The sequence below is a fragment of the Acinetobacter sp. 70_2 genome (assembly GCF_056736115.1).
In genome coordinates this window covers 57,672-173,014 of record NZ_JBWZIP010000014.1, presented here as the reverse complement: position 1 = coordinate 173,014, position 115,343 = coordinate 57,672, and the positions used below count along the sequence as shown (strand labels likewise).

Annotated in this window: 106 protein-coding genes and 7 tRNA genes (2 of these 113 cut by a window edge); 64 read left to right on the top strand and 49 right to left on the bottom strand. The window is 38.3% G+C overall.

All coding sequences use genetic code 11. The features are described from left to right. The 5 genes from AC1PJ9_RS08605 to AC1PJ9_RS08585 all read left to right on the top strand — a co-directional run. A protein-coding gene (locus AC1PJ9_RS08605) for a carbohydrate porin (RefSeq protein ID WP_311086614.1) crosses the window boundary here: on the top strand, positions 1–184 show its final stretch. The gene continues 1,049 nt to the left of window position 1, outside the view; only the last 184 of its 1,233 coding nucleotides appear in the window; the start codon falls outside the window, past its left edge; its stop codon occupies positions 182–184. A 174-nt stretch (positions 185–358) separates the two neighbouring features. Continuing rightward, on the top strand, positions 359–2,764 hold the full coding sequence (locus AC1PJ9_RS08600) for a glucose/quinate/shikimate family membrane-bound PQQ-dependent dehydrogenase (RefSeq protein WP_263614541.1): 2,406 nt from the start codon (positions 359–361) through the stop codon (positions 2,762–2,764). A gap of 164 nt (positions 2,765–2,928) precedes the next feature. Continuing rightward, positions 2,929–4,572, top strand: a complete 1,644-nt coding sequence (locus tag AC1PJ9_RS08595; RefSeq protein WP_100191803.1) for a nitrite/sulfite reductase — start codon at positions 2,929–2,931, stop codon at positions 4,570–4,572. After that, positions 4,565–5,050 carry a DUF934 domain-containing protein gene (locus tag AC1PJ9_RS08590; protein ID WP_311086585.1) on the top strand — a complete coding sequence of 162 codons (486 nt, stop codon included), beginning with the start codon at positions 4,565–4,567 and terminating at the stop codon, positions 5,048–5,050. The genes AC1PJ9_RS08595 and AC1PJ9_RS08590 overlap by 8 nt, the downstream gene beginning before the upstream one ends. 73 nt (positions 5,051–5,123) lie before the next feature. Next, positions 5,124–5,477 (top strand): DMT family transporter, encoded by a 354-nt coding sequence (locus AC1PJ9_RS08585; protein ID WP_311086586.1) that lies wholly within the window; start codon positions 5,124–5,126, stop codon positions 5,475–5,477. Between the two features lie 51 nt (positions 5,478–5,528). Here the strand turns inward: AC1PJ9_RS08585 and AC1PJ9_RS08580 are convergent, their stop codons facing one another. The 3 genes from AC1PJ9_RS08580 to AC1PJ9_RS08570 all read right to left on the bottom strand — a co-directional run bounded on the left by AC1PJ9_RS08580 (position 5,529) and on the right by AC1PJ9_RS08570 (position 7,901). Next, the gene (locus AC1PJ9_RS08580) at positions 5,529–5,972 is read right to left on the bottom strand and encodes a VOC family protein (protein WP_311086587.1); all 444 of its coding nucleotides are present in this window, start codon (positions 5,970–5,972) and stop codon (positions 5,529–5,531) included. Positions 5,973–6,101: 129 nt separating this feature from the next. Continuing rightward, positions 6,102–7,277 carry a thiolase family protein gene (locus AC1PJ9_RS08575; RefSeq protein WP_311086588.1) on the bottom strand — a complete coding sequence of 392 codons (1,176 nt, stop codon included), beginning with the start codon at positions 7,275–7,277 and terminating at the stop codon, positions 6,102–6,104. Positions 7,278–7,385: 108 nt separating this feature from the next. Continuing rightward, positions 7,386–7,901 carry a GspH/FimT family pseudopilin gene (locus AC1PJ9_RS08570; RefSeq protein WP_311086589.1) on the bottom strand — a complete coding sequence of 172 codons (516 nt, stop codon included), beginning with the start codon at positions 7,899–7,901 and terminating at the stop codon, positions 7,386–7,388. 379 nt (positions 7,902–8,280) lie between these two features. On the opposite strand from AC1PJ9_RS08570, the gene omp38 reads away from it, so the two are divergent. Further along, the gene (omp38, locus tag AC1PJ9_RS08565) at positions 8,281–9,309 is read left to right on the top strand and encodes an outer membrane protein Omp38 (protein WP_263614536.1); all 1,029 of its coding nucleotides are present in this window, start codon (positions 8,281–8,283) and stop codon (positions 9,307–9,309) included. Positions 9,310–9,437: 128 nt separating this feature from the next. Here omp38 and AC1PJ9_RS08560 read toward each other — a convergent pair whose 3' ends face one another. From AC1PJ9_RS08560 to AC1PJ9_RS08540, 5 genes are all read right to left on the bottom strand, one after another. After that, a complete protein-coding gene (locus AC1PJ9_RS08560; RefSeq protein ID WP_031955769.1) occupies positions 9,438–9,596 on the bottom strand; it encodes a hypothetical protein in 159 nt (52 codons plus the stop codon). Between the two features lie 3 nt (positions 9,597–9,599). Continuing rightward, positions 9,600–10,805 (bottom strand): RtcB family protein, encoded by a 1,206-nt coding sequence (locus tag AC1PJ9_RS08555; protein ID WP_311086590.1) that lies wholly within the window; start codon positions 10,803–10,805, stop codon positions 9,600–9,602. A gap of 277 nt (positions 10,806–11,082) precedes the next feature. After that, positions 11,083–12,543: an amino acid permease gene (locus AC1PJ9_RS08550; RefSeq protein ID WP_019457532.1), complete on the bottom strand. Its 1,461-nt coding sequence runs from the start codon at positions 12,541–12,543 to the stop codon at positions 11,083–11,085. A gap of 21 nt (positions 12,544–12,564) precedes the next feature. Further along, on the bottom strand, positions 12,565–13,578 hold the full coding sequence (locus AC1PJ9_RS08545) for a methyltransferase (protein WP_311086591.1): 1,014 nt from the start codon (positions 13,576–13,578) through the stop codon (positions 12,565–12,567). Between the two features lie 64 nt (positions 13,579–13,642). Beyond that, positions 13,643–15,001, bottom strand: a complete 1,359-nt coding sequence (locus AC1PJ9_RS08540; RefSeq protein WP_311086592.1) for a uracil-xanthine permease family protein — start codon at positions 14,999–15,001, stop codon at positions 13,643–13,645. Between the two features lie 179 nt (positions 15,002–15,180). On the opposite strand from AC1PJ9_RS08540, the gene typA reads away from it, so the two are divergent. Beyond that, entirely contained in the window at positions 15,181–17,016 is a 1,836-nt protein-coding gene (typA, locus tag AC1PJ9_RS08535) for a translational GTPase TypA (RefSeq protein ID WP_004705742.1), read from the top strand. Between the two features lie 255 nt (positions 17,017–17,271). Further along, the gene (gene mscL, locus AC1PJ9_RS08530) at positions 17,272–17,703 is read left to right on the top strand and encodes a large conductance mechanosensitive channel protein MscL (protein WP_004885352.1); all 432 of its coding nucleotides are present in this window, start codon (positions 17,272–17,274) and stop codon (positions 17,701–17,703) included. A gap of 51 nt (positions 17,704–17,754) precedes the next feature. On the opposite strand, the gene AC1PJ9_RS08525 is transcribed toward mscL, so the two are convergent. Continuing rightward, positions 17,755–18,456, bottom strand: coding sequence for a hypothetical protein (locus AC1PJ9_RS08525; RefSeq protein ID WP_311086593.1), 702 nt, complete (start codon positions 18,454–18,456; stop codon positions 17,755–17,757). Between the two features lie 227 nt (positions 18,457–18,683). On the opposite strand from AC1PJ9_RS08525, the gene AC1PJ9_RS08520 reads away from it, so the two are divergent. After that, a complete protein-coding gene (locus AC1PJ9_RS08520; protein WP_311086594.1) occupies positions 18,684–19,034 on the top strand; it encodes a gamma-glutamylcyclotransferase family protein in 351 nt (116 codons plus the stop codon). Between the two features lie 14 nt (positions 19,035–19,048). Here AC1PJ9_RS08520 and AC1PJ9_RS08515 read toward each other — a convergent pair whose 3' ends face one another. Together AC1PJ9_RS08515 and mutM are read right to left on the bottom strand one after the other, a co-directional pair. After that, positions 19,049–19,339 carry a peptidylprolyl isomerase gene (locus tag AC1PJ9_RS08515; protein WP_002051379.1) on the bottom strand — a complete coding sequence of 97 codons (291 nt, stop codon included), beginning with the start codon at positions 19,337–19,339 and terminating at the stop codon, positions 19,049–19,051. Between the two features lie 19 nt (positions 19,340–19,358). Further along, positions 19,359–20,183 carry a bifunctional DNA-formamidopyrimidine glycosylase/DNA-(apurinic or apyrimidinic site) lyase gene (gene mutM / locus AC1PJ9_RS08510; RefSeq protein WP_311086595.1) on the bottom strand — a complete coding sequence of 275 codons (825 nt, stop codon included), beginning with the start codon at positions 20,181–20,183 and terminating at the stop codon, positions 19,359–19,361. A gap of 75 nt (positions 20,184–20,258) precedes the next feature. Here mutM and AC1PJ9_RS08505 point away from each other — a divergent pair, with 75 nt between their 5' ends. The 4 genes from AC1PJ9_RS08505 to AC1PJ9_RS08490 all read left to right on the top strand — a co-directional run bounded on the left by AC1PJ9_RS08505 (position 20,259) and on the right by AC1PJ9_RS08490 (position 25,196). Further along, positions 20,259–20,825, top strand: coding sequence for a DNA-3-methyladenine glycosylase (locus AC1PJ9_RS08505; protein ID WP_311086596.1), 567 nt, complete (start codon positions 20,259–20,261; stop codon positions 20,823–20,825). 133 nt (positions 20,826–20,958) lie between these two features. Then, complete coding sequence (locus AC1PJ9_RS08500; protein WP_311086597.1) at positions 20,959–23,091, top strand: TonB-dependent receptor family protein; 2,133 nt, start codon at positions 20,959–20,961, stop codon at positions 23,089–23,091. Positions 23,092–23,100: 9 nt separating this feature from the next. Continuing rightward, positions 23,101–24,210, top strand: coding sequence for an NADH:flavin oxidoreductase/NADH oxidase (locus AC1PJ9_RS08495; RefSeq protein ID WP_311086598.1), 1,110 nt, complete (start codon positions 23,101–23,103; stop codon positions 24,208–24,210). 62 nt (positions 24,211–24,272) lie between these two features. Next, positions 24,273–25,196, top strand: coding sequence for an AEC family transporter (locus tag AC1PJ9_RS08490; RefSeq protein ID WP_311086599.1), 924 nt, complete (start codon positions 24,273–24,275; stop codon positions 25,194–25,196). Positions 25,197–25,230: 34 nt separating this feature from the next. Here AC1PJ9_RS08490 and AC1PJ9_RS08485 read toward each other — a convergent pair whose 3' ends face one another. The 3 genes from AC1PJ9_RS08485 to ygfZ form a co-directional block, all read right to left on the bottom strand. Then, complete coding sequence (locus AC1PJ9_RS08485) at positions 25,231–26,055, bottom strand: tetratricopeptide repeat protein (protein WP_311086600.1); 825 nt, start codon at positions 26,053–26,055, stop codon at positions 25,231–25,233. Between the two features lie 182 nt (positions 26,056–26,237). After that, positions 26,238–26,948, bottom strand: a complete 711-nt coding sequence (locus tag AC1PJ9_RS08480; RefSeq protein WP_311086601.1) for a DsbC family protein — start codon at positions 26,946–26,948, stop codon at positions 26,238–26,240. 145 nt (positions 26,949–27,093) lie between these two features. Then, on the bottom strand, positions 27,094–27,816 hold the full coding sequence (gene ygfZ / locus AC1PJ9_RS08475; protein WP_311086602.1) for a CAF17-like 4Fe-4S cluster assembly/insertion protein YgfZ: 723 nt from the start codon (positions 27,814–27,816) through the stop codon (positions 27,094–27,096). 212 nt (positions 27,817–28,028) lie between these two features. On the opposite strand from ygfZ, the gene AC1PJ9_RS08470 reads away from it, so the two are divergent. The 4 genes from AC1PJ9_RS08470 to AC1PJ9_RS08455 all read left to right on the top strand — a co-directional run bounded on the left by AC1PJ9_RS08470 (position 28,029) and on the right by AC1PJ9_RS08455 (position 29,973). Beyond that, positions 28,029–28,481, top strand: a complete 453-nt coding sequence (locus AC1PJ9_RS08470; RefSeq protein WP_081404819.1) for an SRPBCC family protein — start codon at positions 28,029–28,031, stop codon at positions 28,479–28,481. A 147-nt stretch (positions 28,482–28,628) separates the two neighbouring features. Beyond that, the gene (locus AC1PJ9_RS08465; RefSeq protein ID WP_311086603.1) at positions 28,629–28,985 is read left to right on the top strand and encodes a DUF488 domain-containing protein; all 357 of its coding nucleotides are present in this window, start codon (positions 28,629–28,631) and stop codon (positions 28,983–28,985) included. A 90-nt stretch (positions 28,986–29,075) separates the two neighbouring features. Then, complete coding sequence (locus AC1PJ9_RS08460; protein ID WP_019457546.1) at positions 29,076–29,420, top strand: zinc ribbon domain-containing protein YjdM; 345 nt, start codon at positions 29,076–29,078, stop codon at positions 29,418–29,420. Positions 29,421–29,631: 211 nt separating this feature from the next. Beyond that, complete coding sequence (locus tag AC1PJ9_RS08455; RefSeq protein ID WP_068936816.1) at positions 29,632–29,973, top strand: YegP family protein; 342 nt, start codon at positions 29,632–29,634, stop codon at positions 29,971–29,973. A 55-nt stretch (positions 29,974–30,028) separates the two neighbouring features. On the opposite strand, the gene AC1PJ9_RS08450 is transcribed toward AC1PJ9_RS08455, so the two are convergent. From AC1PJ9_RS08450 to AC1PJ9_RS08435, 4 genes are read right to left on the bottom strand one after another with little or no spacing between them, the layout of a single operon-like run. Continuing rightward, positions 30,029–31,744 carry a proline--tRNA ligase gene (locus AC1PJ9_RS08450; RefSeq protein ID WP_311086604.1) on the bottom strand — a complete coding sequence of 572 codons (1,716 nt, stop codon included), beginning with the start codon at positions 31,742–31,744 and terminating at the stop codon, positions 30,029–30,031. A gap of 60 nt (positions 31,745–31,804) precedes the next feature. After that, positions 31,805–34,903, bottom strand: a complete 3,099-nt coding sequence (locus AC1PJ9_RS08445) for an efflux RND transporter permease subunit (protein ID WP_311086605.1) — start codon at positions 34,901–34,903, stop codon at positions 31,805–31,807. A 15-nt stretch (positions 34,904–34,918) separates the two neighbouring features. Then, positions 34,919–36,037 carry an efflux RND transporter periplasmic adaptor subunit gene (locus tag AC1PJ9_RS08440; protein ID WP_311086606.1) on the bottom strand — a complete coding sequence of 373 codons (1,119 nt, stop codon included), beginning with the start codon at positions 36,035–36,037 and terminating at the stop codon, positions 34,919–34,921. A gap of 59 nt (positions 36,038–36,096) precedes the next feature. Beyond that, positions 36,097–36,735 carry a hypothetical protein gene (locus AC1PJ9_RS08435; protein ID WP_311069888.1) on the bottom strand — a complete coding sequence of 213 codons (639 nt, stop codon included), beginning with the start codon at positions 36,733–36,735 and terminating at the stop codon, positions 36,097–36,099. 282 nt (positions 36,736–37,017) lie between these two features. On the opposite strand from AC1PJ9_RS08435, the gene pilG reads away from it, so the two are divergent. The 8 genes from pilG (at position 37,018) to AC1PJ9_RS08395 (ending at position 48,183) form a co-directional block, all read left to right on the top strand. Next, entirely contained in the window at positions 37,018–37,401 is a 384-nt protein-coding gene (gene pilG / locus AC1PJ9_RS08430) for a twitching motility response regulator PilG (protein WP_263614517.1), read from the top strand. Positions 37,402–37,424: 23 nt separating this feature from the next. Next, the gene (locus AC1PJ9_RS08425) at positions 37,425–37,787 is read left to right on the top strand and encodes a response regulator (RefSeq protein ID WP_004705774.1); all 363 of its coding nucleotides are present in this window, start codon (positions 37,425–37,427) and stop codon (positions 37,785–37,787) included. Positions 37,788–37,845: 58 nt separating this feature from the next. Beyond that, the gene (locus tag AC1PJ9_RS08420; protein ID WP_263614516.1) at positions 37,846–38,382 is read left to right on the top strand and encodes a chemotaxis protein CheW; all 537 of its coding nucleotides are present in this window, start codon (positions 37,846–37,848) and stop codon (positions 38,380–38,382) included. A 46-nt stretch (positions 38,383–38,428) separates the two neighbouring features. Further along, entirely contained in the window at positions 38,429–40,510 is a 2,082-nt protein-coding gene (locus AC1PJ9_RS08415; protein ID WP_263614515.1) for a methyl-accepting chemotaxis protein, read from the top strand. A 147-nt stretch (positions 40,511–40,657) separates the two neighbouring features. Beyond that, entirely contained in the window at positions 40,658–45,181 is a 4,524-nt protein-coding gene (locus tag AC1PJ9_RS08410) for an Hpt domain-containing protein (RefSeq protein WP_311086607.1), read from the top strand. Continuing rightward, positions 45,178–45,645 (top strand): hypothetical protein, encoded by a 468-nt coding sequence (locus tag AC1PJ9_RS08405; RefSeq protein WP_311086608.1) that lies wholly within the window; start codon positions 45,178–45,180, stop codon positions 45,643–45,645. The genes AC1PJ9_RS08410 and AC1PJ9_RS08405 overlap by 4 nt, the downstream gene beginning before the upstream one ends. A gap of 239 nt (positions 45,646–45,884) precedes the next feature. Then, the gene (locus AC1PJ9_RS08400; RefSeq protein WP_311086609.1) at positions 45,885–47,294 is read left to right on the top strand and encodes a coproporphyrinogen-III oxidase family protein; all 1,410 of its coding nucleotides are present in this window, start codon (positions 45,885–45,887) and stop codon (positions 47,292–47,294) included. Positions 47,295–47,301: 7 nt separating this feature from the next. Next, complete coding sequence (locus AC1PJ9_RS08395; RefSeq protein ID WP_311086610.1) at positions 47,302–48,183, top strand: alpha/beta fold hydrolase; 882 nt, start codon at positions 47,302–47,304, stop codon at positions 48,181–48,183. A gap of 137 nt (positions 48,184–48,320) precedes the next feature. On the opposite strand, the gene dapE is transcribed toward AC1PJ9_RS08395, so the two are convergent. The 3 genes from dapE to AC1PJ9_RS08380 form a co-directional block, all read right to left on the bottom strand. Continuing rightward, positions 48,321–49,454: a succinyl-diaminopimelate desuccinylase gene (dapE, locus tag AC1PJ9_RS08390; RefSeq protein ID WP_311086611.1), complete on the bottom strand. Its 1,134-nt coding sequence runs from the start codon at positions 49,452–49,454 to the stop codon at positions 48,321–48,323. Positions 49,455–49,579: 125 nt separating this feature from the next. Further along, positions 49,580–49,723: an entericidin A/B family lipoprotein gene (locus AC1PJ9_RS08385; protein WP_002051109.1), complete on the bottom strand. Its 144-nt coding sequence runs from the start codon at positions 49,721–49,723 to the stop codon at positions 49,580–49,582. A 112-nt stretch (positions 49,724–49,835) separates the two neighbouring features. Next, positions 49,836–50,729 (bottom strand): DUF1853 family protein, encoded by an 894-nt coding sequence (locus tag AC1PJ9_RS08380; RefSeq protein ID WP_311086612.1) that lies wholly within the window; start codon positions 50,727–50,729, stop codon positions 49,836–49,838. Between the two features lie 104 nt (positions 50,730–50,833). Between AC1PJ9_RS08380 and AC1PJ9_RS08375 the strand changes: the two genes are divergently transcribed. From AC1PJ9_RS08375 to AC1PJ9_RS08340, 8 genes are all read left to right on the top strand, one after another. Then, positions 50,834–51,202, top strand: coding sequence for a YbaN family protein (locus AC1PJ9_RS08375; protein WP_002051275.1), 369 nt, complete (start codon positions 50,834–50,836; stop codon positions 51,200–51,202). A gap of 213 nt (positions 51,203–51,415) precedes the next feature. Beyond that, complete coding sequence (gene elsL, locus AC1PJ9_RS08370) at positions 51,416–51,919, top strand: cell wall-recycling L,D-carboxypeptidase ElsL (RefSeq protein WP_311086613.1); 504 nt, start codon at positions 51,416–51,418, stop codon at positions 51,917–51,919. Positions 51,920–52,125: 206 nt separating this feature from the next. After that, a tRNA-Val gene (locus AC1PJ9_RS08365) sits at positions 52,126–52,201 on the top strand. A gap of 24 nt (positions 52,202–52,225) precedes the next feature. Continuing rightward, positions 52,226–52,302: transfer RNA gene (locus AC1PJ9_RS08360), tRNA-Asp, on the top strand. 47 nt (positions 52,303–52,349) lie between these two features. Further along, positions 52,350–52,426 (top strand) — tRNA-Asp (locus AC1PJ9_RS08355). 21 nt (positions 52,427–52,447) lie between these two features. Then, positions 52,448–52,523: transfer RNA gene (locus tag AC1PJ9_RS08350), tRNA-Val, on the top strand. Positions 52,524–52,562: 39 nt separating this feature from the next. Further along, a tRNA-Asp gene (locus AC1PJ9_RS08345) sits at positions 52,563–52,639 on the top strand. 66 nt (positions 52,640–52,705) lie between these two features. Then, positions 52,706–52,781: transfer RNA gene (locus tag AC1PJ9_RS08340), tRNA-Val, on the top strand. 228 nt (positions 52,782–53,009) lie between these two features. Here the strand turns inward: AC1PJ9_RS08340 and AC1PJ9_RS08335 are convergent. The 4 genes from AC1PJ9_RS08335 to yccS all read right to left on the bottom strand — a co-directional run bounded on the left by AC1PJ9_RS08335 (position 53,010) and on the right by yccS (position 59,476). Beyond that, positions 53,010–53,795, bottom strand: coding sequence for a YdcF family protein (locus AC1PJ9_RS08335; RefSeq protein WP_263614507.1), 786 nt, complete (start codon positions 53,793–53,795; stop codon positions 53,010–53,012). Between the two features lie 126 nt (positions 53,796–53,921). Next, positions 53,922–56,468 (bottom strand): PepSY domain-containing protein, encoded by a 2,547-nt coding sequence (locus tag AC1PJ9_RS08330; RefSeq protein WP_311086925.1) that lies wholly within the window; start codon positions 56,466–56,468, stop codon positions 53,922–53,924. Positions 56,469–56,625: 157 nt separating this feature from the next. After that, entirely contained in the window at positions 56,626–57,201 is a 576-nt protein-coding gene (locus AC1PJ9_RS08325; protein ID WP_002051565.1) for an SdpI family protein, read from the bottom strand. 100 nt (positions 57,202–57,301) lie between these two features. Further along, the gene (yccS, locus tag AC1PJ9_RS08320) at positions 57,302–59,476 is read right to left on the bottom strand and encodes a YccS family putative transporter (RefSeq protein WP_311086926.1); all 2,175 of its coding nucleotides are present in this window, start codon (positions 59,474–59,476) and stop codon (positions 57,302–57,304) included. Positions 59,477–59,603: 127 nt separating this feature from the next. Here yccS and AC1PJ9_RS08315 point away from each other — a divergent pair, with 127 nt between their 5' ends. Next, positions 59,604–60,818 (top strand): multidrug effflux MFS transporter, encoded by a 1,215-nt coding sequence (locus AC1PJ9_RS08315; protein WP_311086927.1) that lies wholly within the window; start codon positions 59,604–59,606, stop codon positions 60,816–60,818. 27 nt (positions 60,819–60,845) lie between these two features. On the opposite strand, the gene AC1PJ9_RS08310 is transcribed toward AC1PJ9_RS08315, so the two are convergent. Next, complete coding sequence (locus AC1PJ9_RS08310) at positions 60,846–61,550, bottom strand: nitroreductase (protein WP_263614503.1); 705 nt, start codon at positions 61,548–61,550, stop codon at positions 60,846–60,848. A gap of 510 nt (positions 61,551–62,060) precedes the next feature. Here AC1PJ9_RS08310 and AC1PJ9_RS08305 point away from each other — a divergent pair. From AC1PJ9_RS08305 to sbmA, 6 genes are all read left to right on the top strand, one after another. Continuing rightward, the gene (locus AC1PJ9_RS08305) at positions 62,061–62,264 is read left to right on the top strand and encodes a hypothetical protein (RefSeq protein WP_263614502.1); all 204 of its coding nucleotides are present in this window, start codon (positions 62,061–62,063) and stop codon (positions 62,262–62,264) included. A gap of 184 nt (positions 62,265–62,448) precedes the next feature. Further along, on the top strand, positions 62,449–62,589 hold the full coding sequence (locus AC1PJ9_RS08300) for a hypothetical protein (RefSeq protein ID WP_263614921.1): 141 nt from the start codon (positions 62,449–62,451) through the stop codon (positions 62,587–62,589). A 99-nt stretch (positions 62,590–62,688) separates the two neighbouring features. Further along, positions 62,689–64,164, top strand: coding sequence for an alanine/glycine:cation symporter family protein (locus tag AC1PJ9_RS08295; RefSeq protein ID WP_263614501.1), 1,476 nt, complete (start codon positions 62,689–62,691; stop codon positions 64,162–64,164). A 165-nt stretch (positions 64,165–64,329) separates the two neighbouring features. Next, positions 64,330–65,301: a patatin-like phospholipase family protein gene (locus AC1PJ9_RS08290; RefSeq protein WP_311086928.1), complete on the top strand. Its 972-nt coding sequence runs from the start codon at positions 64,330–64,332 to the stop codon at positions 65,299–65,301. A gap of 196 nt (positions 65,302–65,497) precedes the next feature. Beyond that, the gene (locus AC1PJ9_RS08285) at positions 65,498–66,733 is read left to right on the top strand and encodes a threonine ammonia-lyase (RefSeq protein ID WP_019457234.1); all 1,236 of its coding nucleotides are present in this window, start codon (positions 65,498–65,500) and stop codon (positions 66,731–66,733) included. 235 nt (positions 66,734–66,968) lie between these two features. After that, a complete protein-coding gene (gene sbmA / locus AC1PJ9_RS08280) occupies positions 66,969–68,165 on the top strand; it encodes a peptide antibiotic transporter SbmA (RefSeq protein WP_100290341.1) in 1,197 nt (398 codons plus the stop codon). Positions 68,166–68,207: 42 nt separating this feature from the next. Here sbmA and AC1PJ9_RS08275 read toward each other — a convergent pair whose 3' ends face one another. After that, positions 68,208–68,957, bottom strand: coding sequence for a DUF4850 domain-containing protein (locus tag AC1PJ9_RS08275; protein ID WP_311086929.1), 750 nt, complete (start codon positions 68,955–68,957; stop codon positions 68,208–68,210). A gap of 125 nt (positions 68,958–69,082) precedes the next feature. Between AC1PJ9_RS08275 and AC1PJ9_RS08270 the strand changes: the two genes are divergently transcribed. Together AC1PJ9_RS08270 and AC1PJ9_RS08265 are read left to right on the top strand one after the other, a co-directional pair. Continuing rightward, entirely contained in the window at positions 69,083–70,150 is a 1,068-nt protein-coding gene (locus AC1PJ9_RS08270; protein WP_311086930.1) for a DUF1176 domain-containing protein, read from the top strand. A gap of 83 nt (positions 70,151–70,233) precedes the next feature. After that, a complete protein-coding gene (locus AC1PJ9_RS08265) occupies positions 70,234–70,752 on the top strand; it encodes a hypothetical protein (RefSeq protein ID WP_004705802.1) in 519 nt (172 codons plus the stop codon). Positions 70,753–70,831: 79 nt separating this feature from the next. Here AC1PJ9_RS08265 and AC1PJ9_RS08260 read toward each other — a convergent pair whose 3' ends face one another. From AC1PJ9_RS08260 to gatC, 5 genes are all read right to left on the bottom strand, one after another. Next, the gene (locus AC1PJ9_RS08260) at positions 70,832–71,410 is read right to left on the bottom strand and encodes a DJ-1/PfpI family protein (RefSeq protein ID WP_311086931.1); all 579 of its coding nucleotides are present in this window, start codon (positions 71,408–71,410) and stop codon (positions 70,832–70,834) included. Positions 71,411–71,578: 168 nt separating this feature from the next. Next, positions 71,579–72,043, bottom strand: a complete 465-nt coding sequence (locus tag AC1PJ9_RS08255) for a hypothetical protein (protein ID WP_311086932.1) — start codon at positions 72,041–72,043, stop codon at positions 71,579–71,581. Positions 72,044–72,152: 109 nt separating this feature from the next. Further along, on the bottom strand, positions 72,153–73,622 hold the full coding sequence (gene gatB / locus AC1PJ9_RS08250; RefSeq protein ID WP_311086933.1) for an Asp-tRNA(Asn)/Glu-tRNA(Gln) amidotransferase subunit GatB: 1,470 nt from the start codon (positions 73,620–73,622) through the stop codon (positions 72,153–72,155). Further along, on the bottom strand, positions 73,622–75,100 hold the full coding sequence (gene gatA / locus AC1PJ9_RS08245) for an Asp-tRNA(Asn)/Glu-tRNA(Gln) amidotransferase subunit GatA (protein WP_311086934.1): 1,479 nt from the start codon (positions 75,098–75,100) through the stop codon (positions 73,622–73,624). Before gatA ends, gatB begins: the two co-directional genes overlap by 1 nt. A 53-nt stretch (positions 75,101–75,153) precedes the next feature. Then, positions 75,154–75,468: an Asp-tRNA(Asn)/Glu-tRNA(Gln) amidotransferase subunit GatC gene (gene gatC, locus AC1PJ9_RS08240; RefSeq protein ID WP_000107699.1), complete on the bottom strand. Its 315-nt coding sequence runs from the start codon at positions 75,466–75,468 to the stop codon at positions 75,154–75,156. A gap of 133 nt (positions 75,469–75,601) precedes the next feature. On the opposite strand from gatC, the gene AC1PJ9_RS08235 reads away from it, so the two are divergent. The 6 genes from AC1PJ9_RS08235 to AC1PJ9_RS08210 all read left to right on the top strand — a co-directional run bounded on the left by AC1PJ9_RS08235 (position 75,602) and on the right by AC1PJ9_RS08210 (position 80,425). Next, positions 75,602–76,642, top strand: a complete 1,041-nt coding sequence (locus tag AC1PJ9_RS08235) for a rod shape-determining protein (RefSeq protein ID WP_000601379.1) — start codon at positions 75,602–75,604, stop codon at positions 76,640–76,642. A gap of 16 nt (positions 76,643–76,658) precedes the next feature. Next, positions 76,659–77,516 (top strand): rod shape-determining protein MreC, encoded by an 858-nt coding sequence (mreC, locus tag AC1PJ9_RS08230; RefSeq protein ID WP_002051136.1) that lies wholly within the window; start codon positions 76,659–76,661, stop codon positions 77,514–77,516. After that, positions 77,503–77,994 (top strand): rod shape-determining protein MreD, encoded by a 492-nt coding sequence (gene mreD / locus AC1PJ9_RS08225; protein WP_311086935.1) that lies wholly within the window; start codon positions 77,503–77,505, stop codon positions 77,992–77,994. The genes mreC and mreD overlap by 14 nt, the downstream gene beginning before the upstream one ends. Further along, on the top strand, positions 77,982–78,542 hold the full coding sequence (locus AC1PJ9_RS08220; RefSeq protein ID WP_311086936.1) for a Maf-like protein: 561 nt from the start codon (positions 77,982–77,984) through the stop codon (positions 78,540–78,542). Before mreD ends, AC1PJ9_RS08220 begins: the two co-directional genes overlap by 13 nt. Before the next feature lie 113 nt (positions 78,543–78,655). Next, positions 78,656–80,110 (top strand): ribonuclease G, encoded by a 1,455-nt coding sequence (gene rng / locus AC1PJ9_RS08215; RefSeq protein WP_004712131.1) that lies wholly within the window; start codon positions 78,656–78,658, stop codon positions 80,108–80,110. Between the two features lie 141 nt (positions 80,111–80,251). Further along, positions 80,252–80,425, top strand: coding sequence for a PA1571 family protein (locus tag AC1PJ9_RS08210; RefSeq protein ID WP_002116397.1), 174 nt, complete (start codon positions 80,252–80,254; stop codon positions 80,423–80,425). A gap of 27 nt (positions 80,426–80,452) precedes the next feature. On the opposite strand, the gene AC1PJ9_RS08205 is transcribed toward AC1PJ9_RS08210, so the two are convergent. Further along, complete coding sequence (locus tag AC1PJ9_RS08205; protein ID WP_311086937.1) at positions 80,453–81,838, bottom strand: WS/DGAT/MGAT family O-acyltransferase; 1,386 nt, start codon at positions 81,836–81,838, stop codon at positions 80,453–80,455. 171 nt (positions 81,839–82,009) lie between these two features. Further along, positions 82,010–82,744, bottom strand: coding sequence for a phosphoadenylyl-sulfate reductase (locus AC1PJ9_RS08200; protein WP_263614490.1), 735 nt, complete (start codon positions 82,742–82,744; stop codon positions 82,010–82,012). 184 nt (positions 82,745–82,928) lie between these two features. Here AC1PJ9_RS08200 and thrH point away from each other — a divergent pair, with 184 nt between their 5' ends. After that, entirely contained in the window at positions 82,929–83,546 is a 618-nt protein-coding gene (gene thrH / locus AC1PJ9_RS08195; protein ID WP_002051289.1) for a bifunctional phosphoserine phosphatase/homoserine phosphotransferase ThrH, read from the top strand. 57 nt (positions 83,547–83,603) lie between these two features. Here thrH and AC1PJ9_RS08190 read toward each other — a convergent pair whose 3' ends face one another. Next, positions 83,604–85,103: an outer membrane protein transport protein gene (locus AC1PJ9_RS08190; RefSeq protein ID WP_263614489.1), complete on the bottom strand. Its 1,500-nt coding sequence runs from the start codon at positions 85,101–85,103 to the stop codon at positions 83,604–83,606. A 597-nt stretch (positions 85,104–85,700) separates the two neighbouring features. Further along, on the bottom strand, positions 85,701–86,399 hold the full coding sequence (locus AC1PJ9_RS08185; RefSeq protein ID WP_311086938.1) for an NAD(P)H-dependent oxidoreductase: 699 nt from the start codon (positions 86,397–86,399) through the stop codon (positions 85,701–85,703). Positions 86,400–86,556: 157 nt separating this feature from the next. Between AC1PJ9_RS08185 and AC1PJ9_RS08180 the strand changes: the two genes are divergently transcribed. Beyond that, the gene (locus AC1PJ9_RS08180; RefSeq protein WP_311086939.1) at positions 86,557–87,591 is read left to right on the top strand and encodes an AraC family transcriptional regulator; all 1,035 of its coding nucleotides are present in this window, start codon (positions 86,557–86,559) and stop codon (positions 87,589–87,591) included. A gap of 42 nt (positions 87,592–87,633) precedes the next feature. Here AC1PJ9_RS08180 and AC1PJ9_RS08175 read toward each other — a convergent pair whose 3' ends face one another. Further along, complete coding sequence (locus AC1PJ9_RS08175; RefSeq protein WP_311086940.1) at positions 87,634–88,626, bottom strand: fatty acid desaturase family protein; 993 nt, start codon at positions 88,624–88,626, stop codon at positions 87,634–87,636. A 106-nt stretch (positions 88,627–88,732) separates the two neighbouring features. Further along, a complete protein-coding gene (locus tag AC1PJ9_RS08170) occupies positions 88,733–89,533 on the bottom strand; it encodes a PaaX family transcriptional regulator C-terminal domain-containing protein (protein ID WP_002051306.1) in 801 nt (266 codons plus the stop codon). A 346-nt stretch (positions 89,534–89,879) separates the two neighbouring features. Here AC1PJ9_RS08170 and AC1PJ9_RS08165 point away from each other — a divergent pair, with 346 nt between their 5' ends. From AC1PJ9_RS08165 to hchA, 4 genes are all read left to right on the top strand, one after another. After that, the gene (locus AC1PJ9_RS08165) at positions 89,880–90,698 is read left to right on the top strand and encodes an undecaprenyl-diphosphate phosphatase (protein ID WP_017393864.1); all 819 of its coding nucleotides are present in this window, start codon (positions 89,880–89,882) and stop codon (positions 90,696–90,698) included. A gap of 156 nt (positions 90,699–90,854) precedes the next feature. Next, positions 90,855–91,748, top strand: coding sequence for an AraC family transcriptional regulator N-terminal domain-containing protein (locus AC1PJ9_RS08160; protein WP_311086941.1), 894 nt, complete (start codon positions 90,855–90,857; stop codon positions 91,746–91,748). A 46-nt stretch (positions 91,749–91,794) separates the two neighbouring features. Next, positions 91,795–92,793: an NAD(P)H-quinone oxidoreductase gene (locus AC1PJ9_RS08155; RefSeq protein ID WP_068936381.1), complete on the top strand. Its 999-nt coding sequence runs from the start codon at positions 91,795–91,797 to the stop codon at positions 92,791–92,793. 201 nt (positions 92,794–92,994) lie between these two features. Continuing rightward, complete coding sequence (gene hchA, locus AC1PJ9_RS08150; protein ID WP_311086942.1) at positions 92,995–93,870, top strand: glyoxalase III HchA; 876 nt, start codon at positions 92,995–92,997, stop codon at positions 93,868–93,870. Positions 93,871–93,883: 13 nt separating this feature from the next. Here hchA and AC1PJ9_RS08145 read toward each other — a convergent pair. Then, positions 93,884–93,956 (bottom strand) — tRNA-Arg (locus tag AC1PJ9_RS08145). A gap of 312 nt (positions 93,957–94,268) precedes the next feature. Here AC1PJ9_RS08145 and AC1PJ9_RS08140 point away from each other — a divergent pair. Then, positions 94,269–94,523: a TIGR03643 family protein gene (locus AC1PJ9_RS08140; protein WP_311086943.1), complete on the top strand. Its 255-nt coding sequence runs from the start codon at positions 94,269–94,271 to the stop codon at positions 94,521–94,523. 85 nt (positions 94,524–94,608) lie between these two features. Here the strand turns inward: AC1PJ9_RS08140 and AC1PJ9_RS08135 are convergent, their stop codons facing one another. Continuing rightward, entirely contained in the window at positions 94,609–94,749 is a 141-nt protein-coding gene (locus tag AC1PJ9_RS08135) for a DUF2256 domain-containing protein (RefSeq protein ID WP_077162469.1), read from the bottom strand. 4 nt (positions 94,750–94,753) lie between these two features. After that, positions 94,754–96,277 carry a cryptochrome/photolyase family protein gene (locus AC1PJ9_RS08130; RefSeq protein ID WP_311086944.1) on the bottom strand — a complete coding sequence of 508 codons (1,524 nt, stop codon included), beginning with the start codon at positions 96,275–96,277 and terminating at the stop codon, positions 94,754–94,756. Between the two features lie 288 nt (positions 96,278–96,565). Here AC1PJ9_RS08130 and nudC point away from each other — a divergent pair, with 288 nt between their 5' ends. Continuing rightward, complete coding sequence (gene nudC, locus AC1PJ9_RS08125) at positions 96,566–97,345, top strand: NAD(+) diphosphatase (RefSeq protein ID WP_311086945.1); 780 nt, start codon at positions 96,566–96,568, stop codon at positions 97,343–97,345. Between the two features lie 96 nt (positions 97,346–97,441). Here the strand turns inward: nudC and AC1PJ9_RS08120 are convergent, their stop codons facing one another. Beyond that, positions 97,442–98,797 (bottom strand): amino acid permease, encoded by a 1,356-nt coding sequence (locus AC1PJ9_RS08120; RefSeq protein WP_004885437.1) that lies wholly within the window; start codon positions 98,795–98,797, stop codon positions 97,442–97,444. Positions 98,798–99,176: 379 nt separating this feature from the next. Between AC1PJ9_RS08120 and prpF the strand changes: the two genes are divergently transcribed. The 3 genes from prpF to AC1PJ9_RS08105 all read left to right on the top strand — a co-directional run bounded on the left by prpF (position 99,177) and on the right by AC1PJ9_RS08105 (position 101,864). Next, positions 99,177–100,364 carry a 2-methylaconitate cis-trans isomerase PrpF gene (prpF, locus tag AC1PJ9_RS08115; RefSeq protein ID WP_311086946.1) on the top strand — a complete coding sequence of 396 codons (1,188 nt, stop codon included), beginning with the start codon at positions 99,177–99,179 and terminating at the stop codon, positions 100,362–100,364. Positions 100,365–100,524: 160 nt separating this feature from the next. Then, positions 100,525–101,436 carry a polyprenyl synthetase family protein gene (locus AC1PJ9_RS08110; RefSeq protein WP_000097114.1) on the top strand — a complete coding sequence of 304 codons (912 nt, stop codon included), beginning with the start codon at positions 100,525–100,527 and terminating at the stop codon, positions 101,434–101,436. Positions 101,437–101,495: 59 nt separating this feature from the next. Then, positions 101,496–101,864 carry an MmcQ/YjbR family DNA-binding protein gene (locus AC1PJ9_RS08105; protein ID WP_311086947.1) on the top strand — a complete coding sequence of 123 codons (369 nt, stop codon included), beginning with the start codon at positions 101,496–101,498 and terminating at the stop codon, positions 101,862–101,864. 69 nt (positions 101,865–101,933) lie between these two features. Here AC1PJ9_RS08105 and AC1PJ9_RS08100 read toward each other — a convergent pair whose 3' ends face one another. The 4 genes from AC1PJ9_RS08100 to AC1PJ9_RS08085 all read right to left on the bottom strand — a co-directional run bounded on the left by AC1PJ9_RS08100 (position 101,934) and on the right by AC1PJ9_RS08085 (position 104,995). Beyond that, complete coding sequence (locus AC1PJ9_RS08100) at positions 101,934–102,788, bottom strand: SPFH domain-containing protein (protein WP_016805262.1); 855 nt, start codon at positions 102,786–102,788, stop codon at positions 101,934–101,936. Between the two features lie 28 nt (positions 102,789–102,816). Then, positions 102,817–103,278: an NfeD family protein gene (locus AC1PJ9_RS08095; RefSeq protein ID WP_004705839.1), complete on the bottom strand. Its 462-nt coding sequence runs from the start codon at positions 103,276–103,278 to the stop codon at positions 102,817–102,819. Between the two features lie 105 nt (positions 103,279–103,383). Next, positions 103,384–104,301, bottom strand: a complete 918-nt coding sequence (locus tag AC1PJ9_RS08090; RefSeq protein ID WP_016805260.1) for a patatin-like phospholipase family protein — start codon at positions 104,299–104,301, stop codon at positions 103,384–103,386. A gap of 67 nt (positions 104,302–104,368) precedes the next feature. Further along, positions 104,369–104,995 carry a lysophospholipid acyltransferase family protein gene (locus AC1PJ9_RS08085; protein WP_311086948.1) on the bottom strand — a complete coding sequence of 209 codons (627 nt, stop codon included), beginning with the start codon at positions 104,993–104,995 and terminating at the stop codon, positions 104,369–104,371. Between the two features lie 127 nt (positions 104,996–105,122). On the opposite strand from AC1PJ9_RS08085, the gene AC1PJ9_RS08080 reads away from it, so the two are divergent. The 5 genes from AC1PJ9_RS08080 to AC1PJ9_RS08060 all read left to right on the top strand — a co-directional run bounded on the left by AC1PJ9_RS08080 (position 105,123) and on the right by AC1PJ9_RS08060 (position 112,101). Beyond that, positions 105,123–106,370, top strand: a complete 1,248-nt coding sequence (locus tag AC1PJ9_RS08080; RefSeq protein ID WP_311086949.1) for an MFS transporter — start codon at positions 105,123–105,125, stop codon at positions 106,368–106,370. A 542-nt stretch (positions 106,371–106,912) separates the two neighbouring features. Next, entirely contained in the window at positions 106,913–108,217 is a 1,305-nt protein-coding gene (locus tag AC1PJ9_RS08075) for a DcaP family trimeric outer membrane transporter (protein WP_311086950.1), read from the top strand. Between the two features lie 185 nt (positions 108,218–108,402). Continuing rightward, the gene (locus tag AC1PJ9_RS08070; protein ID WP_311070052.1) at positions 108,403–110,052 is read left to right on the top strand and encodes a phosphoethanolamine transferase; all 1,650 of its coding nucleotides are present in this window, start codon (positions 108,403–108,405) and stop codon (positions 110,050–110,052) included. Between the two features lie 14 nt (positions 110,053–110,066). Beyond that, positions 110,067–110,741 (top strand): DNA-binding response regulator PmrA, encoded by a 675-nt coding sequence (locus AC1PJ9_RS08065; protein ID WP_004746055.1) that lies wholly within the window; start codon positions 110,067–110,069, stop codon positions 110,739–110,741. Between the two features lie 25 nt (positions 110,742–110,766). Beyond that, positions 110,767–112,101: an ATP-binding protein gene (locus AC1PJ9_RS08060; protein ID WP_263614920.1), complete on the top strand. Its 1,335-nt coding sequence runs from the start codon at positions 110,767–110,769 to the stop codon at positions 112,099–112,101. Here AC1PJ9_RS08060 and AC1PJ9_RS08055 read toward each other — a convergent pair. The 3 genes from AC1PJ9_RS08055 to AC1PJ9_RS08045 form a co-directional block, all read right to left on the bottom strand. After that, positions 112,098–112,793, bottom strand: coding sequence for a phosphatase PAP2 family protein (locus AC1PJ9_RS08055; RefSeq protein ID WP_311086951.1), 696 nt, complete (start codon positions 112,791–112,793; stop codon positions 112,098–112,100). The genes AC1PJ9_RS08060 and AC1PJ9_RS08055 overlap by 4 nt on opposite strands. Before the next feature lie 259 nt (positions 112,794–113,052). Next, positions 113,053–114,240, bottom strand: coding sequence for an ammonium transporter (locus AC1PJ9_RS08050; RefSeq protein WP_311086952.1), 1,188 nt, complete (start codon positions 114,238–114,240; stop codon positions 113,053–113,055). A 306-nt stretch (positions 114,241–114,546) separates the two neighbouring features. Next, on the bottom strand, positions 114,547–115,343 hold the 3' portion of the coding sequence (locus AC1PJ9_RS08045; RefSeq protein WP_311086953.1) for a LysR family transcriptional regulator. The gene runs 88 nt beyond the window's last position; the window shows 797 of its 885 coding nt (coding positions 89–885); its start codon lies off the right edge, out of view; its stop codon occupies positions 114,547–114,549.

Below are 115,343 nucleotides of genomic sequence, written 5' to 3'. Positions count from 1 at the left end.
TGACTGGAGTGATATTCAAGCCAAAGAATATGACACTGAATACAATACCGAGCTTTACTACGGTATTCATGCCACTAACTGGCTAACTATTCGTCCAAATGTGCAATATGTTCGTCATGTTGGTGCATTAAAAAATGGTGATAACACTTGGGTAGGCGGTATTAAATTCTCAACCGTATTCTAAGTAATTATTCCGAAAAACGGATTGTCGAGGGCTAAATCATTGATTGAAGTATCCAGACCTTCCGTTTTTTTCTTTATGCCTGAATTTTGTTTTAGATGTATTGGTGATGCCATTTCTCTATAAGGTTTTTGGCACATCTTTCCGATAAAAATGATGATTGATAAGAGGTGGTTTATGAATCAACCTTCTTCAAGATCAGGTTTAACGACTTTTACCGTAATCATTATTGGGTTATTGGCGTTATTCCTGCTAATTGGAGGTATTTGGCTCGCTACACTAGGCGGTTCAATTTACTACATTGTAGCTGGAGTCTTGCTTCTCATTGTTACATGGCAACTCTACAAGCGCGCTTCAACTGCTTTGTGGATTTATGCCGCATTAATGCTAGGTACCATTATCTGGAGTGTCTGGGAAGTTGGAACAGACTTTTGGGCGCTTGCACCACGTTTAGATATTTTAGGTATTCTTGGTTTATGGTTATTGGTTCCGGCTGTGACTCGTGGAATCAACAACCTTGGATCAAGTAAAGTTGCCTTATCTTCAACTTTAGCAATTGCAATTGTGTTGATGGTTTATTCTATCTTCAACGATCCGCAAGAAATTAATGGTGAGATCAAAACACCTCAACCAGAAACTGCTCAAGCCGTTCCAGGTGTAGCAGAGAGTGATTGGCCAGCTTATGGTCGTACTCAAGCCGGTGAGCGCTATTCTCCACTCAAACAGATTAATGACCAAAACGTCAAAGATTTGAAAGTGGCTTGGACATTACGTACTGGTGATTTCAAAACAGATAATGATTCGGGTGAAACAACCAATCAGGTTACGCCAATTAAAATTGGTAATAACATGTTTATCTGTACGGCTCATCAACAGTTAATTGCGATTGATCCAGCGACTGGTAAAGAAAAATGGCGTTTTGATCCGAAGCTTAAAACGGATAAATCGTTCCAGCATTTAACTTGTCGTGGTGTAATGTACTACGATGCAAACAATACAACTGAGTTTGCAACGAGTCTTCAAAGCAAGAAATCTAGCTCTACACAATGTCCACGTAAGGTATTTGTACCAGTCAACGATGGACGTTTAGTTGCTGTGAATGCTGACACTGGTAAAGCATGTACTGACTTTGGTGAAAATGGTGAAGTGAATTTACAAAAATTCATGCCATATGCTTATCCAGGTGGTTATAACCCAACATCTCCTGGTGTTGTGACAGGTTCAACTGTCGTAATTGCAGGTTCTGTAACAGACAACTATTCAAGTAAAGAGCCATCTGGTGTAATTCGTGGCTACGATGTTAACACTGGTAAGCTTCTTTGGGCATTCGACACAGGTGCAGCAGATCCAAATGCAATGCCAGGTGAAGGTACGACCTTTGTTCATAACTCGCCAAATGCTTGGGCACCTTTAGCATATGATGCCAAACTTGATATCGTTTATGTTCCAACAGGTGTAGGTACTCCAGATATCTGGGGTGGTGACCGTACTGAGTTGAAAGAACGTTATGCAAACTCAATGTTAGCGATTAATGCTTCAACTGGTAAATTAATATGGAACTTCCAGACCACTCATCACGATTTGTGGGATATGGACGTACCATCTCAACCATCTTTGGCAGATATTAAAGACAAAACAGGTAAAACTGTTCCAGCAATCTATGTATTGACTAAAACAGGTAATGCCTTTGTTCTTGACCGTCGTAATGGTCAGCCAATTGTTCCTGTAACTGAAAAACCAGTTCCACAAACAGTGAAACGCGGACCACAAACCAAAGGCGAGCATTATTCAAAAACTCAGCCATTCTCTGACTTGAACTTGGCGCCACAAGACAAATTGACTGATAAAGACATGTGGGGTGCCACAATGCTTGATCAGCTCATGTGTCGTGTATCTTTCAAACGCCTAAATTACGATGGTATTTATACGCCACCATCTGAAAACGGTACTTTAGTTTTCCCTGGTAACTTAGGTGTATTTGAATGGGGTGGCATGTCGGTTAACCCTGACCGTCAAGTTGCTGTAATGAACCCGATTGGTCTGCCATTCGTAAGCCGTTTAATTCCTGCTGATCCAAACCGTGCAGAAACTGCAAAAGGTGCAGGAACTGAGCAGGGTGTACAACCAATGTATGGTGTACCTTATGGTGTCGAAATCAGCGCATTCTTATCTCCGCTTGGTTTACCTTGTAAACAACCAGCTTGGGGTTATGTTGCTGGCGTAGATTTGAAAACGCATCAGGTTGTATGGAAAAAACGTATTGGTACTATCCGTGATAGCTTGCCAAAACTGTTCCAATTACCAGCTGTGAAAATTGGTGTTCCTGGTTTAGGTGGTTCAATCTCTACCGCAGGTAATGTCATGTTTGTTGGTGCAACTCAAGATAACTACATCCGTGCCTTTAACGTTACGAATGGTAAGAAACTTTGGGAAGCACGTTTACCAGCAGGTGGACAAGCAACACCAATGACTTATGAAATCAACGGTAAGCAATATGTTGTGATCATGGCCGGTGGTCATGGTTCATTTGGTACAAAAATGGGCGACTATTTAGTAGCTTATGCATTGCCAGATAACAAATAAACTTTTGCTATAAAAAAAGCCCAGATTGATCTGGGCTTTTTTTATGTCGATTTATATAAGCTTATCAATAAAATCGTTATTAAATATGCAAAAAAAGCATTTTATTGATGAATAAAAGCTCGCTATGCTATCCGCCTTAATAATGAATCTACTAGCCATACGCCATGTATTTATATACCGATTTCGACCAGCAGCTGGTTAATGAACGAGTTGCTCAGTTCCGTGATCAGACTGAACGCTATTTAGCTGGCAAACTTTCTGAAGATGAATATCGTCCATTACGTTTGCAAAATGGTTTATATGTGCAACGTTATGCGCCTATGCTGCGTATTGCCGTGCCGTATGGCTTAATGAATTCTAAACAATTACGTAAAGTTGCTGAAGTTTCAACAAAGTATGACCGTGGTTATGCACACGTATCTACACGTCAAAATATCCAGTTAAACTGGCCTGCACTTGAAGATGTGCCAGATATTTTGGCAGAACTCGCAACTGTACAAATGCATGCCATTCAAACGAGTGGTAACTGTATCCGTAACACAACAACTGACCAATATGCAGGTGTGGTTGCTGGTGAAATTGCAGACCCACGTCCAACATGTGAATTGATTCGTCAGTGGAGTACATTCCACCCAGAATTTGCATTCTTGCCACGTAAGTTCAAAATCGCAGTTTCTGCGCTTGAAGAAAAAGACCGTGCAGCAACTGCATTCCACGATATTGGTGTTTACATCGTGCGTAATGAAGCGGGTGAAATCGGCTATAAAATTATGGCTGGTGGTGGTTTAGGCCGTACCCCAATCATTGGTAGCGTTATTCGTGAGTTTTTACCACGTGAAGATTTAATTGCTTATTTAGAAGCGGTTCTACGTGTTTATAACTTGCATGGCCGTCGTGACAATAAATACAAAGCGCGTATTAAAATTCTAGTTAAAGCATTAACACCTGAAGTATTTGCTCAGAAAGTTGAAGCTGAATTTGAACATACACGTGAAGCATTGAAAATTCAGCCAGAAATCTTGAAAAAACTGGATGAAGAGTTCACTCCATTTGATTATCAAGATTTAGCAGATGAAGACTTTACAGCTTTATTTGCTGAGCATCCAAAATTCAAGCAATGGTTCAATATCAACACGCATGCGCATAAAGTGAAAGGCTATCGTATTGTTACGATTTCTCTAAAACGTGCAGGTATCGCACCGGGCGATATGACCACTGAAGAAATGAACTTTATTGCAGATCTTGCAGATAAATATACATTCGGTGAACTTCGTACCACTCACGAACAAAACATTGCTTTGGCAGATGTACCTCAAAAAGATTTGTTCGATGTATGGCAAGCGCTTGAACAACAAAATATGGCACGTGCACATATTGGTTTCATTACCGATATTATTAGTTGCCCGGGCGGTGATTTCTGTTCACTTGCAAATGCGAAATCAATTCCTATTGCTGAAGCGATTACACGTCGTTTTGATGACTTAGACAAAGTTTATGATCTTGGTCATTTAGATCTAAATATTTCTGGTTGTATGAATGCTTGTGGTCACCACCACGTAGGTAACATCGGTATTTTAGGTGTAGATAAAAAAGGTGCTGAGTTCTACCAAATTACATTAGGTGGTAATTCAGACCATGATGCATCGATCGGTGACATCTTAGGCCCATCATTTGCAGCAGATGCTGTGCCAGACGTTATTGAAGAAGTATTAAATACTTATCTTGATTTACGTACTGAAGGTGAGCGTTTTGTAGATACATATCGCCGTGTAGGAATTCAACCATTTAAGGAGCGTGCATATGCTTAATACAGCTCTACCTGTGCTTTATAAAGATGGCACGATTGCAGACAATACTTATCAAATCATTGCTGAAGATGGTGTGGTTCCTCAAGGTGATGTTGTGATAACAACAGCTCAACTAGATCAGTTAGCTAACGTTCAAGGCAAAAAAGCTTTGTATGTAACTGTAAATGATTCACCTGAAGACCATACATTTCCATTAAATCAACTTGATGCAATCTTCATTGAGTTCGCAGGCTTTGGTGATGGTCGTGGTTATTCATTCGCTGCGCTATTACGTCGCCAAGGTTTCCAAGGTGAACTACGTGCAACAGGTGATGTGTTTAAGGATGTTCTAAACTACTTAAAGCGTTCTGGTTTTGATAGCTTTGTCGTAAAAGAAGGCAAAGACGTACAAGAAGCTGCGGCAGGTTTGCAAGATTTTACCAACCCGTATCAAGCTTCAACAGCTGTACCGCAAGCAAGTTATCAAACTGGTGCTTAAATCGTTTTAAATATAAAGGCTGAACTCAGGTTCAGCTTTTTTATAAATACCTTTTAATAAATGAAGAATAAGAATGTTAGGCTTAATTTCAAAAATAAATCCCGGTGCTTGGTGGTTAATATTTGCTATTGCGACAGATGTGCTCTCAACATTTTATTCTGCTAAAGGCAATGGATTAGTTAATAAAACTGCTCAGGCGATTGCGCTGATTTTATATATTGTGTCTTTTGCATGTGCTGCTATTGCTTTGAAATATATGCAGGCGGGAATTTTATATGTATTGTGGTCCGGGGTGGGGGTATTGGCGACGGCCTTTCTAGCAAAGGTTTTTCTTGGGCAGAATATTGATGTGGCAGGATGGGTGGGAATTGGTTTTATTACTGTAGGTTTAATGATTATTGCGCAATATTCCAATATTAATGTTTAAAACCCTTATAGAAATAATAAGTATCTCTATAAGGGGCAGATATTAAAAATATTATGTATCAAGCTGGCAGTTAACCATCCACTTTATGCCAAATTGATCGGTAAATGCACCGTACAATGCGCCCCAGAACGTTTTTTCTAGCGGCATTTCGATTTGACCATTTACAGATAGAGCATCAAACAGCTGTTTCGCTTTTTCTTGCTCATCTTTTTCAAGGTTGATTGCGATGTAATGATTATTACCTTGAGTAAATACACTATTTGGCGTACAGAACTGATCGATAGTGTCTGATGCCATGAGTACTGTGTATTCATTAATCGGTAAAGAAACATGCAGCACTAAATTTTTTTCGGCTTCCGATAAGGTTACACCCTCGTTAGGTGGCATATCGCTATAACGGCTCAGCATAGCAAATTCACCACCAAAGACCGATTTATAAAAATTAAAAGCTTGCTCTGCCTGACCTTGGAAATTGAGATAGTGATTGAGTTGCATTGTTATTGTCCATTGTTGTTTTCGTTTAAAGGAATAAGTTAAAACTTAAACGTGATTTTGTGGGTCTTTTTTTGTAAATTTTCCATAAAAAATCCCACCGAAGTGGGATTTTTAAATAGGGAAATTAAATTAAATAAGTTCAATGGCAACAGCTGTTGCTTCACCGCCACCAATACAAAGTGCAGCAATACCTTTTTTACCACCAGTACGTTTCAGTGCATGAATAAGTGTAAGAATAATACGTGAGCCTGTAGAACCTACTGGATGGCCAAGTGCACATGCACCACCGTGAATATTAACTTTCTCTGCATCAAGTTTGAAATCATCAATTGGGCACATGGTAACCATAGCAAATGCTTCATTAATTTCCCAAAGGTCAACGTCCTGAGCATTCCATCCAGCTTTTTTAAGTACTTTTTCAATAGCACCAACAGGAGCGATGGTAAATTCTGAAGGGTGCTGAGAGTTTGAAGCTGTCGCGACAATTTTAGCAAGTGGTTGTAAGCCACGTTGCGTTGCAACTTCACTTGATGTTAACACTAGTGCAGAAGCACCATCAGAAATAGAACTCGCATTGGCTGCGGTGATTGTTCCATCTTTTGCAAAGGCTGGTTTAAGCGAAGGAATCTTGTCAATTTTTGCGTTTAAAGGTTGTTCATCTTGGTCGACAATGACATCACCTTTACGTGTAGACACAGTAACCGGAACGATTTCATCTTTGAAATAACCTTCAGTAATTGCAGTTTGAGCACGTTTCAAAGAGCGAATCGCAAAGTCATCCATTTGCTCACGTGTATAGCCACGAGTATTTGCCATATCTTGAGCAAAAGAACCCATTAAACGTCCGGTTTCAGCATCTTCAAGCCCATCAAAAAACATATGGTCTTTAATTTCGCCATGACCCATACGGTATCCAGCACGTGCTTTTGGTAAAACATAAGGTGCATTTGTCATCGACTCCATCCCGCCAGCAACGACAACTTCAGCACTACCTGCTTTAATCATATCAGCGGCTTGCATCACGGCTTTCATGCCAGAACCACAAAGCTTGTTAATCGTTACTGCACCTGTAGAATCTGGTAAGCCAGCTTTACGCATCGCTTGACGTGCTGGACCTTGCTTTAGACCAGCAGGCAGTACACAGCCCATAATGACTTCTTCGACATCAGTAGGCTGCAAACCTGCTCGTGCGATTGCTTCTTTAATTGTTACTGCACCTAATTCTGGAGCAGTGAGACCAGATAGTGATCCTTGAAAACCACCCATAGCAGTACGAGCACCATTAACAATTACGATGTCAGTCATTGTTGTAATCTCCGATTGTTCTTTATCTCAAATTAAGAAAACATTAAAACTTAAGCAGTATATTGCAAAATGGGGGATGGCTTGGATTCTGTATTAGACTGTAGAGTTCTAACAATTTTGAAGTTCTTCTAAGCGTACATGTCCCATTTTGCTAAGAACTAATTTAAAATTTTTAAGCTGATCATAAGAACAATAAATAAAACTACCATTAGACTCGATTGGTAGTCCCGAGCTACCTTGAAAAACAATACTATTTTGTTTTTTACCAAAACGTTGTAATTTCATAGAGCCATAAGTATGGTTAAGATCTATAGAAGTTAATAATTCTTCATTTAAATCATGTTGTAGGTTGCGGTTGTTATCTACAAAGCTGATTAAGCGGTTATTCCAGTTTGTATGACAAACTAATTGATCGGAACTTGGGCAAATAACAATGTTCTTATGCCTGATAATTGCGTCGGACTTGGCTTTTTGTATGTGAATTGTGAGTACATGCGGCGTATTTTTTAATTCTGCAGATGCCATAAATTGATGGTATAAAGGAATGGCTATAACTGACATAATCACAAGAATTACGAGGGTTATAGAGAGCTCAACTATAGTAAAACCAGGAGATCTAAACATTAAGAAACCTTAATATATGTATAAATAGAGCAATTTTATGTTTTCTGACAATGATTTATATTATTTTTTATAATAAGGAAACACAAAATTAAATAAGGGTTATCAGTTGGCTAGAATACTGGTAAAATCACCGCAAGCGAAACAAAGAAGTTGTTCATATTTGCTAGTTGAGTAAAAAATTACCGAATTACAACGGAAATTGTAAGTAATTTTGTCAATAATTTACTTGATTAAAATTATCAAGCACTTGGAAAGTTTATCAAGTGTTTGTATGATTCAAATGTGAATAGCTTAAAAATAATACTGGGGTAAAAATATCTCAGGGGCCAATAAATTTAGGCTGAGCTTGAACAACAATTGTTATCTCTGGAGGATATCCATGAAATTGAGTCGTATTGCACTTGCTACTATGCTGGTTGCTGCTCCATTAGCTGCTGCTAATGCTGGCGTAACTGTTACTCCATTATTAGTTGGTTACACTTGGCAAGACAGCGAGCATAACAACGATAAATTAACAAGTCATGCTGAATTACAAGATGATTTATTCGTTGGTGCTGCACTAGGTGTTGAATTAACTCCTTGGTTAGGTTTTGAAGCTGAATATAACCAAGTTAAGGGTGATCTTGATGGTACTGGCGTAGCTGGTGCTGAATATAAACAAAAAACTGTTGCTGGTAACTTCTATGCAACTTCAGATTTGATCACTAAGAACTACGACAGCAAATTTAAGCCGTACGTATTATTAGGTGCTGGTCAAACTAAAACTGAATTTGATGGCATTTACGCAGACAAAAAAGATACTATCGGTAACGCTGGTATCGGTGCGTTCTATCGCTTAAACGATGCTTTATCTCTTCGTACAGAAGCTCGTGGTACTTATGACTTTGACGAAAAATACTGGCGTTATACAGCTCTTGCTGGTTTAAACGTAGTTCTTGGTGGTCACTTGAAGCCTGCTGCTCCTGTAGTAGAAGTTGCTCCAGTTGAACCAACTCCAGTTGCTCCACAACCACAAGAGTTAACTGAAGACCTTAACATGGAACTTCGTGTGTTCTTTGATACTAACAAGTCAAACATCAAAGACCAATACAAGCCAGAAATCGCTAAAGTTGCTGAGAAGTTAACTGAATACCCTAACGCTACTGCACGTATCGAAGGTCACACAGATAACACTGGTCCACGTAAGTTGAACGAACGTTTATCTTTAGCTCGTGCTAACTCTGTTAAATCAGCTCTTGTAAACGAATACAATGTTGACGCTTCTCGTTTGTCTACTCAAGGTTTCGCTTGGGATCAACCGATTGCTGACAACAAAACTAAAGAAGGTCGTGCTATGAACCGTCGTGTATTCGCGACAATTACTGGTAGCCGTACTGTAGTAGTTCAACCTGGTCAACAAGCTCAATAATTTGAGTTTCTGAACAGTAAAAAAGCGACTCGTTAGAGTCGCTTTTTTTATTGCAGCTTTTAAAGTATTTTTTCATTTGTATATCTCCTTGATGAGATTTATTCAGTTAATTATTTATAGATAAGTTTTTACCAAACACCTTTTCTTAACAGTTGTTTGGTGTCTTGTCGTTCTCTACGATGTTGTGCACGAGGTTTTTCTGTCTCATGCATGCCACCTTTTTGAAGTAAAGGTGACAGGGCTACGTGATTACGAACCTTAATTTTTGGCATTTCTTTAATTTTCATGTTTTAACCTTTAATACATAAAACTTGTTTAAGTGTATGGACGACTTCAATAAGATCTGACTGATTTGCCATAACCTCATCTATGTCTTTATAAGCACTTGGAATTTCATCGACAACGCCACTGTCTTTGCGACATTCAATACCTTGCGTTTGCTCAATTAAGTCTTGTTGGTTAAACAGAATCTTAGCTTTGCTTCGGCTCATTTTACGTCCAGCGCCGTGAGAACAAGAGCAAAAAGATTCAGGGTTAGCTTTTCCTCTAACAATATAAGAACGTGCTCCCATAGAACCTGGAATAATTCCTAACTCATCTAAACCTGCTCTAATCGCTCCTTTTCTGGTAACTAAAAGATTTTCACCAAAATGGGTTTCTCGACTTACATAATTATGATGACAATTAATTGCTTCTTTTGTCATTTGAAATGAAGGTAGAAGAGGTCGAATTGCTTCTAAGACTAATCGCATCATTTCTTTGCGATTTTCAAAAGCATATTCTTGAGCCCACTCTACAGCTTCTACATAATCATCAAAACTGTTTGAGCCTTCAGCAAAATAACTTAAGTCTTTATCCGGTACGTGACCAAAACGATGTTGTGCTTCTTTCTTGGCTAATTCAATAAAATAAGTGCCAATAACGTTACCCAGTCCTCGGCTACCTGAATGTAGCATTACCCATACGTCTTGATTTTCATCAATACATAGCTCGATAAAGTGGTTGCCACCACCTAAAGTACCAAGTTGCTTTTGCCATGTTGCATCAAATTGTCGAAGCATTCGAACAAGTCCAGGATGCTTCTTTATAATTGGTTGTAAACGCTTTTCGAGCGGAATAATACTTGATGCTTTAGCTTTGACCTGTTTATGCAAAGCAAAACCGACAGGTACTTTACGTTCGATTGCATCACGTAATCGACTTAAGTTATCAGGAAGTTGTGAAGCCTTTAGACTTAAACGAATTGCATTCATTCCACAGCCAATATCTACACCGACTGCTGCTGGAATAATGGCATGTTTAGTCGGGATGACACTTCCTACAGTCGCACCTTTTCCTACATGAACATCTGGCATAACAGCAATATGTGAGTATATAAATTGCAGCTGTGCCATTTTCTTGAGTTGTTCGATACTTTCACTATCTATATCTTGAGTGAAAATTTTAACAGGGACCCCATAGAGTGCCTCTTCGTTTAATATTTTTTGTATGCCCATAATTTTTCTCTTATTTTTCTGTCCGAATAGGCATAAAAAAACCTAGCGAATGCTAGGTCTTAAATTCGAGCATTCGGACAAGTGAATTAAATTTGTACACTTGTCCGTGAGCTGACATCGTGCCAAATCGTTACTGTGTTTTACCTTGTAGTGTTGGCATGATGTCCTCCTTTTTTAAAAAGTGCCGTTGAAAATCTGAACGGCATTTTACCTGTTTTTAACTAAAGATCAAGTTTTTGACGTTTAGATAGTTTTAATTGACTCTTTAAATTTACTATTAATCTTGTTCTGGCTTTACATCCATTTGGTCGTAAGGGATTAATTTAGTTTTATTTTTCCATTTATAACCGAGCCAAATTACTAAGAATAACGGTATGCTGATATAGGTGGAAAGTAAGCCCATCCAGTCAATTTTTCCGCCCAAAACAGCTTGATAGTTTTGTCCAAGAATAATGATAGAACAGAGAATAAAGGCAAACCAAGGTGCAAATGGGAAAAACTTAGCGCGGTAAGCTAAATCTTCTAATTTATAGCCTTGAGCAATATAGCCTTTACGGAAACGATAATGTGAAATTGCAATACCTAACCAGACAATAAAGCCACACATCCCTGACATATTGAGTAGCCAGTTAAAGACTTGTTTTTCACCAATAAAAGTCGTTAAGAAGCAGAATGCAGCAATAAATGTAGTCGCATATAAGGCATTCATTGGAACACCACGATTGTCGAGTTTAGCAAACCATTTCGGTGCACGACCTTGCTGAGCCATATCAAATAACATACGGGTAGAAGAATACATACCTGAGTTACCTGCTGACAAAATAGCAGTCAAAATAACTGCATTCATTAAGCTCGCAGCGAAAGCAAAGCCTACCTTTTCATAAAGCAAGGTAAAAGGAGAAAGTGCAACATTTTCTGTTGTCGCGGCTTGTAATAGGTTTGGATCATCATAGGCAATGAGTGTGCCGATAATGAAAATACACAACACATAGAATAATAAAATTCGCCAGAAAATCTGTTTAATTGCCAGTGGAATTGTTTTCTTTGGATCTTTTGATTCGCCCGCAGCAACACCCACCATTTCAGTTCCTTGAAATGAGAATCCTGCAATCATGGCAACCCCAATCATGGCCTGTAAACCACCTACAAAAGGTGCATCTTTGTAGGTCCAGTTACCGAATGTCGCCACTCCAGGCGTCAACATCACCTTAATAATCATGGCAATACCAATGATAATGAAGGCAACAATAGCGATAACTTTAACCATTGAGAACCAGAATTCGCTTTCACCAAATCCTTTTACACTCATCGCATTAATCATAAAAATAATGACGAGGAAGAGCGCACTCCAGTAAAATCCAGGAATATCTGGAAACCAGAACTTCATAATAAACTGTACTGCAACGAGCTCAAACGCAACCGTAATTGCCCAGTTGTACCAGTAGTTCCAACCTAAAGCGAAACCAAAGCCATCTTCCACATAGCGACTGCCATAGGTGAAGAATGCGCCAGATGTCGGTGTATGAGTCGCAAGTTCGCCCAAGCTGGTCATTAAGAAGTAAATCATAATACCAATGAGAGAGTAGGCGAGTAACGCCCCGCCTGGACCTGCATTTGCAATGGTCGACCCAGAAGCAAGGAAGAGACCTGTACCAATGGAACCACCAATGGCGATCATATTCAGATGACGAGCCCCAAGCTTTCGCTGGAGTTTTTCAGGAGCATGTGTTTCGCTCATGGAGATTCCTTACATAGTTTGTTATGCACAGGCATATAACACCTTAAAGCCTTGTAGATCAGTTTTAATCTCACACTGACCAAAGTGCTTCTCAATTAAGATCGGATAGTTTAAAAAACGGTTTGCTACAATCCATAGCTCACCTGATACCTTTAAATGTTTTTTAGCGTTCTGGCAGAGTCCTTCACTTGCATCGTAATTGGTATGAATACCTTGATGGAAGGGAGGGTTACTGACAATGGCATCAAGTTCTGTTGGGGCGTCTGCAATTCCTGTAACGGGCTGCAATCTCAACTGGTCTGAACCTATTCCATTTCGACTAAAAGTCATTTCCGTTGACCGTAAAGCGAAGGCATCAATATCTAGGGCATGGATAATATTACTTGAATTTACTTTTGCCAAATAGCAACTGATAATTCCCGCGCCACACCCGAAGTCGGCAATTCTACCTGATTTCACTTGATTTAGATAAGGGAGTAAAACAGCAGTTCCGACATCTAGATGATTTTGACTGAAAACGCCAGGTAGGGCACAAATGGTAAGCTCTTGTTCATTTGCTTGAACTGTATAGGTTTTTAACCAACTCTCAATAGGTTTGATCTTTTCAGTTTTCTCAATTTTTAAATGCCATAACTGACAATGTCGAGCGCTATCAAGTTTAAGTATTTTGCCAAAGCTTTGTAGTTGTTTGGCAGCTCTTTCAACACCACCTTTCTTTTCACCTACTAAAAAAACTGATTGACCAGTTTTTAGATGGCTCATCACCACATGTAATATATAGTTTAGAAGCTCTTTTGATTTTGGAACAAAAATTATAGCCTGATCAAATTCTTGTGATGGAAACTCAACCGAGAAATGTGCTGTCGTGCCTGTATTAATAAAACCTTGGTAATCTGAATAATTCCATGTCCAGACTGATGCATCAACCTCAGCAGGTAATTGACTTACCAAAGCATCATTGGGTGCATTAATTAACAAGAGTCTACCTTTTAAATAGTCTTGCTGTCTTAATACCACTTCACTTCTAGGATCCATGTACATCTCTCATGAAGAAGAATGCCCAGTGGAAACTGGGCAGTAATCAAAAAATAAAAATGGGTTATTTGTGTGTTTCAGGAAGTACAACATTTAAAATTAATGCCGCAATACCGCCTGTTGCTACGCCAGAACTAAAAATATTTTTAAATAATTCTGGTAAGTGTTCCAAAATTTGAGGAACTTGAGCAACCCCTAAACCTAGTGCAAGTGAAATCGCGATAATTAAAAGGGCACGACGGTCTAAGTGAATAGATGAAAGAATGTTAATGCCTGAGGCAGCAACCGCACCAAACATCACCATAACTGCTCCGCCTAATACTGCTTGTGGTACAGCTTGTATTACACCAGCTACAGCAGGGAATAGACCTAATATAATGAGTAAAGCAGCAATCCAGATCCCCACGTAACGACTTGCCACACCAGTGAGTTGAATTACGCCATTATTTTGAGCAAAAACAGAACTAGGGAAAGTGTTAAATAATCCTGCAAGTAAAGAGTTTGCACCATTTACTAACACACCACCTTTGATGCGTTGCATCCACTGTGGGCCATCTACAGGTTGGTTTGAAAGTTTACTTGTTGCTGTGACATCACCAATTGCTTCTAAAGAAGTCACTAGATAAATGAATGCCATTGGAATAAATAAGCCCCATGAGAAACTTAAGCCAAAGTGCATTGGTGTCGGAATTTGAATAACAGGCGCGTCTTTTAGACCAGAAAAATCTAGGTAGCCCATGAAACCAGCAAGAATGTAGCCAATGACTAAAGCAATTAATATAGCCGAGCTTTTAATCCAAACGATACGAATACGGTTTAAGACAATAATAATGGCAAGTACGGTACATGACATAATAAGGTTGTCTGCACTTGCAAAAGTATGATCATGCATGGCTTGATAACCACCACCCATGCTAATAAGACCTTCCTTAATAAGTGTTAAACCAATCAGAAGTACAACAATACCAGTCACAAGGGGAGTAATAAGTCTTTTTACCCATGGCAGGATTTGTGAAACACCCATTTCAATAAATGAACCAGCGATCACCACACCAAAAATAGCAGCCATAACCTGATTTACTGGCGTACCTGCGGCAACCATTGCACTACCAATACCAATAATTGGACCAATAAAGTTAAAACTAGTACCTTGAACAATCAGTAGACCAGCACCAAAAGGACCAACTTTTTTACATTGTAAGAAAGTTGCAATTCCTGAAATGACCAAAGACATCGATAAAATCATGTTAGTTTCGGTACGTGAAACGCCTAAAGCTAAACAAATGAGAAGTCCAGGTGTAACAATCGGAACAATAATTGCAAGCAAATGTTGAAAAGCTGCTAGAAAAGCCACGAAGGGTTTTGGTCGGTCATCTAGTCCATAAACGAGGTCAAGATGGTCGTGTGATGGTTGATTGGACATGGGGGTAAGTACGCCGCAATTTCGCAAATTGGCGCTATTCTAATCGAGATACCTATCTTTACAAAACGAAATACAGGCTATTGGGAAATTTTTTTTGTCAATGTCAATAAACTGTCACTACTCAAGAGTAGTGTTTTTCTGTATAATTTGCCCTCAAATTTCAGGCGTTTCTAATTTTCATGTCAGATATCAAAAATCTCCGTAATATCGCAATTATTGCGCACGTCGACCACGGGAAAACCACACTTGTCGATAAACTACTTCAGCAATCAGGTGCTCTCGGTGACCGAGCAGGCGAGATTGAGCGTGTCATGGACTCGAATGCGCTTGAAAGTGAACGTGGTATTACCATTTTAGCGAAAAACACTTCTATTACTTGGTTGGATAAACGTACTGATACAACTTACCGTATCAACATCGTGGACACCCCGGGACACGCCGACTTCGGTGGTGAAGTAGAACGTGTTATGTCGATGGTTGACTGCGTATTACTTCTTGTTGACTCTCAAGAAGGCCCAATGCCACAAACTCGTTTTGTGACACAAAAAGCCTTTGCTCGTGGTTTAAAGCCAATCGTTATTATCAACAAAGTTGATAAACCAAGTGCACGTCCAGACTGGGTAATCGATCAAGTATTTGATTTGTTTGATAACCTTGGTGCAACTGATGAGCAACTTGATTTCCCAATCGTTTATGCATCAGGTTTACGTGGTGTAGCGGGTCCTGCTCCTGAAGAGCTTGCAGAAGACATGACTCCGTTGTTCGAAACGATTGTAGACATCGTTGAGCCACCAGCAGTTGACGTTGATGGTCCATTCCAAATGCAGATTTCATCACTTGACTATAACAGCTTCGTAGGCGTTATCGGTGTTGGTCGTATTCAACGTGGTTCAGTAAAATTAAACACTCCTGTTACTGTAATTGACAAAGATGGCAATACACGTAACGGTCGTATTTTAAAAATCATGGGTTACCATGGTTTAGAGCGTATTGATGTTGACTCAGCATCTGCTGGTGACATCGTATGTATTACTGGTATTGATGCACTTAACATTTCTGACACGATTTGTGATCCGAAAAATGTTGAAGCATTACCAGCTTTATCTGTAGATGAACCTACAGTATCTATGACTTTCCAAGTAAACAACTCTCCGTTTGCTGGTAAAGAAGGTAAATTCGTAACTTCACGTAATATCCGTGAACGTCTTGATCGCGAATTAATCCATAACGTAGCTTTACGTGTTGAAGACACTGACAGTCCAGACCGTTTCAAAGTATCTGGCCGTGGTGAACTTCACCTTTCAGTTTTAATTGAAAACATGCGTCGTGAAGGTTTTGAAATGGGCGTATCACGTCCACAAGTAATCATCAAAGAAATTGATGGTGAAAGACAAGAACCTTACGAAAACGTAACGTTTGATGTTGAAGAACAGCATCAAGGTGCTGTAATGGAACAAATGGGTCACCGTAAAGGCGAGATGACCAATATGGAAGTTGACGGTAAAGGCCGTATCCGTATTGAAGCGACTGTTCCTTCACGTGGTCTTATCGGTTTCCGTTCTGAATTCTTGACCATGACTTCTGGTACAGGGATCATGACTTCAAGCTTCTCGCATTATGGCCCTGTTAAACAAGGTACTGTTGCGAAACGTCAAAACGGTGTGTTGATTTCTATGGTTCAAGGTACTTGCTTGGGCTATGCATTGTTCAGCTTACAAGACCGTGGTCGTTTGTTTGCTAAACCACAGTTAGAAGTTTACGAAGGTATGATCGTGGGTATTAACTCTCGTTCAGATGATATGGTTGTAAACCCAACTAAAGCGAAACAATTAACTAACGTTCGTGCATCTGGTACAGATGATGCTTTAACTTTAGTGCCTGCAATTGAATATACGCTTGAACAAGCGCTTGAATTCATTGAAGATGACGAGTTAGTAGAAGTTACTCCAAAATCAATCCGTATCCGTAAGCGTTACCTGACTGAAAACGAACGTAAACGTAACCGTGATAAATAATTTTTCTTAAATGAAAAAGAAAAACCGCTAAATTAATTTTAGCGGTTTTTTATTGAAATCAAACAAAGCTGAAAATAAACTTAAATTCATATTTTTCTTGTAAACAAATATGTTATCAAAGTGTGAAATAGCTTTCTTTTTTTGAAAAAAATATTAAATTATCAATATCATGGCGAGTACTATCTAAATGGATAAGAGGCCATTGAAAAAGAAAAATATGATGTGTTCCTCCCCCCAACATCTGGAGATGTTTAGATGAGTATTATTCAAGAATTTAAAGAATTTGCCATTAAAGGCAATATGATGGATTTAGCCATTGGTGTAATTATTGGTGGTGCTTTTGGCAAAATCGTAGACTCTTTAGTAAAAGATATCATCATGCCGCTTATCACTGTAATTACTGGTGGTGGTGTTGATTTCTCTCAAAAATTTATCGTATTAGGTGCAAACCCTAATAATTTACAATCTTTGGATGCCTTACAAAAAGCAGGCATCAACGTATTAACTTATGGTAACTTCCTAACCATTTTAATTAACTTCCTTATTTTGGCTTGGGTTGTGTTCTTAATGGTGAAATTATTAAATAGACTTCGCCGTGATAAGAATGAGCCAGAAGCTCCAGCTGCAACTCCTGAAGATGTGCAATTACTGCGTGAAATTCGTGATGAGTTGAAAAAGAAAGCTTAAGTAGATTTCAAATAAAAAACGGTACCTAGAGTACCGTTTTTTGTAGTTATTTTATCGAACTTCTCCAATTAAGAATCTTTCAGTAATTTCATAGCAATTAGAAATAATATCTTGAGTAGTTTGATTATCTGTACAATTCTGTAAGTAATATTCAATTAGAATAGAATTAGAAGGCTCATCGTTATGATATTTAGAAACATTTATGCCAAGTTTTGAAAAATCTTTTTGAGCCTGAAACTCTAAAATCCTGTGTACTCGATCAGACTGTTGTTCAGTTACTGTAGGGATATAAATTTTAAGGGTTTTATCATTTTGTTTAATAATTAAATTTTCTTTAATTTCTTTAATATTATTAAAGAGAGTAAAATTTTTGTTAAATAAATCTTCGACATAATAGTCAAAATCAATGAAATCTAATAAATAAAAATATTGATCGTATGGGTAACTATTACCTTGGAAGTAAGTATTAAAATTATAATTACCTTCAAACTCTCCAGTACCTTCCTCTTGTACAATAAAACTGTATTCAGGATATTTCTGGCTAAAATTAAGCATATCTTTTTCCAGACTATACCATTTTACTTCATTTTCAGAGTTACCATCTAAATTAAAGGCATATTCAGCTTCATGATGTGAATTTGATTGTGCATCATCATATAACGCTTGAATTATCTTACGTGTTTCATCACGATTAGCTGGGCGTTTTTCTTCATGCACCCAAACTCGTAAAGATACATATGTGTACATCCCCATTTCAAATTCCTTAGATAAGTAAAATATTTATTAAAGTTAAAAATAAATTCATTAAACTAAAACTACTTATAATTCATTTTATTAGCTTGTAAAATACAATTTATTTTATGCTTAAAGAATACCAAAATGAGAGTATTCTTAATAGTCTTTTTGCATTTAAGTTATCTTAGAAGACTAATTTTTAAAGGATATTAATATTAAACTTATATTAGTAAAGGTAAGTTATTATGAATCAGCTATTTGTATATGGCACTTTATGTCCGAATCAAGCTAATGCTCATATTTTAGAACAAATCGATGGTCACTGGACAAAAGCCAGTGTACGAGGCGTAATTCATATTTTAGATTGGGGACCTGATAAAGGTTTAAAAGCACTTGAGTTAGATTCGCAAGCCGATTGGATAGAAGGTTATGTGTTTAGCACAGAAAAACTTGCTGAAAACTGGCAGATGCTAGATGATTTTGAAGGTTTTCAATACCAGCGTGTAATCGCTAATGTAAAACTAGAGTCGGGTGAATATATTAAAGCCTGGACATATCAAATGAATGCACAGGCTAAAACTTCTGAAAAACCATAATTAAATTAATGGAATCAGCGTAAGCTGCCCATTCGGAATTTAACTTCTAAAAGATGATAGCCAAACTGGCTTTTAATAGGGCCTTGCAACACGCGTTCAGCAGCTGTAAAAACGACTTTGTCGATAACAGGTACCAACTGTCCTTTTTTGACTTCGCCAAGTTCACCGCCACGTTTAGCTGAATTACAGGTGGAATATTGCTTGGCAAGTTTGGCAAAGTCTGCACCACTTTGTAGCTTCTTTTTTAGCTGTTCAGCTAAGTCTTTATCTTTGACTAAAATATGTCGGACAATTGCTGTTTGCATGTTGTCTTCCTCCAAAAAATTAAGGCTTTCTCAGCTTTTTAAGTGGTTGGCATTGTGGGCAAAATACACTGGCACGCTGCCCAAGTTTTAAATTTTCTAATGGGGTTTCACAGTTAACACACATTTCTCCAGCACGGCCATAAGCAAGAAGTGTTTGCTGAAAATAACCATTTTCACCCATAGCATTACTGTAGTCACGTAACGTTGAGCCACCTAAATCAATTGCCGACTTTAAAATTCGTTTAATCTCGACAACCAGTTTCTCAATTTGTTGCATAGTCAAATCACCAGCAGGTTGTGCTGGGTGAATGCCAACATTAAATAAGCTTTCAGTTGCATAAATATTGCCTACACCAACCACTACATGATTATCCATAAGTGCAATTTTTATGCCGACAGATTTGTTCTTGAGCTTAGAAGCTAAATATTCTGCATGAAAGTCAGTACTTAGAGGTTCAGGTCCCAAAGTATCTATGAGTTTGCCTTGAGTCTCAGGATTAAGCCAAAGGATGCAACCGAAACGACGTGGGTCATGGTAACGTAACTGCTGATCTTCAAATTGAATAATCAGGTGGTCATGTTTTCTTAGTTCGTCATTTGGCTCGGTCAGACGAAAGCTTCCTGACATGCCTAAATGCCAAAGCATTTGATCTTGTTCAAACTCTGCCAGAATATATTTTGAACGTCGATTTAACCGAATGAGACGTTGCCCAACAAGTCTTTGAATATCATCTGGTATAGGCCAGCGTAAGCTAGAGTTGCGGACTTCTACACTTTGAACTTTTTGATTCAATAAGGGAAATAAACTGGTTTTGGTAGTTTCTACTTCGGGTAACTCAGGCATGCCAACTCGCAGAATTAACAGATATACTGGATTAATCAAGTATAACGTGTGGTATGTAATATTTCAGAGAATACTATGTCAGATATTTTACCATTAAGCTGGTTTCAACGAGAAACTTCACAAGTAGCTTATGATTTGATCGGATGTGTATTATGTAAGCGGCAGCCTGATGGTCAAGTCATCCGTTGCACAATTAGTGAAACAGAAGCTTATTTGGGCGTTCGAGATAAAGCTTGCCATAGTTACAATGATAAACGAACAGCTCGAACTGAGGTAATGTATAGCCATGGTGGTACGATTTACGTCTACCTAATTTATGGCATGTATGAAATGCTTAATATTATTACTCAAACAGAAGGTGTGCCTGAAGGAGTAATGATTCGGTCTGTATTTTTAAGTAATGCTTCAATCAAAAAAGAATATAAGCTTTTAGCTGGGCCGGGCAAACTGACACGTTATTTGGGTATTGACCGTAGTTTAAAAGGTCAGACTTTAGGTGAAGAATCTGGACTATGGATTGAAGCAGCCACTACACAACCAGAAGTTGTTTTAACACCACGTATTGGAATTGACTATGCTGAAGAGGCAAAGGACTGGCCTGAACGGTATTGCTGGAAAGATCATCCTTCATTAAGTCGATAATCCAAATTTAGAAATCAATTTTTAAATCGTAAAACGAGTGTTCCAGATTTACAACTATGTGGGTCGAATTCAATATCCAGACAAGACACCACTTTTTGTTATGATAACTACAATATAAATAAAGGAAATAAGCATGTCCTTATTACGCTTAGACCGACTTCATTACTGTATTTTAGTGAGTATGGGCTGTATTTCTAGTCCAATTGTATGGGCAGAAGATTTAAATTCAGACGTTGCCAAATTGCCTACTTTACATGTGGAAGCAACGCGTACCGATACCACTTACTTACAAACACCTGCTTCAGTTTTTCGAATAGATGCACCTCAAGTTGATAGCTCTTCACAAGTGAATTTAACTGAAGTTGTGAAAGGTATACCGAGCTTACAGATTCGTAATCGTGAAAATTATGCGCAAGATTTGCAGCTATCTATGCGTGGTTTTGGTGCACGTTCTACTTTTGGTGTCCGTGGTATTCGTCTATATGTGGATGGTATTCCCGCAACAATGCCAGATGGGCAAGGCCAAACCTCTAATATTGATTTAAGTAGTCTAGACCATGTTGAAGTTCTAACGGGACCTTTTTCCTCACTGTATGGAAACTCATCGGGTGGGACAATTTTAACTTCTACTAAAGAAGGACAAGGGAAAGACTCAATTGAGCTGAGCTATTCGGGTGGTAGTCACGATAAAAGCCGAGCGGGATTAGTGCTACAAGGTGGAGCAAAGGGTGCGAATGAACCAAGTTATGTTATTAGTTCATCATACTTCGACACTGATGGTTACCGAGAACATAGTGGTGCAGATAAAATCTTAAATAACGCCAAGCTCAGTTGGAATCTTGATGATGGTAGTAAAATCAACTGGGTGACTAACTATGTCAAAATTAATGCAGACGACCCGCAGGGTTTAACGCGTGATCAGTGGAATGCTAATCCAAAGCAACAAGTGCCTTTTTTAAAGCAATTTAATGTCCGTAAAGACATTGAGCAAACCCAGACAGGGGTGACATGGTCTAAGCCAATTAATGATAAAAATGAACTCTATGCCATGGCATATTTAGGTAATCGACAAGTCACTCAGTATCAATCTATACCTAAATCGACACAAGATGCCAGTATTAATCATGCTGGTGGCGTGATTGATTTCGAACGTAATTATTATGGGGCTGATTTCCGTTGGACGGGTAAAGAGTTACTTCCAAATACCACTGTAAGCTTCGGTGTTGCACTTGATGCGATGGATGAAGATCGTAAAGGGTATGAAAATTTTAACTTGGTAAACGGCCAACCTTCTTACGGTGTTAAAGGTAAATTACGTCGTGATGAAGATAATACTTTGTGGAATATCGATCCATATTTGCAAGCTTCATGGCAGTTCTTACCCACATGGCGTTTAGACAGTGGTGTACGCTATAGTAATGTGCATTACAAATCTAAAGATAACTATTTAAGTAATGGCGACGATAGTGGTAAGACCGATTACGATAAAGTTTTACCTTCTGCTGCTTTAAGCTGGCAAATTCTACCTGAGCTCATGGCATATGTAAGTTATGCCAAAGGTTTTGAAACACCAACCTTTACTGAAATGGCATATCAAACTGATACGACAAAGCCAGGTTTTAATTTTGACTTAAAACCATCGACCAGTGATACCTATGAAGCTGGTTTAAAATCACAAAACAAATTAGGTGATTTTACTTTGGCAGTTTTTCAAACTAAAACCAAAAATGACATTGTTTCAGCAGGAAGCTCAAACGGACGTTCAACCTTCCGTAACGCAGATAAAACTTTGCGTGAAGGGGTAGAGCTTGCATGGAACAAAAAGTTGTGGAGAGATTTAACAGCAACTGCAAGCTATGCCTATTTAGATGCAACTTTTGATGCTGATATTCCAGCTTTAGGAAATATTGCTCAAATTCCATCAGGAAATGCGATTCCAGGTATTGCTAAAAACCAAGCTTATGCCTCTTTGGCATGGCAGCCATCGCACGGTTTATATGGTGGTGTAGAAGTACAGTATATGGACAAAGTATACGTGAATGATACCAACAGTGACGCAGCGCCGAGCTACAGTGTAACTTCAGCAAATATTGGTTATGCATGGGATCTTGGCGACTGGAAAGTCAAAAGCTTTGCTCGTGTAGATAACTTGTTTGATAAAAATTATCCAGGTTCAGTGATTGTGAATGACGGTAATGACCGTTACTTTGAACCCGCTGATGGGCGTAACTGGAGCGCAGGTTTACGTGTAATTAAACAATTCTAGGAATTTAAAATGGCAAGATTATTTGAAACGGTTAATTTTGATTCGCTACAACTGGTCAATAGAATTGTAATTGCCCCAATGTGCCAGTATTCGGCAACGGATGAAGGCGAAATTACTTATTGGCATGAGCAGCAATGGGCAAATTATGCTTTGTCTGGGGCTGGTCTATGTATTGTGGAAGCTACTGCTGTACAAGCGGAAGGTCGAATTAGTTATGCAGATCTTGGACTTTGGAATGATCAGCAACGTGACCAGATCAAAACTTTATTAGGGAAAGTTAAAACACTTTCTCCTATGCCATTTGGAATTCAGTTAGCGCATGCTGGACGTAAAGCATCGACTGAAAAGCCGTGGTTGGGTAAAGGCCAAATTGCAAAAAATCAGCCACATGGCTGGCAAACAGTTGCTCCAAGTACAAGTACTTTTTCAGTTCACGATGCTGCGCCACATGCATTAACAATCGATGAAATTAAACAAGTTCAACAAGACTTTGCTGCTGCGGCAAAACGTGCAGTTGAAGCTGGCTTTGAGCTAATCGAAGTACATGCAGCACATGGCTACTTGTTGCATCAATTTTTATCGCCAATTGCGAATCAACGAACAGATCAATATGGCGGTTCTTTAGAAAACCGTATGCGTATGACACTTGAAGTACTTCAAGCAATTAAGCTCGCGGTTCCTGAAGGCTATCCAGTAGGAGTACGTCTATCTGCAACTGACTGGATGGATGGTAACGAACAGTGGGATATTGAATCTACGGTTGGTTTATCAAAAGCTTTAGAGCAATTGGGAGCCGCTTATATTCATGTGTCTAGCGGTGGTTTACATGAACATCAAAATATTACCATTGGAGCGGGCTACCAAGTTCCGTTTGCCGAACAGGTTAAGAAGCATGTGTCTATTCCTGTGATTGCGGTAGGGCTGATTACCGAACCAGAACATGCTGAACAAATTTTAGAAAATCAGCAAGCTGATGCAATAGGCCTTGCTCGTGCTATGTTATATGACCCGCGTTGGCCGTGGCATGCAGCCGCTACACTGGGAGCAAAAGTTAAAATTGCACCTCAATATTTGCGTTGTCAGCCACATGGCTTAAAACAGCTTTTTGATTCTTTTTAGTTTATCAGCGGGCAAATTAAGATTTGTCCGTTTTTATTTTGAGATGAGTGAGGGAACATTCTGTGGTTTTTCAGGTAATTTTACCAATTTTGATTTTATTGTTGATGGGGTATTGTAGTGTCCTCATTAAATTGGTAACACCTGAGCAGATTAGGGCCCTGAGCGCATTTGTTATTAAAATTGCTCTTCCTGTATTTTTAATTCAGTCTTTAGCCAATAAAAACTTACAAGAGATTTGGCACCCATCTTATTTTATTGCTTATGGTGGCGGCTCTTTAATCTTGTTTTTTCTTGCTTTTATTATTTATCGAAAGCTTTTTAAAAACAGCCTAACCCATAGCGCCGTCATATCGATGGGTGCTTCTATGTCAAATACAGGATTTATGGGTACCGCTATTTTGACCATGCTCATGGGTAGTCATGCTGCAATCTATATATCTTTAACTTTAATTATTGAAAATTTATTAATCGTCGCTTTAATGCTCATTTTGGCTGAAGCGGGATTACATCAACAGCAACAGCTTTTTCCTTTGCTGAAAAAGACATTTATTAATTTACTTAAAAACCCTGTAATTATTGCAATTCTGGTTGGCATGAGCTGTATTTTACTCGGCATTCATCTTCCTTCAAAACTTGGGCAAGCTTTAGAACTGTTAGGAAAGACAGCCTCACCTTTAGCATTATTTGCTATTGGTGGCAGTTTGGTTGGTATAGGAATTACCGCCGTGAATTTACAAAGTATATTGTTAGCTGGGTTTAATGTCATTCTTATGCCAGCTGTGATTTTTGGATTGTTTCTTTTATTGCCAAATGTAAGCCGTGAAATGCTTTATGCAGGAACATTAATTGCGGCACTGCCGATGCCAATTGCTTTTGGTATTTTTGGGCAATCATACGGTTTAAATGAAAGGGCATTAACGCCTTTGATCATAAGCACCATTATTGGGTTTATTGGGGTAAGTGGTCTTATTGCTTTGTGGTGGTAAAAGAAAAGCCCCATGCGGGGCTATTGTTTCTTTACTATTTTTTAGGTGCTGGCTGCGTAGGGGTAGCTGCAGCTTGCTTATTCTTATCAGCAATAATCTTTTCGACCGAAGCTAAAGACTCTCTAGCGTTTGGAACATTTTGGTTAGCAAGTTCAGTAAAAATCTGTTTTGCTTGAGGCAAGTTCTGAGGAATGATATTTCCATTCGCCATCATGGTCGCTAAAGCCATAGATGCTGGTGCATAACCTTTTTGGGCGATCGCTTGTAATGCTTCAATGCCTTGGCGTTTCATTAGCGGGTTTTTATTTTCAACCCCTTGGCTAATATCATAAAGTGCTTTGACCTGAATAGCAGGGTAGTTTCCTTTTCTAATCAAAGGCGCTAGCTTTTGTAAAGCAATTTGATGAGATTGAGGCTTTTTCTGAGCAAATAAAATGGTCGCAATTTTTACCGTTGCATCATCAGAGCCTTGAGCTGATGCTTTCTGTACATATTGGCTAAATTTATTACTGTCTTTTGCAACGCCTAATTCACCAGTTTCATAAATTTGCGCAAGTCTATAACTGGCCTGAGCATAGCCCTTATTTGAAGCATCTTCATAATATTTAAGAGCTTTGGCGTTATCTTTAGGGGTGCCTTGGCCCATTTGCGTCATATAGCCTAAGTTATAGATGGCTTGAGCATTTCCTGTCTGTGCAAGGCGCTGGATTTCTTGAAAGGCAGCGGGATAATTTTTTGCCGCATACAGTTGTTCTGCCTGTTTAAAGACATCATTTTTTGCCGCAGATGCTGTACTGTCTGCCGCAAAAATGGACGAACTTGAAATGGCGATTAGGCTGGCGATGAGTAATTTTTTCATTTCTTTTTAACCTTTTACTTCGTAGCTACATCATTCCGTCGATGTATTGAATCAACTCAACCTCTCATCATAAATAGTGGTGGATGAAAGTAAACAGCCGATTTGTATATAAAACGATGTCTATAAAGCAAACTGTGGAGAAAAATGATATGCCACTCTAGCTAAGAGAGTGGCATATAGACTTATTTTACTGACTTAAGTAATGCTTCAATTTGTTTTGCATCACTTGGTACACCTGAGATTCTTTGTCCATCTTGCAAGAACAATGTTGGTGTTCCATCGATATTTAATTTTTGACCTAAAGCAATATTCTTTTGAATTGGGCTTGAGCAACTTTTGCTATTAGTCGGCAATTTGCGATTAAGTATATAATTGGTCCAAGCTTCAGATGGGTTCTTTGAACACCAGATTTGGTTTGAAACTTTTTCAGCATTTGGGTGCAAACTGGTCAGTGGGTATAAGAATACATATACCGTTACATTATCCACCCCAACCATATTTTGTTCTAGACGTTGGCAGTAAGGACAATCAGGATCACTGAAAATATAAAGAGTACGTTCCCCTTTACCTTTTACATATTTAATTGCCTGATTTAGCGGAAGACTTTTAACATCAATTTTACCCAATTCAGCAATTCGTTCTTCTGTCATATTTTTTTGTTGTTTGATATCAACTAAATTGCCTACAAAGAAGTATTTAGCATCTTGATTGGTATAAACAATACGACCGCTTGTATATACTTCATAAATACCTTGCACAGGTGATTGATAAACACCCTTTACAGGTAAATCTGGATAATTTGTCTTCAGATTTTGTTCAAGTGTTTTCACATCAGCATGAGCAGAACCGAAAAAAGCCAAACTTAACATGAGTGTGGCAAGTTTAGTTTTCATATTTTTTCTCTTAGATTTCAACCTAGATTATGATGGCACAGAAAAATTAAAAAATTGATGCCCTAATTAAATGAATTTATTAGAATTTTGTATCTATAAAAAAGCCCGTAGGAGTATCCACGGGCTTTTTATTTGCTAAATATAATTATTGTGGTCTAGCAACATCACCACTTAAAGCTTCTGGCAAATCGAGAACTTGAAGACCGAGTTCTGCTAAAGTGGCTGGTTTCGCAACAACCAATGCAATATATCCGTCAGTAGTTTGTATGCTATTTACCACTTCAATATCGTTGTTTAATTGAGTTGCTGGAGCAGGTGCTTCACCTGTGCCTTGAACCAAATGTAACCAGTGTTTTGGTTTTGCTTTAAACCAAAGACGCGCCACAATTTCCTGACCTAAATAACAGCCTTTATCGTAATTGACGCCTTCACGTTGATGTAAACGTAATTCTTGTGGTTGGAACACATGTTCAGTTGCTTGAGCAATCCATGCTTGCCCCGTCATGATGGCTTGTTTTTGCCATTCGGAAACATCAGTTTCTGTAGAGCTGAACTCAGTGTGACCATTTACAACTTTTGGAAACACAGCGCCTTGTTCACTTAAAGTCATTTTTGAAAATGCGCCATATTTTTTAATATGCTTAGCGAACTCTTCAGCTTGATCTTGAGTAACAACAATCTCAAAACTTTCAGCGTTAATCTTTTTTAGCCACAGACCAAAGTGAATACGGCCTTTAAGATCACAAATGGCTGTATAGCGTGTTTCATTTTCAGCTAAACGCTCAGTATCGACAGTCACTTGGCCTTGTAAAAACTTCTGTGCATCTACACCGTTTAATGCATATGAGGAGAAAGCGAGCAGACTCATAATTAATCTCAAATTCAATATGTTTCTTTATGATTGCTGACTATTTTGCTCCATTTTTATCAAAAAATCAGCCTTAGTTTTCGTAATTTAGTTTTGTCAGAAACTGATTGTATAAATGGAAAAACACCAAAAATATACGTTAAAAGAAATTCTACGGTTTAAGCTATTAAGCACAATTTTTATAACCTAAATGGACTTAAAACAAGGAGAATATAATGGCAACAGGTACAGTAAAATTACATCGTGTATTTAAAGCACCCGCTGAACGGGTTTATCGTGCTTTTCTCGATCCAGATGCTTTAGTGAAGTGGATGGCGCCCCACGGTTTTACTGCAAAGGTTCATAGTTTTGATTCAAATGTAGGTGGCTCATACAAAATGAGTTTTACCAACTTTTCGACAGGATCAACACATTCATTTGGGGGAACTTATGTCGAACTCATTCCAAATGAATTAATTCGTTATAACGACCAATTTGATGATTCAAATTTACCTGGCACTATGCAGGTGACTATTACATTAAAAAGTGTATTAGTAGGTACAGAGGTACATATTACTCAAGAAGGAATACCGGAAGTTATTCCTGTAGAGGCGTGTTATTTAGGATGGCAGGAGTCTTTGTCGTTATTAACATTGTTAGTAGAAGCCGAGATCCCAGATCAGTAATCGCCTTTTAAAATTTGAGCACCCTAAAGAAAAAAAGTGAGTAGAGAACTACTCACTTTTTTTCTTTTTAATTATGACCAAAAGAGAACAAAATATTAAATGTGTTGATGAGGCCTAAATAATGAGGCTGTATAGTGAGAAAAAGAGATGGAAATACACATTAAAAGAATTTATGAACATGTAAGTGCCAATGATGGAAAACGAATATTAGTTGATCGGCTATGGAGTCGAGGGATAAGTAAAGAAAATGCCCATTTAGATTTATGGTTAAAAGAAATAGCCCCCTCAACTGAACTGCGTAAGTGGTTTCATGCAGAGTCCTTAGAGCAGTGGAGTGAGTTCAAACAGCGCTATTTAAAAGAACTAGAAACAAACCCAGCAGTTAAAGAGTTACAAGACATTGTGTCCAAGCATAGAGTCACGCTTTTATATTCGGCAAAAGATGTGGAGCATAACCATGCGATTATTTTAAGAGACTATTTATTAGAGAAAGAGAAGAAATGAATATATAAATTTTTTTTTGGTAAAAGTCTTTTATTTAAAACTTTAAAAAATGAGTCATATCTCGCATAATATACTTTTTGAGATTTTTTTATGTCTTTACCAAATTGCCCAAAATGCCAATCAGAATATACCTATCAAGACGGCGACTTATTAATTTGTCCTGAATGCTCACATGAGTGGAAGGAAGGGGAAGCTTCAATTGCTGATGAGCAAGAAGTGATTAAAGATGCAAATGGTAATGTCTTGGCAGATGGCGATAGTGTCACTGTGATTAAAGACTTAAAAATTAAAGGTTCATCTTCGGTTGTTAAAGTGGGAACAAAAGTAAAAACAATTCGTTTAGTTCCAGATGCAAGTGATGGCCATAATATTGATTGCAAAATTGATGGTATTGGTCAGATGAAATTAAAATCTGAATTTGTAAAAAAAGCTTAATTTGTTAATTTTAATTACATTTCGGTAGAGGTACCCATCAGGCCTCTACCTTTTTTAACTTTCAACATCCTTATAATTTTATTACGATAATGTATAAAAAGTAGACTACCCAAAGTTACACAGCTCATTTATATTGTCATCAATAACAAATAACTTTCGTCCAGAATAATAACGAAAGTCATACCCACACCAACAAAAAAACGAGGTTCTTATGGCAGGATGGTACGAGATTTCACAAGCGAGTGATGGACAATATCGCTTTGTACTCAAGGCTGGTAATGGCGAAATTATTTTAAATAGTGAGCTATATAAAGCGAAAGCATCAGCAGTCAATGGTATTGAGTCAGTTCAAAAAAATAGTGGTGACGATGGGCGATATGATCGTTTAACTGCAAAAAATGGAAAACCTTACTTCAATTTAAAAGCTGCAAATCATCAAATTATTGGTACGAGTCAGTTCTATGCCAGTGAAGCTTCACGTGATAAAGGAATTGAATCGGTGAAAACCAATGGATCTTCGGCAACCATTAAAGACTTAACGGTTGAGGCGTAAAAATTAAATGTAAAAAAAGCAGCTTCTAAAAGCTGCTTTTTTATTTATGTATTTATTAACGCACTAATTTAGCTAAAAGTTCTTCTTTAGTTAAATTGCTCGCTTCAGCATCGCGACGACCTTTATATTCAAACGTACCAGCATCAAGGCCTTTTTCACCAATCACGATACGGTGTGGAATACCCATTAACTCAAGGTCAGAGAATTTAACGCCCGGACGTTCGTTACGATCATCAAGTAATACATCAAAACCTTGAGCTTGAAGTTCTGCATAAAGTGCTTCGGCTGCTTCAAGAGTACGAGGTGATTTGTGTGCATTCATTGGAACAATTGCGATTTCAAAAGGTGCAATCGCTTGTGGCCAAATAATACCTTTGTCATCGTAGTTTTGTTCAATTGCAGCTGCAACTACGCGTGTTACACCAATACCATAACAACCCATTGTTACTGTAAATGGCTTACCATCTTCACCTAAAACTTTACAACCTAAAGCTTCAGAGTACTTAGTACCAAGCTGGAAAATATGACCAACTTCAATACCGCGTTTAATTTGTAGTGAACCTTTACCATCTGGAGATGGGTCGCCTTCAACCACATTACGCAAATCAAAGACTTCAGTAATTTGGGCATCACGTTCCCAGTTTACGCCGACAGCGTGTTTGTCAGCTTCATTTGCACCAGCAACGAAATCAGAAAGAACAGATGCAGCGCGATCAACAATAACAGTTAAGCCTTTTTCAACTAAACCTTGTGGACCTGTAAAGCCAGCCGTTAAACCAAATGCTTGAAGTTGCTCTTCAGTTGCAAATGTAAGAGGAGCGGCAACTAAAGGATGTTTCTCAGCTTTAATTTCATTGAGTTCGTGATCGCCACGTAAGAATAGGGCAACCACAGGAACATTGCCTTTTTCGTCTGCAATACCTTGAACCAATAACGCTTTTACTGATTGTTTAGGATCAGCATTTAAGAACTGGCATACATCAGCAATTGTTTTTTGGTTTGGTGTTTCAACCAACTTAAATTCTTGTGCAGGCGCTGCGCGTTCACCTACTAAAACAGCCTCAGCCATTTCAACGTTCGCTGCATAATCAGATTCAGTTGAAAATGCGATGTCATCTTCACCACTTGAAGCCAATACATGGAACTCATGTGAAGCTGAACCACCAATTGAGCCTGTGTCAGCTTGTACTGGGCGGAAATCTAAACCTAAGCGATTAAAAATACGGCTATAAGTGTCGTACATCACGTCATAAGTTTCTTGTAATGATTCTTGAGTTGCATGGAAAGAATATGCATCTTTCATAATGAACTCGCGTGAACGCATTACACCAAAACGTGGACGAATTTCATCACGGAATTTGGTTTGAATTTGATAGAAATTTACAGGAAGTTGTTTATAACTTTTTAGCTCGTTACGTGCTAAATCCGTGATTACTTCTTCATGTGTAGGACCAAGCACAAACGGGTTGTCGTGACGATCTTTGAAGCGTAATAATTCAGGGCCGTATTGTTCATAGCGACCTGATTCTTCCCACAAGTTTGCAGGTTGAGTCACGGGCATGAACACTTCCATAGCACCTGAACGATTCATTTCTTCACGAACAATCGCATCAACTTTTTTAAGCACACGTGTTCCCATCGGCAGCCATGTATATAAACCTGATGCCAATTTACGAATCATCCCCGCACGTAACATGAGCTGATGTGAAATCACTTCAGCATCGTTTGGGGTTTCTCTCAACGTTGCAAATAAAAAGCGGCTTGCGCGCATGGAAAAAGTCCTAAAAAAGTTAAGCGTTGTAAAAACGCAGATTATACGATAGTTGCTGCATTATGACATGAATCGTCGAGTTTGACGCAGCATAAAGTTTTTCAAGTCATCCAGATAAGTGAAAATGACGGGTACAACTACAAGAGTCAACAGGGTAGAGGTTATTACGCCACCAATAACAGCATGGGCCATTGGCGCACTTTGTTCTCCGCCTTCACCCAAACCTAAAGCTAATGGAACCATACCCATGACCATTGCACTTGTGGTCATTAAGATTGGGCGTAAACGGGTTTTACCTGCTTGTAAAATAGCATCATAACGACTTTCCCCATGTTCCATGGACTTTTTAATAAAGTCGATAAGTAAAATCGCGTTTTTGGTTACCAGCCCCATGAGCATAATGATGCCAATAATTGAAAATAGGTTTAGAGTACTTCTAAACAAGAATAGGGCAAGAAATACCCCAATCAATGACAATGGTAAAGATGCCATAATCGCAGCAGGGTGAATAAAACTATTAAACTGAGAACCCAAAACAATATAAATAAATACAATGGAAAGCATAATAGCAGTTAATGCATAACCCGCAGACTCGGCCATATCGGCATTAGCCCCTTGGGTATTGAAGGTATAACCGGCAGGCAACTTAAATGCTTTTTGCATTTTATCGATGTCTTTACCGATATCCCCACTTGGGCGTCCCGACGTATTGGCTTGAATGAGTACTTCGCGTTCAAGATCACGCCGATTAATTTGTGATGCACCGAGTTTTTCCTCAGTTGTTGCTACCGCACTCAATGGAACTAATATTGGTTGTCCGTTTGCACCAGTTTTGTTTGAGTTGAGATATAAATTTTGCACATCCTGAGGAAGCATGCGTTTGTTTTCATTTAATCGAATATTAACGTCATAAGTTTCGCCGTCACGATCTTCCCACGTTGTGACATTGTCACCAGCAATTAATGGACGAATTGCATTGGCAACTTGAGAAACAGACAGCCCTAAGTCACTTGCCAGTACACGGTTAATATGAACCCCTAAAGTGGGTTTTGGTTCTTTTAATGAGCTTTCTAAATCGACCACACCTTTAATTTTGCCCATTTCAGTCATAAACCGATTTGAAATCTTTTGAAGTTCATTCAGATCAGTCCCTTTAATCGAAATCATGATTGGCTTTTGACCACCAGAAACTGAATCTTGAGCAGCAGCAACGGAGGTAACATGAATACCCGCTACTGTTTGCAAACGATCACGGAACTCATTGTTGAGTGTTGTTAAGTCTGAACTACGTTCTTGTTTTGGTTTTAAAGTCACCCCTAAACCAGCATGGTTTTTACCAGCGTCTATTGTGCTATTTACAACCCCGTAGGTAGAAACCACATCGGGGAATTGTCTAATAATTTGATCAACTTGATGTAACTTAGCTTGGGTATATTCTAAAGAAGCATCGACGGGCGTCTCGAACTGAATGCGAATTTCGCCTTTATCTGGGACTGGTACAAATTCGGTTCCAATCAATTTAGATAAACCTAAGGCCGCGACGAGTGAAGCAATCGCAATAATCACTGTAATAAAACGAAAGCGCAGAGCAAGCTTCAACAGTTTTTCATAAATATGGGTAAGGCCATCTAATAATTTAGAAATATGATTAAAGAAACGTTGTAGTCGACTTTCTTTTTTCTTTACTGGGTCTTTCCAATGTGCTGAAAGCATTGGGTCGAGTGTAAAACTGATAAACATAGAAATGAGAACAGCTGTACTTACAGTTACGCCAAACTGGTAGAAGAAACGGCCAATTAAACCACCCATAAAAGCAACAGGTAAAAATACTGCCACAATGGTAAGTGTGGTTGCGAGTACTGCCAATCCAATTTCTTTGGTGCCATCTAAAGCTGCGGTGACATGGTCTTTGCCGAGCTCTGTATGTCTAACAATATTTTCTCGAACTACAATTGCGTCATCAATTAACAGACCGATACTCAGTGACAGGGCTAACAGCGTCATCATGTTAATACTAAAACCAAAAGCCCAAATGAACGTTAATGTTCCAAGCAGGGTAATGGGTAAAGTTAAACCTGTAATGACGGTAGAACGGAAAGAACCTAAAAAGAGTAAAACAATTAAAACTGCTAAGCCTGCCCCTTCAAGAATGGTACGAACTACATCTTTAATTGAAGCGCGAATCCCTTTGGAGCTGTCTGCCACGACTTTATAATTTAAATCCGCAGGCATTTGGACTTTTAGCTTCTCTAAAGTTTGGTAAGTTTTATCGACAACTTGAATTACATTGGCATCTGAACTTTTTAAAATGTCGATAGAGACTGCGGTTCTTCCATTATAAAAAGCACTGGATTGTAGTTCAGCTTGAGTATCTTCAACGGTTGCCACTTGTTTTAGAAAAATAGGGGAGCCATTTTTATTGGCAATGACCAAATCACGAAAGCCAAAAGGATGAATAACTTTTGATTGAATCTGCACCACGAGTTCAGAATTCTTTTGCTGCAAAGTTCCTGCAGGAACTTCTATGTTTTCATTTTTTAGCGTGTTAATAACCTGATCAATGCCAATACCGTAGCTTTGTAATTGTTCAGGATGAACTTTAATTCGAATTTGGCGTTTAGCATCACCTAGTAAATTGACATTACCTACACCAGAAACGGTTTTAAGCTGCGGCACAATTTTTTTATCTACATACGAACTTAATTGAGCCAAGCTCATCGTATTCGATTCAAATACCACCGACATAATTGGGCTGGATGAAGGATCGTAGCGTTGCACAATCGGCGTATCAATTTCATCACGAAATTGAGCGATAACTGGAGCAATTTTGTCGCGGACATCTTGGGCAGCAATTGCTGAAGAGGTATCAAGATTAAACTCAGCAATGACCATCGAAGACCCTTCACTTGAACGTGAAGTAATTTGTTTAATGCCCGAAATGGTATTAATTTGGTCTTCGAGTTTTTTGGTAATATCAGACTCAACCGCTTCAGGTGAAGCACCAGCATATTGCGTAGTGACGACTACAAATGGGAAATCTACATTAGGAAACTCTTCAACCGTCATGCGTTTCCAAGAGGCTAACCCAAGTACCATTAAGCACAGCATCATCATAATGGTAAAAACGGGGTACTTCACACTGATTCGGGTAAACCACATAAGCTATTTGCTACCTTATTTATTTTTTTCGGCTGTAAGCGTCACTTTTTTATTGATATCAGTATCTTCAAACTGGATACGACTTACTTGATCTGTACTTTGTAAACCTTGTACCAAAGCAATGTTTTCATTGTAACGTTGCTCAACTACGTGAATTTTAACCTTTTGAATAGTCTGATTGCGTATTACCCATACGAAAGGATCTTGTTGCAGGTTTTGAATACTATCTAAAGGAATGGTTTGTCCTTGATTGCGATCATTTTGCAAAATAATGCCATTAATGAATGCACCGATACTTAATGAATCAATCGCTTCTTTAGGAGCCGCAAAGAATTCAATTTGACGACTATCTTGGTCTGCTACAGGTGAGACTCGAGTCAGTATGGCGTGTAATTGTTTTGAATTACCCTGAATCTGATATTGAATAGAACTACCGACTCTTAGTGCAGATTGTTGCTCAATAGGCAACTTTGCCTGTATTTCTAATTGATCAGGATTAACGATTTCAAATAGTGTTTGCCCAACAGATACAGTCTGTCCCGGTTCAACTTGTCGTTTAGTAATCACACCTGAAATAGGGCTCGTAATGATACCGTCCCGATCAGCTTTTTTAGCAATATCAACATTGGCTTGTTGAGCTCTAACACTTTCAAGTTGACCCTTATAATCTACTTGACTCTGTTCAAAATCTACACGGGCAATAAAGCCTTGATTGAGTAATCTTTGTTTTCGATTCATTAAATTACGTGCGAGCTCTGCTTGTGCCTGAGCAGAAGCAAGATTAGCTTCTGCCTGAGCTAAACGTGCAGCATTGTCTTGATTATTTAACCTGACTAATACTTGGCCTTTTTGTACTTTTTGACCTACATTTGCATTAACGGATGTTGCTGTCGCACTGACTTGAGCTTGAATAGAACTTTGCTGTAGTGCGCGAATAGTTCCTGTAAAAGCAGTTTGAGCAGCAAGCGAACCTTGTTTTACAGAAATTAAATCTTGAGGAATGAGTTCAATTTTTTTAGGTTCAGATGCTGTTGTTTTTGGTGCTTCTTGCTGATGACATGCAGCCAAAATCAAACTCAGGCTGATCAAGCTTAATTTAAAAAAAGTAGAAGGGGTGAGATGCGTTGTGCGCATACAGCATCATCCTGTAATTCAAATTTTATTTTGCCCCTATTCTTGATAAAGCTGTGCGCTTATTCAAGCTTTTTTAAACGTTCGATAATATTTTCATACTCTTTGTTAGTGCGGTTATAATTTTTTGAAAGTATTTCAAGTGTTTGTTTAACTTTTAAAATGTTAACTAGATTATTTTCAATCAAAGTTTTATGCCTTTCAGGAACTTTTTCACCTTTACGAAAATATTCCATTTCCTGACGTTTAAATAAAATTTTGTCTTGTTGTAACTGATTGAGTTGTTCTTGCTGATAATTCATTTGTTTTTTTATTGCCAATAAAGCTTGGTCTCTTTTAATTACCGCAGTTTTACTATTGCTATATGCTTTTTTTAACTTGTTATCTTCTTCTCTGTACCGAGCTGATAATGCACGCTGAGAGGATTGGTTTAAATCAGCCTCTGAATTATAGGGATGATTTCTTTTAATGACCTGCATATTTTGATCGAGTGCTTCATATCCATAGCGGATATGAGCTGGGGTTACAGATGTGCTGATATTGGCAATGCCATGTTGATCATAATAGCGATACCAGACAGCTTTAGGAGTGTCATTGGCAGCTAAAGTTGGGAAAGATAAAAACAGTGCCCCGCAGGAGGCAATGCCTATAAATACAGACAAGCAGTTCCTATAAAAGGCGTATTTCACCCGCTTATTCATAAAATTCCCCAAAAAAGAAAGCTAAGCCACTTATTTTTAAATAGTTAATCTTAAATATATTAGTTATTATTTAACTGAATAAAAATATTAATATTATAAAAAAAATGATAATTTTTTCGAAAGTGTGATGAGGTTAAAAGTTATTGTTTATAAATGAGAAAGTAGACAAAAACCTTTCATTGAAAATAGAAGTATAGATATGTTAAAAATGCGTATAAATCTGTAAAAACAAATTTAAGTTAAATTGCATTTATATTTTATGTTATGGGGATGGAAGATTAAATGGAAGATGCGTTCCAAAATCTGAAAGTAATGGTTATTGATGACTCAAAAACTATTCGCCGTACAGCAGAAACATTATTGCAACGTGAAGGTTGTGAAGTGATTACTGCTGTCGATGGATTTGAAGCTTTATCTAAAATTGCTGAAGCTAATCCAGATATCGTTTTTGTAGATATCATGATGCCTCGTTTAGACGGTTATCAAACTTGTGCTCTGATTAAGAACTCTCAAAGTTATCAGAACATTCCCGTTATCATGCTCTCTAGTAAAGATGGTCTATTTGATCAGGCAAAAGGGCGTGTGGTAGGTTCAGATGAATACTTGACGAAACCATTTAGCAAAGATGAATTGCTAAATGCGATTCGTAATCATGTAAGTTCATAATTAAGTAATTTAAGGGCAAAGAAATGGCACGTATTCTTATTGTTGATGACTCACCAACAGAAACTTATCGTTTTAGAGAAATTCTAACCAAGCATGGCTATGATGTACTTGAAGCATCGAATGGTGCAGATGGTGTAACTTTGGCAAAAGCAGAACAGCCTGACTTAGTGTTAATGGATGTTGTAATGCCTGGTGTAAATGGCTTTCAGGCAACACGTCAGATTACTCGTGATGAAGACACTAAGCATATTCCAGTGGTTATTGTGAGTACTAAAGATCAGGCAACTGACCGAGTATGGGGCAAACGTCAAGGCGCGCTTGATTACTTGATTAAGCCGATTGAAGAAAAGCAATTGATCGATGTAATTAAACAATTTCTAAATTAACTCATCCATTCATAAAAACATAAATGGCGGGATCTAGACCCGTCTTATAGGATCGAGTATGGCCGCGAACGGATTTATCGAGTTACTTCGTTTGTCTAAACGAGGTAACAAGAATTACGCTTCAGTCCAAAATGAAGCAGAGCGATGGTCAGGAATTGCTTTTGAGATGAGAGGGCAATACTTCGTCGCACCACTTGGGGAAGTGTCAGAAGTAATCTATCCACCAAAATATACACCTGTTCCAAATACCCAAAGTTGGGTAAAGGGATTGGCAAATATTCGGGGAAGATTACTTTCAGTTTCTGACTTGGCACATTTTATTTCAGGGCAACGAAGTTCATTTTCGGCTGCCCAAAAAGTGTTATGTATTAGCCATCACGACCAATATGTGGGGTTGGTTGTTGATCAGGTCTTGGGGATCCAACACTTTAATAAAAAAAGCTTTTTTTCTCAAAGTTTAAACTTGGAGGAAAATTTAAAAGAATATTGCCAAGGTTATTTTCACCAGCACAATCAGCACTGGCATGTCTTTTTATTTAGTCGATTATTGCAAAACCCACATTATATGAATGCATCGACAAAATTTATAAACTAATTTTTATGCTGTTAATAAACAGCGTATTTTTCTGGGGAGAAGCTGTATGGGCTTTAAACTTAAAAAGAAAAGTGGCAATCGTGGTGTAAACGAAAAATCGAATGTCAACTTTGTTGCGAAAATCCAGTCACAAATTGACCAATATGCCAGTTTATTTGGGGAAAGTAAAAAGTCCAAGCCTATCCTTTATGTAGCGTCTGCATGTTTAGTATTAGCTTCAACTTCGCTCGCTTATTTATTTTATAGTGTACCTCGACATAACGAATTAACCCGTAGTATGGGTGAGTTACGTTTATTATCACAAACGATTTCTAGACAGGCTACGGAAGCAACAGCTTCTGGTTCGCCTCAAGCGATGAAAGACTTAATTGAATCGCGTCAAGTTTTCGCCAAAAATATCAAAAATGTCGAAAATATTTATGGCACATCTTCAAAAGAGTATAAGAAAGTAGCGACTCTGTGGAAATCTTTGTCTTATGACGTTGATTTGATTTCATCACAACAGAACGTAATTAACCAGTTATATAATATGAATATCTCGATTAGTGATTCTATTCCTGAGATTCAAGCTGAATATAACTTGATGGTTGATAAGATGGTCCGTGAAAAAGTACCAAGTAGTCAGGTCGTGATTGCTAAAAACCAGGTATTTATTGCGGAACGTATTTTGCGTTCTATTAACTCCGTTTTCGTTGGTACAGAGAACTCTGAAAACTCAGCGCATGACTTTAGTGTCGATATTGAGACTTTTGGTGTGTACTTAGATGCGCAGCTAAACGGAAATGCTGAATTAGGCGTAGCTAAAGTTGAATCCCCTGAAGTGCGTGAATCTTTGGAAGGTATTAAAACTGAGTATGATAAAGTTTTAAAATCTGCCGCGACATCTGTTCTCAAAAATACGAACCAGATCGTAAACGTACGTCAATCATCTAGTGAGATCTTCTCTCAATCTGATGCAATGTTAACTGCATTAGGTGATCTTTCAGAGCAAACACAGTACGGTTGGCAGGCTTTTGCATTAGTTGCATTACTTACATTATCGCTTCTTGGCTTAATTGGTTCTGTCTTAAAACTTTTATCTCTTCGTAGTAAAGCAGATAAACAACGTGTAGCGACATTACAAGAAGAATATGATCGTAACCAGAATGCGATTTTACGTTTACTTGACGAAATTGCCGATCTTGCAGATGGTGACTTACGTTCATATGCAACAGTATCGGAAGACTTTACTGGTGCGATTGCCGACTCGATTAACTTTGCGATTGACCAATTACGAGACTTGGTATCTCGAATTCATGAAACATCACAAGAAGTTGCTCGCTATACGCAAGATACTCAAAATATTACTAACCAGTTAGCAGAGGCTTCTGAGCACCAAGCACAAGAAATTGCAGGTGCATCAACGGCAATGAATGAAATGGCATTGTCTATTGACCAAGTATCTGCGAACGCTTCTGAATCTGCCCACGTAGCACAACGTTCGGTATCTATTGCATCTAATGGTGCACAAGTCGTAAACCGTTCTATTGAGGGTATGGATACCATTCGTGAACAGATTCAGGAAACCTCAAAACGTATTAAACGTTTGGGTGAGTCTTCACAAGAAATTGGTAACATCGTATCGCTCATTAACGATATTGCAGACCAAACAAACATCCTTGCATTAAATGCAGCAATTCAAGCATCTATGGCCGGTGAAGCGGGTCGTGGTTTCGCCGTGGTTGCCGACGAAGTTCAGCGTCTTGCGGAACGTTCTGCTTCAGCAACTAAACAGATTGAAACGCTCGTTAAAACGATTCAAACGGATACTAACGAAGCCGTTATTTCAATGGAACAAACGACAACGGAAGTTGTACGTGGTGCTAACTTGGCGAAAGATGCGGGTATTGCACTCGACGAAATTCAAAAAGTATCGGGTGACTTGGCAAACTTAATTGCGAGCATTTCTGATGCAGCAAAACTTCAATCAGCTTCTGCGAGTCATATTGCTGCAACCATGACAGTTGTACAAGAAATTACTTCACAAACAACAACGGCAACCTTCGATACTGCTCGTTCTGTATCTGAATTGGCGAACATGTCGGAGTCATTACGTGAGTCAGTAACAGACTTTAAATTACCTGACTAAATTGGGGGATGAGAATAGCTATTCTCATAATAGCTATTCTTTTAAAAGTATGAGCAGCGCCAGACAAATATTGGGGAAATAGCTATTTTTCTGGTGTTGACTCTGTAGTTTTCCCCACTCAGGGGGTAAGCAAAAGAAGCCTTTGCTATGAAAGAAATATTAAAAACTTTAACTGAAGCAATGACGCTACCTGAAGATAGCTATTCTGAACAAGATGCTGAGTTTCTTGACATTTTCGTCGAAGAAATTGAAGAAATTTTTGTTGATTTGCAACCATTGCTAAATGAATGGATGCAGTCTGAGAATACTGCTACGCTCACTGAAATTCGCCGCCATTTTCATACCTTAAAAGGTTCTGGAAGAATGATTGGTGCTAAATCTTCAGCTGAGCTTGCTTGGACAGTTGAAGATACGCTCAATCGAGTAATCAATCAAAGCCTTAAGTTGACTCCAGCTATCCAGAGCTATGTTCAGTTAGTGTTTAAGTTCTATTTCCTTAAATTAGTAGATAACTTTAAGCAAAAAAGAGCACATGCAGTAGATTTTAGACCGCTTATTTTATTAGGCCAACAACTACAACAACAGCAAAGTTTAGAACCTGCTTTAGAAGAGCTTTTACAACTTTCAAATACGCTTACTGCTGAAACAGTAACTGGACTTGAGCTAGATTATATTGAGCAAGATTCATTAGTTGAGTCAATCGCTCAAGATGCGCATACTGGAATTGAAATAAATCTAGATGAAACTTTGACCTTGTTTATGGAAGAGGCGGAGGAGCATTTAGCTACAATTCACCAGTTCTTAGATCAAGAGCTACACCAGTATGAGAGCTATAATGCTTTAATACGCGCGCTGCATACTTTACGTGGTAGTTCTGCAATGGCGCAGGTCGAAACAATTTTTGACGCCAGTACCAAAGTTGAGCACTTATTTAAAATACTATTGCAAGAAGAGCTTTCTTCTAACTCAGATGAGATTTTATTATTACAACAATATCGTGAGTTTATTAGAGATAGCTTAGAACTACTATCTAACCGTAGTTCAAGTGAACAGCTTGAAGCGAGATTACAGCAATTTAATCAATCATGGGATGCTTACGTTGAGCAACATGGTGATCGAACAGATCCATTAATGCCGTCTCATGGCTTGGTATCACAATTATTGCTGTTAGATGTTTCTGAGCTACTAGATGCAGAATTAGATTTTGAGAAAGGAATTCGTAATGAATTTCCAAGCTATCTTGAACGTCTAAGTGAACAGGCTGACCTGTTGTTACAACATACACATTCTCAAGCAATGCTTGGTTTGCATGAATATACCAGTCAACTGAAAGAAAGCTATGATGTATTGCTTGATAAACCTTTGTTATTGCAATCAGACTATATTTTTGAAATTTATCAAAAAGCGCATCAACAGCTTATTCAATTGTTCGATGCCTTGGCTGCTGGTCAGCGAGTCGGTATTGTTAAGCAACATCAAAGTATTCTAGAAGAATTAAAACTTTATACGCTACATACTCCGAGCATTCAAAACGATCTGTCTCAGCAAGATTCGATTTCTATTGAGCCATTATTCAATATTGAACCTGAGCTAGAAGTTGTTGTTACGTTAGAGAGTCTCTCAGACTCTGCTGACTGGACTGTATTAAGCCAGAGTGTACAGCAAGATCGCCAGTATATTTCTTCTACACAGGTAAATCGAAACTTTGATGCTGACCTTTTAGATATCTTTCTTGAAGAAGCTGATGAGCTACTTGAGGGAATTGATACCGATCTCAATATTTGGGTCGGTGAACAAGAAAACTTTGCAGCCCTGAATAATTTAATGCGCTATTTGCATACCTTGAAAGGTGGAGCAAATATGGTTCAGGCGACTTATCTTGGTTCAATTACCCATGAATTAGAAAGTATATATGAGCGTTTAATTCAAAAGCAGTTAGTTGCAACTTCACCTCTAATTGATTTTATTCGTTTGGTCCAAGATGACTTGGCTGACCGTCTGCAAATCATGCGTGAACAACAGCTAGATTACGCAGCTCCTTATACCATTAACGCGTTAAAACAAGCGGCTAAAAACTCTAACTTCCAACCTGTACCAATGGTTGAAGCACTTGATACTGAAAGTGAAATATTCTCTGAACAAGAGCTGATATCTGAAGTATTAATCGATGAAATACCGGCAGAAATTGAGCCTGTTCTTGCAGAATTAGAAGCTCATCATGATCAGGTATTTGATACTGTTGTTACTGAGTTAGCTACGCCAGTTGAAGCAATAACATCCGTTACATCATTGCAAGAGAATGAAGCGGTAGTTGAAGAACAGGATATTACTGCTGTTGTTGAGCAGACATTCCTAGAAGAAGCTGCTGAATTGTTAGAAATGGCTGATGTGCTATTGAAACAATGGTTTGAGCAGCGTACAAACCGTAGTATCTTACTTCAATTACAAAGAGCTGTGCATAGTTTGAAGGGTGGCGCACGAATGGTCGGTTTAGAAGCCGTCTACGCCATTGCCTATCAACTCGAAAATACATTTGAACAATTTGCACTGCATCACTTCAACTCAAATATTTATGACCATTTGCTCGAAAGTGCAGTTGCATGGCTAAAAGATGCTATTTTCAAGCACAACTATCAGCATTTCGATGGATTACAGCAAAGTTTAGAAAATATTCAATTCTTTGAAACGAATATCCAAATCCCGGCTAAGTTAACGAAAACTGATTTGTTTAGCTCAGAACCTGTGATGACCTTTATACAAGGTGATGGTACAGAACCGCCGCCAATGATGGGCGTATGGGAGCAAACAGAACGTCTGGATCAGAACAATGAAATGATCCGTGTTTCAGCAGACTTGATCGAGAAGATGATTGATTTGTCTGGTGAGAACTCGATTAACCGTTCACGAATTGAAATGGACTTGAGCCAGTTTGGTCATACCTTGGTTGAAATGGAATTGGCTATTCAACGACTTGCCGATCAGTTACGTCGAATGGAAGGCGAGTTAGAAACACAAATTATTGCCAAACATGGTATTGAGCACTCTCGTTATACCGACTTTGACCCTTTAGAGATGGACCAATATTCATCTTTAAATCAGTTATCGAAATCTCTTGCTGAATCTGCATCGGACTTAGTCGACTTTAAAAATACGTTATCTCACAAGATTAGAGATACAGAAAGTCTGCTCTTACAACAGTCACGAATTCAGGCAGAAATTCAAGAAGGTTTGATGCGAACACGACTGGTTCCATTTTCGCGTTTGTTACCGCGTTTGCAGCGAATTGTGCGTCAGACATCTACCGCATTGAACAGACCTGCTGAGCTTTTTGTAAATAATACAGAAGGTGAGTTAGACCGTAACATTTTAGAACGCTTAGTGACGCCGCTTGAGCATATGCTTAGAAACGCAATTGACCATGGTTTAGAAGACCGAGCACAGCGTCAACAAGCAAATAAACCGGAAGCAGGGCGTATTGAACTTAACATTCAACGTCAAGGTACAGATGTTGTCGTTGTCTTTAGCGATGATGGACAAGGTATTGATGTTGAAAAAGTGCGCCAGAAAGCACTACTCGCGGGTCTGATCAAGCCTGAACAGGACTTGGAACAGCAAGACATTCTACAGCTGATCTTCCATCCAGGGTTAAGTACTGCAGATCAGATTACTCAAATTTCTGGACGTGGTGTTGGACTCGATGTCGTACAAAGCGATATTAAGGCTTTAGGTGGACATGTTAGCGTTGACTCTGTTTACGGTAAGGGAACCACATTTACTATTCGTGTACCGACCACTGTAGCTGTAAGTGATGCCTTAATGGTGAAAGTAGCAGATCAGCAATTTGCGATTCCACTTGCTCAAATCGATCGAATTGTTCGAGTTTCGCCAGCTTCTTTAGAGCAGTATTTTGAAAGTCCTAAAGAACTATTCGAGTATGAAAATAAACGTTATCCATTACGTTATCTTTCAGAATTTGTTGGTAATCAACCAATGCCACGACTAAATGGCATGATGTATTCATTACCTGTCTTAATGATTAAAGCCAACAATGGCCAAACTGTGGCTTTGCTTGTTGACCAGTTAATTGGTTCTCGAGCACAAATTGTAGTGAAACCAATTGGTCAACAGTTCGCTAGCATTGGAGCAATTGCAGGTGCCACGATTTTAGGTGATGGACAGGTTTGCTTAATTTTAGACGGACAAAATATTGCGCGACAAATTCAGTCTACGCCGCGTCATAAGCAGCTTAATGAAGCAGTATATAGACAACGTGAATCAGACGAGCGCCGTCTCGTTATGATTGTCGATGACTCGGTAACTGTACGTAAAGTAACGTCTCGACTACTTGAACGCCAAGGTTACGATGTTGTTACAGCTAAAGATGGTGTGGATGCCATAGAGCAGCTAGAAAATATTAAGCCAGATCTAATGCTACTTGATATTGAAATGCCACGTATGGATGGTTTCGAAGTACTTAATCTTGTACGACATCATGATATGCATCAATACATGCCAATCATTATGATTACATCCAGAACAGGTGAAAAACATCGTGAACGAGCATTCTCGTTAGGTGTAAGTCAATATATGGGTAAACCTTTCCAAGAGGAAGAGTTACTAGAGAATATCGATGCTTTACTTGTAGCTTTTGAAAGCGAGGTCAAATCATGAAAGGTAGTGTAAATACATCTTTGATCGGTAATATGGACCAGCAAGAGCTACAGCATCTTATTACGGTTTCAACTGGTTTTATTGATGCCTATATCATTGAATGTAATGATCAGGTACCTATGCTGTTGCCCCAAAATATTGTGTTATCCGCTATGGACGTAAGAAATGGCGTAAAACATATTGAGTGGCATGATGTAAAGCTACCTATCTACTCAGTCCATAACGAAACTGATCAATATGCTGTAGCATTGGTTATTGAAGGGGAAGATATTAGCCAACGTTTTGCATTAATGTGTAAAACAATGCCACTTTCTGTTCGTCTACGTATTTCTGAAATTGTCGATGAAGTAGATGAGCGTCAGGAAGCTGAACAGCACCCAACAGTATTTAAATATGTGCGAATGCAAGATCGACGCTACCATATACCGAACCTAGAATATATTGAAAAAATGCTAGGTTTATAAAGAAAAAAGGAACTCAAAATGAGTTCCTTTTTTTATGATGACTAAATAATATATTAATAATACTAAAAGATGGGTTTTTATTTTTTAAAATATCTAAATTTATGGCTATATTTTTATTATATAAATTCAAAAATTTTACTCTAGATTAAATTTATAAAAATAAAAATTATGATGTTTGGAATAATTAAATTAATTGCGTAATTTATTATATTTAAATACAATATATTTATTGATATACAATGACAAATATAGTGACTATGGATATTGCTTCAATTAAAAATTTCATCCAAAAAAATAAAGTAAGACATTTATCAAATAAAGTTCTGCATACTCATCCTTCACCTAAAATGTGGAAAACAGATTTAAAGGAAGAAGAAAATAATTACTTTTTATTAAATACAGATGCTCAATATAAGTCTATAAATTTATATTTAGGCATTCCATATTGTATTCCTACTGATCCACCTCATTGTGGATTTTGTCTCTTCCCAACACAAGACTATAAAGGTAAGCGGGAAATGGACTATTATCTGGATTTTTTAAGTAGGGAAGCCCACTTATATAAAGAATTTTATCAAGGAGCTAAGCTTGAAAGTTTGTATGTAGGGGGAGGTACACCTAATTTACTTCAGCCTAATGATTATATAAAACTGACTAAGGTTGTATCTTCTCTTTTTCCCAATGCTGGTATATCTAGCCCTATAGAAATGACATTAGAAGGTATCCCTCAACTTTTTAATGAAGATAAAATAAGAGCAATTAAAGATGCAGGTTTTAATCGTGTCAGTATGGGAGTACAACAGGTTAATGATGAGTTAATCGCTACAAGCGGTCGAAAACAAACGAGAAAGCAGGTTTTTGATGCAATTGAATTGTTCCATAAGTACTCTTTATCTTGTAACGTCGATTTGATCTATGGTTGGCCAAATCAAACAGTTGAGGTAATGCTAGGAGACTTGGAAAGTATTGTTCAATCAGGAATAAAACATATTACACACTATGAGCTTAATATTGCTGGTCGTTCTGACTTTGCGACAAAACAAAAGCAAAATATGCCCTCTATTGAGAAGAAAATTGAAATGTATAACATTGCTAAACAGTTCTTAATAAGCAAAGGCTATAAACAAAAAACAGTATATGATTGGGAAAAAGAAGATAATAACCAATTAATTTCAGAGAAATATTTATATGAAGATAACCTTAGAGACTGCTTAGATGCCAATGGCCAAAGTAAAATGACCACAATGAGTGGATTAGGTTATGCAGCGGTTAATATGAGACTGCAACCTAACTCATCAAGTATTAAATCTGTTTCAGCAATGAATCATCGAAACTTAACTGAATACTACAATGCAATATCTTTAAATAAACTTCCTGTTGAACGTATGTTTGTTCATGATCCTGAAGACGTAAAGTTAATTTGGTTATTTCAAGCATTACAGGAAATGAAAATTAACACCAAAAAGTACGAGAAAATTTTTAATAGTGATATTAAACTCGATTATAAGCCTATTTGGGATGCATTAGCTGAAGAAGGTTGGGTAGAGCATAATGATGAATATATTAAACTTATTAATGAAGGTGAGTTTTATACTCCACTTATTCAGGCATTATTAAGTCAATCTAGAATAAAATCTTTGCAACAGTAGAAAATAAATGTCAATTCATAAAGAGCTGCATATTTTAAAAACAGATGACCATGGCGAGTTTGCTTTATGGGAAGTTGCTAAAAGCGAGAATACCCTGATAAAAAAAGAAGCAATTTTCTTATCTCATGGTGCTTTTTCAGACAAGACTGTTTGTATGGGTATTGCAGATTATTTGGCAAATCATGGGTATATGTGTTTTATTTTAGAATGGCGAGGGCACGGTACAAGCCCAAAAACAGATATACCATTTAATTTTGAAACTGTTGCTTTGTATGAATATAAGACTGCATTTCATTATATTTATCAAAATTTTAATATAGCTTCTTTACACTGTGTAACCCATAGTGGCGGAGGTTTATGCTTAACAATGTTCTTGATTAATTATCCAGAATATTTAAAGGATATCCAAAGTATTACTTTTATAGCTTGCCAAGCATTTGGAGCAGTAAATAACTCTTTTGATTTTATTAAACTCTTTTCTGCAAAACTCATTGTTAAAGGTCTAGGTCAGATACCAGCTAATAAATTTAAATTAGGACGAGTAAATGAAAGCTACTACACCATGCGACCTTGGTTTAACTGGAATTTAAAGCAAAATTTTATGAGTGAATTTAAAAATATTGATTATAAAAAACATATGAGCTCTATTAGAGTCCCAATATATTCTATTAGCGGAACTGGCGATAAATTTATTGCACCAGTTAAAGGATGTTATGAATATTTAAAAGCTTTTGAAAATCAAGATAACGTATTTCGTGAATTTGGTTACTCTAATAATAACTTGGAAAATTATTCCCATAGCCGAATTGTTTTAAGCCAAAATGCTGCTAAGGAAGTCTGGCCCACTATATTGCAATGGATAGATAAGAACTCAAAAGAAGTTCTATAAAGATTATGAAAATAAATTATCTGGATTAATAAATAAGAATCTTATTTTAAGATTTTTAAAAAATATACTCACAGTTAAAAATAATAAAAAGCACCTTAAAGAGGATGCTTTTTATCTAATTACTGATCTTTAATATTTTAAGCAAGTAGGTTCTCTAAAATTTGCTCATAAATATCAGTTAATGGATCAAGGTCATGTACATCCACATGTTCATTAATTTGATGAATAGTTGCATTTAGAACACCAAGTTCTAAAACTTGTGCACCTGTTGGCGCAATGAAACGACCATCAGATGTACCGCCACTAGTCGATAACTCAGTTTCAGTGCCAGTTACATTTAAAATAGCAGTTTGAGCAGCATTAACTAATTCACCTACTGGAGTTAAAAATGGTAAACCAGATAAGTTCCAGTCAATCTCATATTGCAAACCATGCTTATCTAAAATTTCATGTACGCGCTGTTTCAGCTGTTCAGCTGTAACTTCTGTTGAGTAACGGAAGTTAAAAGTAACTTCTAAAGTACCTGGAATAACGTTAGTTGCACCAGTACCTGAATGAATATTCGAAATTTGGAATGAAGTTGCAGGGAAATATTCATTTCCATTGTCCCAAACAGTTTGACATAACTGTGCTAAGGCAGCCGAAGCTTCATGAATTGGATTGCGAGCTAAGTGAGGATATGCCACGTGACCTTGTTTACCATGAACATGTAGTACGCCATTTAAAGAACCACGACGGCCATTTTTAACAATATCACCTAATTTACTTGTACTTGATGGCTCACCGACCAAACACCATGTAATTTTTTCATTACGCTCTTCAAGTGTTTCAATAACTTTAACTGTACCGTTAACAGCAGGGCCTTCTTCATCTGAAGTAATTAAAAAAGCAATTGAGCCCTTATGATTTGGATGCTTTGCTACAAAGCGTTCAGATGCGACCACCATCGCTGCCAACGCAGTTTTCATATCAGCTGAACCACGACCATAGAGTTTGCCATCACGAATTTCTGGTGCAAATGGGTCTGAATTCCACGCATCTAAACGGCCTGTCGGAACAACATCGGTATGTCCTGCAAAACAAAACACAGGCCCTTCAGTGCCGCGTCGAGCCCATAAATTATCGACATCTCCAAAGCGCATAGGCTCAATGTGAAAACCAGCTTTAGCTAAGCGGTCAGCCATAATCGTTTGGCAAGTATGATCAATAGGAGTAACAGAAGGCTGTTGTAAAAGTTCTAAACTAAGCGAGAGAGTGTCTGAGTGGTTCATACCGGAAACTACATGATGAGTAGGTGAAATATAGTCCGATATAATAGGCGAATCTCTGAAGGTTGGGTATTTAAAAATAAAAAAACCTTATCGAAGTGATAAGGTTTTCCGAAGCTGTGCATAACTTACATTTTATTCTCAGTTTTTTGTGCGGTATTACTTACAGCATCACCAGCTTTAGAGACATCTTTACCAAAACCCTTGAACGTATTACAGCCAGTTAATACAAATGCAATCATTACAGACGCGACTAAAACTTTTTTCATCATTTTCTCCGTTTAAATTTAATAATGAAGTAAATTTAGATTAAAAAACAAACGTAAAAAGAAACATGACTATTTAATAGTAAAAACGTTATAAATTGTTTCTATAAGCCCATACCTACTTGTAAAGCGGCATTTTTTCGTCGTTGTCGAGTCTTAGACTTAAGAGAGGAGGATGTCTAAACATATAAAACTGAGTGTTCTCAGTGTTTCTATAATATAAGCCGTCAGCCCACCAATAAGCAGTGTTTGAACTTGCTTGTTTATTTGGACAAAGCCATTCATGTCTCTCTAGACGATAAAAATTGTAGTTAGGAATCACTGTTCCCCAAAATCCGAGACGACGGGTTGAATTTACCCAGTCTGGAATCGATTGGTCTTGAGCTGAATTTAAGGGAAGGTAGAGCTGACCTTTTAGTACAGCAAAACGCTGTTGAACTTTAAAACCTAAAGCTTCTGAAAACTGAAACTGCTTATCGGTAAAGTGATAAAGCTTTTTACTCAAAGTATCTTCTCTGTTTAGGCCAATCCACTGTTCTAAATTTAATTGACCTTCACCCAAGTAATATTTTAGGGCAACTTCCCAATGTTCAACTTGTTGAGTTTCTTTATTTAAAACTAAAAAATCGAGCTCCCCTAAAGTTTTTGCGCCCTCAATTTTTTGAATACTATGGCCTAATAACTGATAAGAATGATATTGATCTTCCTGTAACCAAAACCAAAGTAAATTTTCAAAACGTAAGCCTAAGCGTGTGCTTTTAAGCCGAGACATAAACTGAAGTAAAGGTTCTGGTGTTTCATCGAGTTGTTTTAAACGTGGTAAATAGTTCTGAAAATGTTGTTCCCAAATCTGATCAGGGTGTAATTGAAAGTTATGCTGAATAGAAAGACTTTGAGGAAGATGACAAAGTAAATTGGGACTAGCAATAGTAAAGGCTAATTGTCTTACCATTGGATGGTTGAACTGTAGCCATGGCTCAAAATAGGATGTTTTAACTGAGGCAATATTCATACGTTTAGTACTCGAAATAATTCATCCCAATTTCATGGTCGATCAACAAAACAATACCAGAAAAACACTTTATACTACGATCAACAATAGCTTAAGGTTTATATATGCGAACATTGTTTTGGCGAACTCTGGTCGTGATTTTTATCACGCTTGGTATTATTGGAGCAATTTTACCAGGCATGCCGACAACAGTGTTTCTTATTCTGGCTGCTTGGGCTGCCTCAAAAGGATGGCCTCAGATGGATGCATGGCTATTAAATCATCCAAAATATGGACCAACCCTACGTGATTGGCGAGCCAATGGTACGGTACCACGTAAGGCAAAATGGATCGCAAGCATTATGATGACCGCAAGCGGTATTTTAATGCTGTTTACCTCTGCGCCATTTTGGGTGAAAGTTTTCACTGATACTACCATGCTCGTTGTTGCAATTTGGTTATGGCTACGCCCTGAGCCAAAATTAAAAGATTGATAATCTTTTAATTTTGGCGCAAGACAAGCGGTGAAACCGCGCGTAGATAAAAGAAGATTGATAATCTTTTATTTTTGGCTCAAGACAAGCAGTGAAACTGCGCGTAGATAAAAGAAGATTGATAATCTTTTAATTTCGGTGCAAGACAAGCTTTCCCATAATTTTTCATTAAAGCTCAAAATAGAGTTGAGTTTATATAAGAGAAGAAATTCGATGTCCAAATTTAAACTTGAAGATGCAGATATTCTTATCGATTTAGCAAACCAAACTTTAAGCCTCCCTAAACATAATAAGTTTTATGTGGTTTCTACAGGTAAGAATGGAATAGGGGAACAAGAAAATACCGGGAAAACTCCACGTGGATGGCATCGTGTTGCCCAGAAATTTGGTATGCAGTCCCCTAAAAATGCAGTTTTTATTGCACGTAAGCCAACAGGCGAAGTCTATAGCAGTGAACTCGCTACACAATTTCCGGAACGAGATTGGATATTGTCACGCATTCTTTGGTTAGATGGTTTAGAAGAGGGCTTTAACAAAGGAGATGGGCACGACACTATGCAACGTTATATCTATATTCATGGTACTCCTGATAAAGAACCAATGGGTGTTCCAATGTCACATGGATGTATTCGAATGCGTAATGATGAAATCATTGAATTGTTTGATTTAGTCCCTGAAGATGCTCTTGTTTATTTGTCTGAACAATCTTTAACCTAAATTGTGATTTTAAACATTCTTGTTTTATTCGTCGAATGATCAAAATATTAAAATAAGTGCTTAAATAAAATACAAAAAATTGTTTTTTACTTAATAATGACTTATTTTTAATCATTCATTCGCATTTTTTTGAAAAGTTGTCGAAAAGCGTTTGACACCTGTTAAAGATTCTCTATAATGCACCTCACAAACGATGAAGACGTTAAGGGCGCTTAGCTCAGTTGGTAGAGCGTCTGCCTTACAAGCAGAATGTCGGCGGTTCGATCCCGTCAGCGCCCACCAAGCCTTTACGTTAAGCTCTCAAGTGCAGCGGTAGTTCAGTTGGTTAGAATACCGGCCTGTCACGCCGGGGGTCGCGGGTTCGAGCCCCGTCCGCTGCGCCACTTAAGACTTAACATCGTTTACCCCACAATTGCGATATTGTGAAAGTGCAGCGGTAGTTCAGTTGGTTAGAATACCGGCCTGTCACGCCGGGGGTCGCGGGTTCGAGCCCCGTCCGCTGCGCCACTTTTATAAAACGCTTTTGCAGGGCGCTTAGCTCAGTTGGTAGAGCGTCTGCCTTACAAGCAGAATGTCGGCGGTTCGATCCCGTCAGCGCCCACCATAATTTGTGACCATGCTTTATTTTTAAAGTATTGCAAGTGCAGCGGTAGTTCAGTTGGTTAGAATACCGGCCTGTCACGCCGGGGGTCGCGGGTTCGAGCCCCGTCCGCTGCGCCATTCTCTTGATTCCCTGATCTAGAGGATGTAATGTATAAAGACTGCGTTTGTTGTCTTTTTCAATCAGGGCGCTTAGCTCAGTTGGTAGAGCGTCTGCCTTACAAGCAGAATGTCGGCGGTTCGATCCCGTCAGCGCCCACCATAATTTTTTAAGTTTTAAAAAAATATGCACTAATTTATTTAGTGTTTTTGGCGTTTCTGCTATTCCTATTTCTTATCTATCTATTTTATCTCTTCTATTGTTAGTCAAAACCTATCCTTTCTATGCTTAATTTTTTAAGTTCAGATTTTATTACTTTAAATTATGATTACTATCTGGTTTAACTAAAGCTGCCATGCCGTAAAGTAATAGCAGCTTTCTGAACTAATATTAATACTCGTTTAGAATCCAGCCACTCGCATACGCAAAGTATTCACGTAGCCAAGCGTTATAGCGGGTGACCAAAGGCGTTTCAGCAGCAACTGTATAAACCTGGGTATAGCCTTGTTTCTTTGCAATAGCTGCAGCCCGTGGGGTATGGAAGTCACTTGTAACAATCGCAATGGGTTGATCAATACTAATATGACTCTGTTCAAGTAATGGTTTGCTGTTTCTAAGGTTAAGTTCAGTACTTGTGCTTTTGTCTTCAAGAATCATTCGGTCTTTTGCTATATGAAAACGTTGTTCCAAGTAACGAGACATGACTAATGCTTCGGGTTCTTTTTCTGAAAAGTCTAAACCACCTGTTAAAACAACTTTCGCTTGAGGTTGCGAAAGGGCAACAGGGGCTGCTGTATCAAGGCGTTTTGCAAGAATGGCAGAAGGTTGACCATTTTCTACACCACTACCTAAAACAATAATTGCTTTCACAGCGGGAATATTTTGACCTGTATCTTTATTTTCTTTAATAAAATTAAAAAAATAGCCTAAGCCTATTAACCAGATCCAAAAACATAGCCATCCAAAACGCCAAACTGAATGCAGTCGATAGTGGTAAAAGAAAAAACGTTCCAGATGATAATAAAATAATGCATAGAGACAGAAAAATGCCCCTAAGATTAAAGGAACAATTGTGCCTACATGAATTTTATTTAGAAAAGCTAGAAATAAGCCGTCCAAAAATAAAATCGAACCAATGATAGCTAGAAAAATCCGAATCCACTTACTGACTTGCATTGTGTTTAAAGTTGCAATTTAAATTGCAGACAGTGTATGCAAAATCATTCCGAATTCAATGCTGATTGCAATAAAAAGCCGAGTAAAGCATTTTAGCTATTACTCGGCTTTATTATTTATTGAAATTTAATAAACATCGCGGCGATAACGGCCTTGCTGTCTTAGCTCATCGACTTGTTCTTCACCTAAAATATCAATAAGCGCTTGATCTACTCCGCTAGCCATTCCTTCAATACTTCCACAAATATAAAGAACTGCACCGTGCTCAATCCATTTGACCAATTCCGCTGCATTTTCTCTTATTAGATCTTGAACATATATACGTTGCTCTTGATCACGTGAGAATGCCAAATCAAGTCGCTTTAACATTCCCATTGTTTGCCAAGCTTCAATAGTTGATGCATAGAAGAAATCATGAGTTCGTTGGCGTTCACCAAAAATAAGCCAGTTTTCAGTATAGTTATGACGAGTTCGGGTATGAAGTAAACTCATTAAACCTGCGATTCCCGTTCCATTGCCGATACAGATAATTGGGCGATTATCATCGATCAAGTGAAAAGATTCATTGGTGCGAATACGTAATGCAATACTCTGATTAATTTCTGTGTATTGAGTCAGCCAGCCAGATCCTAACCCTAAATGACCAGATTCATCGGATTGCTGGCGAACAACCAAACGAAGCGCTTGCTGAGAAGGGATGCTAGCAATTGAATATTCCCGCGTTGGTAGGGTAGGGAGCTGTTCTAATAAGTGGTCCAGATTCGCAAACGGTTCAATTTCACCCGTTAAATCTTTATTCCAAAGCGCCTTTTCAATAGAAATTTGTAGCGAGTCTACCACTGCATTTCTAAGAATATGGTGGTGTTGTAAAAACTCATTAATACGTTCAGGACTATTACCTGGTTGTATTTCAGCAATATCTCCCGCTTGCCATACAGCTTCATGATTGGCAGTAAGTTCAATATTGTAAGCGGGTTCCCCTAGACTATTTGGGTTGAGTAAATCACGTTGTTGTAATGTCCAAGTGTCAAATACTTTTTCAAGATTAACAGCATGCAAATCTAGTTTAGTTGCTTTTGTAAGAGCTTGATTCCAGTTTTGAATATGTGCTGGATTTGCATTATCGACTTCAATCGTATCAAAGTAGGCTTCAGCTCCATTGTTTTTAAGCCATGCATCTACAGTGTGACCAAAACTACAATAAGTATCTGGGTATTCTTTCGAGCCTAAAGCTAACACAGCATATCTGAGATGTTTGAGCTCTAATTGCGTTTTTAATAGCTTTTTAGCAAAACTCGAAGCTAAATCTGGTGCCTCTCCAGTACCATAAGTACTGATCACAAAAAGAATTTGTTGATGCTGTTGTAAATCCGCTTCAGTTAACTGTTGTATAGATTTAACCTGAACAGGTTGATGTGCTTCTTGTAAGCTAGTTGCGGTACTCCATGCGAGTTGCTCTGCAACTCCTGTTTGGGTGGCATAAGTAATTAACCAAGGTTTAGCATTTTGATCAATGTAGTGACCAGCTAAAGATTGGCGAGCAGCTTGTGTTAGTTTTTTCTGTTTACGACGTTTTAGGTAAAGCATCCATCCGGTAACAAAGAATAAAGGCATCGCTAAAGACGCAAGCATTGCTACAAATTGATAAACTGGTCCAAAGAAGCTGCCACGGTGTACGGGTAACATGCTACTCATGATTTTTTGATTAAGCTTTTTATCTTCATAAAGCTCCATCTTTTCAATACTGGCAGTTTTATAGTTATAAATAGCTTGGTTACGTGCACGTTCGTGTTGTGGTGTTGCATCAACAAAAGTTAATTCTAATTTTCCATCATCTTTTTTCGGTAAATTCACTGTTAAAGTTGAATAGTCACGTCCGATTTTATTGTTAAAGCCACTCCAAGTCTGGTTGAGGGCAGTAATCAGCTGAGCGCTATCTAATTTAGCTTCAGAAGATTTGTCTTTATCGCGTCCAGCTCCGCCATGTCCTTGCATTTTAGGTTGTTCTACACCTAGTACTTTGAACATACCGCTACGCCACCAGTCATATGACCAGTATAAACCTGTACATGCAAAAAGAAGATAAAAAACAATAACCCATGTACCTACGACAGCGTGTAAATCCCAAATAAAATTTCGACCTTTAAGTTTGGGTTTAACAGCAAGCCATTGACGTGCAGAGTGTTTCTTGGGCCAACGTAAATATAATCCGCTCAAGACAAAATAAATGAGCATGAGGGCACAAGCACCAGTAATTTGTTTACCGAACTCACCAGCAGTTAAGTTACGGTGAATTTGTTGTATTAATAGAAGTAACTCTCGGCCTTTAACATCAGGCAATACCTGTGCTGTATAAGGGTTAACCATCATATTGTAGCCACGTCGTTCGCCTTCTTTTTCAATGTTTACAACAGATGAGGCGGTAGGATCTTTGGCTATGGTAATGCTATTAATTTTAATTTCAGGCTGGGTTGTTGCGAAATGTTGATAAAGCTGAGCAGGGGTAAGCTTAGGTGAGCTTACTGCTTGTACAACATAACTATCTGTATTTACCCATTTTAAAATTTGTTGATCATAAGAATAAATTGCGCCTGTAACACCCATAATTGATAAGATGAGGCCAGCACTAATACCCATAAACCAATGAATTTGAAATAAAAACTTTTTAAACATGGTCGAAAAATGTGAATATGATGGAGATCTTGTAACGGAGTATAGCCGAAGATTGAGTAGATAGTATGGATTTTGGAGATAATATTAATTTTCATTATCATTTATTTTTAGCATAATAAAAAACCTCCTGTAAAGGAGGCTTTTTAATGAGGTGAACTTATAAAGTTTTTGGTTCACCTACAGTTTCTTTCAAATGCTTACGAATTGTATTGAAAGAAAAGTTTTTAGAGTCCATGCGTTTAGGCAAGATATATGCACCTTGCTGTTCTTGGCCCTTAGGATCTTTTACTTTAAAGTTAACTAAAATAAAGTCAGGCGTGTTGTACCATTCATAGATGTTTTTCCACCCAATAGTTCCAACGCCTTCTTGTAATCCCATTTGCTGGCGCATTACGATACCGTGAGGTTGTACACCTAAGCGAATGCCTTTAATTTCCTGTACAGGAAACTCATTCATCTTACGCTTCACGTACCATTCCAAACCATATGTGCGGCCAAGGTAATAAAGCACTACACCAACAATAGCAACCCAGCAAATCACTGTAGAGTAGTTCTTAATAAAAATAAGACCTAAAATCGCAAGGGCTAAAATTACGCCCATAATTGCCCAGATTTTTGTGCTGATTTTATTGGTGCTGCGCCAGATAAGAAGCTGTGCATTACGTTGTTCAGCTTCTGTTACCTCGTAAGGAACAGGCTGAAGCGTATAAGCATATAAAGTTTTCGCGGTCATAGTGCAAATAACAAATTGTAAACTGTTTTAAGTTTAGCATTAATTGGCATAAGTCAGGAAAGGATATTATGCCAATTTCATACTAAATTCCGAGTCAATTTTATAATGAAGCAAGTTCGCTGGCATCATTATCAAGATCATGACTTAGGCGTTGTTTCAACATACTAAATCGGTTTAAAACACTCAGCATCAGTGATAACTGCTGTAAAATAATGAGTGACTTTTGGTCTTCCTCATCATTTTGGCTTAAACGTTGACGTATTGTTTTAAGCATATTTTGTGCTGTCAAATCAGGCATTTCATCTCTTAATAACGCACCTTGTATGTCGTCTAACGCTTGATCTAAAACGTTAAGAACCGCTTGATCCTGAATCTTTTCCCGATGTGCTCCAAGTGCTGCGATATAACTTAAAAATGTATGATTGAGACATAGAAATTCAAATATATCTGACTTACGGGTAGGGTCAAAATCTGGCTCAGTGGCTAAAGTTGAAATTAGTGAAGCGACCTCAGCATCGGTATTATGGGCGGCACGGCGAACAATACGATAATTGAGCGCGTGGTTATGTCCTTCATGATATTGCTTTACCACTTCCGCTAAATAATTACATTGTGCTTGTAAGGAGCGTCGAATACTGCGCGGTAGGCGGCGGAACTTCCAGTCAGGCCAAATAAAGGTGACACCAAACCATGCTAAAGCGCATCCAATTAAGGTATCAACAAATCTAGGAATAGCCGCAGCGACTGCCGAGCCATCTAAGTTGAAGTTAATTAATGCCAAAATTGTGATGAAAGCGGTTGCTTGGGCATATTGCTTACTACGTAACTCGAAAAATAGTACGCCGCTTAAGATCAGCATGACTAATTGCCCTTCCACAGAAGGGACTAGAAACACCACACTAAGACCGACAATAATGCCGACCAGTGTACCAACTATACGCAAACGTAAACGACGTTTGGTAGCGTTAAAGTTAGGTTGGCTAACAAATAGTGCGGTCAGCATAATCCAGTAGCCATATTCGATCCGAGTGGTTTGAATAAATACATATCCAATGAAAAGAACAATCGATACTCGAATGGCATGACGAAACAGCACAGATTCAGGTGTTAGATTTTGTTTAATTCGAATAACAATATCATTCCAACCCTTTAAATCATCATCTTTGAGTTGGTTTTCAGCCTGTTTCACTTTATCAGACTGAATATGCTGCTCTGTTTCTAAGTTGAGTAATTGTGAGTCAATAGACTTCAAATTTCGGTATAAGGCAAAAAGTGCGTTGACCCACAATAAATCATATTGTTGATCATTTCTTAGTTTTACTAAAGATAAGCGTAAGTTCTCAAAACTCTGCTTAAAGCGTTTGTTATGGATATATGGTTTGCGCTGTAAAATACATTCATTTAGCTCTTGGCAAGCTTTACCCTGAATCGCCAAAATACGCTGAAATCTAAATAAAATATCACTATGCTGGAAAATTTTGGCTAACTTTTGATAGTCGATATGGGCAGAGTCTGCACGCTCATGAATATCTTGTGCAACAAAGTAATAATGTAAGCTACGGCGAGTACCTTTTTGTCCACGGTCACCTTTTAAACGGGTTAAAAGGGCGGTTTTAAGATCATTAAAAATTGTTATTAATTTGCCATTTTCTAATGAAAGATCAATCATGCTCTGTTGATAACTCGCAGGAGTCATATCAACATCAAATAAATTAGATTTAGCAAATAGAAAGTCACCTAATGAGGCATAAGATGCCGCAAGTTTGTCTTGAAGCTGACGAACCGGAAATAATAAAAAGCTAATAGTTGCAATCAGCCCGTACCATGCCGCACCCGCGACTAAAAGCGCTGGCTGTATATACCACTGGTCAAATAAATGGACTCCGAGCATGGTATAAACCGATACAACTAGACATCCATAAGAGATTGTTGCGTAACGGCGGCCTAATGACCCCAGTAAAATCCAGCCAATGCAAGAGGCGATTAGTCCTAGCGCAAAAAGCATTGGATAAGGGAAAAGTAATTGTACGGAAGCTGCAGTAATGAAGAAACCAATATAGGTGTAAATCAAATTCATGATACGCACTGAAAAGCGATCATCAATATCACTTAAACCAGCTGCGACCACACCTAAAGTAAGGGGAATTGTTGCTAATTGATGGCCTAGAAAATAAGGCACGAATGCAGTTCCTGAAAAGGCGATCAGCATCCGCACGTTATACATAAATGATGTGTTATAAGTCGCTCTTTTTAGGCGTTTAAACCAAGATTTCAAATGAAGTCCTTGCTGATCAACCTGAGTGATAAAGGATTTGCGTATTTCTACACCAATGTTGCACAAATCATACGATAGACAGTGTAAGCTTGTCTGTATGCAAATGATTGAAAAATGAAATATCGTTATGTCTGAACAAACAGCCCAGCGTCAATATTCAATTGGCTGGATTATGCTGCTCGCTTTACTCACGGCTTTAGGGCCATTATCCATTGATATGTACTTACCAGCGTTGCCTCAAATGGCTCATGATTTTGGCGTAAGTACACAAATGGTAGCAAACACATTACCTGCTTATTTTTTTGGTTTAGCCATTGGTCAATTGGTATATGGGCCTTTAAGCGACCGTATTGGAAGAAAGAAACCACTTTATTTTGGGCTTGCGCTTTATGCAGTTGCAAGCTTGTTTTGCGTGCTCGCTACAAATGAATGGAGTCTAATAGCAGCGCGTATTTTACAAGCTTTAGGTGGTTGTGTAGGTGTGGTTATGGCTCGTGCTGCTATACGTGATCGGTTAGATGTTCAAGGTTCGGCACAAGCTTTTTCTAGCATGATGATCGTGATGGGTTTAGCACCTATTTTGGCACCAATGATTGGAGCTTGGATTTTAATCTGGTTTCCGTGGCAAGCGATTTTCATTGCACTTTCAATTGTTGGAGCAATCTGCTGGTTATGCGTACATTTCTTTTTTAAAGAAACCTTGGCAATCGATAAAAGGCTCAAGTTATCTTTATATCAAGTGGCTACCTTATATGGTGCTATTTTCAAAGATGCGAGCTTCCGGTTACCTATGTTCGCAGGGTGTTTAACTGGTGCTGCATTATTCTGCTATATCAGTTCAGCTCCAGCCGTTTTTATGGACCAGTATGGCCTAAATCAACAAGAGTTTGCTTACGTATTTGGACTGAATGCTTTTGGCATTATGTTGATGTCATCTTTAAACAAGCACTTAACAACACGTGTTGAAATCACTAAACGTTTAAGAGCTGGTTCAATGGTACAAGTTACAGGGGCAAGCATTGTATTAATTGCTGGATTAATTACTGCGGCACCTTTATGGCTTGTAATGATCGGGTTATTTTTAGCGATTTCAGGGATTGGTTTAACAGGACCAAATGCCATGGCCCTTGCCATGTCAAAGCAAGGCGCACGAGCAGGAACAGCCAGTGCAATCATGGGAAGCATGCAATTTGCTTGTGGTTTGCTGGGGGGAGTGCTGCTTAACTTTCTAGTTTGGTCTGCGTCACTCAATATGGGCGTGATGATGGTGCTATTTACTTTAAGTGGTTTCATCGTTGTTTTAAAGGCAGCACAACAGGCAAAAAGCAAACCTCTCTCATAATTTTAAGAGAGGGGTTTTCAGAAACTCTTAATCTAGAAAAACTGCGAAGTTCTCTACAGGTTCTCTAGGTGTAATAAATGTATTTACAATGTGTGCAGGATCGGCATGGCCTAATGCAACTGCACATACCAGCTCTTCATCATCTGCTGCGCCCAAAATATCTAGAACTATCGGGTGGAAATGATTCCAAGCTGCCTGTGGACATGTATCTAAACCGCGGGCCTTAGCAGCCACCATGACATTCTGGATCATCATTGCGATATCCATTTTTGAACCAATTCCCATCGCTTTATTGACTGTAAAGAAAAGTCCAACTGGTGCATCAAACAGTTTGAAATTACGTAACTGTTGAGCCGCCATTTTTTCTCTTTCTCCCTTTTTAATGTCCAATAGACCGTAGAGTCCCCAACCATTTTCGCGGCGACGGTCAATAAAGGGTGAAACCCATTTTTCAGGGTAATAGGCAAAAGTTTCTTTATATTGTTCCGCAAGTTCTGGATTTTTAGAAATCTCAACTTGTGCTGCACAAACGCGCTCTACCATTTCATCACGTTTTTGCCCTGTCACTACATAGACTTTCCATGGTTGAGTATTGGTCCCAGAAGGTGCTCGACTTGCGACTTTTAAGATGTCTTTAATGACTTCAGACTCAATTGGAGTATTTAAAAAAGCACGAACAGAGTGTCGAGAGGTAATAGCTTCGTCAACAAGGCGGACTTGTTCCAGATTCATGAGTACTCCTGATCCTTTCTTTCAATATTGACTGCTTTATAAAAGTCTAATTTCATATGTTGAAACTGATGCATTTATAAGCAAAAAATATTAGAAAAGAGATATCCTTACATGTATGATGAGTCGATTCGTTTAGACATAATGTCTAATCAATGATAATTCGAATATGCCACTTTCTATTCTAATAGACAAAATAGTGTGACTTCGTCAGTTATAAAAATAAAAGTATAACAGTGGATGAGCGAAAAATATTCAACTAGAAAAAAGGTATAATATGTTTAAAAACAGTACAAAACGGATGATTTTGTATGAAATGCGACCAATTTTTATATAAAATTTTAATGAAAAACATACACAAAAGTTTAAATTTCTGCATAATACCGATTTTTTACGCAAGTATGATTTCTCCATACTCACGTTAGGAAAAAGTAGTAGCTGCATAATAAAATACTTTTACAAAAAGGATTTTATGCAGAAGTGGAGAAATACACGAGGTATAAGGAGCTTTACATGAGTTTACCGCTCATCAACAAGCAGTTCATGAAACAAGGATTGGCGATTACCATTGCAACCATGAAAATGAACTTAACTCACGCAACGACTAAGCCACAAAAAATACAACAGCTTGGTACACATCTCAACGCACTCTTCTTTCATTGTAAAGAAAGGGGCTCAGATAGTCGCGTCATAGCGATCGCTTGTTACAGTCTTTGAAATTTATATGCAGTTTAGACATTCGCTCAAAAGTATATGTAAATATGCTTATTGGCTTAAATCCAGATTTTTTGTAACTCGATTAATTGATGGGAATCATTAAGCGAGCTGATTTAGCGGTGGTCATTTGTTAGTTTCCAAGTTTGTAGCCGAGTCGATGCATACTGTTCACCCAAATGGGGTTATGTTCAGTGATGCGATGAATTCATTTTATTTGAAGGATGCTTTCTCTCATGCGACCTTCAAAGGCTTAGTGCTGGGCACCATGTTGCTTAAACTTGTGACGATAATTGCTAATCAATTGACATTAAAAGTTTTTTCTTAAATGTACTGAAAAAGTCCCTATTGCTAGGGGCTTTTTTGTTTATTGCAGTATTTTGGCTTGTGCTAATAGCACATTAGCAAGAACGTAAGCGGACCGAGTATGAATGAACAACTCAATGCGACATTGATGTCGTGGGTAAAATTTTTTAATGACCCTTTATGGGATTTCCTAGTTATTTTCTTGCTGGCTGTCGGTATTTTTTATACGGTCTTAACAGGTGCAGTGCAAATTCGCATGTTCTTGCAAAGTATTCGTGTCATGAAAAGCAGTCGTACAGAAGGCGAAGATGAGCATGGTCTTACACCTTTCCAAGCATTTGTAACAGGTCTTGCGAGCCGTGTTGGGGTAGGTAACATTGCTGGTGTAGCAATCGCTATCGCAATTGGTGGTCCTGGTGCAGTGTTCTGGATGTGGGTAACAGCTGTTCTTGGTATGAGCTCGGCTTTTATTGAGTCTACACTTGCTCAGCTATTTAAAGTTCGAGACAGCAAGAGCAAACAATTCCGTGGTGGACCGGCTTACTATATTACTCAAGGTTTACGTAGTAAAACCTTTGGTGTGGTTTTCGCACTAGCATTAATCTTTACTTACGGCTTTGTATTTAACTCAGTACAAATCAATGCGATTGCTAATGCATCTTCACATGCATGGGGTTGGGACAAAGCCAATCTTATTGCTCATTTAGGTGGCGTTGATTTAGAAATCTCTTGGGTTGGTCTTGCGCTTGTCGTTATGGTTGCGTTGGCAATTTTTGGTGGTATTAAACGTATCGCTAAATTTGCAGAAATGTTCGTACCTTTAAAAGCAGGTCTTTACCTATCTGTAGCGTTATATATTGCATTAAGCAACTATGCAATTTTACCTGATGTGTTAAAACTCATTGTAACTGAAGCTTTCCATTTCAATGCTGCAGCAGGTGGCTTCTTTGGTGCTGCCGTATCAATGGCAATGATGCAAGGTATTAAACGTGGTTTGTTCTCAAACGAAGCAGGTATGGGTTCTGCACCAAACGCAGCTGCTGCGTCTGATGTTAAACATCCTGTAAACCAAGGTTTAGTACAAATGCTTGGTGTATTCGTAGATACATTTATTGTATGTACAAGTACGGCAATCATTATTTTAGTTTCTGGTGTTTACCAAGATGCTGGCTTTGTTGGTGTTGAATTAACTCAACGTGCATTAGAGACTCAAGTTGGACACTGGGGATCTGACTTCCTAGCAGTTCTATTATTCTTGTTCTGTTATTCTGCTGTATTAGGTAACTATGCTTATGCAGAAAGTAACGTACAATTCATTAATAACAACCCGAAAGTTATGTTCATCTTCCGTATTTTTGTATTGGTGATGGTGTACTTCGGTGCAATTGGTAGTGTGCCACTCGTTTGGTCAATGGCTGACTTGTTTATGGGTATCATGGCGACTATTAACTTAATCGCAATTTTACTTTTAACGCCTGTAGCTCGTACTTTGTTGAAAGACTACCGTGAGCAATTAAAACAAGGTATTAAAGAACCAGAGTTTAAAATTAATAAATATCCAGAGCTGAAGAAAAAAGTCGATTCAGATATTTGGTAATTTTCAAAAAAGCCTCTTAGAAATAAGGGGCTTTTTTTATACACTATAAAAACACTTGAGTATAAATTTTAAACATGACAAATTAAATAAATTCAATACAGCTTTTCACAGAACGAGCAACTAAACTTGCAGTTCAAATTTAACGTCATAGTGCAAAGATGGGTCATGAAACAGCTTAAATTGTGGATTCTCGGACTTTCTATGGTGTTGGCTGGCTGCCAGACCACCTCACACTTATCTGCCTTAAAACCACAATCGGCAGAGGCATACTCTCGTTTTGTTGACCAGCCCTTTGCAAAAATTAAGAAACAGCAGAAAAAGCCAGTAGTCGCGCTAGTGTTAGGTAGTGGTGGCGCCCGAGGTTATGCACATATCGGCGTGATTGAAGTTTTAGAGCAGCATGGTATTCGTCCTGATTTTATTGTTGGAACCAGTGCAGGCAGTATTGTTGGGGCAATTTATGCGAGTGGAAAAACACCCGATGAATTGCGCGATACCGCATTGAAAATGAAAGCAGGCGACGTGCGTGATATTAGTATCGGTTTAAAAGGTTTTTTTGACGGTAAAAAAGTTGAAGACTACGTAAATCAACAAGTAAATAACTTACCACTCGAAAAAATGAAAATACCAATGTACGTGGTTGCAACAGAGCTTAAGCATGGTACCAAAACCGTATTTAATTACGGTAATACTGGTCAAGCTGTAAGAGCCTCTGCATCCATTCCAAGTATGTTTATACCGACTAAAATTGGTAAATCTGAATATGTAGATGGTGGTTTAGTCAGTCCGGTACCTGTTGAAGTTGCACGTGATTTAGGTGCTGATGTTATTATTGCTGTCGATATTTTGGCCCAACCGATTTATACAGAAACTTCGAATGTATGGGGGCTCTTCAACCAGAATATTAATATTATGCAAGGGCGTTTAGCTGCTGAAGAACTTCAATATGCAGATGTCGTGATTCAACCAGATTTAAGAGAAAAAGCACATATTTTTGATGTGAAAGGCCGCGAAGCTACCATGAAAGCAGGTATAGATGCGGCAAATGCAAAACTATCTGATATTCAGTTTGCAATTGATGAAAAAATAGCTGAACAGAATCTTTCTACCGATGGTTTAAGTGCTCAGTCCAAATAAATCAAAAGCAAGTATATGAAAACTAAATAAAAGCCCTGTTCGGGCTTTTTTATTGAAAAATAAAAGATTTGTATGTGCTGATAAAAATTTTTGTATAGTGGAGCTATGCTGAAAACTCCTCATGACACATATGAGAAATTCATGCTATTTTTCAAAAAAATAATTGATTTGTAACATATTGAGGCCGACTAATTAGATGATTCAGCAACAGGTAAAACAAGAGTTTCCAACATTAGAAGATATACATGCCGCTGCAGAGCGTTTAGATGGTTTAGTGGTTAAAACACCATTTGTTTTTTCAGAAACCATTTCTAAAACCCTAGGGGCAGAAATGTGGCTGAAATTTGAAAATCTACAATTTACGGCTTCTTTTAAAGAAAGAGGCGCATTGAATAAACTCTTGAGTTTATCCGAACAAGAAAAGCAACATGGTGTAATCGCTGCTTCAGCAGGTAATCATGCACAAGGGGTTGCTTATCATGCTCAGCGTACAGGCGTAACAGCCACTATTGTCATGCCTAAATCGACGCCTAATGTGAAGGTACAACGAGTACGTGAATACGGCGCACGCGTTATTTTGCATGGTCAAGATTTTTCTGAAGCTGCTGCTGAAATGCATCGTGTTGCACAAGAAGAATCTTTAACGATTATCCACCCATTTGATGATGCAGAAATTATTGCAGGTCAGGGAACCATTGCGCTCGAAATGCTTGCAGCTGTTCCTGAACTAGACATTTTAGTTGTGCCAATTGGCGGTGGTGGTCTCATTTCTGGTATTGCTATTGCAGCAAAATCGATAAACCCTAAAATTAAGGTTATCGGGGTTCAGTCAGTTGTATACCCAAGCATGGCGAAATTGCTTTGTAACTATCAAATTGCAGTTTCATTAGGTTCAACCGTAGCTGAAGGTATTGCAGTTAAAACTCCGGGTGAGCTGACGACTCAAGTCGCTAAAGAATATGTTGATGACATTGTTGTTGTGACTGAAGACATGATTGAAGAAGCAATTGCGCTGTTACTTAACATTGAGAAAACAGTATGTGAAGGAGCAGGGGCGACAGGTATCGCTGCAATTATGTCTCGACCAGATCTATTTTTAGGTCATAAAGTCGGGGTTGTTTTATCTGGAGGCAATATTGATACACGAGTGATGGTTTCCGTATTACAGCGTCACTTGACGCGTACGGGGCGTATGGTTCGTATTCGTGTCGAATTACCAGATAATCCGGGTGCTTTAGCGCGTTTAACAGCAATTATTGCTGAGCAAGGCGGTAACATTTACGAACTGCGCCATGAACGCTTTGCTGCCACAAGTCGTGCCAAAGAAAGTGCGGTCAGTGTTGATGTCGAGTTAAAAAGTGCTCCAGATCTGGAACCTTTAATTCAGGCTATGCAGCTTGAAGGTTATATTGTTCGTAAAGAAGAGATTTAAACACAGATATCACTATGATATAAAAGCCGTATATGGCTCTTAAGGGAGTCATATGCGAAGCAATTTAAATGGATTAAATTGCAAAAAGGATGAATTTACAAAAAAACGATCAAATCCTTCAATGAAATGGGAAAAACTGACAATTCTCTAAACTTTGCCCTTCACAATTTTAAGGTTTAGGTTTTAGTATTCTCTTCATTGCAAATTTGAAGAAATATAGGGATAACAACACTCAATGTTCAAATCATTTTTTCCGTCACCACGATATTTCTTTATATCGGCGGTTATTTGGATCGCACTAAATATGGTGCTCTGGTACACAGGTGGAAACACATGGGGAACTTTTATCGGCTTTGCTCAAGGCTATCATCAAGCTCAATTACCTGTTGGTGTTAGCCGTTTTTGGTCTCCAACTTTCTTATGGTTTTATGTCTGGTTTTTAGTCTCCACAGCATTGTTTGCTGGTTTTTGGAAAATTATTTCCAATAATCCTTGGCAAAGATGGTCCATTTGGGGTTCTGCTTTTATTCTATTTAACATCTGGTTTGGTGTTCAGGTCAGTGTTGCCATTAATGCATGGTATGTACCGTTTTGGGACTTAATTCAGAAAATGCTTTCTGATGGAGGTGGAGATCTCTCTGCACTATACAGTGAAACTCTAGTTTTTCTTTATATTGCAATGGTTGCTGTAACCTTAGCTGTTATTAATGCTTTTTTTACAAGTCACTATGTATTTCGTTGGCGTACGGCAATGAATGAGTACTACACGGAACATTGGGAAAAGCTTCGCCATATTGAAGGTGCTTCGCAGCGTGTACAAGAAGATACGATGCGTTTCGCGACTATTATGGAGGACCTAGGTGTTGAACTGGTAAAAGCTGTGATGATTTTAATTGCATTTTTACCTATTTTATTTCAGCTCTCTAAACACGTTCCTGTTTTACCAATTGTTGGTGAATTAGAACATTCTCTAGTATGGGCTGCAATTGTATGGGCTGCTTTTGGTACCATTTTATTAATGGTGGTTGGTATTAAATTACCTGGTCTACAATTTAACAATCAAAAAGTAGAAGCAGCTTATCGTAAAGAATTGGTTTATGGTGAAGATCATATCGACCGTGCAAAACCAGCTACTTTAAAAGAGCTTTTCAGTCGAGTCCGTACAAACTATTTCCGTCTCTATTTTCATTATGCTTACTTTAACTTGGTAGCAACTTGGTATAAGCAATTAGACATTTTATATAGTCTAGTGGTCTTATTCCCTGCAATTGCGAGCGGGAAGATGACGTTAGGCTTAATTAACCAAATTGGTGGTGTATTTGATAAGGTTCGTGAATCATTCCAATATTTAATTAGTTCATGGAAAACCATTATTGAGTTACTTTCGATTTACAAGCGTTTAAAAGCTTTTGAATCGATATTGCATAAATAAATAAAAACCCGCGAAAGCGGGTTTTTTTATAGGTACAAATATTTAATGAGTTGCATTATAAAAATTAAGAATAGGACCAACTAATGATTGCTGAGATTTATCTAAGGTGACTTGAATCTCTTTGTAGTTGAACGTGTCCTCATCATCATATTTGGCAATACCATGCGTTTTATTGTTCACTTGTGGAATTTGATAACTAAAAAAAGCCACTTTTTTAGAGGGATGAACGATGGTAATGAGTTTTTTTGGGTCTTTGAATCCGCCAAAATCATCTTCAACACTTTCTTTTAACAGTTCAGGAAAATAAAGCGTTGCATTTGGTAATCCACACCCAACGCAAAAAGAAGAGTCATAAAGCTCTATCGCTTGTTTTTGATCTGGACTCATTGCTAAAGCAAAACCAGTTCCATTCGCACCTGCATTTGCTTGTACATCTTGCCAGTTACGTGGAACAAGCACCAATCCTGTTTCAGGTAATGCAAGAAGCTTGAGTTGTTTTGCATGTTGAGCATCGAGTTTAAAATTAAAATGGCAGCTTTTAGGCGTACAGGTTTCAAAACTTTTAAGTAAACCATCTTCTATAGGGTTTTGTGCCGTTACTCCATAAAAAGGGACTGTAACGCCGTTTAAAAAATTTGCTTCTCCAAGCTTATAGAACTGATTATCTGCTTTGCGTGTTGCAGCAGAGCTATAAAACTTTGGAAAATGAGGAGTAAAGCTTTTTACTTCTGCATAAGCAGTTGAAGTGAGACTTACCAATACTGTGCATAATAAAAAATTTAATTTTTTCATTTTTAGAAAGTAATCAATTTAAAATCTTATATAAATCTAACATATTCTTTTAAACTATAAGGTAATTCAAAATTGAATACTGTTTTTAACTTCATAATAAAAACAGACTTATAGAGATATGGAAAATGAAAAATATACTTTCAATTTGCTGCTTAGCGGCAATAAGTTCTTATAGTTTTGCTCAAGACATTAAAGGCATTTCATTTTCTCATCAAGAGTGGGAAATCTATTGTAGTAATACGGGTACTTGTAAGGCTGCTGGCTATCAAAATGAAGACAATGGTGATAATCCAGCTTCAATTTTAATAACGCGTAAAGCAGGGCCAAAACAACCTGTGCAAGTTGAGTTTGCTTTGTCTGACTATGAACAAAGCATGCCTGCAAATCAGCTTAAAAATATCCATTTTTATATCAATGGCAAAGATTTAGGGCTTGTGGCTGTAGATGGCACTGAGCTGCCAATTATGGGTAAACTAAGTAGCTTACAAACCAATGCTCTACTACAGCAATCTAAGCAAAAAACTGAAATTACATTTAAAAATGCGCAACATGAATGGAAAATTTCCGATGAAGGAATGACCGCTGTGTTATTAAAAATGGATGATTTTCAGAAGCGTATCGGGACCGTTGGTGCTTTAGTCAAAAAGGGCAGTGCCAATGAAAATCAAGTGCTGATGCCTGAACCAAAACTAGTTGTAAAACGTATTAAGACGGCAACCAAACCTTACTTAACTTTACAGCCAAAAAATAAACAGTACCAAGCAATATACCGTAGTCTGATGGCAGCTAAACCGAATCCGAAAGAAGACGGCTTTTGTGAAGGCGTTTATGGCGGTAATAGTGATGGAGCTGAACCACAAGAAATTGACCTATATAAATTAACCAATCAAAAAGTTCTAGCGACTACATTGTGTTGGCGAGGAGCTTATAACGAAGGCTATGGGGCTTGGGTGCTCGATGAGTCTTTAAATGGTAAAGCAACTTTTGTGACCGAGTCTGCTTCAGATTTCGATAGCGGTATGATCAGCAGTTCTCAAAAGGGACGAGGCATAGGAGACTGCTGGGCAAGTGAAGAATGGGTGTGGGATGGCAAGAGCTTTGTGCATACTAAGTATATATGGACAGGGATGTGTAAAGGCTTGGCAGCAGGTGGGGTGTGGGAGCTTGATCGAATAGAGTCTGTGGTGAAATAACTACTTTGCGGTTACAGAGTCATAACAGGTAACTTTGGTGACTCTGTGATAAAAAGAACAGATTGTTTATTGGAGCTAGACCTATGTCACGTCATCTTTACGCTATTGCTCGCCATAAGTTTTCACATCTGAGTCGTTCAATATGTGTGGCGGCGGCTGTACTAGGCACAACACAAATTGCAATGGCGGGTCCAACAGTCGATCAGCTCAGTGATTGTCTTGTTAAAGCGACAACAGCTTCAGATAAAACTACAGTGCTTCAGTGGACATTTACGGCTTTAGCAGCTCATCCCGATTTAAAAGCATTTAGTAATGTAACACCTGAGCAAAAAGATCAGTTAGATCAAAAACTGGCTCAGGTTTTACAACGCGTGATTGTAGAGCAATGTTCTACCCAAACTAAAGCTGTGATTAAGGCAGAAGGTGTTAAGGCAGTTGGAGAAGCTTTCCAACAGTTAGGTCAAAGTGCTGGTGAAGATATTGTTAAAGACCCTGCCGTTAAACAACAGTTGCAGGGCACATTGCGCTATATCGATTTAAATAAATTGGTGACAACGTTTTTAACGCCAGAGATTTGGAATAAATTAGGAATTACAAGATAAAAAATCTAGTTTTCTACCTTAGTAATAAAGCCTGCTATTTAAGTGCAGGCTTTATTTTAATTAGAATGAATAGAGCTATTTAGATAGTAATTTTAGCGCCTAAAACTTTCACAAACTGTGCTAACCAAGCTGGATGTGCAGGCCAAGCTGGTGCAGTTACTAAATGTCCATCTGTAACTGCTTCAGTCACAGCAATATCTGCGTATTGACCACCTGCGAGTTTTACTTCGACAGCACATGCTGGATAAGCAGAACAGAGGCGGCCTTTTAAAATGTCAGCCGCTGCGAGTAACTGAGCGCCATGGCATACGGCTGCAATTGGTTTTTTCACTCTATCGAACTCACGTACAATTTCGACAACACGTTCATTCATACGTAAATATTCTGGTGCACGACCACCCGGAATGACTAGACCTACATAGTCTTCGGTATTAACGGCATTAAAATCATAGTTAATCGCGAAGTTGTGGCCACGTTTTTCGCTATAAGTTTGCTCACCTTCAAAATCATGAATAGCGGTTGCAATATGATCGCCGTTCTTTTTATTCGGGCAAACAGCATGTACTGTATAACCTAAACCAGTTAAGAACTGAAAAGGAACCATAGTTTCATAGTCTTCTGCATAATCACCGACTAACATTAAAATCTTTTTAGACATTATTTATCCCTCTTTTTAAAATATAAGTGATTTCAATTTTTAATTTAAATTAGCACAATGAAAGTATGATTTTTAGCAAAAAGTGCATTCTTTCGTCGAAGGGGGCTTCGTAAGAGATATAAAAAAGCCTCGATAAATCGAGGCTTTTAAATTTATGGGATCTACTTTTTATAATTCACAAGCTTTACCTTCATATTCATGACGGTTTACAACGTATTCTTGACCATTCCATCGATAAATAGCAGAACAGAAGCCTGGTCCCCCATTTTCAATATCAGGCCAGCCATCTTTGCCTTTAGTTTTCAAAAAGGTGGGAAGGCCAGAGTTGCTAAAGAGTTTTTTCCATCGACCGTCTTTTTGCTGTGAAACAATATAGTAGCCAACCCCTGTATTGCCATAACACATACTGCTACTATCTTGAATAACTGCATCTTTATGACCATCACCATTTAAATCTTTATAAATAATAATTTCACCAGTATCACAGTTACCTTTCCAGCCATGTTTTGTTTTTTTGAAGTTTGCAGCTTTAAAAATAGATGCTACTTCACTCTTTGGAACTTGAACTGTTTGAGCAAAAAGTGTCGAGTTTATTAACAATAAAGAGGTCGTAATAAGTAATTTATTTATCATGAGTAACCTGTTCAGCATAGTTTTAGCTTAAAAATTATTGTGGATTCATTGCATTTCAAAATAGATAAAAACCCGCTCTAAAGCGGGTTTTTCTAAAAGCTAGATTGGCTTAACCAATTAACTTTTTCATTAATTCATTTACTTGAGCAGGGTTAGCTTTACCCTTAGACGCTTTCATGACTTGACCAACAAGACCGTTAAAGGCTTTTTCTTTACCAGACTTGTACTCTTCAACCATTTTTTCATTGGCTGCAAGTACTTCTTTAATGATTGCTTCAATTGCACCTGTGTCGGTTTCTTGCTTTAAGCCTTTTTCTGCAATAATGTCATCGGCAGATTTACCTTCCGACTCCCACATAAAGCCAAAGACTTGTTTTGCAATCTTACCGCTAATGGTGTTGTCAACAATACGAGCAATCATGCCACCAAGCTGTTCAGCAGAAACAGGTGAGTCAGCCAAATCTAGGCCTGCTTTGTTTAAAGCACCTGAGAATTCGCCCATTACCCAGTTGGCAGATACTTTACCTTGCTTCGCACCGCCAGCAGCAGCCACAACAGCTTCATAGAAGTCTGCCATTTCGCGTGAGAGCGTAAGTACATGTGCATCGTACTCAGTTACACCAAAGTCTGCGATAAAGCGTGCACGGCGTGCAGCAGGAAGCTCTGGAAGCGCAGCACGAGCAGCTTCGATTTGTTCATCTGCAATAATCACTGGTAACAAATCTGGATCTGGGAAGTAGCGGTAATCGTTCGCTTCTTCTTTAGAACGCATTGAACGCGTTTCCATTTTGTTTGGATCGAACAAACGAGTTTCTTGGTCGATACTTCCGCCGTATTCCAAAATTTCCATTTGGCGTTCAATTTCAACATTGATCGCTTGCTCAATGAAACGGAATGAGTTGAGGTTTTTAAGCTCGCAACGTGTACCAAACGGTTGGCCCGGACGGCGTAAAGACACGTTACAGTCCGCACGGAATGAACCTTCTGCCATGTTACCGTCAGAAATACCTAACCAACGTACCAGTGTGTGAATCGCTTTAATGTAAGCAACCGCTTCCTCAACCGAACGCATGTCAGGTTCAGAAACGATTTCAAGTAAAGGGGTACCAGCACGGTTTAAGTCAATGCCAGACATGCCTTCAAATTGGTCATGTACAGATTTACCCGCATCTTCTTCAAGATGAGCACGAGTTACGCCAATACGTTTAGTCGTACCATCTTCAAGTTGAATGTCGATATGACCCAAGCCCACAATCGGGTTATCCATTTGGCTAATTTGATAGCCTTTTGGAGAGTCAGGGTAGAAGTAGTTTTTACGCGCAAATACTGAAGCTTGGTCGATGTAAGCATCGATACCCAAACCAAAGCGAATAGCAAAATCAACTACTTTTTCATTCAAAACAGGCAATACACCCGGCATAGCCAAGTCTACAAGGCTCGCTTGTGTATTTGGGTCTTGACCAAATTCAGTCGATGAACCAGAGAAAATTTTAGAATTGGTTGCAAGCTGAGTGTGAATCTCGATACCAATAACGACTTCCCAACCGTCAATCAATTTCAACTTTTGAGCTTCAGCCATTATGCATTCTCCTCAGCAATTGCCGCACGTTGAGTATGGAAATCGGTGTTTTGTTGGTATTGATGAACAATCGACAATAATTGCGATTCTGACCAGTAGTTACCAATTAATTGTAAGCCTACAGGTAAGCTGTCTTTATCGAAACCAACAGGAGCATTAATCGCTGGTAAGCCTGCCAAGTTCACTGCAAGTGTATAGATATCGCCTAAATACATTTCAGTTGGACTTAAGTTCGCACCAATTTTATATGCAGTTGTTGGTGCAGCAGGAGCCGCAATCACATCTACATTTTCAAATGCTTTTAAGAAGTCTTGTTGAATTAAACGACGTACTTTTTGTGCTTTCACATAGTAAGCATCGTAATAACCCGCAGAAAGCGCATAAGTACCAATTAAGATACGACGTTGAACTTCTGGACCAAAACCTTCTGAACGAGAGCGCTTATAAAGATCCATCAAGTCTGTGGGGTTTTCACAGCGGTAGCCGTAACGAACACCATCGTAACGTGACAAGTTAGATGATGCTTCTGCTGGCGCGATGAGGTAATACGTTGGAACATAGGCTTCAGTCATGTTGAGGTCGATCTCAACAAGCGTAGCACCCATTTCTTCAAGCTTTTTCAAAGACTCTTCAACACGTGCTTTTACGTCTGCATCTAAGCCTGCAACGTTAAAGTATTGTTTAGGAATACCAATACGTAAACCTTTTACAGATGTGTTATTTAGGTTTGCAACGTAGTCATCAACTTCTTTTTTAACCGAAGTTGAGTCTTTTGCATCGTGACCTGCAATTACATTCATGAGGTAAGCACAGTCTTCAGCAGAGCGTGCCATTGGACCTGCTTGGTCTAAAGATGATGCATAAGCAATAATGCCGAAACGAGATACACGACCATAGGTCGGTTTTAAGCCTGTTAAGCCACAGAAAGAGGCAGGTTGGCGAATTGAGCCACCTGTATCAGTACCTGTAGCGAAAGGTGCTAAATCAGCCGCTACAGCCGCAGCAGAGCCACCTGATGAACCACCAGGAACGTGGTCAAGTGCCCATGGGTTGCTTGTTGCGCCTACATATGAGCTTTCAGAAGTTGAGCCCATCGCAAACTCGTCCATGTTCACTTTACCTAAAGTGACAAGACCAGCTGCTTTAGTTTTTTCAACAACAGTTGCATCGTAAGGAGAGATGAAGTTGTCTAATATTTTTGAACCCGCAGTAGTTTTAATACCTTTGGTACAAAAGATATCTTTATGAGCAAGTGGAATACCCGTTAAAGCGGTTGCATTACCCGCTTTTAAAGCTGCATCGGCTGCGTCGGCTTCAGCAAGCGCTTGCTCAGGCGTAACCGTCACGTAGCTTTTTACCAGTGGGTCAATTTTAGCAATACGTTTTAAATAGTGTTCAGTCAGTTCGCGAGATGAAAACTTCGCTTGGCTTAAGCCTTCAGCAAGTTCACGAATTGATAAGCGATGTAAATCAGTCATGAGTAAAATTTCTTTACATTCAAAATTGGGAAGATGGATTAATTGACTAAAAGTTATTCAATCACGCGAGGAACAAGATACAAACCATCTTGAGTTGCAGGTGCAACAGCTTGGTATTCATCTCGATGATTGCTTTCAGTTACCACATCAGCACGTAAAGGTTGAGGATTGTCAAAAGGACTCTTCAAAGGTTCTACGCCTTCCGTATCAATGCCTTTTAAGGTTTCCATCATGCCTAAAATTTTATTTAGACTTTGAGCATATTCAGCAGATTGCGTATCATTGAGCGACAATCGAGCAAGATTGGCGATTGCTGAAACTGTTTGTGCATTTAAATCTGCTGAATGCTGTGCATCCGATGTAGACATAACATCACCTAATCAGTATTAAAAATTTTCAAAATATCGTGCGTTATAATAAGCGATTGACTTGTTCAAATCATCACATTTAGTTTAAAGTTGCCACCTTGCATCCACATGAAAGTTTAACTGAGAACGAACCGTGATTCTAAAACGACTAATTGGCTTGTTTTCGCCGGATCTAGCCATTGATTTAGGTACAGCAAATACACTTATTTATGCACCAGGCCGCGGCATTATATTAAATGAACCAACAGTTGTGGCAATTCGTCACAGTGGTTCACAAAAAATTGTTGCTGCTGTAGGGCTGGATGCGAAACAAATGTTAGGCCGTACGCCTGCAAATATTTCTGCAATTCGTCCAATGAAAGACGGTGTAATTGCAGACTTTGAAGTGACTGAAACCATGCTGAATCAGTTCATTGGTAAAGTTCACGAAAAACGTTTGTTCCCACCTGCACCTCGTGTAGTTGTATGTGTACCATGTAAATCAACTTTGGTCGAGCGCCGTGCAATTCGTGAAGCCGTATTTAATGCGGGTGCCCGTGATGTGCGCTTAATTGAAGAGCCAATGGCTGCTGCAATTGGTGCTGGTATGCCAGTTGAACAAGCATGTGGTTCTATGGTTGTGGATGTTGGTGGTGGTACAACTGAAATTGCAATTATCTCATTGCAGGGTTGTGTCTATGCCGATTCTTTACGTATTGGTGGCGATGTATTTGATGAGCAAATCATTAACTATGTTCGTAAAGCTCACGGTTGCGTAATTGGTGAAACCACAGCAGAAATCATTAAAAAAGAAGTAGGTATGGCTGTTTCTGATGGTACGACATTGGAAATTGAAGTACGTGGTCGTAACCTTGCAGAAGGTGTACCTCGTGCAATTACTGTAACTTCTGACGAAATTACTCAAGCGATTTCTGATCCGTTACAAAGCATTGTAAGCGCGGTGAAATCAGCTCTTGAACAAACTCCTCCTGAACTTTCTTCTGATATTGCTGAGCGCGGTATTGTGTTGACAGGTGGCGGTGCGTTACTTCGTAACCTCGACAAATTATTAGCTCAAGAAACTGGTTTACCAGTTGTTGTTGCTGAAGATCCTCTTACTTGTGTGACCCGTGGTGGTGGTAAAGTATTAGAATTCTTCGACAACCCGAACCATGACATGCTTTTCGTCGGTTAAGTTTAAGGATTAGGCGGTGCAACCGAATATTTTTTCAAGACAGCCGCCATCTTTCCGCTCGTTCATTATTGCGGTCATTACATGCTTGGTTGTGCTGTTCTTTGATTGGCGCATGCCTTATGTAATTCAGCCAGCAAGGGATGTCTTGTACGCTGCATATAATCCAATTTATGCGCTTGCAAGCTATCCGGTACTGTCGAGAGAATGGCTGAATCAACAAACTAAATCAGAAACACAACTGCGCCGTGAAAACACTGCAATGCAGGCTGAGTTGTTACAGGCTCAGGTTCGTTTGCAGAAACTGTCTGAATTGTCTGCTGAAAATACCCGATTACGTGGTTTACTCGATACGCCATTAATTATTGATGGCCGTATGGAAATTGCCGAAGTAATTGGAACAGATGCCGATCCGCTACGTCACATTATCATTATTAACCGTGGTTCAATGGATCACCTTAAGGTTGGTCAAACGGTTCTGGATGATAAAGGGATTATGGGACAAATCATTAATGTATATCCTCATAGTTCACGTGTGATGTTACTTTCTGACAAAGAGCATTCACTCTCTGTTCGTTTAGAGCGTACAGGTATGCGTGCGATTGTTTCTGGAACTGGCGATTTAGGTCGTTTGAAAATGGAATACGTTCCAACCAGTGCAAATATTCAGGTTGGTGATAAAGTATTAAGTTCGGGCTTAGGTGAGCATTTCCCAGCAGGCTATGCAGTGGGTACGGTGGCTAAAATTCGTCGCCATAATTCAGGTGAATTTGCTGAAATTGATATTACTCCAGCTGCTCAACTTGCAACAGGACATCACGTGGTTGTGCTTTTCTCTGACTCATTAGCGAAGGAGCAACCTTATGCCGATCGCTAAATTGAAGCGTGAGAAGCGTAAAGATCCACTATGGGGAATTATTCTCTCCGTTATAGTGGGTTCTGTGCTCATGGTTTACCCGCTTTCCTACGATATTTCTGGCTGGCGTCCATTGTTCATGCTTATGATCATGTTGTTTTGGGTCGTTTGCCAACCAACATGGTGTGGGGTGTGGTTTGCATTTGGTATGGGAATTTTTACAGATCTATTGCTTGATGCACCTTTGGGCCTAAATGCTTTAAGTTTTGTTATTGTTACCTTTGTGACCCGATTTTTAATACGTGAACGTCGAATTTTAACTTTCGTTAATTTATGGACGATTGCTATTTTAGTGATTATTGCTCATTTGGCATTTATGTGGGTAACACAAACCATGGGGGGCATTCATTTTTCGATTGCTCGACATTGGCAACCGTTAATAACAAGCATCTCAACTTGGCCTGTTGTTTACTATTGTTTAGCAAAATGGCGCATTTAATTTTAGCTTCCAGTTCTCCGCGTCGCAGAGAGCTTTTACAACAGCTGGGCTTAAATTTTGAAGTTTATAGCCCTGATATTGATGAATCTGTTCATGACGGTGAGCTGGTTCATCAATATGTTGAGCGTTTGGCAAGAGAAAAAGCTCAAGCCGTATTAAATATTTTTCCAGATTCAATTGTTATTGCTGCCGATACAAGTCTTGGGCTTGATGGTCAGATTATTGGTAAACCTGACTCAAAACAGCATGCCTTTGAAATTTGGAAACAATTATCTGGCCGTTGGCATGATGTGTTTTCCGGAATTTGTATTGCGACACAGCAGCAAATCTTGAGTGAAGTGGTGCAGACACAAGTTGAGTTTGCATCAATGACTACGCAAGATATGGAAGACTATTGGGCCACAGGAGAACCTGTAGGGAAGGCCGGTGCATATGCAATTCAAGGAATTGCTTCGCAATATATTCCCAAAATTCAAGGAAGTTATAGTAATGTGGTAGGGCTTCCTTTGTACGAATTTTCACAGTTATTCAAAAGAGTGAAGACATAAGGGGTTGTTGATAATTCTTGATTGAATTGCATTGTCGATGAATAGTGGACAAAGCTACATTAACAGTCCCTCTGACTCTTTAATAAAAATTTTATAATGCTTTGAGTTTATGTATGTCAGAAGAACTACTTATTAATGTCACACCTATGGAGTGTCGGGTGGCATTAATCGAAAATGGAACTGTTAATGAGCTGTATGTTGAACGTACAGTGAAACGAGGACTTGTCGGCAATATCTACAAAGGTAAAGTTGTCCGTGTGCTTCCAGGCATGCAAGCGGCTTTTGTTGATATCGGCTTATCTAGAACAGCCTTTTTGCATATTAATGATATGGTTTGGCCTCGTTCACAGCCAACACCTAATGTTTTTGAATTACTTCATCCGGGGCAAATACTAACCGTTCAGGTTATGAAAGATATGCTTGGTACGAAAGGCGCTCGCCTGAGTACAGATCTTTCAATTCCTTCTCGCTATTTAGTTCTTATGCCATATGGTAACCATATTGGTGTTTCACAGCGTATTGAGTCTGAAGAAGAGCGCGAACGCTTACGTAATATCATCGAAGGTATTCAGGCAGAGCATAATCTACCTGGTAGTGTGATTGTTCGTACTGCTGCAGAAGGTGTAGATGATGCTGAGATTGCTCAAGATATGTGTTATCTCAGTAAGCTATGGGAATATATTCAGCGTAAACAAGTTGATGTTGCAGTTCCTTCTTTAATTTTTGAAGAGCTACCACTACCACAACGAATTATTCGTGATTTGGCAAGTGAAGAAACTGCAAAGATTTATGTCGATTCGAGAGAGATTCACGGCAAACTGCGTGAGTTTGTAGATGAATTTGTTCCGAATATGCAAAGTCGCCTGATTCATTACCCAGGTGAGCGCCCGTTATTTGATCTCTATAACGTCGAAGAAGATATTCAAAAAGCTCTACAAACACGTGTTGCTTTAAAGTCTGGTGGTTATTTAATGATTGACCAGACTGAGGCTATGACAACGATTGATGTCAATACAGGCTCTTATGTCGGTGGTCGTAGTCTTGAAGATACTGTCTTTAAAACCAATATGGAAGCAACTCAAGTCATTGCACGTCAGCTTAGATTACGAAATCTAGGTGGTATTATCATTATTGATTTTATTGACATGCAAGAAGCGATTCATCGTGAAGAAGTGATGCGTCAGTTTGAGAAAATGCTTGAACGTGATCATGCCAAAACCAAAATCACACAAGTGTCTGAACTTGGCTTAGTCGAAATGACACGTAAACGTACACGTGAATCGTTAGAACACTTGTTATGTGAGTCGTGTCCAACGTGTCAGGGGCGTGGTTTTGTCAAAACAGCGGAGACAGTGTGTTACGAAATATTTCGAGAGATATTACGATATACGCGTGCATTTGAGTCAACGAGTGGCTTTACTGTTGTTGCCCATCCTTCTGTGATTGACCGATTATTAACTGCAGAAGCCCCTGCAGTGGCTGATTTAGAGCACTTTATCAACAGAGTTATTAAATTTCAGGTCGAAAATTTATATACGCAAGAGCAATACGATATCATTTTAAGTTAAAGTTGTAACAAGATATCGCTTAATCCTTGTTACAACTGAAATTTTACTTTCATTCATGAATTTTAAATACTACTTACGTACAGTAGCCCTAGACGTTCTCCCCATTTAAAACGTCTTAGCAAACAATAAGAGGTATAACCCATGAATGTAAGTGAAAACTTAATTAGCAACGGTCTTAAACATGTTTTAGAAAGCACGCCAGTAAATAGCTGCTATATGTTGAATGACCAAGGTAAAGAAGTACCGATCACAACTGCAATGATTCGCTCAGTATGTCATCAGTTGCTTAACCAGTGCCGCACAATCAAAAAATAAGGGGCCAATTCAAAGCCCCTTAATTTTTTAACTCGCTGAATGATGTTTCAGATGTTTCTCTTCAATAATTTCTTCAAAACGTTGAATCTCATCTTCAAGATGAGTTAAAAGGTTTTGCATTTTAGGTAAAGCATTTCGACATGCTGTTAAACCTACCTCAAGCTTATCTAAATAGCTCGTCATCGTAATATTGAGTGCTTGTCCATCCATGACAATAGAAGCAGGGTAGAGCGCATCTAATTTCGCACCATTCCAATAAAGTGGCTCACGTGGGCCTGGTACATTGGAAATGACCAAATTGAATGCCTGACGCTTAGGAAGCATCCCAGACATGATGTTTAGACCTGCTGGACCGTAAACCACAGCGCTATAGTTTAAAATCTCGTTTGCAGTCATGCGGCTAAAGCGTTGCTTTGAATTTTGCATACTACGACGAATAATTTCGAGTCGTTCTAGAGGCTGGTCTTTATGAGTCCCCAAATTCGCTAGAATCATCGTAATGCGGTTACTCACGTCAGAGTCATCTGTGCGTAGTGAAGCGGGCACCATCGCAATAAGAGGCTTTTTAGGCAAGCTGTTATGGCTAATCAGGTATTCACGTAGGGCACCTGAACACACAGCAAGTACAACGTCATTGATGGTCACACCAAGTGCTTTAGAAATCTTTCTAAGACGGCTTAATTCAAATGATTGAGCTGCAAAGCGACGTGAAGCACTTACACGCTGATTTAAAATTGAAACGGGAGCCTGAAAAGTCGAAACATAGTCAGGATTTTTCCCCATTTCTTTAAAAATGGTTTGTGATAACTCATGCATGACTTTCGGAGTAACTTCAAGCTGTGACTTGATGCCTCCTAAAATACTTTTGATTTTACTAGTACTCGGCTTTGGTACTTTTAAGCGTTTTGTTCTTTTACTTTCTACACACCAAAGGGGAACTACATGTTTTTCTTGTGGGGTCTTAGATAGAGACTTTTCAATTAAACGCATACCCGCAACGCCATCTACCATGGCATGATGAATCTTAAAGTACATCGCGAAACGATTACCTTCGATTCCTTCAATAATGTCGCACGTCCAAAGAGGTTTTGCTCGGTCAATTAAAGAGCTGTGCTGCTGTGAAATATACACCAGTAATTCACGGATTCGGCCAGGGTGAGGCAGGGCAATATGACGGAAATGGTGATCGATATCGAATTCTTCGTCTTCATCCCAAAATAAACCATTTAAACGGTTATTGAAGGGGGGGGCAGGAATACTTTTTGATTGGCGAATTTCTTCTACTAAATCACGAACAAAAGTTTCAGGGGCATTTTCAGGAATTTCAAATAAAAACAATCCGCCAACATGCATCGGTTGTTGTCGTTTTTCTAGTGATAGAAAAATAAAATCAATAGGGTGTAATGGACGCATAACTCGTTGTGCCTCATGCTTTTTCTAAGAAGCCCTTAACTGAGCTCTTATTAGAATTATAGAACCGTAAAATTTAGTATATAGCGTTTATTACAGATTAAATATGACTTTGTGTACGAGATATAACTGTAAAAAAAACCACTGATTCATCAGTGGTTTTTTTATACCAGACTATTTTTTTAAGTTGCCTGCATGTAAGCCACATTCTTTTTGTGTTGCTTCTTCCCACCACCAACGTCCTTCACGTTCATGTTGGTTTGGAAGTACTGGACGAGTACATGGTTCACAGCCAATAGAAACAAAACCACGCTCGTGTAGAGGGTTGTATGGAATTTCCATCATACGGATGTAACTCCACACATCGGCACTAGACCAGTTCGCAAGCGGATTATATTTAATAAGTTGCTTGCCTGGGCCTGAGAAACCAGCATCAGCTTGTACCACAGGAATTTCAGTACGAGTACCAGGACTTTGATCTTTACGTTGACCTGTAATCCAGCCATCTAAAGTCGCAAGTTTTTTACGTAAAGGTTGAACTTTTCGAATACCACAACATTCTTGGTGCCCATCTGTAAAAAAGCTGAATAAACCTTTTTCGTTTACCATGTTTTGAACAGCTTCAGATTCAGGGAAACAAATTTCGATATTGATATTGTAGTGTTTACGGACAGTTTCAATAAACTGATAAGTTTCGGCATGGAGGCGACCAGTGTCGAGACTAAAGACACGGAACGGCTTACCCAAACGTGAAGCAATATCGATTAAGACAACATCTTCTGCTCCCGAAAAAGAAATTGCAATTTCACCTTGTTGGCTTAATGCAAGCTCTAAAATCTCACGTGGGCTTTTAGCTGCATATTCAGCCGCGAGAGCATCAACGATATCAATAGTCGGAATAACGGTCATGGGTGTTCCTGGCAAAAGGCTTGGGCGCATTGAGTTATGAAAAATATTCTAAAGGATAGTGAATAAATTGCTTAGCACTTTAATTTCGATCCTTATGAATAAAATTGATTTGATCAATAACAACGCAAATCTGAAAATCTTAATGGTATGATACAGCAATTTTTAACCAACGTTGGAAGCATTCATGGAAATCGTATGCCTAGATCTTGAAGGGGTTTTAGTTCCTGAAATCTGGATCAATTTCGCAAAAAAAACAGGGATTAAAGAACTAGAAGCAACAACTCGTGATATTCCAGATTATGATGTTTTAATGACTCAGCGTCTGAATATTTTAAAACAACACGGTTTAGGCCTAAACGACATTCAAGAAGTCATTGCCGAGATGGGACCGCTACCAGGCGCCAAAGAGTTTGTTGAATGGGTGAGCAATCATTTCCAACTGGTGATTTTGTCCGATACTTTCTATGAGTTTGCTCATCCTTTGATGAAGCAATTAGGTTGGCCAACAATTTTCTGTCACAAATTAGAGACTGACGAAAATGGCATGATTACGGCCTATAAACTACGCCAACCAGATCAAAAACGTGAATCGGTTAAAGCACTTCACGGTTTAAATTTCCGTGTAATTGCTGCTGGTGACTCTTATAACGATACAACGATGCTCGGTGAAGCTGATCATGGCTTCTTGTTTGATGCACCTGCAAATGTCATAGCTGAGTTTCCACAGTTCCCAGCAATTAATGGCTATGATGCGTTGAAAGAAGCAATCCGTTCAGTTTCGCAGCGTAATATTCCCGCTTAAGAATAGACAATAAAAAAGGCGTTTTAAACGCCTTTTTTATATGAATGAGTTTGAAACTTAGAATTTATAGCCAAGTTTTAAACCATACGCGATCGCGTTGTTGTCAGAGAACTCTGCAACATATTGATCGCTACCAGCTTGGGCACCAGTTTGTGCTTTAGCATCACCTAACCAGAAGTATTTCACACCACCAGCAATAAATGTTTGTGGAGTAGGGCTATATTGAACACCTACACCTACGTTCCAGTAACCTTCTGTTGGGCCTAATGTAGTTACAGGGTTACCTGCGCCAGAATCCCAACCTACAGAGACATTACCTGCCCATTTATCGTTAAGTTTACGGCCTACACCAGCATTCACTGTCCATTGATCGTCTGAATATTCAACTAAGTTAAAACCATTTGGACGACCAACGAGAGGACCAACAACTTGTGAAAGTTGGCCAAATTTGTATGGTTGAATCGCGAAATCTTTCCAGTTCACCCAACGTACGTTAGCAAATGCAACAGTATTTGCCATGATACCTGTTTGGAAATCAAAGTTTACTGATTGAGGTGTCGTGATTGTTGTATCAGCTGAACTATTCGCAATTGCAGCAGCAGCTGCATCTTGTCCTAAAAGTGATAAAGCTGGAAGAGTAGGGATTTTTTCGCGAATATTTACGTCATGATCAATTTCAGAACGATAAGTTAAAGAAGCTTTAAGTGCAATTTCAGGAATTTGATATGCAACACCAGCTAACCAACCCGCTCCACCTGTTTCTTTAATGTCGGCATCATAACCGTTATAAATACTATAAGCTTGCCCGCGTAAACTTACATTTCCTTTGATCGTTTGATAAACACCACCCGCGTAGATATTCCAGTTTTGAGTTGGTTGGAAACCAAACACAAAAGATAAGTTTTGAGTATCAACTTTAACTTTTGTATTACCAGTTCCAAGCAAACCGTTGACTCGCTTTAAACCTGCATCTACTTGTGCTGCAACGCCTTGTTTTACACCAGCATCAATAACTGCTTTAGTCGTTGGGTCGTTATTGTAGGCATTTAGCGTTGCTGCAAATTGTGCTTGACCTGCTGGAGTAGATAAATTAACCCCTTGTGCTTGAAGAGCTGCGCCAACACGTTGATTTGCTGTTAAATTATTAAAAGTTGTATTAATAGTATTTGTACGGATAGTATCTAATGCTGCTGGAGCTAAAATAGTATTAGACGGGTCAGAAACAAAGACATTCTGACCACTGTACTCAGCATCCGCTCCAAATGGTTGGTCGTAAAGTAAACCAAAAGAAAACTTATCGTTGAGTTGTAATTTTAGTGCGGCATTTGGGAAATAATAATCATTACCCATATCGTCAATATTACGACGTGTTGCACTTACCCCAGCTTCTTTACCCTCTACAGTTGGATCTAAAATAGTGATACCTGCTTCGAAGTAGTTATTCGGTTGTAAAAATGCGGACATCGATTGTCCAGAGCGATCCAAAGCTGCCGCAAAAACCCCAGTTGCAGGCAGCGTTGCTAAAATCATTGCAGTGCTCAGATGTTTTAATTTCATTTTAATCTTTCCTTGAACTTCAAGACATTTTTTTAAAAGTAACAGAGTTAAACCGTTTAAACTGTGTTGCTTTCAAAGCTTTTAATTACAAGTTTCAAAGCTTTGATAACTCCATGTAACAAAAATAGCATAATTACACTAAGAGTAAATCTGTTATATGAACTGAAGAGTACTCATTTTTTATACAAAAAAAGTCAATAAAGGATGAAAGATGAAGGAATATTTACATTAATAAACCAATTTAAATAACTGATATTTATATTTTTTATCTATTAGTAATAAGCTTTGTTTTTATGACATTTTTGTCATAAATTCGAAAAAAATGGTCAAAGATTTTTTTGTAAAAATATGAATTGATTGGTTATGAATTGAGTATTAGTTATCATTTTTACTGGATAAGTCTAGTTTCTTTACATGTGTATATTATTGATTAAGTTTTATATTCTTAACTGCCAAGTGAAAATTGAGCAAATTTTTTGACCGTTTGATCAATTTTTAGGGTGGTTTAATGACTACTTCTAATCTTCTATAACTTAAAGAATAACCAAAAATGAAAAATAGGTCTGGTTATTCTACTTTTAGAGCTAAAACATAGCATTAAAAGGGATATAACTTTTCATCAAATTCTTCAAGTTTGGGAAACTTTAAAGGTTCGAGCTGGTCGAGGTGAGTAAGGTACGTTATATAGTCCTCAAGAATGGTTTCTCGTGCTTCTTGGCTAATATAAGGTACATGATAGGCAATGAATGGTGGAAGAACTTCAAAGCCAGTATAAGCTAAGGTACCGCGTTGAATAGGTGATAGATAATGCTCTATTGGTCCGTGAATAGAGTTCTCGCCAAACATATGCATTCTACCGCCCAGTGTTAAACAGAGCATTGCTTTTTTACCCGCCATACCGCCATGGTTATAAAAGCGCTTTCCGCCATAAAAAAGTCCTGAAACGAATACGCGATCAATCCATCCTTTTAAAATGGCTGGGACAGAGGTCCAGTAAAGAGGAAAGTTTAAAATGATCAAATCTGCTCGTTTTACCTTTTCAATTTCCGCTTGAATATCAGATGCTAAAAGGTTTTGCTTGATGGCATTACGTTGTTCTAATGCGTAGTTGAAATAGTCGGGCTGATTGAGCTCTAAAAAATCCTCTTTAGAAGCTACAGGGTTGAACTGCATTGCATACAAGTCAGAAACTTCTACATGATGACCCAACTTTTTAAAGGTTTGTTGAGCTGTCGTTTTCAGCGATGTTGTAAAAGACTGTGGCTCTGGATGAGCATGAACAATTAGGATATTCATAAGGTGACCTGTCTTCTTTTCAGAAATTGTGCTGTGTAGCGTGATTCAGTGGATTCCGCTTTGAACAACTATGCATCAATTTAAAAACGTGGCATAGTTCATGAACTGACAGTTTTTACCATTTGACGCTACAATTATGATTGCTAATGGATCACGCATGAATCCAGAATTACCCGGAACTTATATTAATTTATTAGTTGATATGGTTAAGCGCTGGAATATCTCGGGTGATCAGCTTTTAGATGGAAGTGGCATAACATTAGAACAATTAACTAAACCCTATTGGTATGTTGAATTTAATGCTTTAAACAAACTTCTTGAACATGCTATTGAGCTCACTCATGAGCCAGCATTAGCGGGTTATTTGGCTTTGGAAATGAAAGCATCTTGTTATGGTTCGGTGGGTATGGCGGCCATGGTCTGTGCAAATTTAGAAGAAGCCCTAAAAACACTTGAACAATTTATTGGATCACGTTGTGATGCATTTAAGCCAGAGTTAAAACAAGAACAAGATAATATTTACTGGTCTATACGCCAGCCTTTGAAAGCTTTTCAGTTGAGACCAAATGCTACTATTTTTTTGTTATTAGGTTTTGTTCAAATTGCGAAGCATCTAACAGGATTATCTTCTTTAGGTACCGTTAAGTTAAATATGTCTGAACCCGTCAGTTTTTCAAAACTAAAAGCCGAATTGGGTGTAAATTGTTCATTTAATGAAAAACAGAATGTCTGGATTTTTCCAAAAGAATATTTATCGCAGTCTATCCTAACAGCCGACCCGATGCTTGCACCTTTACTAAAAGCACAGTGTAAAAAAGATATCGATAAATTGAAGTTACGCAGCGGATGGAAAGCAGAAATTAGCCACGTAATTAAAAAATTATTGATGAATAGTCAGGGGGAAATGTTAAAAGTTAAGCAAGTCGCTCAGATGATGAATATGTCAGAGCGGAGCCTACAGCGTTATTTGGCAACTGAGAATACAAGTTTTTCAGCATTAGTTGATTTAACTCGAAAAGAACATGCGCATAATCTTTTAGAAAATAGTGCAATATCAATTGAAGCTGTGGCCTTAAGTTTAGGTTATGCAGATACATCCCATTTCACTCGCGCTTTTAAACGCTGGATGGGAGTGACACCGAAGTATTATCAAACTCAGTTAAAACTAAAAAATTTAGATATACGTGAATAATCAAGAAGACCACAAATTTGAAAGTGGTCTTCTAAATAAGCATTAAGTTGATGATTCTTGTTTTGATGAAAGTGAATGAATCACTTCAAAATAGCTAGGCGGGACTGGAACATGACCTCGTTCTCTTAAAACTTTGTGCATACGCGGTAATTTAAAATATGGCACTGAAGCCATTAAATGATGTTCCATATGGTAGTTTACGTGGATTGGTGCAACAAAACTTCTCGCGATCCACCCAGCTTTGGTTGTTCGAGTATTGGTTAAAGCAGTATTACTGGTTTGCATTCCAGCATGTTCTGCCATAGAGCGAATACGTAAAAAAAGTGGAAATGGGGTTAAGTAAGCTAGAGGCCATAACCAATAAAAACGTTGTTGACCAAATGCTTTTAGAACACCATAAAGTGCCAGATTGGTTGCAATAGCGCCTGTACTGTTTTTTGCAATACTCTTTGCATAGTCCGTGAAATTTTTATGACTGCGGTCTAACCAGATTTGGTCATTGGCAACAGTCCATTTCATGACATCCAGATCCATTAAAACTCGACCTAAGCTAAACTTTAAGCCAGTCATACCTGTTAAGTCGCGTAAGAATTTACGAGTTAGAGATTTTTTACTGACAGGAAAACCAGCAACTAAAGAAAGATCTGGGTCATCTGGAGTAGATGTTTTTGCATGGTGACGAACATGGTGTACACGATATTTTTGAAGATCATTCCAGATGGGGCGGGCGCATAGCCATTCACCGACGAAATCATTTATTTTCTTATTTTTGAATAGACTTTTGTGAGACGCGTCGTGCATTAGAATTGCGAGACATAACTGACGACCCGCCAAGATTGCTAAGGCAAGCATACATGCTAATAATTTACCCCAACTCGGTAAGTAGTCCCACATCATGATTAAGCTGGCGAATGTTCCACCAATAACAGCCCATGTACTGGCAACTGCCCAAGCACCATAGACATCTGAAGGTTCTGTAAGCTCTTGTATTTCTTCTCTGCTAAATAGATCCGTAACACTCACCTGTGTATTCATTTTTATTCTCCCAAATTAGAGTTTGGTATCTATACCTTATATTACAAATATAATCATAAAAATTTAAAAAATGAAATATTTGTTTGTAAAAAAATAAATCAGATGACTATAGGTTTAATTCTTGTTCATATATTTTTTTCCAAAGTTTTTGGCCAATCGCGTCTAGCTGCTGTACATCCTGAGCAAATTGATTACGCGCAGACTCACTTACAAATGGTGCTGGTAATAGGGGATCATTCATGAGTAAAGCAATCGTTTCCCTACCTAAAAGAAGGGCTTTAACGGCTGCATCATTTAAGGAGAGGTGAGTATAGTTTTCAAGCCAGTGTGTGATATCTCGGCTATACATTTCATAATTTTTTTCGAGTTGTTTTGTATCCCATAAAGAAAAAATTTGCTTAAGCGTTGATGGCTCGAAATGCTGAATAATACAAATTTTTGCTTCTTTCTCTAGTCCAGCCAAAACAAGTTCTTCACATGTTTTTTCAAAACTATAAGCTAAATTGTCTGGACGGATGTAAATACCCGTTTCTAATTCTTTAAAACCAAATTGACGCAGCACACGTTCACGTTTTTTAAGAGCAGTTCGGTCTATACGGCCCAGTGTGCCTGTAAATACCGCAAGATAATGTTGCTGCCATTCTTTAGTTTGTTTAATACCATTTTTACGATTGAGAATTACTTTTGCCCAATCTTTCGTAGAAGGTGAAAGTTGATAGATTCCCCGTTCTACGCTTTCGATCATTCCTTCATTTAACAAACGAGTTGTCGCAACTCGAATACCGTTTTCACTTAAGTTAAACAGTTTGGCTGCCACCAAAATTTGTTTAATCGTAAGCTGCGGGTAAGCAGAGGAAAGAAAGAGATCGATAATCAGATGACGTGCGTTGATTTTAGTATTTTTCATTTTGTTTAAATTTTAAATATAAATGACATATGCTTGAAATAATATCATGTTTGTTTGATGTTTTAAGATGGTTTTTCTTGGCTTGCTTGAGCATAAGAGCTTTTATTTATAACTAGAAGACGATTTGTTTTTGATTAGATTTTATCTTTTTACGATAGTTAACCTAAGTTTGTCATAATGATGTGATACATTATTGCACTTTAAATAATCGGCCTTTAATTAAAGGCAATAACCAAAATGCTAGAAATGATCTGATATTGAACATGAATTAGGCCAAAGTGTTGGTTTATCCATGATATAAAACAAATTTTTAGACCTTTCTAGTGATTAACTTTTTGAGCAAGTGATGGAAAATTTTGAAGTTATAAAAGCACTATTTCTAGGGTTTGTTGAAGGTTTAACTGAATTTTTACCAATTTCCAGTACTGGCCATTTGATTTTATTTGGTCATATTATCGATTTCCATTCAGATGGTGGTCGTGTATTCGAAGTAGTGATCCAGTTAGGTGCTATTTTGGCAGTGTGCTGGTTATATCGACAAAAAATTATTAACTTGATTAAAGGCTTCTTTAGTGGCGATGTAGAGTCGCGTCATTTCGCTTTTAGTGTATTAATTGCTTTTTTCCCAGCAGTGATTATTGGTGTTTTAGCCGTCGATTTTATTAAAAGCGTTTTGTTTAGCCCAATTGTGGTTGCGATTGCCCTCATTGTCGGTGCACTCATTATTTTCTGGGTTGAATCTAAACAGTTTGAGCATAAAACATTAGATGCGACAAAAATCACTTTTAAACAGGCACTTTTAGTCGGCCTTGCTCAATGTGTTGCGATGATTCCAGGAACTTCTCGTTCAGGTGCGACAATTGTAGGCGGGATGTTTGCAGGTTTATCACGTAAAGCTGCAACAGAGTTTTCGTTCTTCCTTGCAATGCCGACCATGTTAGGTGCTGCTACATTTGACTTAATTAAAAATGCTGATGTGTTGACCTCAGACAACATGATTAATATTGGTGTTGGTTTCGTTGCAGCATTTATTGCAGCTTTATTTGTAGTAAAGGCACTCGTACTTTTTGTTGAACGTCACACTCTACGTGTATTTGCTTGGTATCGTATTGTGCTCGGTGTCATTATTTTGATTGCAGCAATGTTCTTTAACTTATCTGCTTAATAGTCAGACTAAGTGAAAAAACCTAGATCTTCTAGGTTTTTTTATGCCTAAAAATAGCTTTAACTTGCTTGTTTATACAAGGTACTACCAAGAAACTCTTTTTCCTTTTAGTTTGATTGATATAGTAAATCTTAAATAACCCGTAAAAATAAAGCGATGCAACAGAATGATTTGATGAAAAGTTTGGTAGAGGCTTTTTTATATTTAGCTCCTCAAGAAGGGCTATACCCCACTTATATTTCAAATATCACCCTTATGAGGGTTGATCATTCCACACAGCCTGTCGCTGTATTACAAGAGCCTTCAATTGTTTTAGTCATACAGGGCGTAAAGCGTGGACATATCGGAAAAGAAACTTTTCAGTTTCAACAAGGCCAGTGTTTACTTATCTCGATTGCTATTCCTTTTGATTGCGATACGTTGGTTGAAAATGAACCGATGCTGGCAATTGCGATTAAGTTTGAAGCACAAATGATGGCTGATTTAGCCACTAAAATGGATAAAGAGCAGCAGTCATCCATAGATGAGCTTGAAAAAAGAGATATAAAGCTCAGTTGTGGTTTAAATATTATAGATATGAACGCGGCAATATCTGAGGTTGCTTTACGCTTATTGAATTTACTTCGTTCTAAACAAGATACCGCGATATTGGGAGAGCAGATAAAACGAGAGCTTATTTATAGGGTTTTACAGGCCGGTAGTCGTGATTTAATCGAAAATCTTTCGGCTATGATAAGTCGAAATAGTGTGATTTATACAATTTGTGAAATTATTCAAAGAGATTACTATCATAATTTAACGGTTCAGGAACTTGCTAAACAAGCAGGAATGAGTGTCTCTCTTTTTCATCAAGCGTTTAAGAAAGTCACCAACTATTCTCCATTACAGTACATCAAAATTACTCGATTACATAAGGCACGTGATTTAATCTTAAATAATCAAATGGGTGTTGCGGAAGCTGCCTATCAGGTAGGGTATGCAAGTGCCTCACAGTTTAGTCGAGAGTTCAAACGGCTGTTTGGAGTTCCACCTAAATCTTCAATGAATTAAAGTAAATCAATACATTTAAAATATAAACCAAACATGGAGCATATCAATGAGTCTTCCAACAACTATGAAAATTGTTGAAATTACGGTTCCCGGCGGACCTGAGGTCTTAAAACTTCAAGATTCAGATGTTCCAGTTCCTCAAGCAGATGAAGTGTTAATTGAGGTAAAAGCTGCTGGAATTAACCGCCCAGACGTATTGCAACGTATGGGCTTATACCCAATGCCAAAAGGTGTTACGCAAATTCCGGGACTGGAAGTCGCTGGGGTGGTAGTTGCTGTAGGTGAACAGGTGCAACAGTTCAAAGTTGGAGACAAGGTTTGCGCTTTAACCAATGGTGGCGGGTATGCAGAGTATTGTGCTGTCACTGCAACTCAAGTATTGCCAATACCTGAAAATCTAACATTTACTCAAGCTGCTGCGATTCCGGAAACATTCTTTACAGTTTGGGCAAACCTGTTTGATATCGGCTGTTTAAAAGAAAACGAAACAGCACTGATTCATGGTGGTGCAAGTGGTATTGGGACCACAGCTTTAGCGATTTGCCATGCTTTAGGGATTAAAACTTTTGCTACAGTTGGAAGTGAAGATAAAGTTGCAGCACTCTCTAACTTAACGACTGCAATTAACTATAAAACCCAAGATTTTGAGCAAGAAATTTTAAAACACACCCAAGACCAAGGTGTTGATGTGATTTTGGATATTGTGGGTGGTTCGTATTTCTCGAAAAACTTAAATCTATTAAAACGCGATGGCCGACTTGTGATTATTGGTTTTATGGGCGGTCGAATTGCAAAAGAATTTGATTTACAAAAACTGATTTTAAAACGTGCAACCATTACTGGCTCAACTATGCGAGCACGTAATAGCCAAGAAAAAGCCCAGATTGCTCAGTCATTACATGAACATGTGTGGCCGTTATTAGCGCAAGGCAAGTGCTTACCGCAAATCTATAAAACCTATGATTTTTCAGATGTACAAAGTGCCCATGCATGTATGGAACAAGGTGACCATATTGGAAAGATCGTTTTAGAAATTAATACTTAATTTAATCTGTGATAGTTTAGGTGAACAACAGGTTTGCCTAAACTGAAATTTATAATTATTAATTGTGCCTATTTCTATATAAAAATTGCCAAATTCTATTGGCGTGTTGCACCAGTTTCTTGATCTAAATATACATGTACTAAGAAATAATAACTGGCTTAAAGCTGTTATTTCGTTCTTCAATTCTAAAGGATGGTAACAATGAATACCCCAGCATCAAATGATAAAAATCCGACTCCAGATTTGGCAGAAGATAATGCATTCTTCCCATCACCATACTCACTGAGCCAATATACTTCGCCTAAAACAGATTACGACGGTACGACTTACCCAACGCCGTATACAGGTAATAAAAAGGTCTTAATGATTGCAACCGATGAGCGTTATATACAGATGCAAAACGGTAAGTTCTTTTCTACAGGAAACCATCCAGTAGAAATGCTTTTGCCAATGTTTCATTTAGATAATGCGGGTTTTGAAATTGATGTTGCGACACTTTCAGGTAATCCAGCCAAGCTTGAAATGTGGGCAATGCCAAAGCAAGATCAGGTGGTATTAGATACTTTTCATAAATATGCAGATAAATTAAAAAATCCGCTAAAACTTGCCGATATTTTAGAAAATGCAGTGGGGGAAAACTCACCATACGCAGCTGTATTTATTCCGGGTGGGCATGGTGTTTTAGCTAAGATTCCACATAGCTTGGATGTCAAAAAAGTTCTTAAATGGGCAGTTGAACAAGACAAATTTATTATTACTTTATGTCATGGTCCAGCTTCGTTATTGGCTGCGGCAGTAGATGAACAGCCTGAGAATTATATTTTTAAAGATTATCAAATTTGTGTATTCCCTGATTCATTAGATAAGGGGGCAAATATTGATATCGGTTATATGCCAGGAGCTTTACCATGGCTAGTCGGTGAGAACCTTGAAAAACTCGGTGTGAAGATTTTGAACACTGGCATTACAGGACAATGTCATAGAGATCGTAAATTATTAACAGGCGATAGTCCGCTTGCTTCTAATAATTTAGGAAAACTTGCAGCTGAAACGTTGCTGGCTGAAGTGAAGGATTAAGTGATTCAATATGTGCGCCCTGCGGGACTCGAACCCACGTCGGTCGCTTAGGAGGCAACTGCTCTATCCAGTTAAGCTAAGGGCGCATAATTTTATGATTATAAACAAAAAAGCTATTGCCAAGGCAATGGCTTTTTTCATGTTTTAGGTATTAAAAATTTTGTCATAGTGGTTAATAAAAAGTTAAACCACTCAAAGGTTTTAGAACTGTTTATGTCTTATATAAAAAATAGAGTTTATAAAGCAAAAAATCACAAAAAATTCATGTTTGCCTTTCTATGATCTGAAGCAAAACACGAAAACATTCAAGGCAAGCAATCGGGTAAGTGAAGCTATTTCAGAAAGGTTGTTTGTTAAAGAATCAGATTTGGTTACAGCATAATTTAAAAGGGCATAACATGAAAAAAATTAATGAACAGGACTTATCTAGAATTATTGAAATGGCATGGGAAGATCGAACCCCATTTGAAGCAATTGAGCGAGAATATGGCTTAAGTGAAAGTGAAGTTATTCGTTTAATGAGATACAACTTAAAATCGAGCAGTTTTAAACTCTGGCGCAAACGTATGGCAGGGCGTAAAACCAAGCATCAACAATTACGTTCACCAGACGTTGAACGAGCTTACTGTTCTCGTCAGTATAAATATGCTTAAGACTATCAAATATAATCAATTGAAAGACAACTGATTCAACAATGAAGAGTAGTGTTGAATCAGTGAAAACAATCGCGTGAAATATTTACTTATTTGAGCGGGCTTGTCGTTTACATCTTTCAGAGCAATATTTTACTTCTTCCCAGCAACGCTCCCATTTCTTTCGCCAGTCAAAAGGGCGTTGACAATAGACACATATTTTCTGGGGTAGATGCTGTTTTTTCATGATCTTAAAGCTCATCAAGTTGATGAATAAGTAACTTTGCATGCTGTATGACAGAAGCTTTATCTTTCATACGATCAAGGTTTTTGTAGACCATAGCCATTCTGGGATTTTGACGAAATATGGCCTCATGCTGGCTCATAAAATACCAATACAAGCTGTTAAATGGACAACTGTCTGGTTCAGTTTTTGTTTTGACGTTATATGTACAGTGCTGACAATAATTTGACATTTTATGTATGTAATTACCTGATGCAGCATAGGGTTTACTTGCCATAATGCCACCATCTGCATACATGGCCATGCCTAATGTATTCGGTAACTCGACCCATTCATAAGCATCTACATAGACAGCTAAATACCATTCGCAAATTTCTGATGGGTTTACACCTGCTAAAAGCGCAAAGTTGCCTGTAATCATTAAACGCTGAATATGGTGAGCATAGCCATGTTCAAAGGTATTTCTGAAACACTCGGCCATACATGCCATTTTGGTATTACCCGTCCAGTAATATTGTGGCAGCGGCGTGCTGGCATGAAGGGTATTTTGATCGCTATAGTTAGGCATAGACAACCAATAGATTCCACGCACATATTCCCGCCATCCTAAAATCTGACGAATAAATCCTTCTACTGCATTTAAGGGAGCCTGTCCGTTGTAATAAGCTGTTTGGGCAGCGTCGCACACTTCTTGTGGCAATAACAATCCACAATTTAAATAAGGCGAGAGCAGGCTATGAAACATAAAGTCTGAACCATAAACCATAGCATCTTGATAATCGCCAAAGTGGGGCAAGCTGTTAGAAATAAAATGGTCTAAAGCAAGTAAGGCATTTTGACGGGTTGTTGCCCATTGAAAGGAATTGAGATTGCCGATATGTTGAGAAAATTCTTTCTTGACCAGTTGAATAACATCTATATCAATTTGATCATTCTCAAAGGTTAATTTTGGTGGCAAAGGTGGATTGCCTGACCACGCTTTTCGATTGGCTTGATCAAAGTTCCATTGCCCGCCTACGGGTTGTTGGTCATGCATTAAATAGTGAGTTTGCTTGCGCATTTCTCGGTAAAAGTATTCCATCCTTAGCGTTTTATATTTGTTTGCCCATTGCTTGAATTGTTCTACGCTACAAAAGAAGCGATCATCTTCTAAACAAATAACAGGTAGTTTTAGTGAGTTAGCCCATGAAGTATCGATTTCATGCTGTAAGCGATACTTACCACATTGGGTAATGATGAGAGTATTTGCCGAGAAGTGTTGCTGCTGCAAAGCAATAAAGTCAACTAACTTTTTTATATGACTTTCGCGCTTAAATGTGTGATAACGGATTTTCCAGCCCTGTGCTTTTAATTCTTTTGCAAAGTGCCGCATTGCACTAAAAATCAGCGCTATTTTTTGTGGATGATGAGCAACATAAGATGTTTCCTCAAGTACTTCAGCCATCAAAATAATGTCTTCATTCTGGTTTAAATACTTGAGCGTTGCGAGTTGGTGATTTAATTGATCACCCAGAATTAAACCAAATCGCATATTTTTGCTTCATGAGATGGAACTAAAACTAGTCTAAATTTTCAGAGATCAATTTTATGTGAAGCAGTGCTTCTAAGTTCATCACTGGTCAGTTAGCTATAAAGTCATAGATATAACTTAAAAGCATAGCATGCGTGAATAAAATGTGATTTTAATCAAAAAGATACAAATTAAATAAATTGAAGGTGTTTGCCAATATGCGTAAGATTTTTGAAAAATATGTTTTAAGTCTGATCCTTTTGAAGAAGCTATAGAGGTCGTCGAAAGGTTCTTCACTCGAGTATATAAATGGATACCAACAACCTTCCTATTGCTTATATTTTTCAGCAGCAACAACTTTTGGTTGATGCGAATTTTAATTTGCCTTGCCTTAAACAGCAGGAACATGATTTACATATACAAGCAGACCCTCAAGTAATAGCAAGAGATTTCCAAGAAGGTGAACCTATACCAAATGGATATCAGTTCATACCTATTCGCCAACTCTTGCAGTATTGGACTAAACCGCAGTTTGAAGAGGCGAGTCGTGCTTTTCAGTTACTAGAGTGGCGTCGTAATCATCAGTTTTGTAGCCGTTGCGGACATAAAACCCAGCAGCATAAGACTGAATATTCTATGACTTGTCCTGCATGTAATTTTAGTCAATATCCTAGAGTTACCCCTTGTGTGATTACTATTATTACACGTGGAGAGAACGAGATTTTGCTGGCTAAAAATGCCAGAAATACGAGCCAGATGTACAGTTTAATCGCTGGCTTTGTAGAGGTAGGGGAAACCTTAGAAGATGCTGTTCGACGTGAAACATTAGAAGAGGTTGGATTACACATTAAGAATATTCAGTATTTGGCGAGTCAACCATGGCCATTTCCGAGTAACTTAATGTTGGCCTTTAAAGCCGAATATGAAGCGGGCGAAATTGAAATTCAGGAGAAAGAGCTCAGTGATGCTCAGTTTTTCAAATTTGATGAATTACCCGAAATACCATTTAAAGGTAGTATTGCGCATGCAATGATTATGTACGTTATTCATGGCACACCTGTTGCTGATGATACGAAACAGTGGCTCTAAACAGATATCACTATAAAACTTTAATCTTACCGTCTTACACAAAAAAGCCATTGTCTAGACAATGGCTTTTTTGTGTTTTAAGTACAAGCGTTCAGATTATTGTTCTTTAGCATTAAGTACTTTAAACAAAATAAACATAAGAACGATCCAGATTGGAATCATCATCACTGATTCTTTAAAGCCTTGGCTCCACATGATGTAGAGTACAACAGCAATGAAACCTAAAACCAAATAGTTACTAAATGGTGCCCAAAGTGCAGGGAAGTGAGTTTTTTGACCGAGTTTTTTCATTGCTGATTTAAACTTAAGGTGAGTCATACTGATCATCGCCCAGTTTAATACCAATGCTCCAACTACAATGTACATTAAGTGGCTTAGTGCATTTTCAGGTACAAAGTAATTTAAAAGAACACAGCCAAAAATGAGTAATGCAGACAACAAAACTGCTGGTACAGGTACACCTTGTTTATTTACTTTCTTGAAAATTTTAGGCGCATTACCTTGTTGAGCTAAACCGTAAAGCATACGGCTATTGGCAAACATCCCACTGTTATAAACAGAAAGGGCAGCGGTTAAAATAATAAAGTTAAGTAAGTGTGCAGCCCAACCAATACCCATTTGACTAAAGATCATAACAAATGGACTTTTATCGAGACCGCCAAGGTCTAATTGGTTCCATGGCACTAATGAAAGTAAAATTGCCAATGAACCGATATAGAAAATCAAGATACGGAAAACAACTTGGTTAATTGCTTTTGGAATGGTTTTTTTCGGATCTTTTGCTTCTGCCGCAGCCATACCAATCAGTTCAATACCACCAAAGGCGAACATCAAGAAAGCCAACATGTAGAACAGGCCACTAAAGCCATTTGGAAAGAATCCACCATGTGTCCAAAGGTTGCTAAATGAAATGCTTGAACCTACATCTGCTGTAAATAGCAAATACAGTCCAAAAACAATCATTGAGATAACCGCAACAACTTTAATAATAGCGAGCCAGAATTCGGACTCACCATAAAATTTGACGTTTGTTAGGTTAATTGCCGTAATCACGACAAAGAAAAATAAGACAGACGTCCACGCTGGAATATGAGGCCACCAATAATTAATATATTTGGCTACCGCAGTAAGTTCGCTCATGGCGACCAGAACGTAGAGTATCCAATAATTCCATCCAGCTAAAAATCCGGGAAATTTACCCCAATATTTATAAGCAAAATGGCTGAACGATCCTGCAACAGGTTCTTCAACAATCATTTCTCCCAGGTGGCGCATAATTAAAAAAGCAATTAAGCCACCAATGGCATATCCTAAAATAATGGATGGTCCCGCAGATTGAATCACTTGCGCCGAGCCTAAAAATAATCCGGTACCAATTGCTCCACCCATAGCAATTAATTGGATATGTCGATTTTTTAGTCCTCGTTGCAGTGTAGAAGATTCGTTGGTCAAAGGTCTTCACTCACTATGAATAAGTAAATTATTCTAATAGATGGATTTATTTTAGCCTAGACTACAAATTAACAAGCGGTGACTGAAAAGTAACACTAAAAAATATTTAAAATCATTAACTTGCTTTTAATAATTCAAAAATGATTGAAAAATATTCTAAAAATATATTTTTTGATAGACTCTTTTTTTCATAATTTTGCTTAATTCGGTCATTGCGAGCATTAATCTAAATTCTCAAAATAAGTTTGCGTCAATACGATTGATGTATAAAAGCATAACGCTATCTCTAGATCACAAAACGATTTAAGATGAAGCGAATGACTAAACAAGTCTGTTTGTTTCGAGATATAAAAACACAATAGTAAGGATAACAGTTGATATGAGCTCAGTACCGCAAATTAAAATTCCAGCAACTTACATGCGTGGTGGAACCAGTAAAGGTGTATTTTTTAAACTTGATGATTTGCCGGAAAGAGCTCAGGTGGCAGGTCAAGCAAGAGATCAACTCTTACTACGTGTCATTGGTAGCCCAGACCCTTATGGAAAACAAATTGATGGAATGGGTGGTGCAACATCAAGTACGAGCAAAACCGTTATTCTGGCTAAAAGCACACAGCCAGATCATGATGTCGACTATTTGTTTGGACAGGTTTCAATTGATCAGCCTTTTGTAGACTGGAGCGGTAACTGCGGTAATTTGACTGCTGCGGTTGGTTCATTCGCGATTTCAAATGGTTTGGTTGATGCAGATCGTATTCCAGAAAATGGCCTATGCACGGTCCGAATCTGGCAAAAAAATATTCAGAAAACCATTATTGCACATGTGCCTATTACCAATGGTCAAGTTCAAGAAACTGGTGAGTTTGAACTGGATGGGGTGACTTTCCCTGCCGCTGAAGTTCAAATTGAGTTCTTAGATCCTGCCGATGATGGTGAAGAAGGCGGCGATATGTTCCCAACAGGGAATGTTGTTGACCAATTAGATGTTCCTGATATTGGTCGTTTCCAAGCCACATTTATTAATGCTGGTATTCCAACCATTTTCTTAAATGCAGAAGATTTAGGCTACCAAGGTACAGAGTTGCAAGATCATATCAATAGTGATGCAACTGCGCTGGCACGTTTTGAAAAAATTCGTGCGTATGGTGCAGTTCAGATGGGTTTAATTAAAGATATTTCAGAAGCAGCTGCGCGTCAGCACACACCAAAAATTGCTTTTGTCTCTAAACCGAAAAACTATACGGCATCTAGTGGTAAGAATGTTTCAGAAAATGATGTCGACTTACTGGTTCGTGCTTTGTCGATGGGTAAATTACACCATGCCATGATGGGTACAGCAGCTGTAGCAATTGGTACTGCTGCTGCTATTCCGGGCACATTGGTAAATTTAGCAGCTGGTGGTGGAGAGCGTGAAGCAGTGCGTTTTGGACATCCTTCTGGAACATTACGTGTTGGTGCTCAAGCCGAACTTACGAATGGCCAATGGGTTGTGAAAAAAGCCATTATGAGCCGTAGTGCACGTGTCTTAATGGAAGGTTGGGTACGCGTTCCGGGCGACAGTTTCTAAAAGTTATTTAAATGAGAGAGCCTCTCTACTATAGAGAGGCTCTTTTGCATGTGACATCCATAACTCATCACGCACTTTTCACAACGAATCGTGTATGATGTAGTACATGAATGTTTCATAACATTTAATAAAATTTCTCTACTGATTTTACGAGGCGACTGTGTCATCACTCTCTCAAGTTAATGCGGATGTTTTAAAACAAGCTCAACAACGTATTCAACAAGATTTATTGACGACACTCGCTGCATTTTCAATTCCTGAACCTTTAAAAAGCGCAGTACACCATGCAGTTATGCTTGGTGGAAAACGTGTGCGCCCAGCTTTGTGTTACGCCACAGCTTCTTTACAAGACAATCCAAATTTTGCGGCTGCTCGCCGTGCGGCGGTTGCGGTTGAACTTATTCATTGTTATTCGCTAGCGCATGATGATTTGCCTTGTATGGACAATGATTTACTTCGTCGTGGTCAGCCAACGTGTCATGTAGCATTTGGTGAAGATACCGCTTTACTTGCAGGCGATATTTTACAGTCGATGGCTTTTGAGGTTTTAGGTAGCCGTTTGTTTGATGAACAAGGGCAGGGAACTGATGCTGCAATTGTATTAAAGCAAATTCAAATTTTAGCAACAGCCAGCTCTAAAATGGTTTGTGGGCAGGTTTTAGACCTACAAGCTGAAGCTAAACAAATTTCTCAAGATGAACTAGAAAATATCCACCGCAATAAAACGGGAGCGCTTATTCAGGCTGCCATTATGATGGGTGCAGTGACAATTTTCTCTGGAACAGATCAGGCAATTCCGAAATTACGCCAATATGGACAAGCAATTGGACTGGCTTTTCAGGTGCAAGATGATATTTTGGACATTACCTCAAGCACTGAAACTTTAGGTAAAACTGCGGGTAAGGATGAACAAGTACAAAAGTCGACTTATCCTGCTTTAATGGGACTTGAGCAAGCACAGGTTTATGCAAAAGAGTTACATGACCAAGCTTTTGAGGCTTTAGCGCATTTTGGTGAAAACGCAAAAGAATTAGTTGAGATTTCACAATTTCTTTTGGCACGTACCAACTAATATAAAATCAAATTAATAATCCTGCTTGTATTCATATTCAATGAATAAAGGAGATAAATGTGAATGGTGATCAGCTCCACCAAGTCGCGATAGAGATTGCGTGTAATCTTCCTTTTAGCGAGCAAACTCATCCATTTGGCCCAGAGTATGAAGTTTTTAAAATTTTAGAAAAAATGTTTATGCTGACAGTGGAAGTGTCTGGCGTAAAAATGATTAATGTCAAATGTGACCCTTACAAAAGTCAGGAATATCAGGAACTTTATTCATTTATTATCCCGGGTTACCACATGAATAAAAAACACTGGATTTCAATTAAGCCGCATAAAAACTTAACTCGGGATTTACTTCAAGACTTGATTCGCGATTCTTATGACTTGGTTGTAAAAAAGTTCCCTTTGAAAGATCAGAAAAGATTAAATAGCCAATAATACTTAATATAAAAACGGCGACATGATTGTCGCCGTTTTTATTTCAATGACTTATTTGAAGCAATTAAATTAATTATGTTTTCCCATAATGCCACGAATTGTATTTAAAACATCGGCAGGTAACACAACAGTTTTGGCATTGCTTGATTTCGCCATCTCTTGCATTGCTTTAACGTACTGTTCACCTAACAGGTAAGCAACAGGTGTTTCTTTATCGCCGACTGCGCTCGTTACCATCTCAATCGCTTTTTGAGACGCCTCTGCTAAAACAACTTGTGCTTCTGCATCACGGCGGGATGCTTCTAAACGACCATCAGCTTCTAAAATTGCAGCTTGTTTTTCACCATCAGCTCTGGTTACTGTGGCACGACGTTGACGTTCAGCAGCAGCTTGCGCTTCCATAGCAGCTTGCATGGTTGAAGATGGCTGAATATCTTGAATTTCTACGGTTTTTAAAGTGATACCCCAATCCGAAATATCATCAGAAATCGCAGCTTTTAGTTTAGCTTTAATATGATCTCGTGAAGACAGTGCATCATCTAGATCCATTTCACCAACAATAGAACGTAGTGAAGTCTGTACAAGGTTTTGAATGGCCCATGTATAATTTTCAATACCGTACACTGCTTTTTCAGGAGTTGTTAAATTGATATACGCTACTGCATTCATAAGCAATACAGCATTATCACGGGTAATCACTTCTTGGGACGGAATATCAAGCACAATATCTTTAGTGGTGACTTTATAAGCTACGTCATCAATATAAGGAATAACAAAGTTAAGCCCCGGATTAAGCGTAGAATGATATTTGCCTAAACGCTGAACAATCCATTTATAACCTTGAGGAACAATACGTACCCCTTTAAAAATGGTGACTGCAACAAAAGCCAAAAAGGCTAAAACAATAATGGTACCAACTGGCATGAAAATAACCTCTCTTTATCTTTAATGTTTATGAAGTACTGTGGGGCTGAACAATTAAGTCATTACCCGAAATATCAATGACTCGAACCCGATCACCAACTTTCACAGGGGTGGTGCTTCGACAGTTCCATTCATCGGCCCCTAAAATAGGCATAGGGAAACGAACAATAATTTGGTCATGAGCGAGTTCGGTTTGAATCACCATACCAATTTGCCCAATGGTGGCTTCACGAGGTAAACCCGCTTTAGTTTTATCAATCGACAATGGTTTAATAAATTTGAACCAAAGAATAGTGCATAGCACCGATAAAATAATCCACAATACAATTTGTGTTGTCAGGCTAATATCTGGAAATAGCCAATAGAGAAAGCAAACCATAATGGCTGCAATACCAAACCAGAGAGCGGCAAAAGCAGGGATAATCAGCTCAGAAAGAATAAGTAAGATACCCAATACAAACCAGTGCCAAGGTTCTACAACAAACTCCATAGATCTGCTCTTTTATATATCTTTATGATGGGTAAAAGTGATCTCATATCACTTTTACCACTGTAGCAGATGATGGTAGGTGTGGATAGAAAAAAACCACCTCAATTAAAATTTAGGACGTGGTGCTGGCTTAAATGCGGCTGGTGATTTTTTGAAATTCGCAATTGCAGTTTCAACTTGACGTATTTGTGCTTGAGCAGCTTTTTCACCTTCTAAAATAGCTTCATTGCTTGATTTCAAATCGAGTGTACCTAAGTGTCCAACTTTAGGCTGGATCACTACATTGGCTTGCTTTAACTCTTCATTAATACTTTGTTGCCCCATAATATTAATGGTTTGATCAAGTAAACCCCACATATTCGCTGGGCGATTTCCTGCTGGACGTGCTGAAATATCAACCGCAATCACAATATCTGCACCCATATCGCGTGCTGTTTTTACAGGAATTGGGCTCACTAAACCACCATCTACATATTTTTGATTACCAATAGTGGCAGGTACAAATACGTTTGGAATACTACAAGACGCGCGTACAGCTTGACCTGCATTACCTTTAATAAAGTCAGCTTTTTGACCATTATCAAGACGGGTTGCTACTGCTGCAAAACGAATTGGGAATTTCTCAATAGGCTTATTGCCTACGTTACGGTTCACGTAGTCCTGTAGCTTTTGCCCAAGAATAATACCTTGGCGATTAAGCGTTAAATCACGAATATCAGATTCTTGCAATTTAAGTGCAAGATTTTGAAGCTGATAAGGTGTTTGTCCGCTGGCGTAGATACTTCCTACAAAACTGCCGGCACTTGTACCCGTAACAATTTTAGGTTTAATACCATGTGATTCTAAAACCTTGATAACACCAATATGTGAAAATCCTTTTGCTCCACCGCCACCTAAGGCAAGTGCGATTACTGGTTCGCGTGCTTTAACTGAAGTGGTCGGTGTTGGTGTTTTGCTGAATTTATCACAGCCGAATAGGGCTAAAGAGATAAATCCGATACTGGCAAATTGAGCAATTTTCATCTTTAAAAAACAATCTATGGCAAGATAAATTAAGATGGCCCATCAGACCAGATTCGTTTAATTTTTGCTAGGTTTTTTTCACAAGATTTTGTAAAGGTTCCGCAAGCCAATTAAGATTTTTGGGTGATATTTTTCCTTTATAACGCTCAAAAATTTTGGCGAGATCTTCCTCATAGTTTCCACTAGGTATTAGATAGCCTAAGCAGTGAATAGTCTTGCGATCATAATCAAAAGAAAACATCACAATCGGAATATTGGCTTTTGCAGCAATATGGTAAAAGCCACTCTTCATTTTTTTTGCTTTCTTACGTGTGCCTTCAGGCGCCATGCCAATCCAGATTTTGTCATAGTGTTGAATAGTGGCAACCACTTGTTCAGTCAGACCATTAACAGAGTCACGCTTTACAGGAATAACACCTGCCCAATCCAAAACATGTTTAAAAGGGGGCTTAAATAAACTGTCTTTGCCTAGCACCGTAATTTGAATACCGAGTCCAAAAATAGCCAAGAAACCATACCAACCATCAATATTAGATGTATGGGGAGAAATAATGGCTACTGCTTTAGGAAAGTTGGGAACTTCACCTTCTATGGTCCAGCCTTGAGCCAAAAAAAGTTTCTTAAATAATGCTCGACTTAAAGCATTACCACGTTGAGGAACCTGAGACGGTAGATTGGGAAAATGTTGTTCCATATTTTTAAGTTTTAAATCATCCTTTGCTTTATCTTAATCTTTTGAAATCTATGCTTCATTGGCAAAATGTAAGGCCACGCATGGTATTTCATGTTATTACCGCATAAAGAAATAAAAGTAGGTATATATGTTCCGACAGCAAAATCTTTATCTTTTGCTATTTTCCTTATATTGGGCACAAGGCTTACCTGTGGGGTTTATGACCCATGCTTTGCCCGTAATATTAAGAGCTCAAGGTGTATCACTTGCCCATATTGGTGGTTTTGGGTTGCTCATGTTGCCTTGGTCAATCAAAATATTTTGGGCAGCGTGGGTAGATCGACATGCGATTTCACGCTTAGGACACTATCGTAGCTGGATTTTACCTACCCAGTTTCTCACGGTGGGTGTACTTTGTATTTTATCTTTTTTCCCGATTCAGGCTTTAGATCAGTCTGTTTATCTATTTACGTTTTTTATTGCTCTGTTATTTATGAACTTAACAGGCGCAACACAAGATATTGCGACCGATGCTTTAGCTGTCAATTTATTGCAACACGATCAGCAGCATTGGGGAAATACTTTTCAAGTGGTAGGTTCTCGGCTTGGTTTTATCGTGGGTGGGGGATCTGTGCTGTGGTGTTTAGACTGGTTGTCATGGCAGCCGACATTTTTATTATTAGCTGCTTTAGTCTTTATCAACACTTTACCTATTTTACTATTTAAAGAGCCTCTTCATAGTTCTCATTCTATTAATGAACCTAGCCAGCCAAATTTAGTCACAAAAATTAAGGCTTATTTGAGTTATTTTTCTCAAAATAAAGAACTTCGTTCTTGGTTAATGGTACTCATCACTTTTAAAGTGGCAGATGGCTTAGCTGGGCCGTTACTCAAACCTTTAATGGTTGATATGGGACTAAGTTTTACCCAAATAGGTGTTTACATCACTATGCTAGGCGCTTTAGCTGCTTTAGTGGGGGCATTTATTGCAGGATGGGTATTAAAGTATTTTTCTAGACCAAATACATTAATTAGTTTTTCAATATTAAAAATCATGAGTTTAGGTGCGTATGTTTACTTGGCCTATGCTTATGAGCAAAAGATAAAAATAAATGCATGGCTTATTTATACTATAAATGCTTTAGAAGATGCCTTTGCCGCCATGCTACTCGTTGTAATGTTAACCTTAGTCATGCATTACAGCCGAAAGAACTACGCAGGCACTGATTTTACTTTCCAAGTTTCGGTCATGGCGACAGTAAGTGGTGGTCTTTATACCTTGAGTGGTGTTATTGGAGATGCGCTTGGTTATTACTATTATTTGATATGTATTGTCAGTGTCGGAGTACTCTTTTTAATTCCCATGTACATATGGAAAGGTACAAAGACTGTATAAAAAATGACATTAAGTTGATGAAATAAAGAGACTTAAATCAGGTTAAGTCATGCTGAAAAATTGTACTTGTACCTTTAGTCATTCTTTTGAAAATGTATATTTTTAGCTATTCAAATGGCTTATTAATTGTGCCATCTTGTTTGGGTAGCAAATGGAAGCTAGAAGGAGAAAAAGGGATGCGAATAACAAGAAAAATCATGTGAAACCATCAGGACAGCAAAAGAATCTTTAATTAGATTGTATATTAGCCTAAAGTCTAAAAAAGAATAATGAAATAATGATTTAATCATTCTATAAGATAAGAGAGTTGTGTAGGATTCGTTACAACATGAAGTCAAGGTAAAAGTTCTGTAAACAAAAGTCTGTTTTAATTCTTTTGATTTGGGAATTTTAATCTTACCCAGCGTTAAAATTGGTTTTGATTGCGGTAATAAAATTAATGCAATCAAATTTGGAGGATAGTTGGTTTTTTTGTGCTCAATGGTCACACGAATCAACTTGGCATGGACAAGCAACATAAAATATATTTTTAGGAGTTTTTGATGGATCTATTCCTTAATCGTAAATCGTTTGTTGTTAAAAGTTTAGCTATTACAGTAACAGCTTTAATGATGAGTGGGGCAAATGCGGCAACCTCTGAAAAAGAGGAAATTCAAAAACTTCGTCAAGAAGTTGAAGCTTTAAAAGCATTAGTTAAAGAACAGCGCCAAGTTCAACAGCAACAGCAACAAGTACAGCAACAACAGCAAGTACAGTTAGCTGAAGTTAAAGCACAGCCTCAGCCTGTTGCTGCGCCAGCTTCTCCATTAGCAGGTTTTAAATCTAAAGCTGGTGCTGATGTGAACCTTTATGGTTTTGTTCGTGGTGATGCTAACTACATTATCGAAGGTGCGGATAACGACTTTGCTGACGTTAGTAAGACTGATGGTAAAACAAAAGATAAATTACGTTCGACTGCTAAAACTACACGTCTTGGTTTAGACTTTAATACACCTGTTGGCGATGCTAAAGTAGGCGGTAAGCTCGAAGTTGATTTTGCTGGTTCAACAACAGATTCAAATGGCTCATTGCGTATTCGACATGCTTACTTAACGTATAACGACTGGTTATTTGGTCAAACGACATCTAACTTCTTGTCAACTCATGCACCAGAAATGATCGATTTCTCGACAAACGTTGGTGGTGGTACGAAACGTGTGCCTCAAGTGCGTTATGGCTACAAGTTAGGTCCAACTACACAATTGTTTGTTTCTGCTGAAAAAGGTGATAGTACCTCTGCGGCAACAGGCGACAGCATTAAATATAGCTTACCTGCATTAACTGCTAAAATCACTCAAGGTTATGCAGGGGGTAAAGGTTCTGCATCAGCTCGTGCTTTAGTTGAAAATTATAAATCATCACTTGGTGATGATAATAAAACTGGCTGGGGTATTGCTGCAGGTACAGACTTCAAAGTTTCAGATCCTTTGAAGCTTTTTGCTGATGTTTCTTATGTAGTTGGTGATAGCAGCTATTTATATGGTAGTAACGCTGCCTATACTTTGGTAAATAACAATATCGAGCAAAATAAGTTTGTTGCTGTACAAGTAGGCGGTACTTATAAAATCTTACCTAACTTACGTTCAACTTTAGCGTACGGTGCAGAATTTGCTGATGATGGCACTGATTATGCAAAAGCATATACAGCGGGTAATGAAAAAGTTCAACAAGCATGGATTAACTTTATCTATTCGCCTGTTAAACCAATTGATTTAGGTCTTGAGTATGTAAACGGTAAACGTGATACTTTTGCTGGCAAATCTTACAAAGATAACCGTATTGGTTTAATGGCTAAGTATAGCTTCTAATCTCTCATAGTTTTTCATCTGAAAAAGTCGAGGTTCAAGTTAACCTCGACTTTTTATTTGTACTTAAGTTAAATAACACTAAGCCCATTAAAAATGGTTTATACCGATCATTCTATTATTTAAGTCATTTTTAAGTTTCAATTTTTACATTAGAAGATCATAAAAAAAGGTCGTAGTAACCAGAGATGCTGAGTTTTTTTTCTAAATTAAGAAATAAGCAGATTTCCCTGTTTATGTTCAACGTCATTATAGCCATTTGGTTAGGAGCAATTCTAAATATTGGTTTTTATAAGAAAGTTCACCTGTTGACGCCATATTTAGGTATAAAAGCAACCTTATTCTTAGCCGCTACTGTAGTGATTGTTGTTGCTACCTATTATGCAGCTTTACAAATTTTAAACTGGAAATGGACAGCCAAAATTTTTGCCATTTTGTTGGTATTCATTGGTGGATTTAGCTCGTATTTTGTAAATACTTTAGGTGTCATTATTTCACCTGACCAGATTCAAAATATTGCTCAAACAGATGTCGCAGAAGCCACAGATTTACTCTCTTTACGTTTTGGACTCTGGACTATTTTCTTTGTTGTTTTACCTATATTTTTGATTACTCAGGTAAAACTCAAATCAGAAAAAATACTTCCGCTTTTGCTTAAAAAAGTCCTTTCAATCGCCCTTGCATTTGCCGTTGTGGGCGGATTGTTGTTTGCTTACTATGTTGATTTTGCAGCAATATTTAGGGAGCATCGTGACTTGAAAGGGATGATTTCTCCTCAGAACACCATTTCTTCGGTCATGTCTTATTATCGTAAAAAAGCACCTAAGAAAAATCTTCCTCTTGTGAAGTATGGTGAAGATGCTCATCAAGTCCAGCAAACTCAAAAAGATTTACCTAAACTCATGGTACTTGTGGTGGGCGAAACTGCACGTGCAGAAAGTTTCTCACTGAATGGTTATGCAAAAAATACAAACCCAGAGCTTTCTAAACAAAATATTTTAAACTTCTCTCAAGTGAGTTCATGTGGTACTGCAACAGCGGTTTCTGTGCCATGTATGTTCTCTGGTATGCCACGTGCTGATTATGATGAGCAATTAGCGAGTCATCGTGAAGGATTACTTGATATTGCAAAACGTGCAGGCTATCAAGTCACTTGGATTGATAATAACTCGGGGTGTAAAGGCGCATGTGATCGCGTTGAACAATATCAAATTCCAGAAGATTTAAAGCAAAAATGGTGTAAAGATGATGAATGTCTTGATGACATTCTGATTGATAGCTTAAAGCAATATTTGGCTTCTATTCCGAAAGATGATAAGCGTCCACGTTTAGTTGTATTACATCAGATGGGTAGTCATGGGCCAGCATATTACAAGCGTGCACCTGAGAAATATCAACCATTTAAACCAACTTGTGATACTAATGCGATACAGGGTTGTTCACCAGCCGAGCTGATAAATAGTTATGATAATACAATCGTCTATACTGACCATGTATTAAGCCAAATGATTAATATTTTAAAAGAAGTATCAAATTATCAAACTGGTTTCTGGTATTTATCTGACCATGGTGAGTCAACAGGCGAACATGGTATGTATTTGCATGGTTCACCTTACTCAATTGCACCAAGCCAACAAACACATATCCCAATGATTATGTGGTTCTCAGATGGCTGGAAACAACATAATCTTGCTCAAGTAAATTGTTTAAATCAACAAATTAAACAAAAGTTAAGTCAGGATAATTTATTCCCAAGCTTATTAAGTATGTTGGATGTAAAAACCCAAGTCATCAACCCTCAACTGGACATGTTGCACTCTTGTGCCAATGTAAACTAAAGCGAGCCTAGAACATGACAAAAATCTTGATGATTGAAGATGATTTTATGATTGCAGAATCAACGACTACGTTGCTGCAATATCATCAATTTGAGGTGGAATGGGTCAATAATGGTTTAGATGGTTTGGCCCAACTGGCAAAGAATAAGTTTGATCTCATTCTTTTGGATTTGGGATTGCCCATGATGGATGGTATGCAGGTTTTAAAGCAAATCCGTCAAAGAGCAGCAACGCCTGTCTTAATTATCTCTGCGCGTGACCAGTTGCAAAACCGTGTTGACGGTTTGAATCTGGGTGCAGATGATTACTTAATTAAGCCATATGAGTTTGATGAGTTACTTGCTCGCATTCACGCATTATTGCGCCGTAGTGGAGTAGAGGCTCAACTTGCGAGCCAAGATCAACTATTACAAAGTGGTGATCTGGTTTTAAATGTTGAACAGCATATTGCAACCTTTAAAGGGCAGCGTATTGATTTATCGAATCGTGAGTGGGCAATTTTGATTCCGCTTATGAGTCATCCGAATAAAATTTTCTCGAAGGCTAACTTGGAAGATAAGTTATATGACTTTGATAGTGATGTGACTAGCAACACGATTGAAGTATATGTTCACCATTTGAGAGCCAAACTAGGTAAAGACTTTATTCGAACTATTCGAGGGTTAGGTTACCGTCTAGGGCAATCATAATTTAAGAATTCGGGACTTTATGAACGTGCATTATTCATTAAAAAAGCGATTACTCTGGGGCACCTCAATTTTTAGTGTCGTCTTAGGTTGTATCTTAATTTTTAGTGCTTATAAAGTTGCACTTCAGGAAGTCGATGAAATTTTAGATACTCAAATGCAGTATTTAGCGGAAAGAACAGCAGAGTATCCTTTAAAAACAGTAAGTAGTAAGTTTGATTTACATCGAACTTACCACGAAGAAGATTTATTTTTAGATATCTGGGCTTACAAAGACCAAGCGAATTTATCTCATCATCTTCACTTACTGGTTCCTCCTGTTCAACAAGCTGGTTTTTATTCACATAAAACCGCTGAAGGTGTAGTCCGAACATATGTTTTACCCTTAAAAGACTATCAAATTCAGGTCAGTCAACAAGAGCGGGTTCGTGAAGCTTTCGCGTGGGAGCTTGCGGGCAGTATGTTCATTCCTTATCTAATCATTTTACCTTTTGCGATATTTGCCTTGGCCGCTATTATTAGTCGTGGTTTAAAACCAATAGATGACTTTAAAAATGAGTTAATGGAACGAGATTCTGAAGAGTTAACACCGATTGAGGTGCATGATTATCCTCAGGAGCTTTTACCTACCATTGATGAAATGAACCGCCTATTTGAACGTATTTCTAAAGCACAAAATGAACAGAAGCAATTTATTGCAGATGCTGCTCATGAACTACGAACACCTGTTACTGCATTGAACTTACAAACCAAGATTTTGCTAAGTCAGTTCCCTGAACATGAGTCGTTGCACAACTTAAGCAAGGGATTGGCACGTATTCAGCATCTAGTTACACAGCTTTTGGCATTAGCAAAGCAAGACGTAACGCTAAGTATGGTTGAACCTACTGGCTATTTTCAGCTTAACGATGTGGCTTTAAATTGCGTTGAGCAGTTGGTTAATTTAGCCATGCAAAAAGAAATTGATTTAGGCTTTGTTAAAAACGACCCTGTCGAGATGCATAGTATTGAACCCACTGTACATTCGATCATTTTTAACTTAATTGATAATGCAATTAAATACACACCGCATCAGGGCGTTATTAATATTTCAGTTTATACCGACCCAGATAACTATGCGTGTATTCAAATCGAAGATAGTGGTGCAGGTATAGACCCTGAAAATTACGATAAAGTACTTAAACGTTTTTATCGAGTGCACCATCATTTAGAAGTAGGAAGTGGTTTAGGTTTATCAATTGTAGACCGTGCCACTCAAAGACTTGGTGGAACTTTAACTCTCGACAAGAGTTTAGAACTTGGTGGTCTTTCAGTCTTAGTGAAGTTACCTAAAGTTTTACATTTACATGAAACAAGAGCTTAAAGCTCTTGTTTTAATTCTTTCTCAAATTCAAAGCGATGAATACAAATCGCGTAAAATAAAATATTGACTGCCCAAACAACCCAACCTGTCCATAAATTATGACTTAGGAAATGTGCTCCTCGCATCATTTGTGCCCAACCCATCATAAATCCTAATAAAATGCCTGAGAATAAATAAAAGTAAGCACGTTTAGGTTGTTCAAGACGATAAACAAAATAACCGGTCATGATGATAAAACCAGCGCTAGCATGACCACCTGGAAAACAATGACCATGTTTCGCAGTAAAGTCCCAAATATAGCCACCTAAGCTGTTAGGATGAACCATATTCCAAGGGCAGGCATGAGCAGATTTTGATTTTAATAAACCCACAATACCGCTACCAATCATACTGACAAAAAACATATAGCCGTATTGCCAGCGATATATTTTTAGCTTTTCTACTTTAAATGAAGCAAGCCAGAGACCAAAAAACATAACATAAACCGCTGTAATAATATCTTTTACGATTTGATGATTAAGCTTTTCGAGATACCAATTTTCTCGATTAAAAAATTGACCTGTTGAATCAATCCAAGGTTGGATGAGGTACATATCAATTTTTCCACCCACTGGAAATACAAATAAAAGTATAAAAAAACTGACAGCAAGAAAAATGAGTTGAAGCTGAAAGAAATGTTTTTGTTGATTCATTGTGTTGTAACATCAATTTAAGCGTGAATTGAGGGCATTACATAAAATAAAACTTAAATTGTTCTTAAACTAAACAGGATTTCATTTATAAATCTTAAAATAATATTAAAATTAATATATTTTTCAATATTATAAGCTGGTTGTATAGAGACTTAAAAGCACACTTTTTAATCAATAGTAACTATTTTTATTTAAAAAGTTTTATTTATATTAGGCAATCAGAAGCAGGATATTTAAACCCTGCTTCATAATCGCTGAATTAAAACATACCTTCTTCAGAGTTCGCAGAGATTTTATGAATAGATAAATCTGCACCTCTAAACTCATCTTCTTGAGATAAACGAATACCAATAGTTGCTTTAAGTATGCCATAAACAATAAATCCACCAGCAAGTGCAATTGCAATCGCTAGAACTGTCCCGATGAGCTGAGAGGCAAAAGATACACCACCTAAACCACCCAGCCATTTTTGACCAAACAGACCTACTGCAATACCACCAAATGCACCGCATACACCATGTAAAGGCCAAACACCTAATACATCATCAACTTTGAGTTTATTCTGAGTGTAGGTAAATAAGTACACAAACATGGCACCGGCTGCACCACCAATCACAAGTGCACTAATAGGGTGAACAATGTCAGACCCTGCACAGATTGCAACTAAACCAGCAAGTGGACCGTTATGTAAGAAACCAGGGTCATTTCTCCCAATTGCATTTGCTGTAATGGTTCCGCCAACCATTGCCATAAGTGAATTAATAGCAACTAGACCAGAAATTGCATCAAGACGTTGAGCACTCATTACATTAAAGCCAAACCAACCTACAATCAAAATCCATGAACCAAGTGCCAAAAATGGAATAGAAGAAGGAGGGTGAGCACTTACGCGACCATCTTTCTTATAACGACCAGAACGAGCACCTAATAAAATAACCGCAGCAAATGCGATCCAACCACCCATGGCATGCACCACAACTGAACCTGCAAAGTCGTGAAAAGCTGCACCAAAAGTTGTTTCTAACCACTTTTGTAGACCGTAGTTACCATTCCAGACCATTCCTTCAAAAAAAGGATAAACCAGACCAACTAAAGCGAGTGTTGCAATTGCTTGCGAACGCATTTTGGCGCGTTCAGCAATACCGCCTGAAATAATGGCAGGAATTGCCGCAGCAAAAGTGAGTAAAAAGAAGCAACGCATTAAGTTGTAGCCATGATCACTTGCTAGGGCTGTGCCGTCATGGAAGAAATGCTGGCCATAAGAGATGTAGTAGCCAACAAAGAAATAGGCGATTGCAGAAAGGGCAAAGTCAGTCAGAATTTTACTAAGCGCGTTCACCTGATTTTTATGGCGAACCGTACCAAGTTCCAAGAATGCAAAACCTGCGTGCATGGCAAGAACCAAAACTGCACCAAGTAATAAGAAAAATAGATCTACATTTTGCATAGCATGCTCGAAAAAAGTGCTAAATTCCATTTTGGAACAAATCTGGGTCTGTAAATTGCACCAAAATAGATTTAAGGAATCTAAAAACCTAAGTTTGTCGAAACAAACTCAATTGCATAAAAGTGAATATGCAATAAGCGCACCAATTTGGATTGTGAAATTAGTTTTTGGCGATAAATGGTGCGTTAATTTGCTTTAAATAGGTTGTTATGGGACATTTTTATGATAAAAGTCATCTAATGCGCTTATAAATTGACCTGAAAGAGTTCGTTATTAAAATATAAAACGAATTAAATTCTGACTAAATTATTTATTAGACCAAACCTCTTGAGCAACCTCTATAAATGCTTTCACTGCTGGACTGATGTGTTTTTTGTTTTTTACTGCAAGGCCAATAGAACGTTTAAGGTTCGGTTTAAAAGGGCGTTTAATTACGTTTGGATAAAGCGAGAGTAACTCTTTGGTAATGACCATATCAGACACAATGGACACCCCTAACTGGTTGTGAACCATGCTCACGATACTTAAAATTTGTGAAACATAAAATTTAATGTCTGGCTTCACATTAAAGTTTTTTAAAATTAATTCGACCTGATGTCGACTACCTGCCATTGTCATAATAAAAGGGCAGTTTTCTAGCTGTGCTGGATCAATATAGAGTTGCTGTGCGAGCGGGTAACTACTCGGAATTAAAGCAACAAAACGGTCTTCAATTAAAGGGAATGTATCGAATCGCTCATCTGGCATAATTAGAAAACCAACCTCTATGCGCCGTTCTAGTAACCACTGAGCAACTTCTTTATCTTCACCTTCATCAATATAAATTTCGATTTTAGGATAGCGCTGCCGAAAGCTTTCTAGAATTTCAGGTAATAGATAAATAGATGATGAAGCTCCAAAAGAACCAATACGTAATGTGCCTTCGTTTAAACCATGGATGGCAGCCACTTCTTTTTCTAAAGTGTCGGAAATACTCAATAGCTCTTTTACATGCGTAAGTAGTTGCTGACCTGTCGTGGTGAGCTCAATATCGCTTTGAGTTCTTGAAATCAGGTTAATGCCCCATTGTTGTTCTAATGATTTAAGCGCATGGGAAACTGCCG

Coding starts and splice junctions, on each gene's coding strand:
- AC1PJ9_RS08600 (WP_263614541.1), top strand. CDS start 359: ATGAATCAACCTTCTTCAAGATCAGGTTTAACGACTTTTACCGTAATC.
- AC1PJ9_RS08595 (WP_100191803.1), top strand. CDS start 2,929: ATGTATTTATATACCGATTTCGACCAGCAGCTGGTTAATGAACGAGTT.
- AC1PJ9_RS08590 (WP_311086585.1), top strand. CDS start 4,565: ATGCTTAATACAGCTCTACCTGTGCTTTATAAAGATGGCACGATTGCA.
- AC1PJ9_RS08585 (WP_311086586.1), top strand. CDS start 5,124: ATGTTAGGCTTAATTTCAAAAATAAATCCCGGTGCTTGGTGGTTAATA.
- AC1PJ9_RS08580 (WP_311086587.1), bottom strand. CDS start 5,972: ATGCAACTCAATCACTATCTCAATTTCCAAGGTCAGGCAGAGCAAGCT.
- AC1PJ9_RS08575 (WP_311086588.1), bottom strand. CDS start 7,277: ATGACTGACATCGTAATTGTTAATGGTGCTCGTACTGCTATGGGTGGT.
- AC1PJ9_RS08570 (WP_311086589.1), bottom strand. CDS start 7,901: ATGTTTAGATCTCCTGGTTTTACTATAGTTGAGCTCTCTATAACCCTC.
- omp38 (WP_263614536.1), top strand. CDS start 8,281: ATGAAATTGAGTCGTATTGCACTTGCTACTATGCTGGTTGCTGCTCCA.
- AC1PJ9_RS08560 (WP_031955769.1), bottom strand. CDS start 9,596: ATGAAAATTAAAGAAATGCCAAAAATTAAGGTTCGTAATCACGTAGCC.
- AC1PJ9_RS08555 (WP_311086590.1), bottom strand. CDS start 10,805: ATGGGCATACAAAAAATATTAAACGAAGAGGCACTCTATGGGGTCCCT.
- AC1PJ9_RS08550 (WP_019457532.1), bottom strand. CDS start 12,543: ATGAGCGAAACACATGCTCCTGAAAAACTCCAGCGAAAGCTTGGGGCT.
- AC1PJ9_RS08545 (WP_311086591.1), bottom strand. CDS start 13,578: ATGGATCCTAGAAGTGAAGTGGTATTAAGACAGCAAGACTATTTAAAA.
- AC1PJ9_RS08540 (WP_311086592.1), bottom strand. CDS start 15,001: ATGTCCAATCAACCATCACACGACCATCTTGACCTCGTTTATGGACTA.
- typA (WP_004705742.1), top strand. CDS start 15,181: ATGTCAGATATCAAAAATCTCCGTAATATCGCAATTATTGCGCACGTC.
- mscL (WP_004885352.1), top strand. CDS start 17,272: ATGAGTATTATTCAAGAATTTAAAGAATTTGCCATTAAAGGCAATATG.
- AC1PJ9_RS08525 (WP_311086593.1), bottom strand. CDS start 18,456: ATGGGGATGTACACATATGTATCTTTACGAGTTTGGGTGCATGAAGAA.
- AC1PJ9_RS08520 (WP_311086594.1), top strand. CDS start 18,684: ATGAATCAGCTATTTGTATATGGCACTTTATGTCCGAATCAAGCTAAT.
- AC1PJ9_RS08515 (WP_002051379.1), bottom strand. CDS start 19,339: ATGCAAACAGCAATTGTCCGACATATTTTAGTCAAAGATAAAGACTTA.
- mutM (WP_311086595.1), bottom strand. CDS start 20,183: ATGCCTGAGTTACCCGAAGTAGAAACTACCAAAACCAGTTTATTTCCC.
- AC1PJ9_RS08505 (WP_311086596.1), top strand. CDS start 20,259: ATGTCAGATATTTTACCATTAAGCTGGTTTCAACGAGAAACTTCACAA.
- AC1PJ9_RS08500 (WP_311086597.1), top strand. CDS start 20,959: ATGTCCTTATTACGCTTAGACCGACTTCATTACTGTATTTTAGTGAGT.
- AC1PJ9_RS08495 (WP_311086598.1), top strand. CDS start 23,101: ATGGCAAGATTATTTGAAACGGTTAATTTTGATTCGCTACAACTGGTC.
- AC1PJ9_RS08485 (WP_311086600.1), bottom strand. CDS start 26,055: ATGAAAAAATTACTCATCGCCAGCCTAATCGCCATTTCAAGTTCGTCC.
- AC1PJ9_RS08480 (WP_311086601.1), bottom strand. CDS start 26,948: ATGAAAACTAAACTTGCCACACTCATGTTAAGTTTGGCTTTTTTCGGT.
- ygfZ (WP_311086602.1), bottom strand. CDS start 27,816: ATGAGTCTGCTCGCTTTCTCCTCATATGCATTAAACGGTGTAGATGCA.
- AC1PJ9_RS08465 (WP_311086603.1), top strand. CDS start 28,629: ATGGAAATACACATTAAAAGAATTTATGAACATGTAAGTGCCAATGAT.
- AC1PJ9_RS08460 (WP_019457546.1), top strand. CDS start 29,076: ATGTCTTTACCAAATTGCCCAAAATGCCAATCAGAATATACCTATCAA.
- AC1PJ9_RS08455 (WP_068936816.1), top strand. CDS start 29,632: ATGGCAGGATGGTACGAGATTTCACAAGCGAGTGATGGACAATATCGC.
- AC1PJ9_RS08450 (WP_311086604.1), bottom strand. CDS start 31,744: ATGCGCGCAAGCCGCTTTTTATTTGCAACGTTGAGAGAAACCCCAAAC.
- AC1PJ9_RS08445 (WP_311086605.1), bottom strand. CDS start 34,903: ATGTGGTTTACCCGAATCAGTGTGAAGTACCCCGTTTTTACCATTATG.
- AC1PJ9_RS08440 (WP_311086606.1), bottom strand. CDS start 36,037: ATGCGCACAACGCATCTCACCCCTTCTACTTTTTTTAAATTAAGCTTG.
- AC1PJ9_RS08435 (WP_311069888.1), bottom strand. CDS start 36,735: ATGAATAAGCGGGTGAAATACGCCTTTTATAGGAACTGCTTGTCTGTA.
- pilG (WP_263614517.1), top strand. CDS start 37,018: ATGGAAGATGCGTTCCAAAATCTGAAAGTAATGGTTATTGATGACTCA.
- AC1PJ9_RS08425 (WP_004705774.1), top strand. CDS start 37,425: ATGGCACGTATTCTTATTGTTGATGACTCACCAACAGAAACTTATCGT.
- AC1PJ9_RS08420 (WP_263614516.1), top strand. CDS start 37,846: ATGGCCGCGAACGGATTTATCGAGTTACTTCGTTTGTCTAAACGAGGT.
- AC1PJ9_RS08415 (WP_263614515.1), top strand. CDS start 38,429: ATGGGCTTTAAACTTAAAAAGAAAAGTGGCAATCGTGGTGTAAACGAA.
- AC1PJ9_RS08410 (WP_311086607.1), top strand. CDS start 40,658: ATGAAAGAAATATTAAAAACTTTAACTGAAGCAATGACGCTACCTGAA.
- AC1PJ9_RS08405 (WP_311086608.1), top strand. CDS start 45,178: ATGAAAGGTAGTGTAAATACATCTTTGATCGGTAATATGGACCAGCAA.
- AC1PJ9_RS08400 (WP_311086609.1), top strand. CDS start 45,885: ATGACAAATATAGTGACTATGGATATTGCTTCAATTAAAAATTTCATC.
- AC1PJ9_RS08395 (WP_311086610.1), top strand. CDS start 47,302: ATGTCAATTCATAAAGAGCTGCATATTTTAAAAACAGATGACCATGGC.
- dapE (WP_311086611.1), bottom strand. CDS start 49,454: ATGAACCACTCAGACACTCTCTCGCTTAGTTTAGAACTTTTACAACAG.
- AC1PJ9_RS08385 (WP_002051109.1), bottom strand. CDS start 49,723: ATGATGAAAAAAGTTTTAGTCGCGTCTGTAATGATTGCATTTGTATTA.
- AC1PJ9_RS08380 (WP_311086612.1), bottom strand. CDS start 50,729: ATGAATATTGCCTCAGTTAAAACATCCTATTTTGAGCCATGGCTACAG.
- AC1PJ9_RS08375 (WP_002051275.1), top strand. CDS start 50,834: ATGCGAACATTGTTTTGGCGAACTCTGGTCGTGATTTTTATCACGCTT.
- elsL (WP_311086613.1), top strand. CDS start 51,416: ATGTCCAAATTTAAACTTGAAGATGCAGATATTCTTATCGATTTAGCA.
- AC1PJ9_RS08335 (WP_263614507.1), bottom strand. CDS start 53,795: ATGCAAGTCAGTAAGTGGATTCGGATTTTTCTAGCTATCATTGGTTCG.
- AC1PJ9_RS08330 (WP_311086925.1), bottom strand. CDS start 56,468: ATGTTTAAAAAGTTTTTATTTCAAATTCATTGGTTTATGGGTATTAGT.
- AC1PJ9_RS08325 (WP_002051565.1), bottom strand. CDS start 57,201: ATGACCGCGAAAACTTTATATGCTTATACGCTTCAGCCTGTTCCTTAC.
- AC1PJ9_RS08315 (WP_311086927.1), top strand. CDS start 59,604: ATGTCTGAACAAACAGCCCAGCGTCAATATTCAATTGGCTGGATTATG.
- AC1PJ9_RS08310 (WP_263614503.1), bottom strand. CDS start 61,550: ATGAATCTGGAACAAGTCCGCCTTGTTGACGAAGCTATTACCTCTCGA.
- AC1PJ9_RS08305 (WP_263614502.1), top strand. CDS start 62,061: ATGAGTTTACCGCTCATCAACAAGCAGTTCATGAAACAAGGATTGGCG.
- AC1PJ9_RS08300 (WP_263614921.1), top strand. CDS start 62,449: ATGTTCAGTGATGCGATGAATTCATTTTATTTGAAGGATGCTTTCTCT.
- AC1PJ9_RS08295 (WP_263614501.1), top strand. CDS start 62,689: ATGAATGAACAACTCAATGCGACATTGATGTCGTGGGTAAAATTTTTT.
- AC1PJ9_RS08290 (WP_311086928.1), top strand. CDS start 64,330: ATGAAACAGCTTAAATTGTGGATTCTCGGACTTTCTATGGTGTTGGCT.
- AC1PJ9_RS08285 (WP_019457234.1), top strand. CDS start 65,498: ATGATTCAGCAACAGGTAAAACAAGAGTTTCCAACATTAGAAGATATA.
- sbmA (WP_100290341.1), top strand. CDS start 66,969: ATGTTCAAATCATTTTTTCCGTCACCACGATATTTCTTTATATCGGCG.
- AC1PJ9_RS08275 (WP_311086929.1), bottom strand. CDS start 68,957: ATGAAAAAATTAAATTTTTTATTATGCACAGTATTGGTAAGTCTCACT.
- AC1PJ9_RS08270 (WP_311086930.1), top strand. CDS start 69,083: ATGAAAAATATACTTTCAATTTGCTGCTTAGCGGCAATAAGTTCTTAT.
- AC1PJ9_RS08265 (WP_004705802.1), top strand. CDS start 70,234: ATGTCACGTCATCTTTACGCTATTGCTCGCCATAAGTTTTCACATCTG.
- AC1PJ9_RS08260 (WP_311086931.1), bottom strand. CDS start 71,410: ATGTCTAAAAAGATTTTAATGTTAGTCGGTGATTATGCAGAAGACTAT.
- AC1PJ9_RS08255 (WP_311086932.1), bottom strand. CDS start 72,043: ATGATAAATAAATTACTTATTACGACCTCTTTATTGTTAATAAACTCG.
- gatB (WP_311086933.1), bottom strand. CDS start 73,622: ATGGCTGAAGCTCAAAAGTTGAAATTGATTGACGGTTGGGAAGTCGTT.
- gatA (WP_311086934.1), bottom strand. CDS start 75,100: ATGACTGATTTACATCGCTTATCAATTCGTGAACTTGCTGAAGGCTTA.
- gatC (WP_000107699.1), bottom strand. CDS start 75,468: ATGTCTACATCGGATGCACAGCATTCAGCAGATTTAAATGCACAAACA.
- mreD (WP_311086935.1), top strand. CDS start 77,503: ATGCCGATCGCTAAATTGAAGCGTGAGAAGCGTAAAGATCCACTATGG.
- AC1PJ9_RS08220 (WP_311086936.1), top strand. CDS start 77,982: ATGGCGCATTTAATTTTAGCTTCCAGTTCTCCGCGTCGCAGAGAGCTT.
- rng (WP_004712131.1), top strand. CDS start 78,656: ATGTCAGAAGAACTACTTATTAATGTCACACCTATGGAGTGTCGGGTG.
- AC1PJ9_RS08210 (WP_002116397.1), top strand. CDS start 80,252: ATGAATGTAAGTGAAAACTTAATTAGCAACGGTCTTAAACATGTTTTA.
- AC1PJ9_RS08205 (WP_311086937.1), bottom strand. CDS start 81,838: ATGCGTCCATTACACCCTATTGATTTTATTTTTCTATCACTAGAAAAA.
- AC1PJ9_RS08200 (WP_263614490.1), bottom strand. CDS start 82,744: ATGACCGTTATTCCGACTATTGATATCGTTGATGCTCTCGCGGCTGAA.
- thrH (WP_002051289.1), top strand. CDS start 82,929: ATGGAAATCGTATGCCTAGATCTTGAAGGGGTTTTAGTTCCTGAAATC.
- AC1PJ9_RS08190 (WP_263614489.1), bottom strand. CDS start 85,103: ATGAAATTAAAACATCTGAGCACTGCAATGATTTTAGCAACGCTGCCT.
- AC1PJ9_RS08185 (WP_311086938.1), bottom strand. CDS start 86,399: ATGAATATCCTAATTGTTCATGCTCATCCAGAGCCACAGTCTTTTACA.
- AC1PJ9_RS08180 (WP_311086939.1), top strand. CDS start 86,557: ATGAATCCAGAATTACCCGGAACTTATATTAATTTATTAGTTGATATG.
- AC1PJ9_RS08175 (WP_311086940.1), bottom strand. CDS start 88,626: ATGAATACACAGGTGAGTGTTACGGATCTATTTAGCAGAGAAGAAATA.
- AC1PJ9_RS08170 (WP_002051306.1), bottom strand. CDS start 89,533: ATGAAAAATACTAAAATCAACGCACGTCATCTGATTATCGATCTCTTT.
- AC1PJ9_RS08165 (WP_017393864.1), top strand. CDS start 89,880: ATGGAAAATTTTGAAGTTATAAAAGCACTATTTCTAGGGTTTGTTGAA.
- AC1PJ9_RS08160 (WP_311086941.1), top strand. CDS start 90,855: ATGCAACAGAATGATTTGATGAAAAGTTTGGTAGAGGCTTTTTTATAT.
- AC1PJ9_RS08155 (WP_068936381.1), top strand. CDS start 91,795: ATGAGTCTTCCAACAACTATGAAAATTGTTGAAATTACGGTTCCCGGC.
- hchA (WP_311086942.1), top strand. CDS start 92,995: ATGAATACCCCAGCATCAAATGATAAAAATCCGACTCCAGATTTGGCA.
- AC1PJ9_RS08140 (WP_311086943.1), top strand. CDS start 94,269: ATGAAAAAAATTAATGAACAGGACTTATCTAGAATTATTGAAATGGCA.
- AC1PJ9_RS08135 (WP_077162469.1), bottom strand. CDS start 94,749: ATGAAAAAACAGCATCTACCCCAGAAAATATGTGTCTATTGTCAACGC.
- AC1PJ9_RS08130 (WP_311086944.1), bottom strand. CDS start 96,277: ATGCGATTTGGTTTAATTCTGGGTGATCAATTAAATCACCAACTCGCA.
- nudC (WP_311086945.1), top strand. CDS start 96,566: ATGGATACCAACAACCTTCCTATTGCTTATATTTTTCAGCAGCAACAA.
- prpF (WP_311086946.1), top strand. CDS start 99,177: ATGAGCTCAGTACCGCAAATTAAAATTCCAGCAACTTACATGCGTGGT.
- AC1PJ9_RS08100 (WP_016805262.1), bottom strand. CDS start 102,788: ATGCCAGTTGGTACCATTATTGTTTTAGCCTTTTTGGCTTTTGTTGCA.
- AC1PJ9_RS08095 (WP_004705839.1), bottom strand. CDS start 103,278: ATGGAGTTTGTTGTAGAACCTTGGCACTGGTTTGTATTGGGTATCTTA.
- AC1PJ9_RS08090 (WP_016805260.1), bottom strand. CDS start 104,301: ATGAAAATTGCTCAATTTGCCAGTATCGGATTTATCTCTTTAGCCCTA.
- AC1PJ9_RS08085 (WP_311086948.1), bottom strand. CDS start 104,995: ATGGAACAACATTTTCCCAATCTACCGTCTCAGGTTCCTCAACGTGGT.
- AC1PJ9_RS08080 (WP_311086949.1), top strand. CDS start 105,123: ATGTTCCGACAGCAAAATCTTTATCTTTTGCTATTTTCCTTATATTGG.
- AC1PJ9_RS08075 (WP_311086950.1), top strand. CDS start 106,913: ATGGATCTATTCCTTAATCGTAAATCGTTTGTTGTTAAAAGTTTAGCT.
- AC1PJ9_RS08070 (WP_311070052.1), top strand. CDS start 108,403: ATGCTGAGTTTTTTTTCTAAATTAAGAAATAAGCAGATTTCCCTGTTT.
- AC1PJ9_RS08065 (WP_004746055.1), top strand. CDS start 110,067: ATGACAAAAATCTTGATGATTGAAGATGATTTTATGATTGCAGAATCA.
- AC1PJ9_RS08055 (WP_311086951.1), bottom strand. CDS start 112,793: ATGAATCAACAAAAACATTTCTTTCAGCTTCAACTCATTTTTCTTGCT.
- AC1PJ9_RS08050 (WP_311086952.1), bottom strand. CDS start 114,240: ATGCAAAATGTAGATCTATTTTTCTTATTACTTGGTGCAGTTTTGGTT.